Source organism: Paludibacterium denitrificans, assembly GCF_009707705.1.
GTDB lineage: Bacteria > Pseudomonadota > Gammaproteobacteria > Burkholderiales > Chromobacteriaceae > Paludibacterium_A > Paludibacterium_A denitrificans.
On record NZ_WLYX01000001.1, the window covers coordinates 1,208,972 to 1,319,127 of the forward strand.

Consider the following 110,156-nt stretch of genomic DNA (forward strand, 5'->3'; position numbering starts at 1 on the left):
TCAAGCCCAGACGATCGGCTTCCAGCTCGATCTTCTGCGAAATGCCGATGTGTTCTTCCTGCGGCAGATGCACCAGAAAACGCCCGGCCAGACTGATCTGGGTGGACAAGCGCGCGCCCTTGGTACTGATCGGGTCCTTGATCACCTGCACCAGCACGGTCTGGCCTTCAAACAGCATCTTTTCGATACGCTGTGGCTCGGTCGGGTGCTGGCGCTGTTCCAGCACATCGGCAATGTGCAAAAATGCCGCCCGCTCCAGGCCAATCTCAATAAAGGCGCTCTGCATCCCCGGCAAGACGCGTTTCACCTGCCCCAGATAGATGTTGCCGACAATACCGCGGCTGGCCGCGCGCTCCACGTGCAACTCCTGCACGATGGCGTCTTCCAGCACCGCGACGCGGGTTTCCTGCGGCGTGATGTTGACCAGAATTTGTTCTTGCGGCCGCGGCAGATCGCGCGGCAGCGGAATGGATTGATGCATCATGGTCAGGCGCCTCAGGGAAAGATAAAGCCAAATTCGGCCAACAGTGCCGCGGTTTCAAACACCGGCAGGCCCACCACCCCGGTATAACTGCCGTGGATGCTCTCGATGAACACCGCCGCCCGGCCCTGAATGCCATAGGCGTTAAGCCTTGTCATACGGCTCGCCGGTATCCAGATAGCGTTGGATGTCGAGATCCGTCAGTTGGCGGAAGGTAACGTCGGTCACTGACGTTTTCAGACAAACCTTGTCCCCCTGACGCACCGCCACGCTGGTCACCACCTGATGCTGGCGGCCGGAAAAAGCCCTGAGCATGCGCCGGGCGTCTTCGGCGTCGGCTTGCCAAAGATTTCGCCAGCCAGCACCACCGTGGTATCCGCCGCCAGTAACGGACGCGACGGCAAGCCGCACTCGGTCACCACTTTCCAGCCCGCCGCCGCCTTGGCCTGCGCCAGGGCGTTCGGTATACGCCACCGCCGCCTCGCCGGGCAGTACCGATTCATCGATATCCGCGTGGATACGTTCCAGATTGAGTCCGAGTTGCTGCAGGATTTCCCGTTAGGCGCGGGCTACCCGACGCCAGGTAAATCCGATTTTCGTTTGCCGTCATGGTGTTGTCTTTATTTTGCAAGGGAATACGCTCGCCGACCGCCGCTAGAGTGGGCACAAGGAAAAACCACATGAAAAACAGGGGGATTCTACTTGGTCACCGCTACGCGAACGGCAGCACGACGATCTGCCAGCGCATGTTTTCGGTTAGTTGCAAGATTACCAGAGCGACCCGCCATCGGCCATGCAACAAACTCGTTACTATTATTCTATATTCATAGAAAACCTACACCAGACGTATCGGCTAAGGAGGCAACCGCATGAATCAGCTATTACTCTTCATCAGGCAATTACTGCTCGCCACCGCCCTGTTAGCCGGAAGCGCACACGCCACATCACCTTCCATCGCCGGGGTACTCGCCGGGAACTCACGCTATGCGTTCTGGATGGCCGTACAACATGGCATCGAGCAGGCCGGGCGCGAGGCGGGCCGCACGGTATTTGTGCGCGCGCCGCAAGACGACAGCGACAGCAACGTGCAAGAGCTGGCGCAACTGCGCATGATCAACAACTTTGTCGACAAAGGCATTGCCTTGTGCTCGCCCCCATGCCGCTGATCAATGCACCGGCTCCCGTGGTTCTGCCGATACCTGTCGTACTGGTTGACCGCGACAGCCGACAATTTGCCTCTGCAGCGCTGGTCGCTACCGATAATGTCGAGGTAGGCTTACAGGCCGCGCGGGCGCTGGCTGGCCGCATACCGCCGGGCAGTCGCCTCGCGCTGTTCCGGCTGGATGCCAACGTGCCTACCACACGGCAACGCGAAACCGGCTTTGCCGAGGAAGCGCAACGACTGGGCTTTGTCATCAGCATAGACCGCTATCTGGGGGCCGATGTGCGCCGGGCACGCCAGATCATTTATGACTCGCTGCTGCGCCAGCCGGTCAAGGCCATCTTCACACCCAACGAACTCACCACCCAGGCCGCGTATCTCGCCCTGCCCACACTGCCCGCTATCCAGCGCCCACGGCTGGTGGGCGTGGATTACCGCCCGGAATTTCAGCAAGCACTGGAAAACGGACAAATAGACGCACTGGTCGTGCAGGATGCCTACCAGATGGGCTACCTTGCCACCCACCTGTTGCTCGATCGGCTGGCAGGCAAAACCATTCCCAAGCGCGTCACGGTGCCAGCGCGGGTGCTGACCACCTCCACCTTGCACCAGACTGAGGTACTTCGCTTTCTGCAGCAATATCAGCCAGATAACAGCAACGCTTCCGGCGCAAAAAGCCAGTAAAAAAGCCGGTCAGCAGACCGGCTTTATACAGCGTGCCCCAGTGGGGTGGGAAACGGCTCAGTCCAGTCGGCCGTGGCACTGCTTGTACTTGTTGCCACTGCCGCACGGGCAAGGATCGTTGCGGCCAACGCGCAGGCCGCGCGCCGCCAGAGCTTCCGGCGAGTATGCATTGTCCTCGTCGTCATCACCCAACGCCGAGGTCGGCTCGTCGTGCTGCAATGCCACGTCGTCAGCCACTTCCTCGTATTCCTCGTCAAACTGCTGTTCCAGCGCCTCCACATCTTCCTGATTGCGGATCTGCACCGTCATCAGCACGGCGACCACGCTACGCTTGATGCGCTCCAGCATGTCGGCAAACAGCTCGAAGGCTTCGCGCTTGTATTCCTGTTTCGGGTTTTTCTGGGCATAGCCGCGCAGATGGATACCCTGACGCAGATGGTCCATGGCCGACAGGTGCTCACGCCAGTGGTTGTCGAGCATCTGCAACACCAAACCGCGCTCAAACTGGCGCATCGTAAGCTCGCCCGCCAGATCCACCTTGGCCTGATAGCTTTGTTTGGCCAGTTGCATGATGCGTTGTTTGACTTCCGGAATATCCAGCGTCGGTTCGGCCTTGAGCCAGCCAGCCACCGGTGCTTCCAGCAGGAACTCGGTTTCCAGCGCTTTTTCCAGACCCGGTACATCCCACTGCTCTTCCATCGAATCCGGCGGCAGATAGAGGTCAACCAGATCGGAGACCACGCCTTCGCGCATGTTGACCACCACATCCGACACGTCTTCCTCGTTGAGGATTTCGTTACGCTGCTGGTAGATCACCTTGCGCTGATCGTTGGCCACGTCATCGTATTCCAGCAACTGTTTGCGGATATCGAAGTTGCGGCCTTCCACCTTGCGCTGGGCGTTTTCGATGGAACGCGACACCCACGGGTGTTCGATCGCTTCGCCTTCCGGCATTTTCAGGCGGTCCATGATGGCGGCAACGCGCTCGGAAGCAAAAATACGCAACAGCGGGTCTTCCAGACACAGGTAGAAGCGGGAGGAACCCGGGTCACCCCGGCGGCTTAAGCACGGCCACGCAGCTGGTTGTCGATACGGCGCGATTCGTGGCGCTCGGTACCGATGATATGCAAACCACCCGCTGCCAGTACGGCATCGTGGCGCTGACTCCACTCGGTGCGGATCTGTTCGACGCGGGCGGCTTTTTGCTCGTCCGACAGGCTGTCGTCGGCTTCCACCGCCTTGATTTCCGGCTCCGGGTTACCGCCCAGCACGATGTCGGTACCCCGACCGGCCATGTTGGTAGCGACGGTGATCACGCCCGGGCGACCGGCCTGCACGACGATATCGGCTTCACGCGCATGTTCCTTGGCGTTGAGCACGTTATGCGGCAGTTTGGCCTGTGTCAGCAGTTCGGCGATCAGTTCGGAGTTTTCGATACTGGTGGTACCAACCAGAACCGGCTGGCCGCGATCATGGCAATCCTTGATGTCGGCCAGGATGGCGTTGTACTTCTCGCGGGCAGAGCGGTACACCTTGTCCTGCGCGTCCTTGCGGATCATCGGACGGTTGGTCGGGATGACCACGGTTTCCGAGGCCGTAAATGCTCTGGAATTCGTAGGCTTCGGTATCGGCCGTACCGGTCATGCCGGACAGTTTGCCGTACAGGCGGAAGTAGTTCTGGAAGGTGATGGAGGCCAGCGTCTGGTTTTCGCGGTTGATCTCCACGCCTTCCTTGGCTTCCACGGCCTGATGCAGGCCTTCCGACCAGCGACGGCTAAGCCATCAGGCGGCCGGTGAATTCGTCGACGATGATCACTTCACCATCCTGCACCACGTAATGCTGGTCCTTGTGGTACAGCGCGTGGGCGCGCAGGGCGGCCATCAGGTGGTGCATCAGGGTGATGTTGGTGGCGGAGTAGAGACTGTCGCCTTCGGCCAACATGCCCAGACGGGTGAGGATGTCTTCGCTGTGCTCGTGACCGGCTTCAGACAGCATGACGGTATGGGCTTTTTCGTCCACCCAGTAATCGCCTTCGCCTTCTTCGGTTTCCTGACGGGTCAGCATTGACGGCACCACGTTCATGCGCTGGTACATGTCGATGTTGTCATCGGCCGGGCCGGAGATGATCAGCGGGGTCCGCGCTTCGTCGATCAGGATGGAGTCCACTTCATCGACCACGGCGTAGGCCAGCTTGCGCTGCACCTTCTCGTCGTTGGTGAACACCATGTTGTCGCGCAGGTAGTCGAAGCCGAACTCGTTGTTGGTGCCGTAGGTGATATCGCAGGCGTAGGCGGCCTGTTTTTCCTCGTGCTCCATCTGCGACAGGTTCACGCCGACCGACAGTCCAAGGAAGTTGTACAGCTTGGCCATGATGCTTCAGGCATCGCGGCTGGCCCAGGTAATCGTTGACCGTCACCACGTGCACACCGTTGCCGGTGAGGGCGTTGAGGTAAACCGGCAGCGTACCCACCAGGGTTTTACCTTCACCGGTACGCATTTCGGCAATCTTGCCGTGGTGCAGCACCATGCCGCCAAGCAGCTGTACGTCGAAGTGACGCATGCCCAGCACGCGGCGGCTGGCCTCGCGGCAGACGGCAAAGGCTTCGGGCAGGATGTCATCCAGCGACTCACCTTTGGACAGGCGTTCTTTGAACTCGGCGGTCTTGCCCGCCAGTGCTTCGTCAGACAGCGCCTTCATGCCTTCTTCCAAGGCATTGATGCGTGCCACAACCTGACGATACTGTTTCAGGAGCCGGTCATTACGGCTGCCAAAGACTTTTTTGAGTAGCGTGGAAATCATTTATGCAGAATCCAGAGGCCGGACGAGCCGGAAAAATGGTGAAAAGTGTAGCACATCCAGAACCAAGGTTATGGGGACAAGCGTGCGCTGCATCAAGAGACCGCCATGGAAAGCTCATGCCGGGGCGTTGTTGCGCGTCGTTATATCCAACGCGGCAGCGGCCGGAATGTTACCCAAAGGTTGGCCGAAACGACCGATCCGACGCAAGCCGGACGGATTCGGTACAATCGGCGCTGTCTTTTCTCTATCGTGATACCCACCATGGCCGGACGCCGTTTTAACGACATCACCCGCCAGGACAGCACCTTGGCACGCCTGACGGCCGAAGCCCAGCAATTGATGGCGCTGGGGCGGGCGTTTCATGCCCTGCTGCCCGCTGCGCTGGCCGAGCACTGCCGCGCCGTCCGCATCCGCGACGACGAACTGGTGGTCTTTGCCGACAACGGCACGGTGGCCGCGCGCCTGCGCCTGATCGGGCCGGGGCTGTTGCCGCAACTGGCACGTCAGGGCTTCGTGGCACGGCAACTGCGCGTCAAGGTGGCCATCAACCTGCCCAAGCCGGTGAAAGAGAAAACCCTCAACATCAGCGAGGCCGCGCTCGACGGCATGGAACAGGCCGCCAGCAGCGTCAGCAATCCGCTGGTAAGCCGGGCGCTGGCCCGGCTGATCGCCCATCACCGCAAGTGATCGTGCCCGGCTGGCCGCCGGTCTGGCCACGCAATCATCATGGGTTTTGACAGATAAATCCGTTATTCAAAATCGCTACATTCTTAATACCAAATAGACGTTGCTGGTCTATCGGTAATGCTGGAAAATTAAGTGTTTATACGTAAAGATTCCTGCATGCCGTCTATTTCCCCTCGTCGTCTCAGACCACTGCTGATCGGTTTCAACCTGATTGTTACCACCCTGTTGCTGGCGCTGGCAGTCATCACACTATTTAGCCTGAACCACATCATTGCCAGCGACGAGGCGGAACACCAGCTAACCCAGACGTTGAGCGGCAACATGGCAGATGCGCGCTTTCACGTAGTGCAAATTCAGCAGTTCCTGACTGATGCCAGCGCCACTGGCGACCGCGACGGCTTCAAGGATGCTGCCGAGCACTACGCGGCGTTGCAACAAAACCTGCAACAAATCGCCACCATAGCGCCCGATCTGGCGCAGGATAGCCATAAGGTTGGCGAGCTATCGCAGCAGTTTTATCAGGTGGGCAAAACCATGGCTGAAACCTATATCAGCCAGGGGCGCGAGGCTTAATGTGCTGATGAAACAGCCGGGCAGCGGCTTTGATGACCGCGCCGAAGCGCTGACCAAGCAGGTGAACCACCTGATGGACAAGGTCAAGACCTCGACGCAGGCCAGCATCGACACCAACATGGCAAACATCCACCGGCTGCGCGCGATCGTCATGACCGTCAGCGTCGTACTGGTGCTACTGGTACTGGGCGGTGGAGTGCTGTTGTATCGCCGGGTTTTTGGCATGCTCGGTGGCGAACCGGCACTGGCGGTCGACATGGCCAACCGCATTGCGGCGGGCGACCTGACCCAGCGTATTCCCAGCCGTCCGGGCAGCCTGCTGGAAGCCCGGCCAACATGCAGGAGCAGTTGCGCCAGGTCACCGGCAACATCCGCACCCTGTCGCTGGAGCTGGATGGCAGCGCCAGCGTGTTGTCCGACACCTCGCACAGCATGCAGCACAGCACACAGGCACAGAACGATGCCACGCGCGACATGACGGCATCGGTGGAGGAAATTTTCCAGAGCATCGAACAACTGGGCACGCAAAGCGCCGAGGTGGGTCAGGAGGCAGACAGCGCCTACCAGATGGTGGGCGATTGCGAAGCCCTGATTCACCACACGGCCGCCGACATTCGCGGCATTGCCGACCACATCGGTGAAGCGGCCAAGGCGGTGGAAGCGCTCAATCGCCAGACCGACCAGATCGCCAACATCACCCGTACCATTCACGAGATTGCCGACCAGACCAACCTGCTGGCGCTGAATGCCGCCATCGAAGCCGCGCGGGCTGAGCGAAACCGGCCGTGGCTTTGCCGTGGTGGCGGACGAGGTGCGCAAGTTGGCCGAACGCACCGGCTCGGCCACGGTGGAGATTTCCGACCAGATCGACACCATCCGTCACGGCATGGATGCGGTGGTCAACGTCATGCAGCACAGTGTCGATGCTTCGCTGCGCGGCGTGGAGCAAACCCATTCGGCCAGCAGCGCCATCAGTGGCATCCGCGAAAACACCGACCGCATCACCCAGCACATTCAGGGCGTGGTGCAGGCGCTACAGGAACAACAGCACGCCATGCGCGACATGGCACAGGGCATTGAGGTGGTGGCCAACATGACCGAGGCCAACCAGTCCACCGTGGACAGCACCGCCAGCGCCGCCGACCAGCTGAAAGGCCATGCGCACGAGTTGGCCGAAGCGGTCAGTCTGTTCAAAACTCATTAACAATCGTGAACGTATTCGTTACCGATTAAGAGAAATTTAATCGCCGTGTAACGCAAGCTTCATGGCCCAAACCTAGACTCCGGCTCATATTTGTTATGGCCGGAGTTTTTCATGCCGCTTGATTCAGCCCCGATTGCGGGCCACCACAGCCCGGTAGCCGGACACCTGCTGGAGTGCCCGCCCACCGTCACGTCCGACGACACCAATTACCACGTGCTGGAGCTGTTTACCCAGAATGAGGCATTGGCCAACATCCCGGTGGTGGACAACACCCGGACTGTTGGCATCATCAACCGCAATACCTTCATGAGCACGCTGGCGCGGCCGTTCCACCGCGAAATCTTTGGCCGCAAGTCGTGCACCGCCTTCATGAACGCCAACCCGCTGGTGGTGGATTACCAGACGCCGATCACCGAGTTGTCGTTTCTGGCGCTCAATGCTTAAGCGAAAAAGTGCTGTCGGACGGCTTCATCATCACCATGGACGGCAGCTACGCTTACATGGGGCAAGGCGTTTCGCTGATGCAGGCGCTGGCCAACCAGCAGGCGGAAAAGCATCGGCAGATGATGGAGAGCATCAACTACGCCAGCGTGATCCAGCAATCGTTCCTGCAAAGCTCACGCCGCGACATGGCCGCCACCTTCGACGACTACTTCATGGTGTGGGCGCCACGCGATGTGGTGGGCGGCGATTATTACTACTTCGTCAAACGCGATGATGGCTTCTTCATTGCGGTGATCGACTGTACCGGCCACGGTGTGCCCGGCGCGTTCATGACGCTGATTATGGCCTCGGCGCTAAAACAGGTGCTCACCACGCATGACCTGCACAACCCGGCCGAACTGCTGACTGCCATCAACTGCCGGTGAAAGAATCACTGGGGCAGATTTCCAGTGAAGACACGGCCGAGGACGACAACCGCGAACTGCATTCGGACGACGGCATGGACGGCGCCTTCTGCTGGTTCGACTACCAGAGCTTAAAACTGACCTACGCCGGGGCCAAGACCCCGATCTTCCTGCTGGAACAAGGCGCCGACGAAGTGCACACGCTGGATGGCAACAAGAAAGGCGTCGGCTATGTCGGCACCCCGCTCGACTACCGCTGGGACAACCGCACCATCAAGCTCAAACCCGGCACCCGGCTGTACATCAGCACCGACGGCATCATCGACCAGATCGGTGGCCCCAAGCGCATCTGCTACGGCAAGAAGCGGCTGAAGGAACAGATTCTCAAACACCGCCACCAGCCGATGGCGCAACAGCGCGTCAGCCTGATCGACGCCTTCCTCAAATGGCAGGGCGACAACAGCCGCCGCGACGACGTCAGCCTGTTTGGCGTGCATCTGGCTTAACACCATCCGGGGTTGGCCGAAAACGGCCCCCCGCAGCAGGAACATGAATCTATGCGTTTGAGCGCCTTTCATCATTTTCAGGAACTCGCCTGCCGGAAAACGTGGTGTTCTACTACACCGGCTACTTCTCGCAGAGCATCGTCACCGCCATGGGCGATGCGCTGCGGCTGCGCATCAACAGCGTCGACGCCAGCAACGTGGCACGGCGCAAGCTGTTTTCCATCTTCGTGGAAATGGCACAGAACGTGGTGCACTACTCGGCCGAACACCTCACCTCCGATAGCAGCCGCGACCAGGAAATCCGCCGCGGCTCGCTCTGGGTGGGCGAGCGCGACGGCCGCTTCTATGTGGTCTGCGCCAACCCGATCAGCCACGACGGTGCCGAGCGCATCCGCCAGAAACTGGAACCGCTGCGCGAGATGACCAACGACGACATCAAGTCGCTGTACAAGCAAAAACTGCGCGCCGAAAACGAAGCCAGCAGCAAGGGCGCCGGGCTGGGTTTTCTCACCGTGGCCCGCGACGCCAGCGAACCGATCGAATTCGATTTTGTGGACGAAACCGGCCCCACCGGCCCGTTCACCACCTTCTACCTCAAAGCCACCATTTGAGACACCACCATGCAAAACCTGTATATCTCCGCCACCTCGGCCACCCCGGAAGTGGATTTCCGCTTTGACAACCACGAGCTGAACCTGCGCGGCGAAAGCTACCCGGAAAACGCCCGGCGTTTTACGGCCCGATTCTGGACGCCATCAACAGCTATCTGGCGCAACAACAGTCCGGCCACATCACGCTCAACATCCAGCTGGCCTATTTCAACAGCTCCAGCACCAAGGTGCTGCTCGAGCTGTTTGCGCTGTTCAACGACGCGGCGGTGCGCGGCTGCTATGTCACCCTCAACTGGTTCTACGACGAAGACGACGACACCATTCTGGAGTTTGGTCAGGACGTGGCCGACGATTACACTGCGCTGGATTTTCACCCCTCGGCGCTGGTGGGCTAAGCCCGCCAACGCTTTCGGCCAACCCCGGCACGCAAAAAGGCCGCAAGCACAGGCTTGCGGCCAACGCGATCGTGACGCTCAGTCACGCTTTACACATTACGACTCGGATTGCACTGCCTGACGGATCTGCTCCAGCCCGCTCGGATCATCCAGCGTGGTCAGGTCGCCCGGATCACGCCCTTCGGCCAACGCCTGAATCGAGCGGCGCAAGACCTTGCCGGAACGGGTTTTCGGCAACTGGTTGACGAAATACACCCGCGCCGGGTTGGCAATCGCCCCCAGTTGCGCCGCCACCTGCGCAATCACCGCTTTTTCCAGTTGCTGGCGCTGCTGCTCATCGGCCAGCAATTTCGGGTCTTTCACCACGGCAAACGCCTGCGGCACCGGCCCTTGAGCGCATCGTGCACCCCCACCACCGCCACTTCGGCAATGGCACTGTGGCCGGACACCGCCTCTTCAATTTCCCGCGTCCCCAGCCGGTGGCCCGCCACGTTGATCACGTCATCGGTACGGCCAAGGATGGTGAAATAGCCGTCGTCGTCACGCACCCCCCAGTCAAACGACGAGTACACCAGCCGGTCGCTGAACAGGCTGAAGTAAGTGCTGATAAAACGCTCGTCCTGCCCCCACACCGTGCTCATGCAGCCCGGCGGCAGCGGCGGAATCACCGCGATCACGCCTTTTTCGCCCGGCGCCACCTCTTCCCCGGTGGCATCGTCCAGCAACTTGACGTTGTAGCCATACACCGGCAAACCGGGGCTGCCCAGCTTGGTCGGCTGCGGCTCGACGCCATTGCACACGGTCAGCATCGGCCAGCCGGTTTCGGTCTGCCAGTAATTGTCCAGCACCGGTACTTTCAGCTCGCTGCTGATCCAGCTGGCGGTCGGTTCATCCAGCGGTTCGCCAGCCAGAAACAGCGCCCGCAGGGTGGATAGATCGTAACGGCGCAGGTAAGCCGGATCTTGCTTCTTCAACACACGCAGGGCCGTGGGCGCGGAGAACATCACCGTAACGCGGTATTTTTCCACCAGTTGCCACCAGATGCCCGGATCGGGATGAATCGGCAGCCCTTCGTACACCAGCGTTGCCATGCCGTTGATCAGCGGGGCGTAGACGATATAGGAATGGCCGACCACCCAGCCGATATCGGACGAACAGAAGAAGGTTTCACCCGGTTTGCCGCCATAGATGTATTCCATGGTGGACGCCAGCGCCACGGCATAGCCGCCGGTATCGCGCTGGATGCCCTTGGGCTTGCCGGTGGTGCCGGAGGTATACAGGATGTAGCTGGGATGGTTGGATTCCACCCACTGCACCTCGGCCCGGTCGTTCTCATGATGGCGGCACAGCGTGGCGTAATCCAGATCGCGCCCCGGCTTCATCATCGGAGCTTCGGCCACGCCACGGTTGACCACAATCACCCGCGCCGGCGCTGCCGCACCAGCCAGCGCCAGCGCTTCGTCCACCAGCGGCTTGTAGGCAATCACCTTGCCGCCACGCAAACCGGCATCGGCGGTAATCAGCACCTTGGGCGCGGCATCTTCGATACGCGTGGCAAGGCTGGCCGACGCAAAGCCGCCAAACACCACGGAGTGAATCGCCCCCAGCCGTACCGTGGCCAGCATGGCAAACACCGCTTCCGGGATCATCGGCATGTAGATCAGCACGCGGTCGCCCTTTTGCACGCCCTGCGCCTGCAAGATGGCGGCAAAACGTGCCACTTCGGCATGAAGTTCACGGTAGCTGTAACTGCGTTCGCTGCCGGTTTCGCTGGAAACATGGATCAGCGCGGGCTGATCGGCACGCTCGGCCAGATGGCGGTCCACGGCGTTATAGCAAAGGTTGGTCTCGCCGCCGACAAACCACTGGCGGAACGGCGGATTGTCATACGCCAGCACGCGCTGGAACGGTTGCTGCCAATGAATGCGGCCAGCTTCACGCCCCCAGAATTCATCGGGCGCATCAATGGACTGGCGATAGAAATCGCGGTAAGCGGTCATGCAGGTCTCCTCCGGTGGCCGCGTCATCGCGCTGCCTGTTATCTGTCACTGCCAAAACCTACCAAGCAACTGCTTGTCTGACAAAATAAAACACATTCTGATATCAGGGTCAATCCTGCACCTGCACAATCGCTGGTTTATTTACCCGCCGCACCATCCTCCCTGCGACATCAAACCCTTAGCCGACAAGGACAGCCGCCCGGCGGCCAGATCGTCTGGCGCTGTATCGTCCCGACACTGGCCGATACCGACACTTTGGGTTACTCTCAAATCATCAAAATACTGTGCCGTGTCGCTGGCTAACTGGCGGCGCGCCCCACTTACGGATGACCGCAATGAATGTGAAGGATTACATGCAGCGCGTGGGCAAGGCTGCCCGTCGTGCCAGCCGCGCCATGGCCCGCGCCGACACTAACCAGAAAAACCGTGCCCTGCTGGCCATGGCCGATGCCATTGCACGCGATCAGGACAAACTACTGACCGCCAACATGGAAGATCTGGCCGCTGCCCGCGCCGCCGGGCTGGAACCGGCCATGATCGACCGCCTCACCCTCAGCGACAAAACCGTCGCCGCCATGGCCGAAGGGCTGCGCCAAATCGCCGCCCTGCCCGACCCGGTGGGAGAAATGGACGACTTCACCTATCGCCCGTCCGGCATCCAGCTGGGCAAAATGCGCGTGCCGCTGGGCGTGGTGGGCATCATTTACGAGGCACGCCCCAACGTCACCGCCGACGCCGCCGGGCTCTGTCTGAAATCCGGCAACGCCACCATTCTGCGCGGTGGCAGCGAAGCCTTTCACAGCAATCAGGCCATTGCCGCCTGCGTACAGGAAGGCTTGCGCGCGGCGGGCCTGCTTACCGAAGCGGTACAGGTAATCGAAACCACCGACCGTGCCGCCGTGGGCGAGCTGATCACCATGCCGGAATTCGTGGATGTGATCGTGCCGCGTGGCGGCAAGGGGCTGATCGCCCGCATCAGCAGCGAGGCACGCGTGCCGGTGATCAAGCATCTGGACGGCAACTGCCATGTCTACATCGATGACACCGCCAATCCGGACAAGGCGTTCAACGTGGCGCTCAACGCCAAAACCCACCGCTACGGCACCTGCAACACCATGGAAACCCTGCTGGTGCATGAGGCATTTGCCGAGTTCATCCTGCCAAGGTTGGCCGAAGCCTATTGGGAAAAAGGCGTGGAGCTGCGCGGCTGCGAACGCACCCGCATCATTCTGGGCGAGAAGGTGGTACCGGCCAGCAGCGAAGACTGGGATACCGAATACCTCGCGCCGATTCTGGCTATCAAGCTGGTAAAAGGGCTGGACGAGGCCATCGAGCATATCAACGAGCACGGCAGCCATCACACCGATGCCATCATCACCGAAGATTACAGCCGTGCCCGCCGCTTCCTGCGCGAGGTGGATTCGGCCAGCGTCATGGTCAATGCCAGTACGCGCTTTGCCGACGGTTTTGAATACGGTCTGGGGGCGGAAATCGGCATTTCCACCGATAAGATCCACGCCCGTGGCCCGGTTGGCCTGCAAGGGCTGACCAGCCAGAAATGGGTGGTACTGGGAGACGGCCAGATCCGCCAGTAAGTATATTGCCCAACCGCACAATCACCGCCGTCCACGAGACGGCGGTGGCGCTTTAACCGGCAAAGTGCGCCCATGCCGCACCAGCGCTCAAGCAAGACGATTCCTTCCCATCGCAAGCCAAGGATACACACATGCTCTATCGCAAACTGGGACACACCGGTCTTGAGGTCAGCCTGATCGGGCTGGGCACCATGACCGGGGCGAACAAAATACCGAAGCCGAAGCACACAGCCAGCTTGATTACGCACTGGAGCGCGGCATCAACCTGATCGACGCGGCCGAAATGTATCCGGTGCCGCCCAAAGCCGAAACCCAAGGCCTGACCGAACGCTATATCGGCACCGGCTGGCGCAGGGCGGACGACGCGACAAGGTGGTGCTCGCCACCAAGATCGCCGGGCCGTTAGCGATGCAGCCGCACAACCCGCGCCATATTCGCGGCGAGGCCAACCGCTTCGACCGCGCCAACCTGTTTGCCGCCGTCGACGCCAGCCTCAAGCGTTTGCAAACCGACTATATCGACCTGTATCAACTGCACTGGCCGGGCCGCCACACCAATACCTTTGGTGCTTACCAATTATCCGTGGATGGACGAGCCAAACGATCTGGTGCCGATTGAAGAAACGCTGGAAGGGTTGGCCGAACTGGTCAAAGCTGGCAAGATCCGCCACTTTGGTGTTTCCAACGAAACCCCATGGGGGCTGTCACGCTATCTGGCCGGAGCAGAATTCGGCGGCCTGCCGCGCGTCGCCAGCATCCAGAACCCGTATAGCCTGCTCAATCGCAGCTTTGAGGTCGGCCTGTCGGAATTCGCCCACCGTTCCGGCGTCGGCCTGCTGGCTTACTCGCCGCTGGCGTTTGGCATGCTGTCGGGCAAATACCTGAATGGCGCCCAGCCGACCGGCGCACGCCTGACCCTGTTCGAGCGCTTTACCCGCTACACCAACCCGCAAGCCCAAGCCGCCACCGAAGCCTACGTGACACTGGCACAGCAACACGGCCTGAGTCCGGTGCAAATGGCGCTGGCGTTCGTCAACAGCCGCCCGTTCGTGATCAGCAACCTGATCGGCGCCACCACGCTGCTGCAGCTGCGTGAAAACATCGACAGCATCAACGTCAGCCTGACACCGGAGTTGCTGCAAGCCATCGACGCCATTCACCAGCGCCACCCCAACCCGGCGCCTTAAACCGGCGCGCGGCCATTCCGCCACACGGGATGGCCGCCTGTGGATAATAAAAATTCGACAGCAAAACCTGTGCGTAACGTGGATAAAATGGGAACAAACTGTGCATAAACAGCTAGTGCATGCTGTTTTTCCACCTGCACGCATCAAACCATCCTGTGTATAACCATCCAGCTATGCCTTGTCTTGTGCATAACAGGGAAAACTCCGGAACAAGTTGTGGACAAATTACCCACATCAGGCTGATCAGCCCTTCACCACGCTTGCAGCCGTCTCCGCCAATGTCATAATGCAGCACACATAAAATAATATGCCGCAACGACAGACAGGCCGATGACGATAATGAAGCGCGATTTTGAGGGGAAACCACCATGTCACACGCTGCCATCCCGGCCGATCTGGCCGAATGGTTGATACAGGAAAACATCCGCGACGTAGAGTTGGCATTTGCCGATGTCACCGGATTTGCCCGCGGCAAGACCTTGCCAGCCCATGCATTTATTCAGGGCCGGGCCTTGCGCATTGCTCGTGCCGTGCCGATACAAAGCTGCATTGGCGAATTTCCGGACTATCGTTTCTATGGCGAAAACGATCCGGATGTCGCGCTGGAACCAGACCTGAGCACATTACGCCGCGTCCCCCGGGCCGGGACGCCGCGCGCGCTGGTGCTCTGCGATTGCGTGGATCTGAACGGCCAGCGCACGCCGCTGGCACCACGCAGCGCGCTGCAGACCGTGCTGGATGGCTATGCCAAACAGGGCTGGACGCCGGTCGTGGCGCCGGAGCTGGAGTTTTACATCTTCGCCGCACAGGACGATCCACAGCAGCCGTTTACTCCACCGCGCCTGCGCAGCGGTAGGCGTGAGAGCGGTTTCGATGCCTTCAGTTTCTCCACTCTCAACGATCTGGAAGCCTTCTTCGATGACCTGTATCAGGCATGCGAACTACTGAAGATCGACACGGACACCTTCGTGCATGAGATGGGGCCCAGCCAGTTCGAGATCAACCTGAAGCATGGCAATGCCCTGAAGCTGGCCGATCAAACCTTTCTGTTCAAATACGCGCTCAAGGAAGTGGGCAACAAACACGGGCTATCGGTGGTCTGCATGGCCAAACCGCTGGCGGGGCAACCCGGTAGCTCGATGCACTTACACCAGAGCGTGGTCGACGCCAATGGCCAGAACATTTTCAGCGCGCCAAGCGGCGAGGCCAGCCCGGCTTTTTATGGTTTCATCGCGGGCCTGCAAAACTACCTGCCCCACCTGATGCCGCTGTTCTGCCCCAGCCCGAATTCCTACCGCCGCTTTGTCAAAGGTCTGGCGGCACCGGTCAACTTGAGCTGGGGGGAAGACAACCGGTCAGTCGGACTGCGCGTACCGTTGGGCGGCCCGGCCGCGCGGCGGGTGGAAAACCGCTTGCCCGGTTGCGACGCCAACCCGTATCTGGCACTGGCCGCCAGCCTCGGCGCTTGCTGGGCATGCAGCGTGAGTTGACGCCCTGGCGCGGCATCCATCGGCAATGTGTTCAACAGCGAGGCCAGCACGCTGCCTCAGACGCTGGACACCGCCTGCGAGCTGATGGCCAGTCACAGCACGGCAGAAGAACTGTTTGGCGCCGAATTCAGCCAGGGCGTATCTCGCCGTCAAGGCAGTGGAACTGGAGCATTTTCACAACCAGATCACGCCATGGGAGCGGCACTATCTACAAGTGCTGGCCTGACCGCCGCGCTCCAAACGACACAAGGCCCCTGACGGGGCCTTGTTAGTTGGCGGGTAAACCGCAGCGCCTTAGTGGCGCGAAGCGTCCAGCCGATGTGCCAGCAGATCAATGGCTTCGTCACGGGTAAGCGGCTGGGCACCACGGTACTGTTCAGCGGTAATCCATTTTTCCACCGCGGAACGATCGCCACGTGCGGCGCGCAACAACTTGCCAAAAGACTGGCCGGTAGAATGCTCCAGTGGCTCAATCGCCTTGCCCTGCGTGTGCATGGCATAAATACGACTATCGATCACCGTGAGCGCTTGTTTTTGTTGACGTTGAGACAGCACGATCCACCCCACAAGCGCTATCAGCGAGACAGCGATGATCAGCAGGAAGATCAACATTGACTTTAAGCTCCAGAAAGTTTTATTAAGTAAACTAGGCAAGGATGAGAGGATAACAAACAAGCCCGCTGCTTTTCCAGCCGCTTTTTGATGTTAGGGCTTGTCTACTCTGACCAAACAGTATAATGACAGTTCATTTTGTCACAGCGCTTAGCGAAAAGTAAGCACATCGCGACAATACGACGCACCGGCAAGAGAACTACGGCTAAAACGTCCGGCCTGATGGCGGCTGGCCTGATCCGCACAATACGCCGCCCAACCGGTTAGAACAAGGAATGCACCGATGTATCAGCACATCGTGGTCGCCGTCGATGGTAGCCACAATGCCGACAAGGCGTTGCAACAGGCGATCCTGTTGGCTAAACAATTCAACTCGCAGCTGACACTGGCGCATATTGCCGGGCTGCGCGATCTGGCCACCGAGGGTATTGGGCTGTTAAGTACCAGCCAATTGCACGAGCTGGCGTTCAAGGAAGGTCGCGCCATTCTGGAAGCGGCAGAGCAAGAAGCCCTGCGTGCTGGCGTGACCAAAGTGGAAACACATGTGGGAGAGAGCTGGGATGGCGGCAAGGAAATGGCCGAGGCGCTGATCGACTTTGCCCAGCGCCAGTCGGCTGACCTGATCGTTCTCGGCACCCACGGCCGCAAGGGGCTCAACCACCTGTTACTGGGCAGCTTTGCCGAGAACATGTTGCGCCTGAGCCGCTGTCCCTTGCTGGTGATCCGCAATCCGTCACCGGATCAGGAACACCAGCCGACGTTACCGCACTTATAAACACGTCTTGGCGTGTGTGCCCACCGCAAGGCGGAGTCAATCCGCCTTGCGCGCGAAGACAAAAAATTCGCGGTTGCCGTCGCCGCCCTTGATCGGGCTATCAAACCAGCCTTGTACGCTAAATCCTTGCTGCGCCACCGCTTGGGTGATTTTCTCCTGCACACGCGGATAGAGGTTTTCATCACGCACGATGCCGCCCTTGCCCAAGCCTTCGCGTCCCACCTCGAATTGCGGTTTGACCAGTGACAGCAGCCAGCCACCCGGCCGGATCAATGGCAGCGCCGACGGCAGCACCAGCGTGAGCGAAATGAAGGACACATCGCACACCATCAGGTCAAAGGGCTGGCCATCGTTGGCGGCCAGCAAGGCGGCGTGATCCAGCGCACGGGCATTGACGCCTTCGAAGTAGCGCACCCGGGCATCCGCCACCAGACGAGAATGCAGCTGGTCATGCCCGACATCAACCCCGACCACGCGACGGGCTCCCGCTTGCAGCAGGCAATCGGTGAAACCGCCGGTGGATTGCCCGACATCCAGCACCGCCAGCCCGGTCACGTCCAGCCCGGCCAGCGCCAGCGCTCCTTCCATCTTCAATCCGCCACGCGAGACAAACCGATCGGCGGCATCGGGCACCACTTCCAACGGCGCCGACAGCACGGTTTCTGGCTGGATTTGGTCACCGCCATGCCCGCGCTGCTGACACGTCCCGCTTCAATCAAATGTTGCGCCGCCGTCCGGGACGGGGCCAGCCCTTGTTCCACCAAGAGCACATCCACACGCATCATCGCCTGTCACACTGTTGCCTGAAAACCGGCCACAGCCTGCCAAGAGTTCCCCGCCCCGTCAAGCACGCTCCTCTGTCGGCGCTGGGGCGACAAGGTTGGCCGAACAGCCGCTTGATGCGATGATGCAGTTACCCGTTTAGCGATGAAAACACCACAATATGGATCTGCAACCGTTCACCCCTGCCGAAATCCGGGTACTGGGTGCCCTGGTAGAAAAACAGGCACTGACTCCCGATATCTATCCGCTGACCCTCAACGCGCTGGTCTCGGCCTGTAACCAGCTCACCAGCCGCGAACCGGTCATGCAATTGACCGACGTCGAGATCTGCACGGCGCTGGATGTGCTGATGGCGCGCAAGCTGGTGGCAGAGCGCCAGTTTACCGGTAGCCGGGTTGCCAAATACGAACACCGGCTGAACTACGAATGGAATATCGATGGCGCCCGTCTGGCGACACTGGCGCTGTTGCTGCTACGCGGCCCGCAGACGGCAGCGGAGATTCGCAGCCGCGCCGGGCGATTGTACAGTTTCAGCGATCTGGCCGAGGTGGACACCGCACTGAATGCCCTCGCTGACAAATATCCGCCGCTGGTGGTGAAACTCGCGCGCCAGCCCGGCGCCCGCGAAGCGCGCTGGGCATCGTTACTGGCGGGCGAAATCTGTGAGGCACAGCCAGAGGAGAACGAAAGCGGGGAAACCGAACTTGCCAGTCGCGTCACGGCGTTGGAAGCGGAAGTGGCTGAGCTCAAGGCGCAAGTCATGGCGCTAATGACACGGCAGGAGTCAGGATCAGTCTATCGGCATATTGCTTAAAAATTAAATCTTGTTAAGATCAGGCCGCAGCTTTACCCCTACTGACTTTATATAACGAGGCAATCTTCATGAAAGCAGCACTCTTGCTGGCCAGCGCCGCCTTGGGCTGTGGCGTTTTCGCTCAGGCACACGCCGTACGATGTTAAAACCGATATCGATGTTGGCGCCGAGATGTATCACGAGAACTATCATGAAGAAGTGGATGGTTCGAAATTCATGCAGGAAGAAGGCTGGATGTACGGTGTCAACGGCGCCGCCACCTTCCACTTTTCCGACGAACACGGGGTAAAACTGAGCGGACGTTATGCCCGTGGTTCCAGTGACTACACCGGCGCCTATCAAGGCCAGCCTTATGGTTCGCTCACCTCGAATGGTCAGGACCGCTACGTGTACGAACTGCGCGGGGTGTATCAGAACACCTCGTCTTGGGATGGCCAGCTTAGCCACGTTCTCTATCGGCCCGGGTTACCGCAACCTGACCGACCGCCTCGACCAATCAGGTAATGGCGGCTACAAGCGTGAAAACGAGCTGTTCTACGCAACCATCGGCGGCGAGTCCACCTACAATCTGGGCAGCAACTGGCAGGTTACCCCGAAGGTCAGCTACAATTATCTGCTGCAGGGTAAACAACATTCGTATCTGGATGGTGTCACGCTGAACAACACTCAGAAACATGGTAGCGGCTATGAGCTGTCGGCCACCTTCAGCACCAAAATCAACAACCAGTACGGCATCAAGATCACTCCGTTCTGGCGCTACTGGAGCATCCACAAGAGCGATGACGTGTATTTCACCTATGGTGGTAATACCTATGTCGGCAGTGAACCGAAAAACATGACTCAGGAATACGGCCTGAATCTGTCGATGGTGTTCTAAGCCAGCTTTCGGTCTGACTTGCCCGCTACGCCCCGCCTTTGTGCGGGGCGTTTTGCTATCAGAGCCTAGCGCAGACGCTGGCCAAGGCCATCGGTGACGCCGATACTCACCGGCACCCCGGCCTGCACGCTTTGCGATACGGTACAGAACGCTTCGAACTGCGTCAGGATGCGGTCCAGATGTTCCATGCTGTCGGCCGGTTTGGCCAGCGTCATTTCCACCCGGATGCCCAGTACGCGCAAGCGGTTTTCGGCATTGCGCCCGATGTCACAGGTGGCAGTGGCGGTAAGCTGGCCGGGGTCCTGCTTGAATTTGCGCAGGGAAAACAGCAGGCTGGCCGACAGGCAATTGGCCACGGCAGCCAGCAGCATGTGGGTCGGCGCCGGACCGGTACCTTCGCCCAGCGGCGGCGGCTCGTCGGCCAGCAGCGTGGGCAGGGCATCGCCAAAATCCACAACAAACTGATAGTTGTCTTTCTGGGTGAGGGTTACCGTTACGCTTTCACTCATGGTTGTCTCCTTATACAGCGTTCAGTCCATCAATTGACGGTAGAGGTAGACCAGCACGCGGGCCAGTTCCTCCGCCGTCTGTTCCTGTCCGGCATTACCGCCGTGGCCGCCACTACCAGTTTCCAGCAACAGGGCATCGTGGCCGAGTTCGGCCAACCTTGCCACCATCTTGCGGGCATGGCCGGGGTGAACGCGGTCATCCTTGGCGCTGGTGGTAAACAGCGCCAGCGGGTAGTGCGCGTTGGCCGACAGCGCGTGGTAAGGCGAATAGGCTTGCAGCACCGGGCGATGTTCCGGGTTGTCCGGGTCGCCGTATTCGTCGATCCAGCTCGCGCCTACCAGCAGCTGGCTGTAGCGCAGCATGTCCAGCAGCGGCACTTCGCAGACCACGGCGTTGAACAGTTCCGGCCGCCGCACCATGGCAGCGCCCACCAGCAGGCCGCCGTTGCTGCCGCCTTCGATGCCCAGCCGCGCCGGGCGCGTCAGGCCGCGGGCGATCAGGTCTTCTGCCACGGCGATGAAGTCGTTGAAGCTGACTTCGCGCTTGATGCCTTGCGCCGCCTGATGCCATTCCGGGCCGAATTCGCCGCCGCCACGGATGCAGGCCAGCACGAAGGCGCCGCCCTTTTCCAGCCAGTGCGGGCCAAAGTTTTCCACGTAATACGGCAACATCGGAATCTCAAAACCGCCGTAGCCGTATAACAGCGTGGGCGTATTGCCATCCGCCGGGGTGTTCTTGCCGCGCACCACGAAATAGGGAATCTGCTCGCCATCCGGCGCGGTGGCTTCCCACTGTTCGGCCACGAAGGCGCTGGCGTCGAACGCCGACGGCTGGGAACGCAGGCACTCTTGCTCGCCGGTGGCGACGTTGAGGCGATACAGCCCGGTGGGGGTGAGAAAATCGCTGAAACTGTAGCTGAGGATGTCGCTTTGCCGGGCTGGTCAGCAAATTCGATCACGCCGCTCTCTGGCACCGGCAAGGCGCGCGCTTGCCAGTGGCCATCAACATGGTCAAACGCCAGCAGGTGGCTTTTGACATGATCAAGCAGGTTGACGATAACCGACTGGCGCGTGGTTTCCACCGAAGTGATGGCCAGACGTGACGCTTCAGCGCCACCAACACCTGCACCTGTGCCTGCTGTTCGGCCAACCCTTGCAGGCTGACGGCCAGCAGGCAACCGGCGGGATAGGTCTGCCCCTGCCAATGCCACGGTTCGGCCAACTTGACGAGAAAATCGCCATGCAGGAAGGCTTCGATGTCGGCCTTGGGCGGAAACGGCAAGGCGTGCGGCGTATTGCTGGCATCCAGCAGGTAATAGGTTTTGCTGTAGAAGCTGTCGGAGGCTTCGATCAGGTCGAGCGGCGTGCCATCGTGATCCAGAAAGCGCCGGGCCGCCACCATCATGGCGTCCTGACTGGCGGCAAACAGCCGCGTCCAGCGGTGGGGCTCGCCACTGTCGCCGCGTTCCACCAGCCACACTTCGCTGGGGTAACCGGAACGGGTCAATGGCGCGCCGTCCCAGCCGGGGCAGACAAACAGGCTGTGCTCGCTGCGCCAGGTGATGTGGCTTTTGCCTTCCGGGAAGTTAAAGCCTTCGGCCAACCATTGCCGTTTTTCCACATCGAATTCGCGGACCACGGTGGCATCGCTGCCGCCACGCGTCAGTTGCACCAGCCCGCGCTGCGGCGCCAACACGTATAGCGACAAGCCATCCAGATACCAGTCTTCGCCATCGGCCTCGGCCAGCGCATCGAGGTCGAGAATGATGTCCCAGTCCTGTGTGCTTAAGCGCGGTAGGCCGCCAGCGTGGTGCGCCGGTAGATGCCGCGCGGATGGGCTTCATCCTGATGGAAGTTGTACAGCCATGGGCCATGCTCGGCAAAAAACGGAATCTGCCGGGTATCGCGCAGGTGCGCCAGAATGTCATCGCGCAACGGGGCAAAGCGCGCGTCGCTATCCAGCAGCGACTGGGTGCGGGCGTTTTGCGCCGCCACCCATTGGGCGGCTTCCGGGGAGGTCAGGCTTTCCAGCCACAGGTGCGGATCGGGTTGAGTCATCAGGGTTGGCCGAAAGGGAACAATACCGGCGAGCGTAGCATCCCGCCCGCTTTCGGCCAACCTTGGCGCCTAGTCGCGCAGGAATTCCGCCAGCACCGCCACGATACGGTCGATCTCGGCCCGGCCGATCTGCCAGTGCGTCACGATACGCATCTGGCCATCTTCCGGCGGATTGACCTTGATCCCGGCTGCGGTAAACGCCGCCAGCAGACGCGGCAAGTCGAGCGGCCGCGTGAAGGCAAACCACACCATGTTGATGTGCACGTCGTCCTGATTGAGCTGGATACCCGTCAATGCCGCCAGTTGCGCCGCCAGATAACGGGCATTGGCATGGTCTTCGCCCAGCCGTTGCGTCATCTCGGTCAGCGCGAGGATGCCGGGCGCCGCCAATACCCCGGCCTGACGCATGCCGCCGCCCATCAGCTTGCGATGGCGCCGGGCGCGCTGGATGAACGCTTCGCTGCCCGCCAGCAACGAACCCACCGGCGCGGCCAGCCCCTTGCTCAGACAGCACATCACGCTATCGGCATGACGCGTAATGTCGCGCACGTCGCAGCCCAGATACGTGGCGGCATTGAACACGCGAGCGCCGTCCAGATGCACCGGCACGCCATGGGCCTGCGCCAGCGCGTGAGTCTGCGCCATGATGTCGAGCGGAATCACCCGGCCATTGGAGTGGGCGTTTTCCAGACAGATCAGGCCGGTCTTGGGCCAGTGAATGTCGTCCCCCACGCGGATACGTCGCGCAATGGCTTGCGGGTCGAGCGCGCCCTTGTCGCTTTCCACGGTACGCAACTGCACCCCGGCGATCACCGCTGCCCCGCCGGTTTCGTGCCAGACGATGTGGCAATCGTCACCCAGAATCACTTCGTTGCCGCGCTGGCAGTGCGTCAGCAGCGCCAACTGGTTGCCAAAGTTGCCGGTAGGGACCAGCAATGCCGCTTCCTTGCCGAGTTTTTCCGCCGCCAGCTCTTCCAGCTGGCGCACGGTCGGGTCGTCACCATACACATCGTCGCCCACTTCGGCCTTGAACATCGCCTCGCGCATGGCAGCCGTCGGCTGGGTGACGGTATCGCTGCGCACATCAATCCATTGCATGAGTCGTTTCCTCTCGTTGAATTCCCGGCTGGCAAACAACGGCTAGACTACCTCATCTTGCGCGCCTGCTGCTGGGTGCCGTCTGCATGCAAACGGCGACCCGTGTGGGCCGCCGTTGACGAAATTCCGCATCAGGTGGTGCCTGATGACACCGGCGCACTGGCCGGTAGTGGTGTTGCCGCAAATTGTCGACGCGTCAGTTTATGCCATACGACTGTTTAAGCTCGCTGACCCGGCGCTGGGCCTGCAGCAATGCGCCGGGAGTCAGGCTGATGTCGCTGCCGCACTGGCAGCGCAAGGCATGGTCGGGAGAAAGAGATCTTAAGTGATGGCGGTGTTCGTGACCGCATTGGTGGCAAGCAATGACGACAGTGGCGTTGTAGCGTTTGTCGAGGTCGATGTCGAATCTCGGCTGCATCGTGGAAACTCCCAAGTGACAACGGAAAGCGGGCTTAGCCAGCGCAGGGCCATGGCAGCCCCGGCGCCCACCCTGCCTGAAAGCATAGATCAGCGGGCTGAATTTTCCAGTAAATCATGGACTTGCCATGCCATCAGCACACCCCGCTGTCGTCTTTTCGCCAGTGCAGCACGGCAGGCCGGGCGCTAGTCAGGCTGCGTGGCTTGCAGTATGCTTCGCCGCTTCAATCGTTCAGGAATTTCCCCTCATGACGCCACCTGCTGCCGATCTGGAACGCCGTTTTGGCGGCATTGCCCGCTTGTATGGTCACGACGCGCTGGAGCGATTCCGCACCGCGCATGTGTGCGTGGTCGGTGTCGGCGGTGTCGGATCGTGGGCGGTGGAAGCGCTGGCGCGTAGCGGTATTGGCAGGCTGACGCTGATCGATCTGGACAACGTGGCCGAATCCAATACCAATCGCCAGCTACCAGCGCTCGACCCCAACTTCGGCATGGCCAAGGTGACCGCGTTGGCCGAACGGGTGCGCGCCATCAACCCGGCCTGCGTGGTGACGGAGATTGAGGACTTTGTCAGCGAGGAAAACCTGCAGGCCATGCTGGGCCGGGCTACGACTATGTGATCGATGCCATCGACAGCCTGCGGGTCAAAACCGCCATGGCGGCATGGTGCGTCAAACACCGTCAGCCGTTTATCACCTCCGGCGGCGCGGGTGGCCAGATGGACCCGACACAGATTCGGGTCGCCGATCTGGCCGAGGTCACTTACGACCCGCTGCTGTCCAAGCTGCGCTACAACCTGCGGCGTCATCACGACTTTACCCGCGAGCCGGGCAAGAAGCTGCGCGTGCTGTGCGTCTACTCCACCGAACAGCTGGTTTATCCGGACAACGCCAGTTGCGACAGCAACGGCCATGGCCCGCAGGGCTTATCGTGCGCCTACTTTGGCGCCAGTATGGCCGTCACCGCCAGCTTTGGGCTGGTAGCGGTTTCTCAGGTGCTGAAACAGCTGGCTTAAGCAAACGGCGCTGAGGCGGTTTACGGCTGTAGCCGGTATTTTTGCTGGTAATAGCGGTGAATGCGTTCGATTTCGCCGCGCTTTTGCAGCAGCAGCAAGGCACGGTCAAAGGCGTCGCGCTGGCTGCGGCTGACAAATCCCACCCGCCGTGGCTCGTTATCAAACAGTTCGAAGGTTCTGAGTTCCGCCTTCATGCCGCTCTGGCTGGCCGGGTGGCGTAAGAATGGAACACCCATTCGTCGCCCACCACCACGTCGACACGCTTGTTGAACAGCAGGCGATTGAGGGTTTCCTGATCGGCATATTCGGCATAAAACGGCGCACTCTCCACCGCCTTGCTGAAACCGTAGCCGAGCAGATAGGTGGCGTTCTGGAACGACGCCACGCGATAGTGTGACAGGTCAGACAGATAATTCAGGGTGATGTGGCTGCTGGCCAGCGTAATGGCGCGGTTGCGGTACTGCACCACCGGCCGGGAAAAATACAGGCTGGGCGCCGCGTTCGGCACCAGTGTGATCATGGCGTCCACATTGCCGTTGAGGACCGACTGCAAACCGCGCGCCTGCGGCATCTGCTGTACCTGCACGCTGATCCCGGCCTCGCGCAGGGCGGCCAGTACGATGTCCACTTCCAGCCCGCGCGAGCCGTTGCCTTCCACATACGGCGGTTTGGCCATGCCCACCGCCAGCCGCAGCGGCGCACCGGCCGCCCACACGGCCGTTTGCAGCAGACACAGCGCCATCATCAGCCAAACGTACCTGCGTAACACGAACGGGTTCTCCCTTCGGCGCTGCGCGCCAGCGGGCAATCGCAGTTGCCCGGCCAAAATTTTCACCGCGAGCATTCTGCTGAAAAAGACCGACTCGGCTAGCACTGAATGGGGCCAGCCAGCGGTTTCGGCCAACCTTATGCCAACCGGCTGGCCCGGCCGGTGTCGATAGTGCGAAATCATCGCCACCAGCCGGGTTCGCCCATCAGTCGGCTTGCAAACGCCAGCCGATGCTCTCTCCGGCGCGCAACGGCACCAGCGTATCGTCGCCATAAGGCAACGCCTCCGGCACCGTCCAGCTTTCCTTCACCAGCGTGATGGTGTCGCGGTTGCGCGGCAGACGGTAAAAATCCGGGCCATGCTGGCTGGCAAACCCTTCCAGCTTGTCCAGCGCACCGGCGGCGTCAAACACCTCGGCATACAGCTCGATGGCGGCATTGGCGGTATACATGCCTTAAGCACAGCCGCAGCTGGCTTCCTTGGCATGACGGGCGTGTGGGGCGCTGTCTGTGCCAAGGAAGAACTTGGCCGAACCGGAGGTGGCGGCAGCGACCAGCGCCCGGCGGTGCAGCTCGCGCTTGAGCACCGGCAGGCAGTAGTGATGCGGGCGAATGCCGCCAACGAAGATGGCGTTACGGTTCATCAGCAGGTGATGCGCGGTGATGGTGGCGGCAATATTGTCTGGCGCGCTGGCCACGTATTCGGCCGCGTCTTTGGTGGTGATATGTTCGAACACCACGCGCAAGGACGGCAGGCGGGCCAAGAGCGGCTGGAATACCTGTTCGATGAACACGGCTTCGCGGTCGAAGATATCAATGGCAGGATCGGTCACTTCGCCATGCACCAGCAGCGGCAGGCCCAGTTCTGCCATCGCTTCCAGTGCTTAAGCATGGCCTTGTCGATGCTGGTGACGCCAAAGTCGGAATTGGTGGTAGCGCTTACCGGATAGAGTTTGACCGCGTGGACAAAGCCGCTGGCCTTGGCCTTGCGGATTTCCTCGGCACTGGTGTTGTCGGTCAGGTACAGCGTCATCAGCGGCTCGAACGTGCTACCGGCCGGTCGTGCGGCCAGCACGCGCTGACGGTAGGCGGCGGCCGCCTCAACCGTGGTCACGGGCGGCTTGAGGTTAGGCATGATGATGGCGCGCCCCATCTGACGACAGGTGTGCGGCAACACGGCACTGAGCGCCGCGCCATCGCGCAGGTGCAGGTGCCAGTCGTCCGGGCGGGTAAGGGTCAATGTGGTCATGAGCAGGTTCCGCTGAGGCAGAGGAATAACGGCAGCCCGCAAGGCCGCCGACGGGATTTATTTGCGCTTGAGCACCATCCGGAACTTGCCTTCCGGAGTGGTAACGGAGTCGAGCAGCTGGTTGCCGGTCTGGCGGCAGAAGGCGGCAAAATCACTGGGCGCGCCCGGATCGGTGGCAAGTACTTCCAGAATGGTGCCGCTGGCCATCTCGGCCAGAGCCTTCTTGGCGCGCAGGATGGGCAACGGGCAATTCAAGCCGGAAAGATCAATCTGTTTATCTGGTGTCATGAACAGGTTCCCTGAGCCATATCACGTTACAATTGAGAAAATTGGGTGGCTACCACGGTGGCAGACCATCACGACAGCCGCTAGTTTACGCGAGTCGCCAACGGCACCCAAATCGGTGGGCCATTTGCGGCCATCACCCACGCCATCCGCCTGCATCAGGAGTCGTTTGCCGTCACATGTGCGTCCTTGCTTTTGCCTACAAGACACCGGGACTGGGCCAGCTGTTGCTGCTGGCCAACCGGGACGAATACTACGCCCGGCCGACGGCGCCGCTCGACTGGTGGCCGGACGCGCCCGCCACGCTGGGTGGACGTGATCTGCAATCGGGCGGCAGCTGGCTGCTGGTTGATGCGCGCGGGCGTTTTGCCGCCATCACCAACATCCGCGACGGTTATGCCCGGCCGGGCGAACGCTCGCGCGGCGAGCTGGTGGCGCGTTTTGTCACCGGTAACGAAGACCCGCTGGCCTTTGCCGCCTGGCTCAAGGCCGAACATGGCCGCTACGCGCCGTTCAACCTGCTGTTTGGCTACACCTCCGACCTGTATCACTTCCACAGCCGTGGCGGGCAACTGGGCCGCCTGACACCGGGCATCCACACCTTGTCCAATGCCACGCTGGATACACCGTGGTTCAAGAGCGAAAGGTTGGCCGAACACCTGCAGGCGTTGCGCCGTCCGCCAGCGGAAGACGAAGCGCTGCGCTGGCTGGCCGATACCACCCCGGCCGAGACCGGCAGCTGCCCAATACCGGCGTCGGGCTGGCGCTGGAAAAAATGCTGTCGCCGATCTTCATCACCGGCCGCGACTACGGCACGCGCGCCTCGCTGCTGCTGGCGGTATCGGCGCGTGGCGATGTCACCTTGACCGAACAAAGCTGGGCGCTGGCCGGACGTGAAGCTGGCCGCCGCCGTTATACCCTGCGACCGGGCAGCGTCCCGGCCGCGGCTGCACATCCATAGGGAGAACTTTCTTGCACACCGCACGCTTCGGGCTGGCTGTACTGCTGGCGCTAACTTGTCTCGGCACCGCACAAGCTTAGCCGCCTCCCCACCTACTCCACCTACGCGCTGGATGATGTCGAACCGTGGAGCGAAGGCAACTACACCCTGCTTAAGCCTATCCGGACAAGCCGGAATGGGTGGGCTTCTACGTGCACCATACGCTGAACAACCAGTATTTTGTCGATGCCAAAACGCTGAGTGTGGGTGAAGACGGCGTGGTGCATTTCATCCTGCGCGTACTCAGCCCATCCGGCGCGGAAAACCTCAGCGTGGAAGGCATCCACTGTCAGGACAGCAACTATCGCAGCTACGCCTTTGGCGACAGCTACAACAAGCGCTGGATTGAAGCCACCCGTGCCGACTGGCGCAAGTTTGCCTACGACGACAAACTGCGCCAGCGCCTGCATGAGGATATCTGTATCGACAAAACGCCGCCCAAATCGGCCGAAGCGGCCCTGCAACTGCTGAAAAAGGCCCCGTGGCGCTAAGCCGGTTCAAGCGGCGCACAGCGTATTGAGCCCTTGCCCGCCGCCGTAACAATGGCAGCGTGACAATGGCCCGCCAGGTTCGGCCAACCTCAGTGGCCGATACAGGCGCGGCCGGGATAACCCGGCAAGCTGGCCGCCTGCGGCAGGCAGGCTACCTGTGCCGCCTCGCGCAGCCGCGTGGCCAGCGTGGCGGCATTGACGGGTGCCCAGTGCAGTTGTTCGCCCAGATAACGCGCCCAGGCAAATTCAATGAAATAGGCCGGACCGTTCTTGTCGAACAAGCCGACCGAAGCGGCATAACCGGCCAGCGAGCGGTAAGGGATATCCGGCAAATCGCCAAGCCGCGTCGGCAACTGCTCCGGTGCAATCGGCGCGCCATGTTCATCCTGCAGCCAGGCCCAGTGACGCTGGCGCAGTGCAGCCCAGAAATCCGGCTCGGCCGACAAATCAGCCTCGATCACCACCGGCACCTCGCGCTCGCCGTTATTCCACAAGGCGCGCGACAGATGATGGCTGTCTACCAGCCAGTATTGGCCTTGCGGGCCGCGCACCACCGGAATGCGTTTCTTCAGAATGTGCGCTTCGCGTTGCTCTGCGGTCATGCCTAGCCAGCCAGCGCTGTTCCGATTCCACCTGCAATAACCCGACGCCGGGCTGAGTCGGGTGCAATTCGGCCAACCCCAGCTCACAGACCGTGCCGACCACGGCTTGCGGCGTGCAGGCCGGGCGCGCGTTGACCCAGTGCTTACCACAACAACCAGCCCGCCAGCACGCCCCAGTACAGATGCCGCTTCATAGGTGCGCCCTCGAGCAAGGAATCATTCCCCTGTCGCCACGCTGATTGCTCATCCCTGCACTCATGCCTCTCTCCATCCGCCATTAATCAGGCGCACATGCCACGTTGTGATCAATGCCCAGCCGCCTTCAACCCGCCGTTGCCAGCCCAAAATAATCTTGGGCACACGCCTTGACGGCTTGCAGTACAGCACTCCAGTCACCGGCCGCTGGCTGACGGAACAGCCGCACCGTCGGATACCACGGCGTTTGCTCAGATTCCAGCCCCCAGCGGAAATCGGGATTGGCCGGTAGCAGAATCCGGTCGGCTTGCCGAGCGCAGCAGCCAGATGCGCCACCGAACTATCCACGGTGATGACCACATCCAGTTGCGCGATCAACCCGGCGGTGTCGGCGAAATCCTGCAAGCACTCGGCATGATCCTGCACGCTAGCCGCCGCGCGCATTGCCTCGTCTTCGCGATAGTCTTTCTGCAACGAATGAAACTCGGCGGGCAGGGTAAATAATCCGGCAAACGTCGGCCAGTCGATGCTGCGGTTGTGGTCATTGCGGTGCTGCCGCGAGCCGGACCAGACCACGCCAATTCTGGGGCGCGCCGTGGCGGGCAAACGTGCAGCCCACGCCTCGTGCACATCTGACGGCACCACCAGATACGGCACACTGGCGGGCACCGTTGCCAGCGTAGTCTGGAAGCGGTACGGCAGCGACATGAACGGGCAATGCAGATCGACCGCAGGCAGGTCCTCAACACACGTAACCACCCTGCTGGCCCCCGGACGCTGGCCGCCATTCGCTGGAGCGGCGCGGACACCAGCAGCACCACCTTGGCGCCCAGTTCCGCCAGCAGCGGCACATAGCGCAGCATTTGCAAGGTGTCGCCCGGGCCTTGCTCCTGATGCAGCACTAGCGTTTTACCGGCCAGTTCGCGTTCACCCTGCCATTCCGGCCAGTCAAACTGGCGCAGATTACAGGTGTAACGCGCCAGTTTCTCATGCTGTTTGCGCGCCTCATATAACGCCCAGCCGGAGGCATAATCACCCAGCAGCAACAGCAGCAAGCCTTTGTCAAACCGTGTCAGTGCCTGATCCGCTTCCAGCGCCAGTGCCCGGTCAAACTGCGCCAATGCCTCCGGATAGCGCTGCAAGCCAACCAGCGTATTGGCCTTGCCGCGCATGGCGGCCACATCCGCTGGTTGCAGCTTCAGCGCCCGCTCGTAACAAGCCAACGCCTCGTCATAACGTGCCAGCGTGCGCAACGCATTGCCTTTGTTACAAAACGCCGCGGCGTAGCGCGGATTGAGTTGGATGGCGGCATCAAAACTGGCAACGGCTTCGTCAAAACGCTGCAAGCCATCCAGCGCATTACCAAGGGCAAGATGGGCATCTGCCATGGACGGGTCCAGCGCGAGCGCCTGCTGCAAGGCAAGGCGGGCCGCCTCAAACCGATTGAGCTCGGTAAAGGCATTGCCCAGATTGCAGTAGGCATCGGCATAGCCCGGCTCCAGCTCCAGCGCCTGCTTGAAATCGCTGATGGCGTCATCCACCTGATGCAACATCAGATAGGCGCTGCCACGGTTGTTCAATACCGAGGCCGAAGCCGGTTGCAACGCCATCGCCCTGGTTGTAGCAGGCAATCGCCTTGGCGGGCTGCCCCATCTTTTTCAGTAGCACGCCCTGATTGATGTAGGCCGCAGCAAAAGTCGGGGCCAACTCAATCGCTTTGGCAAAATGCTCGAGCGCGGCTTCATTTTGCAGCAGCGCGGCACAGGCGAGGCCAAGGGCAAAATACAGTTGCGGACTATCGGGAAAAGCCTGACGAACTTTCAGCAGAATCGGCTTGGCAGCCGCTGGCTGGCCGTGCTGCAGTAACGACAGCGCACGGTTAAGCTGAGAAATGGCCAGTTGTTCATTCATACCGGACATGACTTTCTATAATCGGGTAACAGCAGTGTGCCATGGCATGGCGCAGATGGGGCTGACCGGTGGTGTGCGGGGCTCCGGCGCGCGAACCGCGCTGGCATGCGCCCCGCCACTCACGGGCAGGCAGCAAGGTTGGCCGAAAAGAGGAGGCCTAGTGGCTAAGCCGCGGCAACCAGTGCCATAGCACCAGTCCCAGCGCCAGCAGCGAGACCACCACTCCAGACAGTTTGAGCAGACGCGTCAGCCGGGCAGATGCCGGTTATGGCCATGCAGCGCCAGACTGATCATCGCCCAGCCGGTAGCCAGTACCGCCAGATAGGCCCACCACTTGAAAAACCACGGCACGATTACACCACCTCCGGCAGGCGATGGAAGCTGGACGGCGCGTCCAGCGGATCATCAAAGGTTACAAACTCCCGGGCGCGCGGCGTCGCCAACAGCGTGCGCAACAGGGTGTTGTTGAGCGCATGGCCGGACTTGTAGCCGGAGAACGCTGCGATAAGCGGATAGCCAACGATGTACAAATCGCCGATGGCATCCAGAATCTTGTGACGGACAAACTCGTCCGGAAAACGCAGGCCTTCCGGATTGAGCACGTACTCGTCGTCAATCACGATGGCATTGTCGAGACTGCCGCCCGTGCCCGGGCCATGGGTGTGCATGTACTCCACTTCATGCATGAAACCGAAGGTGCGAGCCCGGCTGATTTCATCAATGTAAGAGTGGTCGGCAAAGTCGATGGTCACCGTCTGCGGTGCCAGATTGAAAGCGGGGTGATTGAAGTCGATGGACAAGGTCACGACAAAGCCGTCATGCGGCGTCAGGCGCACCCATTTGTCCCCTTCCACCACTTCCACCGGTTGGGTCACGCGGATGAATTTCTTCTTGGCAGGCTGCTCGACAATCCCGGCGGTTTGCAGCAGATAAATGAAGGCCGCGGCAGAACCATCCATGATGGGGATTTCTGCCGCGGTGACTTCAATCACCAGATTATCGATACCCAGCCCGGCCGAGGGCCGACATCAAATGCTCGATCGTGCCGACACGCACGCCGGTGTCCGTCACCAGCGTGGAGGAGAGGCGCGTGTCGTTGACCAGCATGGGTTCTGCTTTCACATCAACCGGTTCGGGCAAATCGGTCCGACGGAAAACAATGCCGGTATCGGGCGGCGCTGGCAATAAAGACAGCTTGACCCGTTCGCCGGAGTGCAAACCCACACCCGTGGCGCTGATCGCTTGTTTCAGCGTGCGCTGCAATATCATGTCAGGCCCTCAACCAACTCGGCAAAAGCCGATTCTAGCACAGCGGGCAACCGTGCTTTATTGATTGGTTTGCTGCCGCGCATAGCACAAAACTATCTGCGCGGCGTAACCGGATCAGTCCGCCTGCTTGCGCAGGAAGGCCGGAATATCGTAGCTCTCGCTCACTTCCGGATTGGAAAAATCCATCGACGGCGCGCTGCGACGGCCACGCTGACGCATGATGGTAAGCGTATCCAGATCGTCGTAATTCATCTCCACTGCCAGATCATCGGTACCGGTCTTGACGATCTTGATGTATTCCGGACGCTCTTCGCGCACCGGTTTTTTCTGACCCAGACCGGTGGCAATCAGCGTCACGCGGATCGAATCTTCCGGCATGTCTTCCACTTCGGCGGTACCAAACTTGATCTGTGCATCTTCGTCGGCGTACTGACGGATGATGCCCATGATCTCGCGGTATTCGCTCATCTTCAGGCAACCCGGGGCGGTGGAGATATTCACCAGTACACCACGTGCGCCTTCCAGCGTGATGTTATCCAAAAGCGGGCTGGCCACGGCTTGCTCGGCGGCAACACGGGCACGGTCGATGCTACGCGGCAAAGGCCGAACCCATCATGGCAAGGCCCATTTCGCTCATCACGGTGCGGACGTCGGCAAAGTCGACGTTGATCAGGCCCGGGCAGGTAATCACTTCGGCGATACCGGCCACGGCGCCTTTGAGCACGTCATCGGCCGCGCGGAAGGCTTCACGCATGGTGACGTCTTCGCCCAGCACTTCCATCAGCTTTTCGTTCGGGATGACGATCAGCGAGTCAACGTGTTTTTTCAGGTCTTCGATACCGTTCTGTGCCACTTTCAGGCGCTTGCCTTCATGTTCGAACGGACGGGTGACCACGCCGACGGTCAGGATGCCCAATTCCTTGGCCACTTCGGCCACTACCGGTGCCGCGCCGGTACCGGTACCACCACCCATGCCGGAGGTAACGAATACCATGTTGGCGCCGCGCAGCATGTCGGCGATGCGTTCACGGTCTTCCAGTGCAGCGCTACGGCCCACTTCCGGATTGGCACCGGCACCCAGACCCTTGGTCAGGTTGGTACCCAGTTGCAGCTTCTGCGGCGCCTTGTTGCGCTTGAGCGCCTGCGCATCGGTGTTGGCGCAGATGAATTCCACGCCATGTACGTTGCTTAAGCAATCATGTTGTCGATGGCGTTGCAACCGCCACCGCCCACGCCGATAACCTTGATCACCGCATCGGTTGCGGTTTCCGACATCACTTCAAAAATCATTCCGCTCATTTCCCTCTCCTCAAATAAAGATGAGCTAGCTATTGCCCTGTTCTGCCCAAGCCGGATCACTCCGGCGATGGCCGCCCGTGCCGTCTACGCTGACGACACGAGTCATGCCGTGCCCTAGAAATTGCCTGCAAACCACGCCTTCATGCGGGAGAAGATGCCACCGAGACTGGCGGATTCCGTCTTCACCCCCACAGGCGCCTGAACCTGATCCTTGCCGTACAGCAGCAAGCCCACACCGGTGGAGAAGCGCGGCGTCTTCACCACTTCGGCCAACCCCCCACATACTTGGGCACGCCCACGCGTACCGGCATGTGGAACACTTCTTCGGCCAACTCCACCATGCCCGGCATCAGGCTGGCCCCACCGGTCAGCACAATGCCGGACGACAGCATTTCTTCAAAGCCGCTACGGCGCAGCTCTTGCTGCACCAGCTGGAACAGCTCTTCCACGCGCGGTTCCACCACTTCGGCCAACGTTGCCCGCGACATCTGGCGCGGTCCACGTTCGCCCACACCGGGCACTTCGATCATCTGTGCCGCATCCGCCATGCCCACCAGTGCAACGGCATGCTGGATCTTGATGTCCTCGGCTTCTTTGGTTGGCGTACGCAGCGCCATGGCGATGTCGTTGGTGATCTGGTCACCGGCGATCGGAATCACCGCGGTGTGGCGGATGGCACCGTTGGCATACACCGCGATATCGGTGGTACCGCCACCAATGTCGATCAGGCACACGCCAAGGTCTTTCTCGTCTTCCGACAGCACGGCAATGGCCGAGGCCATCGGCTGCAACACCAGATCGGACACTTCCAGCCCGCAGCGCCGTACGCACTTGGTGACGTTCTGCGCGGCGGATACCGCACCGGTCACGATGTGCACCTTGGCTTCCAGCCGCACGCCACTCATGCCCAGCGGCTCGCGCACACCTTCCTGACCATCGATGCTGTATTCCTGCGTCAGGATGTGCAGCACCTGATGGTCCGGCGGAATGGTCACGGCGCGTGCGGTTTCGATCACGCGCTCGATATCCATCTGGGTGACTTCACGATCCTTGATCGCCACCATGCCGTGCGAGTTGACGCTCTTGATGTGGCTGCCTGCAATGCTTAGCGAACACCTCGTGAATCTTGCAGTCCGCCATCAGTTCGGCTTCTTCCAGCGCGCGCTGGATCGCCTGCACGGTGGATTCGATATTCACCACCATGCCGCGCTTGAGCCCGCGTGACGGCGTCTGGCCCATGCCGATGATGTTGAGCTGACCGTCCTCGAGGACTTCCGCCACAATGGCCACAATCTTGGATGTGCCAATGTCGAGGCCAACCAGCATGCTCTTGCTTTCCTTAGGTTTGCTCACCTGTCGCTCCAACTGCTTAATGCGTTTTTCCCTGTCTTAAGCGGCGCCTTGTAATCGGGCATCCGCACGGCAAATCCGTTGGGGTAGCGCATATCCACGTATTCGATGTGATATGGCAACACCGCCAGTTCCGTTTTCCAGTACCGGGCAAACCGGCCTACTCGGCTTTCGACATCGCCCCGACCCAGCTCCGGGTTGATGCCGTTATCCAGTTCCACTTTCCATGCCCGCCGCGCCGATAGCGACAACACCTTGGGTGCCAGTCCGGCGTCCGACAGTTCCTGACGCAGGCGCAGCAACATGGCTGTCATGTCTTTCTCCGCACCGGCCGGGCCGTTGAACACCGGCAGGTTCTGATCGCTGGCCGCATCAAAACGCACGCCTTTGGTATCCACCAGGCCATTTTCGCCCCAGCGCGCCAGTGCCACATGCTCTTCAACCGCAATATCCAGCGTATCCGGCCAGCGCCGCCGTACCGGGCATCGCGCACCCACGGCAACTTGCCAAAGGCGGCGCGGGTCTTGTCGATGTCCAGCGTGAAGAACGTGCCGGACAATTCATGCTCGGCAATGAACTTCAACTGCTCCGGCGTTACCCGCGTCATCTGGCCGCTGATGCGGATTTTTTTCACCGGGAACACAGGGGCATGCGTCAGCCAGAATCCCCCGGCATACACCAGCATCAGCACTGCGGCGCCCAGCAACAGATTGGCCAGGCCTCTCAGTAACCGATGGTTATCCCACATGGGCCGCTGCCAGTACCTGCAAACACAGGTCTTCGTAGCTGAGCCCTTCGGCACGAGCCGCCATCGGCACCAGGCTATGGCTGGTCATGCCCGGATTGGTATTCACTTCCAGCAGATAAATGCCGTCTTGCTCGTCCATCAGAAAATCGACACGACTCCAGCCGGAGCAGCCCAACACGCGGAAGGCCGCCAGACACAGCTCGCGCGCACGTTGTTCGATCTCCGGTGCCAGACCGGACGGGCAACGGTAAACCGTGTCATCGCGGAAATACTTGGCGTCGTAGTCGTAATATTCGGTCGCCGGTTCGATCTTGATGGTCGGGTAGGCCTTGCCGTCGATGATGGCGCAGGTGTACTCGCCACCGCCGATGAAGCGCTCGGCAATCACGATCGGGTCAAACTGGCGCGCTTCCTCGTAGGCAGCTTTCAGTTGCCCCGGCTGCTTCACCTTGGTCACCCCGATACTGGAGCCTTCCGTCGCCGGTTTGACGAAAATCGGCAAGCCCAGACGCGCTTCGATGGCGGCAAAATCGCTGTCATCGGTCAACAGTTCAAAATCCGGGATCGGCAAGCCAGCGCCTTTCCACAGCAGCTTGGTGCGCCATTTGTCCATACAAATAGCGGAGGCCATGACGCCGCAACCGGTATACGGCATGCCCATGGTTTCCAGCGCGCCCTGCAAGGTACCGTCTTCACCAAACGGGCCGTGCAGGATGTTGAACACGCAGGCAAACCCTTCGTCCTTCAGCGCAGTCAGCGGTTTTTCGGCGGGATCAAAGGCGTGGGCATCCACGCCTTTTGCTTGCAACGCTCCCAGCACGCCCGCGCCGCTCATCAGCGACACCTCGCGCTCCGAGGAGGTTCCGCCCATCAACACTGCCACCTTGCCGTACTGCTTCATTTCATTTAGTCCTCAACGCGCCGGTCCTGACCGGCCTGATCAATCTTGTCTTACCCGTGCCTGCCGTCGCCGGACAGGCACGCTGTGCATTACTTGGCCAAGGCCACCAGTTTGGCACGGTGCCGATGGAGTAAGCGCCCATGGTCACCACCACATCGCCGTCACGCACCACATCCAGAATCGCTTGCGGCATGTCGGCAATCGCTTCAACAAACAACGGCTCCACCTTGCCAGCCACGCGCATGGCACGGCTCAGGGCGCGGCTGTCGGCGGCAACGATCGGCGTCTCACCGGCGGCATACACTTCGGCCAACAGCAGCGCATCGACGCCGGACAGCACCTTGATGAAGTCTTCGAACAAGTCGCGCGTGCGGGTATAGCGGTGCGGCTGGAAGGCCAGTACCAGACGCTTGTCCGGGAAGGCGCCGCGCACGGCAGACAGCGTGGCGGCCATTTCCACCGGGTGATGGCCGTAGTCATCCACCAGCGTGAAGTGCCCGCTGTCCTTGCACGGCAGCTCGCCATAACGCTGGAAGCGACGGCCCACGCCTAGCAAATTCGGCCAACCCTTGCTGGATAGCGGCCACATCGGCTCCGCACTCCAGCGCAATACCAATGGCCGACAGGGCATTGAGCACGTTGTGGCGGCCCGGCGTGTTGAGCACGACCGGGAAGCGGCGGGAAGCTGTTTCACCACCACATCGAAGTGCATCTGGCTACCCACGGCACGGATGTTTTCTGCGTACAGGTCGGCTTCGTCGGTAAGGCCATAGGTCGTTACCGGCTTGGTGATGCGCGGCACGATGTCGCGTACGTTGGCGTTATCGATGCACAGCACGGCACGGCCGTAGAACGGCAGGCGGTGCAGGAAATCCACGAAAGCCTGCTTGAGTTTGTCCGAGGCTGTGATCGTAGGTATCCATGTGATCGGCATCGATATTGGTCACCACGGCCATCACCGGCGTCAGGCACAGGAAGGACGCATCGGATTCGTCCGCCTCGGCCACCAGAAAATCACCCGAACCCAGACGGGCATTGGTGCCCGCGGCATTGAGACGACCGCCGATCACGAAAGTCGGGTCAAGGTTGGCAGCGCCCAGAATGGAAGCCGTCAGGCTGGTGGTGGTGGTCTTGCCGTGCGTGCTTAAGCAATGGCAATGCCCTGCTTGAAGCGCATCAGTTCGGCCAACATGGTGGCGCGCGGAATCACCGGAATGCCACGTGCCTTGGCTTCCAGCACCTCGGGATTGTCGGCCTTGACCGCGGTCGAGGTGACCACGACATCGGCCCCGGCCATGTAGGTGGCGTCGTGCCCGAAGAACACGCGCGCACCCAGATCGGCCAGCCGTTTGGTAGTGGCGCTATCCGCCATATCGGAACCGGACACGGTGTAGCCCAGATTGAGTAACACTTCGGCAATGCCGCACATGCCCACGCCGCCAATTCCGACAAAATGTATGTGATTAACCCTGTATTTCATCTGCTTTCGCCTTGTTGGGGCCACATCGTGACGTGGCCACCGGTCATTCCTGTGTCAGTGACTCGCATACATCCGCCACCCGCTGGGCGGCATCGGTAATGGCCAGTCCCCGTGCGCGCTGTGCCATCTCCGGGCACTGCTCGCGTGTCATTCTTTGCAGCAGTTCGGCCAGCCCGGCCGCACTGACCTGTGCTTGCGGCAGCAAGCGCGCCGCCCCGGCATCGGCCAGATAACGGGCGTTGCCGGTCTGGTGATCGTCCACCGCATACGGGTAGGGCACCAGTACACTGCCAACACCCACGGCGGCCAGTTCTGCCACCGTCAGTGCGCTTAGCACGGCAGATCACCAGATCCGCGGCGGCATACTCGCTTACCATGTCGTCGATGAAGGCACGGCAATCGGCCGCGACACCGGCCGCGGCGTAGTTGGCCTTGAGCGTGTCAATCTGCTTGGCCCCGGCCTGATGGACCAGCTGCGGCCGCTGGGCCGCCGGTATCAGCGCCAACGCCTGAGGCAACAGGTCATTGAAAACCTTGGCTCCCAGACTGCCACCTACCACCAGCACGCGCAGCGGGCCGCTGCGTCCGGCAAATCGCGCTTCCGGTGCGGCAACGGCCGCAATCTCGGCCCGCACCGGGTTGCCGACGCGGTTCTGCTCGCTTAAGCAAACGCGCCGGGAAAGGCATACAGCGTGCGGCTGGCAATGCGCGACAGCAGGCGGTTGGTCAAACCAGCCACCGAGTTCTGCTCATGAATCACCAGCGGTTTCCAGCACAAGCGCGTCATCACGCCGCCGGGGAAACCGGTATAACCACCAAACCCCACCGCGAGGTCAGGCCGATGGCGGAAAATCACCGCCGTGGTCTGCGCCGGGGCACGCACCAGCATGAACGGCAGCATCAGCCAGCGTTTCAGGCCGTTGCCGCGCATGCCTAAGCAATCCGTACCGTTTCGATGGCAATGCCGTGCTGTGGCACCAGCCGTGTCTCCATGCCACCTTCCGCACCCAGCCAGATCACTTTCCAGCCACGGTTTTGCAGTTCATGCGCCACGGCCAGGCCCGGGAAGATGTGCCCCCCGGTGCCGCTTACCATGATCATGACTGTCCGTTTTGCCATTGCTCGTTTCTCTTTCGTTTCGGCCAACCCTGCAGCTGGCCCTGTCTTGTCAGCGGGCGACGATGTGCGCCCGGTCAAACCTTGTAACCGCGCATGATGCGGCGGTTTTCATAATCCACCCGCAACAGCACCGCCATCGAGATCAGGTTCAGCAACATGGCTGAACCGCCAAACGACATAAGCGGCAGGGTCAGGCCCTTGGTCGGCAGCAACCCCATGTTGACGCCAATGTTGAAGAACACCTGAATCCCCAGCCAGATGCCCACGCCCTGCGCCACCAGCGAGGCGTAGTAGCGTTCCAGCTTTTTCGATTCCACGCCGATGTGAAAGGCCCGGCGCACAATCCGGGCATACAGGCCGATCACCACGCAAATACCAAGAAAACCAAATTCTTCCGAAATCACCGCCATGATGAAGTCGGTATGTGCCTCCGGCAGGTAAAACAGCTTTTCCACGCTGCCGCCCAGCCCAACCCCCAGCCACTCGCCACGGCCGATGGCAATCAGCGAGTGCGACAGCTGATAGCCCTTGCCGTACGGGTCGTCCCACGGGTCCATGAAACCCAGCACGCGCTTGAGGCGATACGGTGAGGAAATGATCAACAGCACGATCGCCACCACCGCCATCACCGCCAGACCGGAGAAAATGCGCAGGTTGATGCCGCCCAGAAACAGCAGGCCCATGGCGATGCTCATCACCACCATCAGCGCGCCGAAGTCCGGCTCACGCAACAACAGGAAGGCCACCACCACCATGGCGGCAAACATCGGCAGGAAGCCCTCCTTGATGCTGTGCAACTTGTGGCTCTTACGCACCGTGTAATCGGCGGCGTACAGCACGGTGGCAAATTTCATGATTTCCGATGGCTGCAGGTTGAGCACCACCAGCGAAATCCAGCGCCGCGAACCGTTTACCACCCGGCCGATCCCCGGAATCAGCACCAACACCAGCAGCAGCACACCGATCAGGAACAGCTTGCCGGAATACTTCTCCCACATCGCTGTCGGAACCTGAAACGCCACATACCCGCCCACCAGACCAATGGTCATGAAGGCCACATGGCGAATCAGATAGAAATAACGGTTCTGCGTCGCCGCATCAGCCTCGGCATAGGCAATCGAGGCCGAATACACCATCACCAGGCTGATCGACAGCAACAGCGCAATCGCCCACATCAGTGCTTCATCCAGCACTGTCATGACGCCATGGCGACGTGCACTGTTGGCGATCATGCCGCGCTCTCGCTCTTGATCTGCTGCACGGTGTCGATGAACACCTGCGAGCGATGGGCATAATCGCGGAACATGTCCAGGCTGGCGCAAGCCGGTGACAGCAACACCACGTCACCGTTTTCGGCCAACCTGGCGGCTGCGCGCGTTGCCTGTTCCAGCGTGTCAAACTGCTCGACCGGGAACGGAGCCTCCGCCAGCGCGCTTGCAATACGCGGGCCGTCGCGGCCAATCAGTACCACTGCGCGGGCAATGCGTTCGCAGGCGGCACGCAGCGGGGTAAAGTCCTCGCCCTTGCCATCGCCACCGGCAATCAGCACCACCTTGCGCGTCATGCCATTGAGTGCGGCCTCGGTAGCGCCGACATTGGTACCTTTGGAATCATCGATGTACAGCACGCCCGCAAACTCATCGACCTTTTCCACCCGGTGTGCCAGCCCCTGAAAGGTTTTGAGGTTAGACGAGCAGGCCCGCCAGCGGCAAGCCAATGGCCTGGCACAGCCCGATGGCCGCCAGCGCGTTGGCCGCATTGTGCAGCCCCTGCAATTGCAGCTCGGCCGTCGCCAGTACCGCCTTGCCGTCCACCGTCAGCCAATGGCCATCGGCTTGTTCAGTCAGGCCATAATCGGCTTAGGCTGGGAAAGCGAGAACCACTTGACCGCATGACCCGGCCGCACCATGGCGCGAACCAGCGCGTCATCACGGTTCAGCACCTGCACGCCGTGGCCGTTGAACACGGCGGTTTTGGCGTGGGCATAGTCGAGCAGATCGTTGTAACGATTCAGGTGATCTTCGGAAATGTTCAACACCGTTGCGGCATCCGCCTGCAGGCTACGCGTGGTTTCCAGCTGAAAACTGGACAACTCCAGCACCCACACATCGGGCTGCTTGCGCTTGCTCACGCTGCAGCAGCGCGTCCAGCACAGCCAAGCCGATGTTGCCCGCCACTACGGTATCCAGACCGGCCTGCTGGCACAGGTGGCCGACCAGGCTGGTGACGGTGGTCTTGCCATTGGAGCCGCTGATGGCAATCACCTTGCTGCCATTGCCTAGCTAATGACGCGCCCGAGCAGCTCGACATCGCCCACCACCTCACCGCCAGCACGGGCGAAGTCAGCAATCGCCGGGGTGGCAACCGGGACACCGGGGCTGACCACCAGCATGTCGACATCGGCAAAGGTGGCCGCGCTGAACGGGCCACGGCGCACGTCGGCATCCGGCGCAAAGGCATGCAGTTCGGCCAACCTGGCTTCGGCAGGATTGACGTCGGCCACGCTCACGCGTGCGCCATGGGCCGCCAGATAGCGGGCCGCGGCCACGCCCGAGCCGCCCAGGCCCACAACCATGATGTGTCGGTTATCAAAACGCATGATTCGTCCTTGCCTCAACGCAGCTTGATGGTGGAAAGACCTGCCAGCACCAGCATCATGGTGATGATCCAGAAACGCACTACCACCTGCGTTTCCTTCCAGCCTTTCAATTCATAGTGATGGTGCAACGGCGCCATGCGGAACACGCGGCGGCCGGTGAGCTTGAACGAGGTCACCTGAATCATCACCGACAGCGCTTCCATCACAAACAGCCCGCCCATCACAAACAACACGATCTCCTGGCGCACGATCACAGCCACCGTGCCCAGCGCCGCGCCCAGTGCCAGCGCCCCGACATCGCCCATGAACACCTGGGCCGGGTAGGCGTTGAACCACAAGAAGCCGAGGCAGGCGCCGCACATGGCCGCGCAGAACACCACCACCTCATGCGCGCCGGGAATAAACGGCAGCGCCAGATAACGCGAGAACACGGCGTGGCTAAGCGATATAGGCAAAAATGGCCAACCCGGCGGCCACCAGTACCACCGGCAGGGCGGCCAAGCCGTCCAGACCGTCGGTCAGGTTGACCGCGTTGGAGGTACCGACGATGACGAAATAAGTCAGCACGCAAAACCCGATGGCACCCAGCGGATACACCACGTGCTTGAAGAACGGCACGATGAAGCTGGTGGATTCCGGCAGCTTGGCGGTCAGAATCAGAAACAGCCCGGCGCCAATGGCGATGGTCGATTGCCACAGCATCTTGAACTTGGCAGACACCCCGTGCGGGTCCTTGTACACCACCTTGCGCCAGTCATCGTAGAACCCCAATGCACCGGTACCGAACAGCACCGCCAGCAACAACCAGACATATTTGTTGGTCAAGTCCGACCACAACAACGTGGTCACGCCGATCGACATCAGGATCAGCGAGCCACCCATGGTCGGCGTGCCAGCCTTGACCAAATGCGTTTGCGGGCCGTCGGAACGAACCGCCTGACCAACCTTCAGTTCGGTCAGCTTGCGAATAACCCACGGCCCCAGCAGCAGCGAGATGGTCAGCGAAGTCAACGCTGCCATCACTGCGCGCAGGGTTACGTAGTTGAAAACATTAAAAGCACGGACATGTTCACCAAGCCATGCAGCCAGCCAAAGCAGCACGTTATATTCCCTTGTTCTGTTGTGTTACGGCGGTCAGATGATCGACCACCCGTTCCATGTGCATGAAGCGCGAGCCCTTCACCAACACGGACGTCCCGGCTTAAGCAAATGGCCGTCGAGATAGGTTTGCAAAGCCTCCAGTGTGGCAAACTGCTGCGCCCCGGCACCAAAAGCGGCCACCGCCTCGCCGGTCAGTTCCCCCACGCCCAGCAGGACGTCGATTCCCAGCGTGCGCGCATAAGCGCCCACCTCAGCATGCAGTGCCGGAGCGGTGGCGCCCAATTCACCAATATCGCCCATCACGAACCAGCGCGGCGCCTAAGAAGCGCGACAGCACCTCCAGCCCGGCCTTCATCGAATCCGGGTTGGCATTGTAGGTATCGTCAATCACCGTGACGCCATGCGGCGCCGTCTTCTGCTGCAAGCGGCCTTTTACCCCCGGCAAAGCTGCCAGCCCGGCAGCGATGTCGGTCAACGGCACATTCAGGGCCAAGGCGACACTGGTCGCCGCCAGCGCGTTGCGCACGTTGTGTTCACCCGGTGTCGGCAGGGTCACTTCCACTTCGACTTGCGGCGTCACCAGAACGAAACGGCTGTGCAGCGGCAACAATTCGATCGCGCGCGCCGTGATGTCTGCACCGGCGCTCAGGCCAAAGCGCAACTGGGTATGACTGGCGGCCGCAGCGTCGAAGATGGCCAGATTGGCATCATCGGCATTGAGCACGGCCACCCCGTCAGCCATCAGGCCTTCAAAGATTTCCGCCTTGGCACGCGCCACATCCGCCGTGTGGGCAAAATGGCCAACATGGGCGCGCATGGCGTTGTTCACCAGCGCGACCTGCGGCCGCAACAGCCCGGTCAGATAGCGCAACTCGCCGTGGTGGTTCATGCCCATTTCAATCACGGCATAGCGGTGCGCGGTGGTCAGCTGCAGCAAGGTCAGCGGCACGCCGATATCGTTGTTGAAGTTGCTTAAGCCGTCGCCAGAACCGCGTCAGCACCGGCGTGGCTACGCAGGATGGAGGCCACCATTTCCTTGACGGTGGTCTTGCCATTGGAACCGGTAATGCCGATACGTTTGAGTGGCAGGCTGGCGCACCAGCCTAGCGGCCAGTTGTCCCAGTGCCAGCCGGGTGTCCGCCACGCGAATCAGCGCGGCACCGGGCAAGACAAAATCCTGCCGTACCACGGCGGCAATGGCGCCTTTGGCGAGAACATCGGCCACAAAATCATGCGCATCGAAGCGCTCGCCCTTGAGCGCCACAAACAAATCACCGGGACGGATATCGCGGCTATCGGTCACCACGCGCAACAGTTCACCATCGGCCCCGTCGAGGGTGCCTTGGGCGAACGCGGCAGCGGTTTGCAAGGACATCATGCTTAAGCTGCTCCCAGACGGTGAGCGCTTCTTCCGCCACGCGGAAATCAGAGAACGGCCGCTTGACGCCACCGATGTCCTGATAATCTTCATGCCCCTTAAAGCAATTAGCACAATGTCACCCGCACGGGCGTGTGACACGGCCCAGCGGATGGCCAGTGCGCGGTCGACTTGCACCTGCGCCGGATGTGTCATGCTTACCAGCACGTCGTTGAGAATGGCTTGCGGGTCTTCGGTGCGCGGATTGTCGCTGGTGAGCACAGCCACGTCGGCCAGTCGCTCGGCAATGGCGCCCATCATCGGCCGCTTGCCCGGATCACGATCGCCGCCGCAGCCGAACACGCAATACAGTGTGCTGCTATACGGATTTCGGCCAACGTGGCCAGCGCTTTTTCCAGCGCATCCGGGGTGTGGGCATAGTCGATGACGATCAGCGGCTCATGCGCGCCGCCCAGACGCTGCATGCGACCGCGTCGCAGGCTGAATGCGCGACAGCACGCTGGCGGCGTCGGCCAGCGGCACGCCATTGGCGCACAGCGTAGCCAGACACGCCAGCAGGTTGGCGGCATTGAAGCGGCCCAGCTGGCTGGTGCGCAGTTCGGTCACGCCCCACGGCGTGGTCACTTGCAGTTGCAGGCCATCAAGGTTGGCCGAAAGGGAGAGCGGACGTACATCACCCTGCTCCAGCCCGTAACTGATGACGCGGGTTTGCTGGGCATCCAGCCCGGCGGCCAGTTCGCGACCAAAGGCATCGTCGACATTGATGACCGCGTGCTGCAGGCCTTCCCAGTAAAACAGTTTCTTCTTGGCGGCACCGTAGCGCTCCATGGTGCCGTGATAATCCAGATGGTCGCGCGTCAGATTGGTGAACACGGCAGTGGTAAAGCCCACGCCATGCACCCGGCACTGGTCGAGGCCATGACTGGAGACTTCCATGGTGACCACATGCGCGCCCTGACGACGGTATTCGGCCAACTTCTGCTGTACCGTCACCGGGTCCGGCGTGGTGTGCGTCGTTTGCGTCAGCGCGCCATAAAAACCGTTGCCGACGGTGCCGATCAGCGCCGCCTTCTGGCCCAGCAGCGAAAACGCCTGTGCCAGCCAGTGGGAAATGGACGTCTTGCCGTTGGTGCCGGTGATGCCGATCACCGTCATCGCCTGGCTCGGTTGGCCGTAGACATAGGCCGCCACAATGCTTAGCGCGTTCACGCAGGTTGGGCACGGCCAGATTGGGCACGGCCCATTCGGCCTGCCAGACAAAATCATCAGACGGGTCCCACAGCACGGCTACAGCGCCCTTGGCCAGCGCATCGGGGATGAAATCGCGGCCGTCGGTGTATTCTCCGCGGCACGCCGAGGAATACATCACCGGGCAAGACGCGACGGCTGTCGGCCTCCACCCGGGAGATGGCTAGTCCCAGTTTGTCGAGTTCTGCCGGATTCCAGTCCGGCAGCAGCGTCAATCGACTTTTCATGGTATCAGTTCGTCAAAAATCCACAGGTACCGGTGTGGATTCCGGTAACAACGTGTTGTTGGAAGGCTCATCCGGCTGCACGTTCAGCACACGCAACGCGCCACCGGCCACGGCCGAAAACACAGGTGCCGCCACGGCGCCACCGTAATATTTGCCAGCGGACGGCTCATCAATCATCACCGCCACAATCAGACGCGGGGCCTTGCCCGGCGCAAAACCGATGAACAACGCCCGGTGCTTGTTGGCGACATAACTGCGGCCCTCCAGCTTACGAGCCGTCCCACTCTTGCCGCCAATGCTGTAACCGATGATGCGGCCACCCACGGCGCCTCCGCCGGGCTGGCTGTTGGCCACCAGCAGATCGCGCATTTCACGCGCGGTTTTGGCGCTCAACACCCGTTTACCCGGCATCGGGTTGGCGGTGCGGTACAGCGACAGCGGCAGCAACACGCCGTCGTTGACAAAAATGGTATAAGCCCGCGCCATTTGCAGCAGGCTGACCGACACGCCGTAACCAAAAGACATGGTGGCCTGTTCAATCGGCCGCCACGATTTCCAGTTGCGCAAGCGGCCGCTGGCCTCGCCCGGGAACCCGGTGTTCGGCGCCCGGCCAAAGCCAAGCGAATCGTAGTAATTCCAGAAATCTTCCGGCGCATTCATCAGCGCCAGTTTGCTGGTGCCCACGTTACTCGACTTCTGAATGATGCCGAGAATGCCCGAGGCTGGCTTGCGGCGACACATCGCGGATCACCGCCGGGCCGATGTTGTAGCTGTGGGTATCCAGCACGGTGTTCAGATTGGCCTTGCCATTTTCCAGCGCCAGCGAAATCGACAGCGGCTTCATGGTGGAGCCCGGTTCAAACAGGTCGATCACCGCGCGGTTACGCAACATTTCCGGCGTGGTGCCCACCCGGTTGTTGGGGTTGAATGACGGGAAATTGGCCAAGGCCAGCAACTCGCCGGTGTGGGCATCCAGCACCACCACGCTCCCGGCCTTGGCCTGGTTTTCTTCCACTGCCGCTTTCAGCTCGCGGTAGGCCAGATACTGGATGCGATGGTCCACCGCCAGTGCCAGCGTCTGCCCGTCCTTGGGCGGCTCGATCGCGGCCACGTCTTCGATGATGTGGCCACGCCGGTCCTTGATCACCACACGACGGCCATCCTTGCCAGCGAGCATTTTTTCGCGCGCCAGCTCAACCCCTTCCTGACCTTTGCCGTCCACCCCGGTGAACCCGATGATGTGCGAAACAATCTCGCTTACCGGATAAAAACGGCGGAATTCCTGCTGTTTGGCAATGCCGGGGATCGCCAGCGCCATCACCTTGTTGGCCAGCTCCGGGCTGATCTGCCGTTTCAGGTAAACAAACTCGCGCTTGCGGTCCGACAGCTTGGCGGCCAACTCTTCCGGCGCCATGTCCAGCAAGCGCGCCAGTTCGCGCAGTTTGGCTGGCGGAACCGGTTCCATGTCCGCCGGACTAGCCCAGATGGTCTGCACCGGGCTGCTGATCGCCAGCGGCTCACCGTTGCGGTCGGTAATCACGCCGCGGTTAGCTTCCAGCGTCATGGCGCGGCGGAAACGCGCCTCGCCCTGGTTCTGCAGAAAATCCTGCTGCACCACCTGCAAATACATGGCTCGCAGAATCAACGCGGCAAACAGGCCGCCCAAAGCCAGCAAAACAAAACGCACACGCCCGGCGTCATGCGCAGGGCGGGGCTGGCAGCGGGAATACGCTGATTCATCGAGTAGACATTACGCATCAGGCACCACCTTTGGCCGAGATCACCTGGATCTGGCGCGGGTCAGGCACATGCATGCCCAAGCGACTGGAGGCGGCTTTTTCTATCACCGCATGCGCCCCCGGTACTTTGTTCCAGTTGCAACTGGCCATACTCCACCGCCAGCTGCTTGGCGGCTTTCTGTTCTTTCTGCATATCGCCATATAACTTGCGCGCAACATACTGCGAGGTCACCACCGACCAGGCGCAAAACACAACCAGCGCGAGCAAGATGGCGTTGAGGCGGTTCATGCGTCGATCTCCCGCCACGGCGCCGCCGTACGCTCGGCAATGCGCATGATGGCGCTACGCGAACGGGCGTTTTCGCGCACCTCTTCTGCACTGGCCCGCACCGGCTTGCCGACGGTTTTCAGTGGCGGGCGCGCCATGTCCTGCACCCGGACCATGGCCCAGGTTTTTCTTCGGAACTGGCATCGCGCAGGTAATTCTTGACGATGCGGTCTTCCAGCGAATGGAAGCTGATGATGGCCAGACGGCCACCTTCGGCCAACCTTCTGGCCGCTTGCGGCAGGGCTGCCTTCAGCTCTTCCAGTTCACGGTTCACGAAGATCCGGATCGCCTGGAAAGTGCGCGTAGCGGGGTCTTGACCCGGTTCGCGAGAATGGACGTTTTGCCCAACGAGCACGGCGAGCTCGCGCGTGGTCTGGATGGGGGCACTGTCGCGTTGCGCAACAATGGCTGCTGCGATCTTGCGAGCAAACCGCTCTTCACCATAAGTCTTGATGACCTCCCTGATATCGGCCTCGTCAGCGGTGGCCAGCCATTCCGCCGCAGTCATGCCGCGGCTGGTATCCATGCGCATGTCCAACGGCGCATCAAAGCGAAAACTGAAACCGCGTCGTCCGTCGTCAATCTGCGGCGACGACACGCCCAAATCCATCAATACGCCATCGACGGCGGCCACTCCGAGGCGATCGAGCTCGGCAGCAAACGCCTCGAAACCGTTATGCACAATGGTAAAACGTGGGTCCTGTTGCGCCAGTTGCTCCGCCACGGCAATCGCTTCCGGATCTTTGTCAAAGGCGATCAGGCACCCCTGCGGCCCCAGTTGCGACAGGATGGTAAGCTATGGCCGCCCCGGCCGAAGGTGCAGTCGACGTACACGCCATCCGGGCGGAGGGCGAGTGCGGCAACAGCTTCGGTCAACAGCACCGTGCGGTGCACAAACGGGGTAACGGTCACAGCGTGAAATCTCCAAGGTGTTGGGCCGAGGTCGGCCGGATCGATGGCCAGCGCGTCAGCGGTCTGGCTGTCCCATTCCTCGGCGTTCCACAGCTCGAAACGGTTGCCCATCCCGACCAGCGCCACGTCTTTATCGAGGCCAACCAGCTCGCGCAGGCGGGCAGGCAGCAAAATACGACCGGCGCTGTCCATCTCCAGCGTTTCCGCATGGCCAAGCATCAGTCGTTGATAGCGTTTCAAGGAAGGATTACCGGTAGGCAGCGCCAACAGACGGGCTTCCACTGGCCGCCAGTTGGGTTCGGGATAAATGAGCAGATGATCGGAGGACTCGAGGGTAACCACTAGCGTGTGTCCGAACGAGGACAGCAGGGTCTCACGGTGCTTGGCCGGAATAGCCAAGCGGCCCTTGCTATCAAGAGACACCGTACTGACACCACCTATCATGATCTGGCCACGCCGCCTTAAAAGTTAAGGGGCTCCCGCCCCACTTTTCCCCACTTTTCCCCACTTTCCGCCACTATAAGGAAATAAGCGCAGCGAGGTCAACACAGCGCGGAGCTAATTAGTCTTTTGCGACAAGGACTTAGACCGAGCAAAACAGGCCGATATGTTAAGCAAATCAGGGAGTTAAAAACCGCTGTGAAAGTGAGATGTGAAAAGCAGGAAAACAACACCGGCAAAAACCATGACAAATAACTTTATCGCCACCCAAGGTTGGCCGAACGACCAAACAAACACCGCCCGATGACACGCTAACGGCGTCATCGGGTGGCAAACCGGGTTTCACACCCCGGTTCAGGCCAGTTTCTGGCGCAGAATATCCTGTACTTGTGCCGGATTGGCCTTGCCCTTGGAGGCCTTCATCACCTGCCCGGCCAAGGCATTCAGCGCCTTTTCCTTAGGCGCGGAATTCTTCCACCGCCTTGGGATTGGCGGCAATGGCGTCTTCCACCATCTTTTCGATGGCGCCCACATCCGACACCTGCTTCAGACCATCGCGTTCGATGATGGCATCGGCCGACAAGTCGCTGTCCCACATGGCATCAAACACCTGCTTGGCCAGCTTGTTGGACAAGGTATTGTCGGCAATGCGCAGAAGCAGGCCGGTGAGGCGTTCGGCGGTAATCGGGCACTCGCCGATTTCCTTGCCATCACGATTGAGGCGCGCGGCGATTTCACCGTTGACCCAGTTGGCGGCCAGCTTGCCCGGCCGGATGCCTCGGCGACGGCTTCGAAGTATTCCGCCGTGGCACGGCTGCCGGTCAGCAGCGCGGCATCGTAGGCCGACACACCGAAGGTTTCGACAAAACGCGCCTTCATCGCCGTCGGCAGTTCCGGCATTTCGCGACGGATGCGTTCGATCTGTTCGTCGGCAATGCGCACCGGCAGCAAGTCCGGATCGGGGAAGTAGCGGTAATCGTGCGCGTCTTCCTTGCTGCGCATCATGCGGGTTTCGCCGCTATCCGGGTCGAACAGCACGGTGGCCTGCTCAACGCGGCAGCCGTCTTCCAGCGTGTCGATCTGCCACTGGATTTCGTACTTGATGGCCTGCTCGAGGAAACGGAACGAGTTGAGGTTCTTGATTTCGCGCCGGGTGCCAAACTCCTGTTGGCCGAACGGACGCACGGAGACGTTGGCATCCACGCGGAAGCTGCCTTCCTGCATGTTGCCGTCGCAGATGCCCAGCCACATCACCAGACTGTGCAGCGCGCGGGCGTAGGCCACGGCTTCTTCCGGCGAGCGCATGTCCGGCTCGGACACCACTTCCAGCAACGGAGTGCCGCGGTTAAGGTCGATACCGGTCATGCCACGGAAGTCTTCGTGCAGCGATTTGCCTAAGCATCTTCTTCCATGTGCGCGCGCGTCAGGCGCACCAGTTTTTCTTCTTCGCCCACCAGAATCGGCAGCACGCCGCCTTCAACAATCGGCAGCTCCATCTGGCTGATCTGGTAGCCCTTGGGCAAATCGGGGTAGAAGTAGTTTTTGCGGGCAAAAACGTTGGTCTGGTTGATCTTGGAACCCAGCGCCAGCCCCGGGCGGATGGCTTTTTCCACCACGGCCTTGTTCAATACCGGCAGCACACCGGGGAATGCCAGTTCCACAGCAGACGCCTGCGTGTTGGGCTCGGCACCAAACGCCGTGCTGGCGCCGGAGAAAATCTTGGAAACGGTGTTGAGTTGCACATGCACCTCAAGACCGATGACGACTTCCCATTTCATGATTGGAAAATCCTTCTTAGCAATTCGTGTCGATCACCGTGTCAATGCAGCGCCACGCACCACATTGGCCACGAAGATCCGATAAGGGTGGATTACAGCGCAGGAGCGCGGCGGTGCCAGTCGGTCGCCAACTGGAACTGGTGCGCCACGTTCAGCATCTTGGCTTCGCCAAAGTAATTGCCGATGATCTGCAAACCGATCGGGCGGCCATTGGCGGCAAACCCGGCTTTAGCACGCTCATGCCGGGCAAACCGGCCAGATTGACCGACAGCGTGTAGATATCAGACAGATACATCTGCACCGGGTCGCCGGATTTTTCACCGATATCAAACGCGGCAGTCGGCGCCACCGGCCCGAGGATCACGTCACACTGTTCGAAAGCGGCCTTGAAGTCGTTGGCGATCAGGCGGCGAATCTTCTGCGCCTTGAGGTAGTAGGCATCGTAGTAGCCATGGCTGAGCACGTAGCTGCCCACCAGAATACGGCGCTTGACCTCGGCGCCAAAGCCTTCGGCACGGGTCTTCTCGTACATGTCGACCAGATCTTTGTACTCGGCTGCGCGGTGACCATAGCGCACGCCGTCGTAGCGCGACAGGTTGGTGGAAGCTTCAGCCGGGGCAATCACGTAGTAGGCCGGGATGGACAGTTCGGTATTGGGCAGACTGATGTCCACCACCTGCGCACCCTGTTTTTTCAACTCGGCAATGGCGTCTTCGATCACCTTGGCGACATCGGCCGACAAACCTGCGGCGAAGTACTCGCGCGGCAGGCCGATTCTCAGACCGGCCAGCGGCTGGTTGAGGTCACGGGTGTAGTCTTCCTTGCTGCGCTCCAGACTAGTGGAATCGCGCGCATCGAAGCTACCATGACATTGAGCATCAAGGCGCAGTCTTCAGCGGTCTGGGCGATCGGGCCACCCTGATCCAGCGACGAGGCATAGGCCACCATGCCATAGCGCGATACCACGCCATAGGTCGGCTTCAGACCGGTTACGCCACAGTGCGAGGCTTACTGGCGAATCGAACCACCGGTATCGGTGGCGGTAGCCACCGGCGTCAGGCGCGCGGCCACCGCCGCAGCGGAACCACCGGAGGAGCCACCGGGAATGGCCTTGATATCCCACGGGTTTTTCACTACACCGTAGTACGAGTTTTCGTTGGACGAGCCCATGGCGAATTCGTCCATGTTGGTGCGACCCAGCGTCACCAGCCCGGCCGCGCGGCACTGCTCGACCACATGCGCGTCATAGGGCGAGATGAAGTTGTCCAGCATGCGCGAGCCACAGCTGGTTTTCCAGCCTTGCTGACAGAAGATGTCCTTGTAAGCCATCGGCACGCCGGTGAGCGGCCCGGCCTGACCGGCGGCACGGCGCGCATCGGCGGCAGCCGCTTCGTCCAGGGTTTTGGTACGGTCAACCGTGATGAAGGCATTGAGCACGGGGTTGAGCGCCTCGATGCGGTCGAGGTACTGCGTGGCCAGTTCGACGCTGGACGCCTCGCCAGCCGCGAGTTGCTGCGACAATTCCTTGAGGGTGGCGTTAATCATTTCGTCTTGGTATCCGGTTATGCTTGGCTCCACGATACGAGGCACCGTGGGCGCAAGGTTGGCCGAACTGCCCCGGCAGGGCGGGGAACTTGTCCGGCTTCAGGCTATCTGGGTAATGCCATGCGGCGCACGGCCGCGATGGTTTATTCGATCACTTTGGGAACAAGGAACAAGCCTTTTTCCACGGGGCGCCACCGCCCGGAATGCGGCGCGGCGATCGGTTTCGGTCACGACGTCGTCACGCAGGCGCAGGCCAACATCCTGCGGGTGCGCCATGGGTTCGATTCCGTCGGTGTTGACGGCCTGCATCTTCTCGATCAGGCCAAAAATGTTGTTGAGCTGGCTGCCTACCGCCTCGATTTCTTCGTCGGTGACGCTGATGCGGGCCAGCTTGGCAATGCGCGCGACATCCTGATGTGACAGCGACATGGTGTCCTCGTTAAAACCTTTAATATTTCAAGCTTTATAGGGTATCATAGCAAGTTTGATTCTCCCAAGAATGACATCACAACGACAGGCGTTGCCCGCGGTGATTTTTTGCTGTCACGGCCCGCTACATCCACGCCATGTCGCGGTGATAAAAAGGAAGCCTTCCGACGCCGTTACCAACGGCCAGATGGCGGCCGGGCCGGTATATCACGGCGGGCACACGCCCGGGTCCTCTACCACGCCACCGTCTTTGGCTCATGCAGCGGCAAGGTGGACTTTAGCCCAACACTGACAGGATTTGACAGGCGCGCCCAGCGCCCGAACCGACGGAAACTACCAGGACCGCCCCCCATGTTTCGTTCGCTGACCGGATACTTCTCCAACGATATCGCCATTGACCTTGGCACCGCCAACACTTTGATCTACATGCGCGGCAAGGGCATTGTGCTTGATGAACCGTCCGTTGTGGCCATCCACAACGATGCTCCGACCAACAAGAAATCCATCCGGCCGTGGGCCCGGAAGCCAAGAAAATGCTGGGCCGCACGCCGGGCAGCATTCAGGCCATTCGCCCGATGAAAGACGGCGTGATCGCCGATTTCACCGTGACCGAACAGATGCTCAAGCAGTTCATCAAGAAGGTCACCCCCAGCCGCTTCTTCTCTGCCAGCCCGCGTATCGTGATCTGCGTACCGTGCGGCTCCACCCGAGTGGAACGCAAGGCCATCCGTGACTCCGCGCTTGCCGCGGGCGCACGCCGCGTGGAACTGATCGAAGAGCCGATGGCAGCCGCCATCGGTTAAGCCTGCCGGTGGAAGAACCGACCGGTTCGATGGTGGTGGACATCGGTGGCGGCACCACCGAAGTGGGCGTGATCTCGCTGGGTGGCGTGGTGTACTCCAACTCGGTACGCGTAGGTGGCGACAAGTTTGACGAAGCCATCATCAACTACATCCGCCGCAACTACGGCATGTTGATTGGCGAAACCACCGCCGAAGACATCAAGAAAAACATCGGCTCCGCCTTCCCGGGCGCCGAAGTGCGCGAAATGGAAGTCAAGGGCCGCAATCTGGCCGAAGGCATCCCGCGCGCCTTTACCGTTTCTTCCAACGAAATTCTGGAAGCGCTGACCGAGCCGCTGAACCAGATCGTGTCGGCGGTGAAGATTGCGCTGGAACAAACTCCGCCGGAACTGGGTGCCGATATTGCCGAAAAAGGCATGGTACTGACCGGTGGTGGCGCGCTGCTGAAAGATATCGACCGCCTGTTGGCCGAAGAAACCGGCCTGCCTGTGTTCGTGGCCGACGAACCGCTGACCTGCGTGGTACGCGGCTCGGGCAAGGCGCTGGAAAAAATGGACAAGCTCGGCACCATTTTCACCAACGTGCCCTGACCGACGAGTCGGCTTTATGGCGCATCGCCCCGCGCTGGCCTGGTATGGCGTAACCCGCTCGGCACCTGTTGGTGTCTTGGCCGGGAAACGCCATCCGTGGTCAGGGGCGTTGCACCACGACCGACCCCGTAACTCTGTACTCTTACGCCATGCCGACAAGGGGTGGCGTGTCTGCTGATGGACTTTGCCAACACACCCAGCTTTTTCCGCTCCGGCCCGCGCCCGGCCACACGTCTGGCGCTGTGCGTGCTGGCGTCGGTGGCCCTCCTGATTGGCGACAGCCGTTACAACCTGATGGAGCATGCGCGTGAAGGCTTGTCGCTGGCGCTCTATCCGGTGCAACGGGCCGTGAACATGCCGGTCAGCGCCGCCCGCCATGTCAGCGACTTCTTCACCTCGCAAGCAGAACTGAAAGCCGAAAACGACACCCTGCGCACGCGCCAACTGCAAATGGCCGCGCGTCAGGCACGGCTGGAAACGGTGGAGCGTGAACTGAACGAGCTGCGCGCGCTCAATAACATCAAGGCCAGCCGTGACGATACCGCGCAGTTGGCCGAAACCCTCTATACCGGCCGTGACCCGTTCTCCTACAAGATCATTATCGATAAAGGCGCTGATGCGGCGCTGACGCCCGGCCAGCCGGTGGTGGACAGCAAGGGGCTGATCGGCCGAGGTGACCCGGGTGCAACCGCTGACCGCCGAAGTGACGCTGATCATCGACAAGAACCAGATGGTGCCGGTGATGATTCAGCGCACCGGCGCGCGGGCCATTCTGTACGGCTACGGCGGCGGCGTGGAGATCCGTTATTTGCCGCTGCATGCCGACATCAAGGAGCATGACGTGATCGTCACCTCCGGCATCGACGGGCTGTATCCGGAAGGCATTCCGGTGGCCACCATCAGCAAGGTTGAACGCAATGCCGGGGCGGCATTTGCCCGCGTTTCCAGCTTGCCGCAGGCCGTGCAACAGGCGCGCTTCGTGCTGGTACTCAAGCAAAAAGGCCAGACGACCAGCACGCCCGGCGGAAGCCGCCAAGCCGGTGACCAAGAAAACCAAGGGCGGCAAACGCGCCGCCTCGGAGTGAGCATGTCGTTTGATCGACCCAAAGAACTACTCAAGCCGGTAAAGCGCCGCTTTATCCTGCTTACCTTCATGCTGGCCGTGCTGGTGGAGCTGATCCCGCTGCCGGTGGGTTCCACCCGCTGGCTGCCGGATTTCATCAGCCTGTTGCTGTTGTACTGGATCATCAACCAGCCGCGCCGGGTGAATGTCGGCACCGCCTTCATTCTGGGGCTGGTGGCGGATGTCTCCACCGCCGGGCTGTTCGGCCAACATGCGCTGGCCTATTCCATCACCGGCTATCTGGCACTGATGCGTCAGAGCCAGCTGGTGATGTTCAACCCGGGACAACAGGCGCTAGCGGTGCTGGGGCTGATGCTCACCAACCAGGCCATCATGGTGGTGGTGCGCATGCTGACCGGTTCGGCCTTTGTCGGCTGGGGCTACTTCCTGCCGCCGCTGATCGGCGCCCTGCTGTGGCCGCTGCTGACCAAACTGCTGCTGGTGCCTTACCAGAACCATTCCGTATAAACCATGCCGCAACCCACCCGTTTCAAGAACAAGCAGGCGGAAGAAAGCCAGTTCCAGCTTCGGCTGGTGGTGGCCTACGGCTTCATGGTGCTAATGTTTATCGTGCTGGTTGGCCGTTTTGTCTGGCTGCAAGTGCTGCAGCACGAACATTTCTCCACGCTGGCCGACAACAACCGCATTTCGCTGCTGCCCATCCTCCCCAACCGCGGGCTGATTCTGGACCGCAATGGCGTGGTGCTGGCGCAAAACTATTCCGCCTATACGCTGGAGCTAACGCCCAACAAGGTGCCCGACCTCAAGGCCACGGTGGCGGCCTTGAAACAACTGGTCGACATCACCCCGCGTGACGAAAAGCGCTTCAAGAAATTTCTCGAAGAATCCAAGGATTTCGAATCCATCCCGCTCAAGGTCAAGCTGACCGAACAGGAAGCGGCACGCGTCGCCGCCAACAGCTGGCGCTTTCCCGGCGTCGAGGTCAAAGCCCGGCTGTTCCGCGACTACCCGTACAAGGAACTCACCAGCCACGTGCTCGGCTACATCGGCCGCATCAACCAGAAGGATCAGGATCGGCTGGAAGAAGAAGACAAGAGCACCAACTACAAGGGCACCACCTATATCGGCAAGACCGGGCTGGAAGCAGTATACGAGGATGAATTGCACGGTACGGTCGGCTTTGAAGAACTGGAAACCGACTCCGGTGGCCGCGCCATCCGCAGCCTGCGCCGCACCCCGCCGGTCAACGGCAACAACCTGAAACTGGCGCTGGATATCCGCCTGCAGGAAGTGGCGGACAAGCTGTTTGGCAACCGGCGCGGCGCGCTGGTGGCCATCGACCCCAGCACCGGCGGCGTACTGGCCTTCCTCTCCAAACCGGGCTTCGACCCCAACCTGTTCATTGATGGCATCGACAGCCAGACCGGAGCGCTCTCAACTCCGACTGGCAAAAGCCGATGATCAACCGGGCGCTGCGCGGCACTTATCCGCCGGGGTCCACCTTCAAGCCATTCATCTCGATGGCGGCGCTGGAAACCCATTCGATCGGCCCCAACGATGTGCGCCCGGCGCCGGGCTATTTTGTACTGCCGGGCAGCAGCCACCAGTTCCGCGACTCCAACCCGCGCGGTAACGGCGCGGTCAATCTGGCGCGCGCGATTCAGGTGTCGAGCGATACCTTCTTCTACAAACTGGCCCGGGACATGGGCATCGACAAGATCGCCCCGACGGTCAGCCAGTTCAATCTGGGCAGCAAGACCGGCATTGATCTGGATGGCGAAGCCAACGGTGTCTTGCCAACCAAGGAATGGAAAGCCAAACGCTTTGCCAAGTACAAGCCCGAGGTGCGGCGCTGGTATCCGGCCGACGTGGTAAGCATCGGCATCGGCCGGGCTTCAATGCCTACACCCCGCTGCAAATGGCCAACGCCACCGCCATCATGGCCAACAGTGGCACGGCGTTCAAACCGCATCTGGTGCAGCAGGTGATCGACGCCAAAACCGGCAAGGCCCGCCTGATCGGCAACCAGCTTAGCGCGCAAGTTGCCGTTCCAGCGCACTTCGACTACATCAAGCACGGCATGCAGATGGTGCTGCAACCGGGCGGTACCGCCCGGCGGCTGGGACAAGGCTTGCAGTACAGCATGGCGGGCAAGACAGGTACGGCGCAGGTGGTGCAGATCAAGCAGGGTGCCAAGTACAACGCCGCCGCGTTGGCCGAACAGTACCGCGATCACTCGTGGTTCATCGCCTTTGCCCCGGTGGACAAACCGCGCATCGCCGTGGCGGTCATCGTGGAAAACGCCGGTTTCGGGGCAGCGGCAGCAGCGCCGATTGCGCGCCAGCTTTTTGACTTCTACATGACCGGCAAGGTGCCGCAAGCAATTGGCGGCGACCTGAAAACCGTGCCCATGGATACGGCCAATGACAATCCAGCCACACCTGATTAACCGTCTCTGGCAACAGATCAAGGAGCCGCTGGACGGCTGGATGATGCTGTTTCTGGGGCTGATCTTCGTCGTCAGCCTGTTTGTGCTGTACTCCGCGTCCAACCAGAGCTTTGACAAGATCGACAACAAGCTGGTCTACACGCTGCTGTCGCTCACCATCATGTGGCTGATTGCGCGCATGCGCCCGCAAAGCGTGATGAATTTTGCCCCGCCGATCTACGCGCTGGGCCTGCTGCTGTTGCTGGCGGTCAAGTTCAAAGGCGTCACGGTCAACGGTTCCACCCGCTGGCTGGAGCTGGGCATTACCCGCATCCAGCCGTCGGAAATCATGAAAATCGCGCTGCCGATGATGCTGGCGTGGTTCTTCCAGAAGTACGAACTGAGCCTGCGCTGGTGGCACTACCTGATTGCCGGGCTGATGATCGTGGTGCCGGGTGCGCTGGTGCTCAAGCAGCCCGATCTGGGTACGGCCGCGCTGATCATGACCGCCGGTTTCTTCGTATTGTTCTTCGCCGGGCTATCGTGGAAAGTCATCATTGGCGGTGCCATTGCCTTTGGTGCCAGCCTGCCGGTGCTGTGGAACTTCATGCACGATTACCAGCGCAAACGGGTGCTGACGCTGATTGACCCGACCACCGATCCGCTGGGCGGCTTACCACATCATCCAGTCGATGATTGCCATCGGCTCCGGCGGGCCGTGGGGCAAAGGCTGGCTCAACGGCACGCAAACCCACCTCGACTACATCCCGGAACGCACCACCGACTTCATCTTTGCCGTGTATTCGGAAGAATTCGGCCTGATCGGCAACCTGCTGCTGGTGGTGCTGTACCTGCTGGTGATCAGCCGCGGCATGATGATCACCGCCCGCGCCCAGACGCTGTACGGCTTAGGCTGATGGCTGGCGCCATCACGCTGTCGTTCTTTGTCTACGCCTTCGTCAACATGGGCATGGTATCCGGCATCCTGCCGGTGGTGGGCGTGCCACTGCCGTTTGTCTCCTACGGCGGCACCGCCACCGTGACGCTGTTCATCGGCATGGGCATGCTGATGGGCATCGGCAACCTGCGCCGTTAAGTACCGCTTTCGGCCAACCTTGCCGCCCGACAAGGGTTGGCCGAAGCATGGCCTGCGCGGGTGATCCGCCCTCTGCTGCGACATTTTGTCGCACCCCCGCCTCAGGTGGCTGTGTTAGGGTAATGGCCAACTTTTTACTCTAGGACGCCACCATGAAACGTCTCGCCGCCGCACTCCTTGGTCTTGCCCTCTCCACCAGCGTACTGGCACATGGCTATACCCGGGTCAGCTGGATATTCACCATCCGTGGAGCCGCGCCATGCCGGAAGCCAGCCCCACCGGCGCGGCTTACATGACACTCACCAATCAGGGCAAAAGCGACGACCGTCTGCTCGCCGCCAGCAGCCCGCGAGCCCAGAGTGCCGAGCTGCATACCCATCTCAACGATCATGGCGTGATGCGCATGCGCCCGGTCGCCGACGGCATCGCCCTGCTAAGCCGGGCAACAGGTCAAACTGGCTCCGGGTGGCCTGCACATCATGCTGATGGGCCTGAAACAGCCGCTCAAGGCTGGTGATCATTTCCCGCTGACACTGAAATTTGAAAAAGCCGGGAGCGTTACCGTGGATGTACAGGTAGAAAACTCGGCACCGCACTGATCCGCCTTGCCGGTTCGGCCAACCCTCTGGCTACTGGCGTCACCGCCAGTAGCTGCCGACCACATCAGCGTGGTAACGTCAGCTCACCACCAGTTGGCCGTTTGACCAGCAAAGCGAACACTAGGTAAGCCAACCGGTAACCGCCGCATGATCGGCCCGGCGCCCTCCACCCAGTGCAAGAAAAATTTCACGAAAACATGGCGTTGCAAGAATCTGACATCGTGCAGTGCAGCAATCATCAGTAAATAGAGTATTAGCTTTACCGTGGTACCCACATTGGGCACACTCGTCATCGGGAACAAGCCGGTGTTTGGCGCAAGATCAGGCACGCACCGACACACCGGGGTTCACACGCCAAGTCTGCACCTAAAGAGTCAACACGATGGAGGAGCGGGTTGTTCAAACCCGTCAAATAACACAACGACGCACGGTCGGCGGCTTGTTCCCAATCTACGCTATGCTAGCGGCTGTTATATTGATGGCCGACGCTCATGTCTTCTTCCAGTATTACCACTCCCCGCATTGCCATTCATTACTGCACCGGCTGTCGCTGGATGCTGCGTGCCGCCTGGATGGCACAAGAACTGCTGACAACCTTTGAAAAACACATCGGCGAAGTGGCGCTGATTCCCGGTTCCGGCGGCGTGTTCCGCATCTGGGTCAACGACGAGCTGATTTGGGACCGCAAACAGATGGACGGTTTCCCCGACATCAAGGAACTGAAACAGCGCGTGCGTGACCGCATCGCCCCGGAACAGAGCCCGGGTCACAGCGACAAACCCGCCTCCTGAGCCCGGCCGTACCGCCCTGCCGTCATGGATCCCACGCCACAACGCAAGATCATTCATGTCGATTGCGACTGCTTCTACGCGTCCATCGAAATGCGCGACACCCCGGCCCTGCGCACGGTGCCGCTGGCCGTGGGCGGGCAGCCGGACAAGCGTGGGGTGATTGCCACCTGCAACTATCTGGCGCGCCGCTACGGCGTGCATTCGGCCATGTCGTCAGCACGCGCCCTGCGTCTGTGCCCAAGCCTGACCATCCTGCCGCCGGACATGCGCCGTTACCGCGAGGCCAGCCAGGCAATTCTGCACATTTATCAGCGCTATACCGCGCTGATTGAGCCGCTGTCGCTGGATGAAGCCTATCTGGATGTCACCGGCCAGCCGCATTGTCAGGGCAGCGCCACGCGCATGGCCGAGGCGATACGCCAGCAGATTCGTGAAGAAGTCGGCATCACGGCCTCCATGCTCGTCGCGCCCAACAAGTTTCTAGCCAAAGTGGCCAGCGACTGGAACAAGCCGGATGGCCAGCTGGTGATCCGCCCGGCGGACGTCGACGACTTTGTCGCCGCCCTGCCGGTGGAAAAATTGTGGGGTGTGGGCAAGGTCACCGCCCAGCGGTTACACCAGCTGGGCGTGAACTGCTGCGGGGAACTGCAACAGTGGCCGCTGGCCACGCTGCGGCAACATTTTGGCCGCTTTGGCGAACGATTGTATGAGCTGGCTCTCGGTATTGATACGCGCCCGGTAAGCAACGAGCGCCAGCGTCATTCGATCAGTGTGGAAGAAACCTATGTGCAGGATCTACCCGACCTCAACAGTTGTCTGGCACAACTGCCAGCGTTGCTGCAGCGCCTGCAACAACGGCTGGCGCGTCACCAGCATCCGGCGCTACGCGGGCTGACGGTCAAACTGAAGTTTGCCGATTTCCAGCAAACCACCGTGGAACAGGCGGCACCCAACTTGTCGGCCGAGAGACTGGCCGCCTTGCTACGCATTGCTCATGCGCGGGGCAACAAACCGGTACGGCTGCTGGGCGTGGGGGTAAGGTTGGCCGAAAACGGGCGTGAACCATGGCAGCTGCCGCTGTTCACACCCGACGACTGACTACAGCGGCCTAGCCCGCCCGGCGCGCGGCCAGAGCCTGCAACGCCACTTCGCGGTCAGCCCACATCCGCGCCACGCTCGGCCGCGCCGCCAGCTGCTGCCAATAGCCATCGCGCCCCGGCAGTTGTTGCGTCAGGTCGCGGCCCAACACCGCCGTGGTCATGTCGGATACCACCGGCAACACGCTGGCCGCTGCCAGATCGGCAAAGCTGAAATCCTGCCCCGCCAGCCACGGCGCGTAATCCAGCCGTCGAGCCACCGCCTGCAAACCACGTTCAATCGCCGTGGCCGCTTCGGTCTTGGCGCTGTCATCCAACGGTCGGCCAAACAGCGCATGGCGCAGCAGCGGAGCGGAGGGAGCCAGCACGTAGAGTTCCAGCATGGTCATCAGCTCACGCGCACGCGCGCGGCCATTGGGGCCGGGCGGCAACAGCGAGGCGGTGGGATAGGCATCTTCCAGCCACTCCAGAATCACCGTGGATTCGGCCAGCGCATAACCGTTAATGTCGACGAAGGGAATCTTGCCCATCGGGCTCATGTCCAGCAGCGCGGCGTCTTGCGACGGCGCGGTCAGCACCTCCTCGAAATTGACGCCTTTTTCCATCAGGGCCAGTTTGACCTTGTTGTAGTAAGGCGAAATCGGGGTGCCGTAAAGCTTGATCATGCGGATCTCCTTGCGGGGCAGTCGCAGGCCAGCATCAGGGCTGACCCGATAAAAAAGGGCGAAAAACACCGAAGTGGTGCTTTTCGCCGCGCATTATGCCATTACTTGTTCAATGCCACCGTCTTTTGCTGCAGCAGGCGGCGAATTTGCGGCAGCGCCTGCGTGGCGGCCTTTTCGCCTTCCAGTATCGCCTGATGGCGTGCATCGAACTGCGCCGTGCCGATCGACTGCACCTGCGGCCGGATCACCACATCGGCCTGTTGCAGTTCCTGACGCAATGCCACCACGTTCATGATGTTGATGCTCTGGTCAAACATGGACAGGAAACCGGTCGCCGCACCAGCTTTGGGACGGGCGGTAATATCCACGGCGATGACAAAATCGGCGCCCATTTCACGCGCCGCACTCACCGGCACCGGGCTGACCAGACCGCCATCGACATAACGTTTCTTGCCGATCACCACCGGGGTAAACACATTGGGAATACTGGCCGAGGCACGCACTGCCTGACCGGTGTTGCCCAAGCGGAAGACCACTTTTTGCCCGCTATCCAGCTCGGTCGCCACGGCGCCAAAGCGCTTGGAGAGTTTTTCGATCGGCCGCTGGCCAACCTGACCATTGATAAATGCCGCCAGCTTTTCGCCCTTGATAAAACCCTTGCTGGACAGCGTCCAGTCGGCCAGATTGGCTTCGTCCAGCTGAATGGCCTTGGCTTGCAACTGCATGCCGTTATAGCCCGCCGCATACAGGCTACCCACCACGCTGCCGAGCGCTGGTGCCGGTAACGATTTCCGGCACGATGCCATTGGCTTCCAGTACTTTGATCACGCCGATATGGGCAAAACCCTTGGCCGCGCCGCCGCCGAGGGCGATGGCGACTTTAGGTTTGTGATGGTAAGCAACCGGTTTGGAAGGGGTGGTACAGGCGGCCAGCACCAGTGCAACGGTAACCGGCATCATTCGACGTAAGAGATTCATGATCCGCAACAATAACTTCACTTGGCAAAGGGAACCGGCAGAACCCACCGTGGCACCATGCGCGCGGCCGGGTCGGTTTCCCGCAACGACTAAACAGACAGGCACCGGCGCGAGACGTTCCCGCGCTTAAGCAAGACAGCGGTCAGCGCGTGGGCGCCTGACCCGGTTTGACGAATTCGATCACCTGCCTTCCGTCCGGCAAAGTGTTGGTTTTCTTGCGCGTGGCACTCTTCCAAGCGTGGCCGTAGACCACTTCATAGGTGGCAGGCAGCTTGCCGTCGCGGCGCAACACTTCATAGGCGGTTTCCACCTGCCGCCAGGCGTGCTTGCCCATCAGCCCGCGCCCACGCCCGCTGGTGGCGTTGTGGGCGCCGATGGCTTTCAGGTCGTGCATCACGTCGCGCACGCTGGAGTAGGTCATCACGATCTTGTCCATGTCCATCACCGGCTCGGCAAACTGGCTGTGCAACAGCGCGTCGCCAAGATCGTGCATGTCGATGAACTGGTTGACATGAGTGGCACCATCCACGGCTAAAGCAAACGCACGGCGCAGTTCCATCAGCGTATCCGGGCCGAGCGTGGAGAACATCAACATGCCATCGGGTTTGAGTACGCGGAAGAATTCGGCAAACACGCCATCCGGCACGTTGACCCACTGAATGGCCAGATTGGACCAGATCATGTCGACGCTGTTATCGGCCAACGGCAAGCGTTCGATATCGGCACACACCTGCCACGGCTGGCGACGGCCAAACCATTTTTTCAGCAGGCCGTCCTGCTGTTGCTGTTTGGCGCGTGAAGCCTGCAGCATGGCCTGAGCCAGATCCAGCTCCAGCACGCGTGCGTCCGGATACTGGCGGCGCAAATGGGCCGCGCCATAACCAGTGCCGGAACCGGCATCCAGAATCAGCTGCGGCTGAAACTTGATGTACTCCAGCCGTTCGGCCATGCGGTCGGACACTTCCCGCTGCAACACGGCGGCCGAGTCGTACGCTTAAGCGGCCTTTTCAAACGAGGCACGGATGCGGGATTTGTCGGTGTAAAACGCTTCACTCATGAAATCAGACCTGCGGTGGAGCGCGGCCGTCCCGGCCAGAGGGCGGGGACGGACAACGCCCGGGTTATCGGTGAAATCAGCCGTCCAGATGCGTGGTCAGCCGCGCCACGAAGTCGTCTTCGTGCGACAGAAAGGGGGCATGCGAAGCATGCGGAAATTCATACAGACGGGCATCGTCCAGGTTTTCGGCCAACCAGCGGCCAGCACCGATCGGCGTAATGGCGTCACGCGCGCCAAAAAACAGGCCCACCGGGCAGCGGATGCATCCGGCCAGCTGGCGGGCATCGGCCTCCAGCAGCAAGTTCAGCGGCTAAAGCAATCCTTGCGGACGACCATGGGCAAACAGCTCGCCCCGCACGGCCTTGAGGGTTTCGCGCGCAGCGCGCCCAGCATTTGCAGCGCGAGAAAGCGTTCCAGCGTGGCCTCAAAATCAGTATCCAGACTGGCGCCCACCGCTTCGATCGCGGCACGCGGCTGGGCATACGCCCAGTCTTCATCACGCACGAAGCGCGGACTGGTGGAGATCAGCGCCAGGCTGAGCACCTTGTCCGGGTGACGGGCCGCCCAGTGCTGGCCGATCAGCCCGCCCAGCGACCAGCCGACCACATGCACCGGCAGCGGAAACTGGCGGTCGAGCAGATCGGCCACCAGATCGGCATCAAACTGCGGCAGCGGCGCACTGGCGCCATGGCCGGGCAAATCGACCAGATGCACACAATAGTGTTCGGCCAACCTGTCGGCCACATGGGAAAACACCCCGCCGTGCAGGCCCCAGCCATGCAACATGACCACGTCCGGCCCACGGCCGCGGGTTTCAACAAATAAGTTCATCTAAAGCCAGTTAAGTCTTGGTAGGCGTGCGCCCGTTATTTAGCAGATGGGGCGACGGCGCTGGTTTCACAAGGGTTTCAGGCGGCGTGCGACACGTGGTTTAAGCAAACGCGGCCAGATGCGGCCAGTCCACCTCCCCGGCCGCCGCTAACTTGGCAAAGTAATAGCCTTGCAGCTTGTCGCAGCCCATGTCGCGCAGCAACCGGAGCTGCGAGGCGGTTTCCACGCCTTCGGCCACCACTTCCAGCCCGAGGGCGGCAGCGAGCGCCAGAATGGCCCGCACGATGGCGCCGGATTCGGCCGTGCGATCCAGGTCAAACACAAACGACTGGTCGATCTTGAGCACGTCAAAGTGGTAACGGTGCAGATAGGACAGCGCGGAGTAACCGGTGCCAAAGTCATCCAGCGCCAGCTTGATGCCCAGCTCGTGCAGGCGCTGCATCACCGTGGCGGCGGCGTCCGGCACGTCGATCAGCGCACTTTCGGTGATTTCCAGATGCAGCATGGCTTAGGCGGCAGCTGGCTGGCGGCCAGCACGCCCGCCATCCAGTCAACCAGCTCCGGCTGATGGAAGTTGGCCGAAGACAGGTTGACGTGCAGGGTACAGTCCGGCCGCACCCGCCCGGCATCCAGCCAGGCTTTCAGCTGGTGGCAGGCAGCCGTGATCATGTAACGGTCCAGCCGCGTGATCAGGCCGCTTTCTTCCGCCATCGGCAGGAACAGGCTGGGCGCGATCAGGCCGCGCGTGGGGTGCTGCCAGCGTACCAGTGTTTCGAACCCGACCAGTGCGCCGGTCTTGGCGTCGATAAACGGCTGGTAATACGGCAACAGCTGGTCGGTATGTTCCAGTGCCCGGCGCAGCTCGCTCTCCAGCGCCAGCTGGTCAGCCTGATTGATGCGCAACTGGTGATTGAACAGGGTGTAGCCATGCCCTTGCTGTTTGGTGCAATACATGGCGTGGTCGGCATCGCGCAGCAGATCATCGGCCTTGTGGTAATGCGTGCGATCGGCCAGTACCACGCCGACACTGGCGGTGGAAAACACTTCGCGCCCGGCCAGAATCACCGGCCGGTCAAACGTGGCCACGATGTCACGCGCCAGCGCCTCACACGCGTCCAGGCTGTTGGTCTGCTGGTGCAACACGGCAAATTCGTCGCCGCCGAGCCGCGCCAGAAAATCGTCCGGCCCCGGGCAAGCGCGGATGCGCGCCCCGGCTTCAAACAGCAGCTGGTCGCCCACCAGATGGCCGAGGGTATCGTTCACCAGCTTGAAACGGTCGAGGTCAATAAACAGCACGGCAAAGCAACTACCCTGCCCTTGCCGATAAGCCTCCCAGCTATGGCGCAGGGTCTTGGCAAAATAGGCACGGTTGGGCAGCTTGGTGAGCGAGTCGTGCAGGCTGTCAAAGGCCAGTTGGGCATTTACGGCATCCAGTTCGCTGGTACGCTGGCGCACCCGCTGTTCCAGTTCGGCATAGGCGCTTTGCAAGGCTTCCGTGGTCTGGATGCGCGCCAAGGTGGTGCCAATGCTGTTGGCCACGCATTCCAGCAGCTCCTGATCGCGGTAACGGTAGAGCTGATCCGGCAGATAGCTCTTCACCGCCAACACGCCACACAGTTGCTGGTCGCAATACAGCGGCACGCCCAGCCAGCTCTGCGCCGGACCTTGCGTGGCATCCCAGCCCATCGGTTCGGCACCACGCGGCGTCAGCAGCAACGGCTTACCACTGTGCAACACCTGTTCGATATACCCCTGACCGGGGCGACGCGGCGTCAGTTGCGCCAGCTGCTCATCGGCGCAATAGGGAAAGCGGATCAGGTCGTGCTCGCGATCATAGAGCGCCACCATGCAGTTGCGTGCTCGACAACATTTCGGCCAACACGCGATGCAAACCACCGAGAAACGCCTCCAGCGACAGGCTGGTATTGGCCAGTTCGGCAATGCGGAACAGCGCATTTTGCAGACGCTCCACGCGCTGGCGCTCGGCCATTTCCGCCTGCAGGCGGGCGTTGCTGCCTTCCAGCTCGCAGGTCCGGCTCCACACCTCGCGCTCCAGCCGCTGGCGGTAGGCCACACGCTCCATGACATGCCCCACCTGCCGGGCGGCAAACACAAACATCGCCTGTTGCGCTTCGGCGTGCACACCGGCTGGTCGGCATAGCGCAGCAGCACCATGGCGCCGATGATGCCACCGGTGGCGTCGTACAGCGGCACGCCCAGCCAGAGCCGCGGCAGATTGTCCGGCTGGTGCAGCGAGGGCGCATGGCCCAGTTGTTGCAGTTCGGCCTGCGTCAGCAGCACCGGCTGGCCATGGCGCAACAGCCGGGCCAGCAGTGATACCGGTTGGCTGGCCAGCGCAAAACACTCATCGGGGCGCGGCGCAGGATGGGCCGCATCGGCATAAAACGGAAAACTCAAGGCGCCCGCTTCGGCGTCATAGCAGGCGATATAGAAATGCTGCGCGTCCACCAGACGGCGCAAAAGCGGAGGCAGGCGTGGGATCAGGTCGTCCAGCGTCGTGGCCTCGGCGGCCAATTGGCTGATTTCCAGCAGGGCTTCGTTGGTAATGCGCGACAGCGATTGTTCGGTGCGCAGCGCGGCGCTGAGCAAATGGCCGGTCAACAGGCTCGCCATTTCCGCCATGCCATCGGGTGCGGACCCGCGCCACACCAGCCAGCCGAGATTGCCCTGCGAGCCGGTCAAGGCCAGCGCACCGGCGTCCGGCCCGGGCAAACGGCCACTTTCCAGTTCGGCGGCAGTAGGCAGGCTATCGGCCAGCCCCCAGCTTCCCAGCCGCTGCCAGACCGCCCCCAGTTTGCCCCACACCGCCGCCGCCAGCAGACCGGGCTGGCGCTCCAGCCACTGCAAGGCCTGCCGAGCGGCCTGCTCGGGCGTATCCGGTACTCTGCCGCGCTATTTAAGGTCATTATCGTCGTCTGTGTTAGCCGGATATTCCGGAGAATGACAGTTCCCGCCCGCCCCTCCCGACTGGCGACGCCCTGTCATCACACTTCCTGACCGCCTGCAGATTGCAACACACAGTGCAGCAACGCTTCCAGCTGCGGCAAGGTATGCGCAGCAGACAACGACACGCGCAAGCGGGCGGTGCCTTGTGGCACCGTGGGCGGCCGAATCGATGGCACCCAGAAGCCCGCCTGTCGCAGCCGTTCGGCCAATGACAGAGCCTGCTCATTGCTGCCTATAATAAGTGGCTGAATCGCCGTCCGTGAAGCGTTTAAACGATAATAACTACCCGTCATGAGCTGTTGCATGCAGGCTACCAGTTGCTGCAATCGCTCGCGCCGCCAGCTTTCCTCCGCTATCAGCGTCAAACTGGCCTTAACCGCTTCGGCCAGTGCCGGTGGCTGGGCCGTGGTAAAAATGTAGGTGCGTGCGCTGTTCACCAGCCACTCCACCAGCAATTCCGTTTAGCTTCCACAAAAGCGCCCGCCACCCCGGCCGCCTTGCCCAGCGTGGCCATATAGATCAGTCGCGGGCTGGACAAACCGGCATCCACCAACGAGCCATGCCCCTCGCCCAACACGCCAAAGCCGTGGGCATCGTCCACATACAGCCAGGCATCGTAGGTTTCGGCCAACTCCAGCAAGCCCTTGAGCGGCGCCTCGTCGCCATCCATGCTGTAGACCGCATCAACCGCGATCAGCCGACGCCGTGCCGGAGTGGATTCCAGTAACTGGCGCAGATGCGTCAGGTCGTTATGGCGGAAACGCTTGAACGTGGCACGCGACAGCACACAGCCGTCATTCAGCGACGCATGATTGAGGCGATCGGCAAACACCGCATCGCCACGCCCCACCAGGCTGGCAATCACCGCCAGATTGGCGGCATAGCCAGAACCAAACAATAGCGCCGCCTCACAGCGCACAAAACGCGCCAACGCCTGTTCGGCTTCTTCATGCGCGGCAAAGTGGCCGGACACCAGATGGGATGAGCCGCCACCCAGCCCCCAGCGCGCCAGGCCCTGCTGGGCGGCGGCAATCAAGGCCGGATGGTTGGCCAGCCCCAGATAATCGTTACTGGCAAACGCTAGATAAGGTTTGCCATCCACCACCACTTCGGGCTGCTGCGGCGTTTCCAGCACATGGCGCTGACGCCGGCGGTGCTCGCCTTCCAACGCTAGCAACGCGGCCGAAAGTTGTTCAGATTGCATGATGAAACGGGCTCAGGGCCCATGCTAAAGGTTGGCCGAATCCAGCGCTTGAAACCCTCATCTATATATAAGGCGTGAGTTTCAAGTATTAGATTATTCTTAAACTGTTAATTATAACGGCGACAGGTCAAGTTTTTCCATCAGTACCCGGTCAGCGTCCACGTCCGGGTTGCCGGTCGTCAACAATTTATCGCCATAAAAGATGGAGTTGGCACCCGCCGAGAAACAGAGCGCCTGCATGGCTTCCGGCATTTCGCGCCGCCCGGCAGACAGGCGCACATAGCTCTGCGGCATGGTCAGGCGCGCCACCGCAATGGTACGCACAAACTCGGTCCAATCGATGTTGTCGGCACCCTCCAGCGGCGTACCCGTCACCTTGACCAGATTGTTGATCGGCACCGACTCCGGCGGCGGCGTCAAATTGGCAAGCTGGGCAATCAAACCGGCACGGTCATGACGGGTGTCATTCAGGCCGACAATCCCCCCCGCAGCACACCGACAAACCGGCGCTGCGCACCTTGCCCAGTGTATCCAGACGGTCTTCATACTCGCGCGTCTGGATGATGTCTGCGTACTTGTCCGGTGCGGTATCCAGATTGTGATTATAGAAATCCAGCCCGGCTTCTTTTAACTGCTCCGCCCGGCCGTCTTTCAACAAACCAAACGTGGCACAGGTTTCCATGCCCAGCGCCTTCACCTCGCTCACCATGCGCAAGGTCTGCTCCAGATCGGCATCCTTCGGGCCACGCCGGGCGGCGCCCATGCAAAAACGCCCGGCGCCATTGGCCTTGGCGGTACGCGCGGCGGCAATCACCTCATCCACCGTCATCATCGGCTGCTCTTCCACCGGAGTGTCGTGATGCACCGATTGCGGACAGTAACCACAATCTTCCGGACAGCCACCGGTCTTGATGGAAATCAGCGTGGACAGCTGTACCTTGGTCGGATCAAAAAACTGGCGGTGCACCTCGGCGGCACGGAACACCAGCTCCATGAACGGCAGCGACAGCAGCGCCTCGATATCCGCTACCGACCAGGTTTTGGCAGCCGGATGCGGGGTGGCGGGACGGGCAAACGTAATGGGGGAAGACGAAGTAGACATAACGCTCCTGATACGGGAGAGCACCCGCTACCACCGCGCTCATGGGGCGGCCGCACCGGGTTCTGAAATAATGGGTAATGTGCTGCAACAGGCAAAATCTTGAGGGGGCATGGCCATGCTGTCAAACATAACAAGGCTATTAATTGACAACTGCTCGTTTATTAATCAGCCATGTCTATTATGTCACGGCCACAACGCCATCAATGGCCTGTGTCCGGCCTGCCGAAACAGCCTGCCCACCCTCCCCGCTGCGCACTGCCCGCGCTGTGCCGAGCCGGTTGCCAATGGTCAGCTCTGCGGCCACTGCCAACGCCATCCGCCCGCCTTTGACGCCCTACACGCTCCCTATGTTTTTGGCTACCCCGGATGGCCTGATTCATGCTTTCAAGTACGGAAAACGGCTGGAAATGGCAGGGGTGCTGGGTGGTCTCATGGCCGATTTTACCCGACAAAACGGCCGGAAAAGTGACCGGTAATACCTGTTCCCTTGGCAAAAGAACGACTTGCAGAACGGGGCTTCAATCAGAGTGATGAGCTGGCGCGAGCAATCGCTGGTACAATGCAAAGCTGTTTTTCGGCCAACTTGTGTTGGCGAAAATACAACACATCGTCTCAGGCGTCGCTCAAACGCGCCGCGCGGCTCAAAAATGTCCGCGATGCGTTTGGCGTAAAACGACGGCTCGACGGGCTTTGCGTTGCCATCGTGGACGATGTGGCCACTAGCGGCGCCACCCTCTCGGCACTGGCCGAAACCCTCAAAAAACAGGGGGCAAAACGGGTGGATGCATGGGTACTTGCCAAGGCATTTCCCCCAAAAACTTGACCAACTTTTTGATTCCTTGGAACAATCCGACCTGCCAACGATGTTCACTGTTGTTCTTTTTCAGCCGGAAATACCGCCCAATACGGGCAATGTGATTCGTTTATGTGCCAACACCGGCTGTGAACTGCATCTGGTCAAACCGATGGGTTTCCCATTGGACGATGCCAAGTTGCGACGCGCCGGGCTCGATTACCACGAATATGCCCGAGTCGTTGTCCACGAAAACTGGGATGCGTGTCTTGCCACCTTGCAGGGACGGCGAATTTTTGCCGCCACGACCAAGGGCGCCACGCGTCACGACCAGATCACTTTCCTGCCCGGGGACGTCTTATTGTTCGGGCCTGAATCCCGCGGCTTGCCGCAAGATGTGCTGGAGTCTTTGCCTCCGCAACATCGGGTTCGTTTGCCGATGCGTCCCCAATCGAGAAGCCTCAACCTCTCCAATGCCGTTGCTGTGATGGTATTCGAGGCGTGGCGGCAGATCGGATTCGAGGGAGGAAGCTGACAGTTCACAGGTTGGCCCAACAGCATAAGGGAGGTCTATGAAACCTGTACTCCGATGGCTGTGGCTAGTGTTCGTCAGTCTTGTGCTTGTGGCCTGTTCCACTGTGAAGACAGCCAGTGCTACCAGCCCCTCGTCGGCCCAGCCGACAAAAAAGACCGTTGTCAGAAACGGAGCCTATTTCCAGAAAGATGATCTGGCGGAACATATCCCCGTCAATCTGAATCTGGTTCCCGATGCCGTCCCGCAGACGGAGCCGCTGATCAAAGCGGCCAATCTGCCCTACGCGGCAATGGGCATGAGCTTCCGCCCTGACACCAGTGACAAGCCGTTTAAAGCCACTGGTCGTGCCTCTTGGTACGGCAAAAAGTTTCATGGCAGAAGAACCACGTCGGGCGAACGCTACGACATGTATGCCATGACCGCCGCGCACCCTACTTTACCGATCCCTAGTTACGCCGGGGTGACAAACCTGAAAAATGGCGAATCGGTAATCGTGCGCATCAACGACCGCGGCCCGTTCCACAAGAGCCGCATGATGGATCTGTCCTACGCCGCGGCCAGCAAGCTGGGCTTCATCCAGCAAGGCAGCGCCAAAGTCGCCGTAGAACGGGTATGGCCTGCCAATGGGGGAGAAGTGGCCACCCGTCCGGTCAGCAATCCAGCCGGGACAGCAGGCTAAGCGTTTAGCCACCCAACCGGCCGCCCCAGTTGGCCAACGTTCCGACGTTGTTGGGGGGATAACGGCCAGCGGTGCCGGGGACGTTGCTCAGTCAGCCATGACGAGCACATCCCGGTGCCCCACACCCGGACGCGGTGTGATTCGGGCCATGCACATCACAGCAGGCAGCGGCCAGCTCCGCATCAAGACCTAACGTGCATCGGCAGTGATAAACAGAACCCGGCAGGGGCCGAGCTGTATCACCCAAAGGCGAAGGAAACCTCCTTCGCCTTTTTTCATGTCCATCAGGCAACAAAAAGCCCCGGCAATGACTGCGCCGGGGCAAAAGCCTTAGATGTCAGCGTAAGGCCCCCGCTCAGGGAGGCGAGCGGGAGGTGCCAGAGCACCTGCTAACTTAGGTGCGCCAGTGGCTGCAAAGTTCCGTCACTCGCTGGCCACTTCGGCCTCGGCCGGACCCAGATAGTCATCAAACCAGCGCGACACCACGGCTTCCACCTCTTCTACCCCGGTTTTTTTCAGGCTGGAAAACAATTGCACCGAGACGCCGGGGTAATCCTTGAGCTCGCGTTTGACCGAAGTCAGGACCTTCATTTGCTCCTGCCGCGAAAATTTGTCGGCCTTGGACAGCAGAATGTGCACCGGTCGCCCCGTGACGCGAAAGAATTCCAGCATCTTGCGATCCAGCTCCTTGAGCGGATGGCGGGCATCCATGATCAGCAACAGGCCGATCAGGCTTTGCCGGGTTTGCAGGTAACGCCCCAACAGCTCCACCCAGTGCGCCCGCACGGCTTCCGGCACCGGGCGTAGCCATAGCCCGGCAGATCCACCAGAAAACGCTGCCGCCCGAGGTCAAAGAAGTTGATATGCTGCGTGCGGCCGGGCGTCTTGGAAACGTAGGCCAGCCGGGTGCGATTAGCCAGCGTATTGAGGGCGCTGGACTTGCTTAACATTGGACCGTCCGACGAAAGCAACCTCCGCCGCAGTGGGCGGAAGGTCCTTCAAATGGTTGACGGTGGTGAAGAAACTGGCGTTTTGAAAAATCGACATAGTAGTAAGGGTGAAATCAGTTGGTATAGAATAACAGGTTTGAAATTGCCACTTTCACAGATATTTACGAATTCCCCTCAAGGAGCGACCATGAAACGTATGATGCTGTTGGCGATGGCTGCGGCAACCCTAGCTGGCTCTGCGCTGGCCAACCAGCCGGTTAGCAAGGGTGATCCGGTAAAAGGCAAGCAAATCGTGGACACGGTATGTGCTGCCTGTCACGGCGCTGACGGTAATAGCGTTGCGTCGGCCAACCCGACCCGGCGGGGCAACACCGAGGCTTACCTGCTCACCCAGTTGAAGAACTTCAAGGCCGGTACCCGTAACAACCCGACCATGATGGGCATGGCAGCGACGCTGTCCGATGCGGACATGCTGAACGTTACCGCCTACTTCAGCCAGCAGAAGCCGAAGGCCCGCGAAGCCTCCGACAAGACCCAGATGCCGCTGGGCAAGAAGATTTACCAGGCTGGCAACAGCTACACCCACGTACCGGCCTGCATGGCCTGTCACGGCCCGGCTGGCAAGGGTATCCCGGACCAGTTCCCGCGTCTGGGCAGCCAGCACGCCGCTTACATTGCCAAGCAGCTGAACGACTTCAAGGTGGGGACCGCTCGCAAGAACCCCACCATGTCGGATATTGCTTCCCGCATGAGCGATGCCGAAATGAAGGCTGTGGCCGAATACATTTCGGGTCTCCGTTAAGCGCAACTTTTGCGCCTAACCATGTTCAAAAGGGAAGCCCCGGACCGGGCTTCCCTTTTTTATTTAGCCGATTATGAAAAAAAACAGCCGTAATATTGTTGCCTACTCGCTGTATGAGCTGCTCAGCTCAATGCGGTTCGCCATCGGCCTGCTGACCATCATTGCCATCGCTTCGGTGATCGGCACGGTGCTCAAGCAGAACGAACCCTACCCCAATTACACCTTCGAATTCGGTCAATACTGGTTTACCGTGTTTGAAAAACTGGGGCTGTACGATGTTTATCACTCGGGCTGGTTTCTCACCATTCTGGCCTTTCTGGTGATCTCGACCACGCTGTGCATCCTGCGTAACGGGCCGGGCTTCCTCAAGGACATGAAGGCCTTCCGCGAGAAAGCATCCGACTCGTCACTGGCCGCCATGCAGCACAGCGCAGAATTCGACATCGATTCGGCCAACCTTGATGGCGTACGTCACTATCTGCGCCAGCAAGGCTACCGTTGGCGCGAACACACGCGTGACGACGGCAGCATCATGCTGGCGGCCAAAAAGGCGCGGCCAGCAAGCTGGGCTATTTCTTTGCCCACATTGCAATGGTGGTGATCTGTATCGGCGGCCTGATCGACGGCAACCTGCCGCTCAAGCTGGCCGAACTGGTGGGCAAGGTTGTGCCGGAAACGCGTGACATTGCGCAAAGCCAGATTCCGGAGCAAAGCTGTCCACCGCCAACCTGTCGTTCCGCGGCAATGTCACCATCGCGGAGAACAAGAGCGCCGACGTGGTGTTCCTGAATTCCGGCAACGGCTATCTGGTACAAGACCTGCCGTTTACCGTGACACTGAAGAAATTCTATGTCGACTACTACAGCAACGGCATGCCGAAGCTGTTTGCCAGCGACATCATCGTTACCGACAAGGCCAGCGGCAAAACCACCGAGGCCCGGTCAAGGTCAACCATCCGCTGATCGTCAACGGCGTGGCCATCTATCAGGCCAGTTTCGGCGACGGCGGCTCGCCGCTGCGACTAAAGGCGTGGAACCTGGACGCGCCGCAGATGGCGGCGGTTGACGTCAAGGGCGTGTCCATGGGCAACCAGCCGCTGCGCGCCAACGGCCGGGATTACACGCTAGAGTTTGGTGAACTGCGGGTGTTCAACGTCGAGGACATGAGCGGCTAAGGATGGCGCTTAAGAAATCGCTGTCGCAACGCATGAAAGATGCGCGCGAAGTAAAGCATGATAAGGCGGTGAAGAACGTCGGGCCGTCGATTACCTTCAAGCTGCGCGACAAGCAGGGGCAGGCAGTGGAATTCCACCACTACATGTCGCCGATCCAGCAGGACGGCGCCAGCTACCTGATTGCCGGGGTACGCAACAAGGTGTCGGAGCCGTTCCAGTATCTGCGTCTGCCGCTGGATGACCAAATGTCGATCGACAGCTTCATGCGCCTGCGCGCCGCCTTCATGAACCCGGCGCTGTACGACGAGATCGCCACACGCGCCACCGCCAAGGCCATGAAGGGTGCCGCCATCAGCGCCGACACGCAGCAACAGTTCCGCAACAGCGTGAAATGGATTCTGGCCCGCTTTAACGAAGGTGGCTTTGCCGCACTGGAAAAATTCCTGGATGACCGTGTGCCGCAAGACAAACGTCAGGCCGTGGCGCAGACTTACATCAAAATCCTGCAAGGCTCGGTGGTGGATGTGATGGATGTGGCCAACGAGAAGGCTTGAAGCCGATAACGCTGGACAGCCGTCATTACCGCTTCTTGCTGGATAGCCTGGTCGCCGTCAGCGCCATGCACGACTACAAGGCACCGGTGTTCCTGCAACTGACCGGTTTTGATCAGGTCCAAGCTTCCGGCCTGCAACTGACCCGTTCGCCGGGCAAAACGCTGGTTTATCTCGGTTCGCTGATGCTGGTGCTGGGTATCATCCTGATGTTCTACGTACGTGAAGTCCGGCTGTGGGTGCGTGTACGTGCCGGTAGCGTGCGCGTGGCCATGACCTCGAACCGTCATAACCGTGATCTGGACAATGATTTCGCGCGTCAGTCCGACGCCATCAAACAGCTTGCAAGAGGTGCGTAATGGAACTCGCCCAGTCTTTTGACAACCCGTCGCTGCTGAAGCGACTCAGCCCGTTCGACTGGCTGTACGCGCTGGCCATGCTGATGGCGGCTAAGCTATACCTATCACCTGTACGGCGCCTTCATGGACGGCTACGAGCAGGCCATTCTGGCCGGTGCTGCGGTCGGACTGGTGGCGCTCGGCTGGTTCTGGAAAGCCTGGCGGGTGTTCTTCCCGGTGGTCGGTGCTGTGGCGCTGCTGGGCGTCAACCTGTATCACGGTGACTTGAGCCGTGGCCAGTCGGCGTTCTGGCTGAAATACCTGTTGTCCAGCCAGTCCGCCATCATGTGGATGTGCACGCTGTTCTATCTGGCCACTCTGGTGTACTGGATGGGGTTGCTCTCGCGCTCCGAGCTGCTGGGGCGCATGGGTTCCGGCCTGACCTGGTCGGCCGCGGTACTGGGCTTTGCCGGGCTGTTTGTGCGCTGGTACGAAAGCTACCTGATCGGTAGCGATATCGGCCACGTACCGGTATCCAACCTGTATGAAGTGTTCATCCTGTTCTGCCTGATCACGGCACTGATGTACCTGTACTACGAAGCCAAGTTTGCCGCCCGCCAGATGGGGGCCTTCGTGTTGCTGGTGATCTCGGCCGCGGTGGGTTTCATCCTGTGGTACACCTTCGACCGTCAGGCCCATGAAATTCGCCCGCTGATCCCGGCGCTGCAATCGTGGTGGATGAAAATCCACGTTAGCTTACCAACTTTGTCGGCTATGGCGCGTTCTCTATGGCGGCGATGCTGGGGATTGCCGAGCTGCTGGTGCTCAAGGGCTACCTGAAAGGCAAGCTGCCGTCCGCCGAGGTGCTGGATGAAGTCATGTACAAAGCCATCGCCGTCGGCTTCCTGTTCTTCACCATTGCCACCATTCTGGGGGCGATGTGGGCGGCTGATGCCCTGGGGCGGCTACTGGAGCTGGGACCCGAAGGAAACCGGGCGCTGATTGTCTGGCTGAACTACGCGGCCTGGCTGCATATCCGCTTGGTCAAGGGCTGGCGCGGTGCGCCGCTGGCCTGGTGGGCGGTGATCGGGGTGTTTGTCACCAGCTTTGCTTTCCTCGGCGTCAACATGTTCCTGTCCGGCCTGCATTCCTACGGCGGCCTCTGAGCACGGTGCTACCGAATGACCGAAAAGCCCCGCCTTGCGGGGCTTTTTTATGAATCACCCTGAAGCTGTCATAGACATTTGGTATGCTTGACAGCGTTTTTATTGCAAGGACTGACTCTTTTCATCATGGATGTTTCCGGCTGTCTGACCCTTCGGCCGGCTTGGCCTCTTGACGTTGATCGTGCTGGAGGTGGTGCTGGGCGTCGACAACCTGATTTTTGTCGCCATTCTGTCGGAAAAACTGCCGCCGCAGCAGCGTGACCGCGCGCGCGTCATGGGGCTGTCACTGGCGCTGGTGCTGCGCCTTGGCCTGCTGGCCAGCATGAGCTGGCTGGTGACCCTGACCGACCCGCTGTTTAGCCTGCTGGGCCAGACTTTCTCCTGGCGTGACCTGATCATGCTGATTGGCGGAGTCTTCCTGCTGTTCAAAGGCACCATGGAACTGCACGAACGGCTGGAGGGGCATACCGAGGAAGAAAGCGGCGGCCAGAAGATGTACGCCGGGTTTGTGACCGTGGTGGTGCAGATTCTGGTACTGGATGCAGTGTTCTCCATCGACTCGGTGATTACCGCCATCGGAATGGCCGAGCATTTGCCGGTCATGATGCTGGCAGTGGTGATTGCCATGGCCATGATGATCATGGCCAGCAAGCCGCTCACCCGCTTCGTCAACGCCCACCCGACGGTGGTGATGCTGTGTCTGGGTTTCCTGCTGATGATCGGTTTCAGCCTGGTGGCCGACGGCTTCGGCTTCCATATTCCCAAAGGTTACCTGTACGCCGCCATCGGCTTTTCCGTGCTGGTGGAAGCCTTCAATCAGGTGGCCAACGTCAATCGCGTCCGCTACCTCAACAGCCGCAACAGCTTCCGCTCACGCACGGCCGATGCCGTGCTGGGTCTGCTGGGCGGCCGCAGCAGCAACCATGCCCATGATGACGACAGCAGCAGCGACGAGCACGGCAGCGAGGAAGGCGAGCAGGTATTTGCCCAGAACGAACGGGCGATGATCCACAGCGTGCTGACGTTGGCCGAACGGCCGATTCGCGTGGTGGCCACGCCGCGGGCCGACATTCACCGGCTGGATATCAGCCAGCCGCTGGAACAACAGCGTCAGGTGCTGCGCACCAGCCCGTATTCGCGGCTGGTGGTGGTAGGCAACGGCAGTATCGACGAGCCGCTGGGCATTGTGGCGCGCAAGGATCTGCTGGCGCAGCTACTGGATGGTCAGGAGCTGAATGTACTGGCCGCGTTGCGCCAGCCGCTGGTGCTACCGGAAAGCGTCACCGTGCTCAAGGCGCTGGAGAGCTTCCGCCAGCAGGCGGCGGATCTGGCGTTTGTCGTCAACGAATTTGGCAGTCTGGAAGGGATTGTCGCGCTGAAAGACCTGATGGAAGCCATTGCTTAAGCGAGTTTCCGGAAGAGCACGAACAGAACGAACTGCCAGCCGTGGTACAGCTGGATGATGGCAGTCTGGACGTGGAAGGCAGTCTGGAACTGGTGACGCTGGAGCAATACATCGATCTGGGCGACTTCGACAGCGAGGACTTCCACACCGTCGCCGGGCTGTTCATGGACCGCTTGCAGCGCATCCCGCGCGATGGCGACGAGGTTACCCTCAACCACTGGATCTTCCGCGTTACCGACCAGCGCGGCAACCGTACCGAGCGCGTCAGCATTCGGCGCGAAGAAGATACCAGCCTGAACGATGACTGATTCGCCGTCCAAGTTGGCCGAAACCGCGCTTTCGGCCAACCCTGCGCCGTGGTTTCTCTACGTACTGAAATGCCGCGGCGGCAGCCTGTACACCGGCATCAGCAACGATGTGGCACGCCGTTATGCCGCACACTGCGGCTAAGCAGGGCGCACGCTACACGCGCATGCACCCGCCCGAACGGCTGGCGCTGGTGCTGGAATGTGCGGACAAGGGTGCGGCGCTGCAAGCCGAAGCCGCGGTAAAGCGGCTGGATGCCGCCGCCAAACGCGCCCTGGCTGGCGGCACAGCAGGTCAATCAGTAAACGAAACGCTCGCGCAACTCGTCCAGATTCAGCTCATGCAGGATTGCCTCCTGCCGTTCACGCGCACTGGCCTTGCCCTTGCCGGTTTTCTTGGCAATGATCAGCTCGTTCTTCATCGAGTGTTCCCAGCCCACCAGCTCCGTCACCGTTACCTGATAGCCGCGCGCCTCCAGTTGCAGGCAGCGCAACACGTTGGTCAGGTGGCTGCCAAACTCGCGGGTCTGGATCGGGTGACGCCACAATTCCGACAGCGCGGTCTTGCCAAAGGTTTCGTTTTTCTTCTGGCGCAGCACCGCCGCCACTTCGGCCTGACAGCACGGCACCAGCACGATGTAGCGCGCTTCCTTGGCCAGTGCAAAGCGGATGGCATCGTCGGTGGCAGTATTGCAGGCATGCAGCGCAGTGACGATATCCACCTGTGCCGGTAATTGCGGCGAGGTGATGGATTGTTCCACCGTCAGGTTGAGAAAGCCCATGCGCTCAAAGCCCAGACGCGCGGCCAGCTCGCGCGAGCGCGTGACCAGCTCTTCACGCGTTTCAATGCCGTACACCCAGCCAGCGTCTTTGTCCTTGAGAAACAGGTCGTACAGGATGAAGCCCAGATACGACTTGCTTAAGCACCGTGGTCGGCCAGCGTCAGCTCGCCCTTGTCGTTGAGTACATCCTGCAGCAACGGCTCGATAAACTGGTACAGGTGATACACCTGCTTGAGCTTGCGGCGGGTATCCTGATTGATCTTGCCGTCGCGGGTGAGGATGTGCAGCTCCTTGAGCAGTTCGATCGATTGCTGCGGTTTGATTTCGGGAATCAGGCTCATGACGGCGTCCGGCGATATGGGTAATTGGCCAATTTTACCAGCCCGCTCCGCTTGCGGCGGCAGCAAATGTCGCAGGCACGCCAACGGCAGGCGTGACAAGGTTGGCCGAAAACGCCGGTCATGCCACAATCCTGCGGTTTTCTCCCGGATGAGCACGCCATGGCCCTGCAGTATCACGTAATCCCCGTCACCCCGTTTGCCCAGAATTGCAGTGTTCTGTGGTGCGACGTTAGCCGCCGCGCCGCCGTGGTCGATGCCGGTGACATCGACCTGATTCGCCAATTTGTCGAGCAACACAAGCTGACGGTGGAAAAACTGCTGCTGACCCATGGCCATATCGACCACGCCGGTGCCTGCGCCAGCCTGGCCGCCAGCCTGAACGTGCCGATTGAAGGCCCGCAACGCGCCGAAAGCTTCTGGCTGGACCAGCTGCCGCATCAGGGACAGATGTTCGGTTTCCCGCCCAGCGCACCGCTGGTGCCGGACCGCTGGCTGGAAGAAGGCGATCAGATCAGCATCGGCAACGAAACCCTGCAAGTGCTGCATTGCCCCGGCCACACGCCCGGCCATGTGGTGTTCTACAGCGCCAGCGCGCATCTGCTGGTCGCGGGTGATGTGTTGTTCCAAGGCTCGATCGGCCGCACCGATTTCCCCATGGGCAACCACCAGCAACTGCTGGATGCCATCGAGCAAAAGCTGTTTGCCCTGCCGGACGAAACCCGGTGATCACCGGCCACGGCCCGCTCACCACGCTGGGCGAGGAAAAACGTCACAACCCGTTTGTCAGCAGCGCCCGTTACCGCTAACCGCCATGCCGCCCGAATTTGCCGCGCGCGTTCTGGCCATCCTGCAACAGCTGCTTAGGCCGGGCGCGTCACCACTTACGGCGCGCTGGCGGCACAGGCCGGTTACCCGCGCCACGCCCGCCATGTCGGACGGCTGCTGCGCGAGCTGCCAGACCATAGCGGCCTGCCGTGGTTTCGCGTCATCAACACCAGTGGCCGGGTGGCACGACCGGGCACCCCGGAGGCCGACTGGCAACGGCTGCTGTTAGAGGCTGATGGCATCGAGCTGTCGGCCAACGGCAGCATCAACCTCCGGCACTACGGCTGGCCGGACGGCTATTTCGGCCAACCCTGAGCCATTTTCCCTGCCCGCGTAACATTCGTTAATGCTTTTCCACCGCGCCGACACGACCAGCTAAAACCATTGTGCTTAAATGGTTTTAGTTTATGCGTTATGGATGGATTGGCGATGAAATACCCTCTACTGATCTTGGCGGCGTTGTTCGGCGCAGGCTGGTATCTGAGCGTACCGCACGACACGCTGCTGGCCGTGCACGATTTATGGACGTTCCGGCGTCAGGCCATACCGTTGAGCGGCTTGCTGCTGATCGGCTTCATGGCGGCGGGCGGCGTACTGGCAACCCGCCTCAGCCTGATTGAGCGCTGGCTGGGCGGGCTGGATCGCGTTTACCGGCTGCACAAACGGCTGGGCATTGCTGCTTGAGCGTGCTGGTGCTGCTGCACTGGCAACTGGAATGGCTACCCAAGCAACTGGCCAAATTGCACCTGATCGTCGGCCCGTTGCGCCACGGCGCCAAGGCGCCGCCACTGGCGTGAACTGGCCGGGCTGGCCGGGGAATGGGCCGGTTACATCATGATGGCGCTGGTGGTCATCGCCCTGCTCAAGCGCGTGCCGTACCGTGCGTTCCGCCCGGTGCACAAGGCGTTTGGCGTCATCTGCCTGATGGGGGCGTACCACTCGGCCATTTTCATCCCGGCCGAATGGTGGCGTGCAGCCACGTGCTGGGCGGTTTGTCCATCGCGCTTATGGTGCTGGTTGGGGTCTGGTCGTTGAGCGGCCGCATTGGCCAACAGCGCCGCATTGACGCCGTGGTCGAGACGCTGGAAAACGAAGCCGACGACACGTTGCTGCTGCACTGCAAACCGCTTGGCCATTGGCCCGGCCACAAAGCCTACCAGTTTGCCCTACTGACTACCGACCGCAAGGAAGGCGCGCATCCGTTCACCATCGCCTCACACTGGCAAGACGGCGGCGAGCTGTGTTTTGGCATCAAGGGGCTGGGCGATTACACCCGCGAACTGGCCACGCGGCTACAACCGGGCATGGCAGTGACCATAGAAGGGCCGTATGGCGGCTTCGACTTTGGCACGGCGGACAAACCGCAAATCTGGGTGGTAAGCGGCATTGGCATCACGCCATTTCTGGCCCGGCTGGAAGAGCTGGCGGCCCGTGGCGGTGGCACAGCGGCGGTCGAGTGTTTTTATTGCAGCAACGATCAGCAAAGCGCCGCCTTTGGCTCACGGCTGGAAGCCCGGCGCGGCAAGCCGGTGTCACGCTGCACCGCTGGGATAGCCAGCGCGAAGGACGTCTGGAGGCCAGCCTGCAACCGCTGATGAGCGCCGACACCGAAGTCTGGTTCTGCGGTCCGGCCGCGTTTGGCCATCACCTGCGTCAGGGCCTGCAGGCACAGGGGCTGGCTGCCGAGGCGTTTCACGCCGAAGCCTTTAACTGGCGTTGAGCTGGCGGCATACCGGCACGGCGGGGAAAGCCTGCCGCCGCGCCATGCCCCGGGCGTAGAATAATGCCGATCTTTACCCTTGCTTTTGCGGAGTCTCATCCATGCAGAAAATCCTGTTTATCCTGAATGCGCCGCCCTATGGCAGCGAACGCACGCTGACTGCCTTGCGTCTGGCGACCACGCTGGCGGCCGATGCCGCCGCGCCGGAACTTTCCATTTTCCTCGTCTCCGACGCAGTCTCCACCGCGCTGGCCGGGCAACAAACCGTTGAGCGGCCTGCCGCTTGGCCAGATGTTGGCCGAACTGGCACAACAGGGCGTGGCCGTGTATGCCTGCCGCACCTGTCTGGACGCGCGTGGCATTAACGAGAGCCTGCTGCTGCCGGGCGTCTCCATCGGCACCATGCCGGGGCTGGCGCAGTTGACCCTGCAAGCCGACAAGGTACTCAGCTTCTAACCAGCGGTAGTGCCAAAACGAAGTTGGCCGAAGCGCTTGCAAGCACTTCGGCCAACGTTACCTCACGGCAAAACGGCTATCTCACTCAGGAAGCATCGTCGCTGGCGCTGCTGTCTTCGCTGTCCTCACTGTTTTCCGGTTCACCTTCCTCGTTTTCCTCCGGCGCTACCGCCACATGGCCCACCACGGCTAAAGCGGAATTCGATTTCCTGCATCAGTTCATCAATGCGCAGAATCGTCAGGTGGATGCGGTCGCCCGGGTTCAGCACCGGCAGACCCGGAATGCGCACGCGCATCGGCACGCCATCGATACGTACCAGATCATCCTTGATGTAGGTAGCGGTCGGGTCGTGGATGCCTTCCGGCTGAACCAGCGCAGGCACCAGAAGTATTCCATGCGGTCCTGGAACGACAGATAGGCCGAGTAGGTGGTGTCGAAATCGCGCAGGATGGCAAACAGCATGGCGTCGCCCTGCTCGAATTCCGGCTTGTCGCCACGGATCATCGCCGTCAGCTGGCGCTGGTTGATGAAATCGGTGGCGCGGCGCAGCGGCGACGTGGACCAGGCGTATTGCTTCACCCCCAGCCCGATGTGCGGTTCCGGGCGGGTGGTCATGCGCACCTTGCCCATGCTTTGTGCGCGGTACATGCCGGGAATGTCGGCTTCGGCCAACATGCGGCCCCATTCGCTGTTGGCCAGAATCATCAGTTCCGACACCAGCTTGTCCATCGGCGCGCCACGCTTGCGCCGGGTGATCTCGACCTTGCCGTCTACCACATGGAAGTTGTAATCCATCTGCACCGGCCGCGTCGGGTCGTACTTGCCGCGACGTTTTTCCAGTGCCACGGCAAACTGCCACAGCCAGATCAGTTCCTGCTTGAACGGGTAATCAATGCCCGGATCGTTCAGCAGCGTGTCTTCGTTAAACACCTGCTCCAGCTGATCGTGGCGCAGGTTGGCGGCGATGCGCACTTTCTCGATGCGGTTTTCGAAGGTGATTGGCTCGAATTCCGGCGTCACTTCGACATACAGGCTCAGTGCCGGGCAGTCGTAGCCTTCTTTCAGGGTGAACACGTCCACCACGTCGTCCGGCAGCATGGTGATCTTGTCGCCGGGGAAATACACGGTGGAGAGGCGGTTGAGCACCAGCTTCTCGATGTCGGAGCCCGGCGCCACGCCCAGCGTCGGCGCGGCAATGTGGATGCCGACACGGGTATTGCCGTTGTCCAGCGGCTGGAGCGACAGCGCATCGTCGATTTCGGTGGTGTGCGTGTCATCGATGGAGAAGGCATGCACGCTGGCGCAGGGCAGTTCTTCCGGCAGGGTGGCCGGGGCATATTTGCCAAAGCCGGTGCCCTTGGGGAAATACTCCATGAGGAAGCTTACCATCAGGTAATCCGGCACCGACGGGATGCCACCGACCTTTTCGGCCAACCTCAGCGGCGGCAGGCCAAGCTCGCGTGCCGCCTGATCAAAAGCCTTGAATTCCAGCGTGCTTTTGTCCGGCTTCCACAACAAGGCCATCAACTGGGCGCGGATGGCGTCGGGCAGGCCACCGTTCTTGAGCTCCGCCACCCAGACATCAATCTGTTCCTGCTCACGTTTCTTGCGCTCGATGCCAGCCAGCGCCGCCTTCAACGCCTCTTCCGGCGCTTTCTTGTAACGCCCCTTGCCCTTCTTGTAGAAGTACATCGGTGCGCTGAACAGGCGGGTGATGATGGCGGCCGCTTCCGCCGTGGACGGGGCATGGCCCCAATAATCTTCGGCCAGCGTCTGGTAGCCAAACTCATCGTCGCCGCTGCACTCCCACAGGAAGTCCAGATCGATATCCTCGGCCAGCCGTTCCACCTCGGTCAGGAACTCGCCTAGCGGAGCACTGAACTCCAGAAATACATTGGCCGATTTGACCTTGGCGCGCTTGCCGTGCTGGGTATCCACCTGCAAGCTGGCATCATTGCGCGACACAATGCTGCCGACCTTGAAATTGCCGCTCTCTTCGTAAAAGACGTTCATCAACATGCCAACCTGTGGTAATTGGCGCGAATTATACCAGTTTGCCTAGTCCTGCTGCGCCAGAGATCGGGCCAATTCAGGTACACTAATCAGTGTCATATTTCTGATACACGCCTGCGATGAACAGCCTTTTGACGCCACTCCAGCAACGCGAACACCTCTCACGGGAAATCGATCGCCTCGGCAACATGCTCGTTACCCGCTGGGATCGCTCGCTCGCGACACATCTGCAAGCACTGCTGGTGGAGTTGGGCTATTTCATCCACCGGGATGACAGTGCCGAGATCGGCTACGAAATCACCCGGCTCACCAGCCTGTTGCAAGGCTGGCTGCTGAATGAAGGCAACGATCCGGGCCGAGAATTGCGCTATGGCACGCTGCGCCATTATCTGGGCAGCGTTACCCAGCTGGGAGTGATGAGCGGGCAAGAACCGGTACGCCATGACTGCCCGGCCCTGCTGCCGCCGGATGAGCCGCAACGGCTCTACCTGTGGCTGCCCCGCGACTTTGATGCACAGACCCTGCAGGAGCAGCTGAGCTGTTACGGCTTCGAGGTACTGGTGCTGCACGAAGCCGCCAAACTGGCACAAGCGCTGCAACAGGCCACACCGGCGGCGGTGGTCGCCTATAGCGAATTCACCGAACCGGACCCCATCCTCACCCCGGCGCCGACCATCCGCCAGTTCTGCCCGCTGATCCTCACCTCGCCACAGCGCGACTTCCACTCCCGCCTCAAGGCAGTACGGGCAGGCGGCGCCGGTTACCTGTCCGGCCGCTGCTGGCACACGAGCTGGTGGATAGCCTGTGCTTTGGCGATCTGGGAGAAAAACGCGACCCGCTACGCGTGCTGATCGTGGACGACATGGCTTCCATCGGCGGGCTGTACGCCAGCGTGCTCGAGGCACACGGCGTGCGCACCCAATCGGTTGCCCAGCCGGAACGGGTGCCGGAGGTGCTGGCGCAGTTCCGCCCCGACCTGATCCTGATGGATATGTACATGCCGGGCTGTAATGGCATGGAGCTGGCCAGCGTCATCCGCCAGCAACACCTGCTGGACGGCATCCCCATCGTGTTCCTGTCGGTGGAAAAAAGCCCGCAGATCCAGTTGGACACACTGACGCTGGGGGTCGACGGTTTTCTCACCAAGCCGGTGGCACCGGACGAGCTGGTGCTCACCGCCGTCGGCCGGGCACGCCGCTATCGCAAGCTGCGCGCCTACATCATCAACGACAGCCTGACCGGCCTGCTCAACCATTCGTACCTGCACGCGCAGCTGGAATACGAAATCCTGCGTGCACGGCGCGACAACAAGCCCCTGTCGCTGGTGATGATCGATCTGGACAAGTTCAAGAACATCAACGACAACTACGGCCACCAGATCGGCGACGAGGTGCTGGTCAATCTGGCGCGCTTCCTGCGCGAACGGTTACGCCGTACCGACCTGATCGGCCGTTATGGTGGCGAAGAATTTGCCATCATCCTGCCGGGCACGCCGGTGGAACAAAGTGGGGAGATCATGCGCCACCTGCTGCATGATTTCGGCCAACTCTGCCAGCGCGGCCCGGGCGCCACCTTCTATCAAACCTTCAGCGCTTAGGCATCAGCTCGCTGGCAACGGCACAAGATTCCATCAGCCTGATGCAACAGGCCGACAAGATGCTGTATCAGGCCAAACGCAACGGCCGCAATCGCGTAGAACTGAAGCTGGCCAGCTGAAGCCAGTTTCGGCCAACCTTGCTCCCAACAAAAAACCCGTCAATGACGGGTTTTTTGTTACAACGACCACGATGCCGGATCAGTCAGTCATCACCAGTCGCACGTTGTGATCGGTCAGAATCTTGGCCAGCGCTTCCGGCGGCTCGGCATTGGTAAACACCGTCTGAAATTCGCTGATATGGCCCATGCGTACCAGAGCGTTACGGCCAAACTTGCTATGGTCAGCCGCCAGATAGCGGTGGCGCGCGTTGGCCATCATCGCCTGTGCCACCCGTACTTCGCGGTAGTCGAAGTCGAGCAGCGAGCCATCCGGTTCAATGCCGGACACGCCGAGAATGGCGTAATCCACCTTGAACTGGTTGATGAAGTCGAGCGTGGCCACCCCGGTAATGCCGCCGTCGGAGGCGCGCACCACGCCGGAGGTGATCAGCACGTTGAAATCCGGGTTGGCCGACATGGTGGAGGCCACATGGATATTGTTGGTGATCACGCGCAGGCCCTTGTGCGTGGCCGCCAGCGCCTGTGCCACCGCCTCGATGGTGGTGCCGATGCTCATGAACAGCGACGCATGATCGGGAATGCTGCTGGCGATCATGTCGGCAATATGCGCTTTTTCGTTCTGGAATTTTCCTTTGCGCGCGAAATAATCTTCATTTTCCACGCTGCTGCCCAACGCCGCGCCGCCGTGATAGCGACGCAACAGGTTGGCCTCGCACAGCTGGTTGATGTCGCGACGGATCGTCTGCGGCGTCACATCCAGAATACGCGCCAGTTCTTCAATGGGCATGAATCCGTTTTCGCGGACCAGCTGGAGAATCTTGTCGTGACGGGGAGAGCGGCTCATGGGTGATTCGAATCCGAAAATCATGGAGTGTTTAGTAACATATTTTTCCCTTCATGAGCAAATTCGCGGCGCCGGTGGCGCCAATCGCCACCCACATTACCTGCCACCATGTGCCCACCACGCACGCATAAAAAAACCGCCATCAAGGCCGATGGCGGTTTTTCGGGCAGGTAACGCAGTGGTCAGTTCGCCGCCAGACGCGCGCGGTGACGGGCGATCTGCGCACGCACCTGCTTCGGCGCCGTGCCGCCAACGTGGTCACGCTGCGCCAGGCTGCCTTCCGGCGTCAGCACGGCGTAGATGTCGTCGGCAATCAGCGGGCTGAAGGTTTGCAGTTCGGCCAACGGCAGATCAGCCAGATCCACGCCCTTGCCTTCGGCAAACCGCACCGCCAGTGCCACCACTTCGTGGCTGTCACGGAACGGCAGGCCTTTTTTCACCAGATAGTCGGCCAGATCGGTGGCCGTGGCAAAACCCTGCAACACGGCGGCACGCATGGCAGCCGGTTTGACGGTGATGCCGCGCATCATGTCGGCGTAGATGCGCAGGGTATCGATCAGGGTGTCCACGGTATCGAACAGCGGCTCTTTGTCTTCCTGATTGTCCTTGTTGTAAGCCAGCGGCTGCGATTTCATCAGCGTGGTCAGCGCGATCAGGTGGCCGATCACACGACCGGATTTGCCGCGCACCAGCTCCGGCACGTCCGGGTTCTTCTTCTGCGGCATGATCGAGCTGCCGGTACAGAAGCGGTCGGCGATGTCGATGAAGCCGACGCGCGGGCTCATCCACAGGATCAGTTCTTCCGACAGGCGCGACAAGTGGATCATCACCAGGCTGGCGGCAGCGGTGAATTCGATGGCGAAGTCGCGATCGGACACGGCATCCAGCGAGTTCTGGCAGACGTCTTCAAACTGCAGCAGCTCGGCGGTGTAAAGACGGTTGATCGGATACGTGGTACCGGCCGGGCGGCGGCGCCCAGCGGCAGGCGATTGACGCGCTTGCGGCAGTCGACCATGCGTTCGGCGTCACGCGTCAGCATTTCCACATAGGCCAGCATGTGGTGGCCAAACGTCACCGGCTGCGCCACTTGCAGGTGGGTGAAGCCCGGCATCACGGTTTCGGCATTGGCTTCGGCCAAGTCCAGCAAGCTGGTTTGCAGTTCGCCGATCAGCGGCACGATGGTGTCGATCTGCGCGCGCAGCCACAGACGGATATCGGTGGCCACCTGGTCATTGCGCGAACGGCCAGTGTGCAGGCGCTTGCCGTCGCCGATCTTGTCGGTCAGGCGGCGCTCGACGTTCATGTGCACGTCTTCCAGATCCACGCTCCACTCGAACTTTGTAAGCGCGGATATCGTCCAGAATCTCGGCCATGCCGCGGCGGATGGCGGCGACGTCATCATCGGAGAGCACCCCGGCCTTGTTCAGCATGGTGGCATGGGCCAGCGAGCCTTCGATATCGAATTCGGCCAACCTTTGGTCAAAGTCGACAGAGGCAGTGTATTTCTTGACGAGTTCGGAAACCGGTTCGGAAAAACGGCCGGACCAGGCGTGTTGATCTTGCATGACAGGGTGTCCTACGGGGGTTATGCACAGGCGAAGCCGATACTATGCCAGCGCCAGCCCGGCGGGGCTAGTGGGCAACAGCGAAACCGCCGCCACGCCGCACGGCATTCCCCTACTCAGGTCATTGGATTATGATGAATGGCTGATACTGCTATCCATATAAATATAACCGGGTTTCCCCCGGACAACCCAGCGCTGAAATCCCCATGACCCCATCTGCAACACCCCTCGAAGACAACGAACTGGAAACCTTCTTACGCATTGGCCACTTGAGTGCCGACGATGCCAGCTTACTGGCTCAACTCGGACCGGTGGTCATCCCGCACCTGCCGAAGCTGACCGATCATTTTTACACGCAATTGCTGACCGACCCGCAAATCGCGCCACATCTGGAAGGGCGCATCGACATGTTGAAAGCCACGCATGTCATGTGGCTGCAAGACCTGTTTTGCGGCGACTACGGCGCAGACTTCATCGCTCGTCAGGAAAAAATCGGCTTTGTGCACGTCAAGGTCAAAGTGCCAACGCTGTTTGTCTCGTCCAGCATGAGCTTTTTGCGGGCTGAAATTCCGCTGCTGCTGGAAGAATGTGCCGACCAGTTGCCCGAACCACTGAGCGAGTGCACCGGTTCGGTACTGCGTGTGCTCGACCTGTGCCACTACCTGATCGACCGTGCCTATTTCAAACAAATGATGAGCGTCATGGGCATTTCCCGTGCACTGCTGGACCGCCTGATGACGGTCTAGCCGCTGTCAGCCGTTTCGGCCAACCCGGCGCGTGAACGGCAAAATGCCCAACCCACCGCTCAACGACGCGGCGAGTTGGGCATGGTTCAGCCTCGCTAACTGGTGGCAAAGCGGGCGCTTCGCCACCGGTCATGCTCGATCAGCCGCTGTTGCGCAGTCCAGCCGACATGCCGTTGATGGTCAGGTGGATGGCATACAGCACCTCGGCATCGTCCGGCTGCTCACGCAGGCGACGCAGCAAGTCCACCTGCAGCAGGTTGAGCGCATCCAGATACGGCAGGCGCGTCTCCAGACTGCGGCGCAGCGTCGGGTTGTGCTCCAGCAGGCACGACTGGCCGGTAATGGCAAAGAAGGCATCGTGGGTTTTCTGCCATTCCGCTTCGATGCGCTGGAACAACGCTTCGGCCAACGTGGTGTCGTCCACCAGTTCGGCAAAGCGGCGCGCGATACCCAGATCAGCCTTGGCCAATACCTGCTCCATGTTGGAGAGCACCACCGGAAGAACGGCGAGGAGTGATACAAGCCTTTCAGCTGCGCCAGCCCTTCGTCGCCATGGCTGGCGATGAACGCCGCCACCGCCGAGCCAAAACCAAACCAACCCGGCAACATCACCCGTGATTGCGACCGGGAGAACACCCACGGAATGGCGCGCAGATCCTTGATCGACGCCAGACTCTTGCGCGATGCCCTTAGCTGCCGATGTTGAGTTTGGCGATGGCATTGATCGGCGTGGCTTCCGGGAAGTACTGCATGAATCCCGGTGTTTCCACCAGCTCACGGTAGGCGCGATAGGCGTGGCCGGACAGTTCGGCAAACACGCTCTCGCCGCTCTCGCTGCCCGGATGCGAGGTGAGGCTGGCTTCCAGCGTCGCGGCTACCAGCGCTTCCAGATTGCGCGCACCGATGTCCGGGTTGGCGTACTTGGAGGCGATCACTTCGCCCTGCTCGGTAATGCGAATGCGCCCGGCCACGCTGCCAGCTTACTGCGCCATGATGGCTTCAAACGACGGCCCGCCGCCACGGCCCACCGAGCCGCCACGGCCGTGGAACAGGCGCAGCTTGACGCCTACCTGCTCGAAGCTCTTCACCAGACGTTTTTCGGCCTGATACAGCTCCCACTGGCTGGTGAGATAACCGCCGTCCTTGTTGCTGTCGGAATAGCCCAACATCACTTCCTGCATCATGCCGCGGCTCTTGAGCAACAACTGATACCATGGCAGCGCAAACAGCGCGTCCATGATCTCGCTACGGCATCCAGATCGGCAATCATCTCGAACAGCGGCACCAGATTGAGGCTCGCCACCGGCTGGCCATCCACCAGCCGGATCAGCCCGGTTTCCTTGAGCGTCAGCGCCAGTTCCAGAATGTCGCTCACGCTGGCGCAGTTGGAAATGATGCTCTGGCCGATGGCGTCCTGCCCGAATGCAGCCTGAATGCGCGCGGCTTCACGGAAAATGGCCAGCTCTTTTTGCGTTTCGGCGCTGTATTGCAGATAAGGCGAATACAACAGCCGCGGCGTCGCCAGCTCGCGTAGCAGCACGCGGATACGCGCCGCTTCGTCCAGTGCGGCGTACTCCTCCAGCCCGGCCTTGGCCAGCAGCTCGCTCACCACCGCTTCGTGGCTGCCAGAGAACTGACGCAAGTCCAGCGGCATCAGGAAGAAGCCAAACACGTCCACGGCGCGGATCAGGCGGGCCAGACGGCCTTCGGCCAACAGCGCGCTGCCGTTGTCGCGCAACGAGCCAGCCAACGCCGTCAGATCGGCCTGCAAGGCTTGGCAATTGGCATACGGCGTTGCCCCCGGCCAGCGGTTGGTCACCGGCACGCCCAGCGCGGCGGCGGTAGCGGCCAAACGCGCCTCGATGCTGGCCAACGCGCGGCGGTAAGGTTCTTCACGGCGGCTTTCCGCCAGATCCGGCGTGGCGTCGGCCAACACCTGCACCGCCGCACTGACGCTGACATGGCGCGCCGACAGCGACCATTCGCGGTACAGCGCCGCCAGTTCGTACTGGTAGTGGGCAAAGGCCACTTCGGCCTGGCGGGTAATGGCATGGCGCAATACGTCGGCATCGACATTGGGGTTGCCATCGCGGTCGCCGCCAATCCAGCTGCCAACGCGGATGAACGACGGCAATTGCGGGGTTTCACCCCAAGTGGCCTGCACCTCGTGCGACAGCTGCTCGTACAGCCGCGGCAGCGCGCTGAAGAAGGTCAGCGGGTGATAAGCCACGCCATTTTCGATCTCGTCCTTGACCGATAGCTTGAAGTGACGGATTTCCGAGGTTTGCCACAACACCAGAATCACGCGTTTGAGCTTGGCGTCCAGCTCGCGCTCTTCTTCCGGCGTGACATCACCGGCGTTGAGCTGGGTCAGAAACTTGCGCACTGCGCGATGGCCATCCAGCACGCTCTGGCGCTGCACTTCGGTCGGGTGGGCGGTGAGAATCGCACCGACATAGGCGTTTTGCAGCGCCTCGGACAAGGCGGCAAAGCTGACACCGTTTTGCTTCAGGCGCGACAGGGCGCGATTGAAACTGCCCTGCTGCGGCGCCGAACCGGCCAGCCGATGGGCACGCTTACGGCGGCGGGTGTGGTGCAGGTCCTCGGCGATGTTGAACAGCTGGGCATACAGGCCACAGGCACGCACCAGCGCGGTGGCGGCTTCGGCGCTCAGGCTGTCCGGCAGCGGCTGGGTACGCTCCGCGCCCTGACGTTGTGCGATGGCGCGCATTTCCTGATAGACCTGCGGCCCTTCCTGTTCCTGCAATACCTCGCCCAGCAGGCGGTCAAGCCGCAGCAAATCCTGCCTGAGGGGTAAATCCTTGTCCTGGTCCGTCATGGTTTTCTCTCCTGTCCATTGTATGGGCGGCCCGGCGGCATTCGGGGTAGCAACACCGTCAGGCCAAACGTTTTTAATCACCAGACCGGTGCCCGCGCACCAGTCGTGTGGTTAAAAACACTTTGCCAGCCACGACGCGCGTGGCAGCTATGATAAAACGGTAAAACATCCGGCCGGGCAAGATAAAGCCGCGCTTCGGCCAACCTTGATCTGGCGCCGGGTTCGCCATCTGTCCGGCATGGTAGAATCCCGCCCAAACTTTACTGTCAGGACCGGTTTCATGGACAAAATCGTCATTGCCAGCCGCGAAAGCCGCCTTGCCATGTGGCAGGCCGAGCACATCCAGGCACGGCTGCAAGCGCTGTACCCGCACCTCACCGTCGAAATTCTGGGCATGACCACGCAAGGCGACCAGATTCTGGACAAAACCCTGTCCAAGATCGGCGGCAAAGGGCTGTTCGTCAAAGAGCTGGAAGTGGCCCTCGCCGAAGGCCGCGCCGATCTGGCCGTGCACTCCATCAAGGACGTGCCGATGACGCTGCCGGAAGGCTTTGCCACGGCCGCCATCTGCGAGCGCGAAGACCCGCGTGATGCCTTTGTCTCCAACCGTTACCAAAGTCTGGACGAGCTGCCGGACGGCGCCATCGTCGGCACCTCCAGCCTGCGCCGCGAATCGCAGCTGCGCGCACGCTACCCCAAGCTGGTGATCAAACCGCTGCGCGGCAACGTGCAAACCCGCCTGAAAAAACTGGACGACGGCGAATACGACGCCATCATCCGGCCGCCGCCTCAAGCGGCTGGAACTGACCGATCGCATCCGCAGCGAACTGGCACCGTCGCAAAGCCTCGCCTAACACCGGGTCAGGGCGCGCTGGGCATCGAAATCCGTGCCGACCGTGCCGACATGCTGGCGCTGCTGATGCCGCTCAACCATCCCGACACCCACGCCTGCGTCACCGCCGAACGCGCGCTGTCGCGCCAGCTCGGTGGCAGCTGTCAGGTGCCGCTGGGCGGCTTTGCCACACTGACCGACAACCTGATCACGCTGGGCGGTTTCGTCGCCCACCCGGATGGCTCGGTCATGCTCACCGCCAGCGCCAGTGCGCCGCGCGAATACGCCGATGCACTGGGCCGTGCCGTGGCCAAGAAGCTGCTGGATGACGGCGTAAGCCCCGCTGATCGACGCGGTCCTCAAGGACAACCGCTGATGACCACTGCGGCCTCGCCACTGGCTTTAGCCGCCGTATTCTGGTGACGCGGCCGCAGGCACAAAGCCAGCGGCTGCTGGCCCTGCTACGCGCCGAAGGTGCCGATGCCGCCCAGCTTGACGTGCTCGACATCCAGCCGGATGTCAGCGCCCTCGGCCAGTTGCCCGCCTTGGCGCAACAGGCCAACTGGCTGATCTTTGTCAGCCCGAGCGCCATCGACATCGCCCGGCCAGCGCTGGCCGACGTCAACCTCGAGCACGTGCAGCTGGCCTGTGTCGGCGCCGCCAGTGCCGCACGCCTCGCCGCCCTGAGCGGCCGTGAGGTGCTGCACCCGACACAAGGCAGCGACAGCGACGCCCTGCTGGCCCTGCCGCCGCTGGCCGCGTTACACCAACAGCATGTAATCATTGTGCGCGGCAAAGGCGGCCGGGCAACACTCGGGGAAACCCTTGCCGCCCGCGGCGCGCAGGTAACGTTGGCCGAAGTCTATCGGCGGGCCGTCAACCCGGACTGGAACCTGCTGGACAGCCGCCCACCCGATGCCATCCTCGTCACCTCCAGTGAAATCGTCGAACGGATGTTCCAACTGGCTGGCCCGCACCGGGAGGGAACGTTACAATGCCTTTTGTATGGCGTGCCGCACCCGCGCATCGCTGAAAAGCTGATGGCGCACGGCGTGACACGCATCGTGACAACCCGGGCCGACGATGCAGCCTTGATCGTAAGCCTACCAGAGAATGGTTCTCCCGTCACCCATGAGCGAAACCCAGATTGTCGAACCGGCCGCCAAGCCCGCAGCAAAACGCTGAACGCCGCCCTGCTGGTGGCTCTGGCTGCCCTCGGCCTGTCCGGCTGGCAGTACTACACCACCCAGCAGGAATTGACCGTCGTGCGTCAGGAATTGGCACGCAAGTTGGCCGAAGGCAACGGCTCCGCCAAGGAAATCCGCAGCCTGAGCGACCAGGCGCTGAGCACCGCACGCAGCACCGACGGCAAGCTCGCGCTGCTGGAAGCCCGCGTCAACGAAGCGGCTTAGCCAATACGCCACCCTCAACGGCATGTATCAGGAGCTGACCAAGAACCGCTCCGACTGGCTGCTGTCCGAGGTGGAACACACCCCGGCCATCGCCAGTCAGGAATTGCAGCTGGCCGGTAACGTGCTTGAGCCGCGATTTCCGCGCTGGACATGGTCAACACGCGGCTGGCCAAGGCCGACCGGCCGCAGCTACTGGCAGTCAAGAAAGCCGTCGCCGCCGACCGGAAAAGCTCAAGGCGCTGCCCTATCTGGATAGCGTCGGCCTGACCGCCAAGCTCGACCAGCTGATGATTTCCACCGACAGCCTGCCGCTGGTGGTCGATCACCAGCGCCAGAGCCGTGCCAGCAACACCAGCAAGGCCCCGGCACTGGCCAGCAACGCCCCGTGGTGGGAACGTCTGAGCAGTGACATCAGCCAAAGCCCTGGGCGAGCTGGTACACATCCGTCGCCTCGACAAGCCGGAAGCCCTGCTGCTGTCGCCGGAACAAGCCTTCTTCCTGCGCGAAAACCTCAAAATGCGCCTGCTGGATGCGCGTCTGGCGCTGATTCAACGTGATGGCACCACGTTTGCCGCCGACATCGACGCGGCACAACGCTACGCCCAGCGTTACTTCGACAGCAACGCTTAAGCAACACCAAACAGTGGCTGGCCACGTTGGCCGAACTCAAGAACGCACCATTGGGTGTCGCCCTGCCGGACATGGCCGCCAGCCTGAAGGCGGTGCGCGATGCCCAAGGCGTAACGGGAGGCTAAACGGTGAGATTCGTCCTGTGGATTATCGGGCTGTTTGCCCGGCGGTACTGGTTGGTCTGGCCGCCAACCTCAATACCGGTTACGCCATCCTGTTCCTGCCGCCGTACCGGGCCGAGGTATCGTTCAACCTGCTGATCGTCGGCGTGGTACTGCTCATCGTGCTGGCCTACGCCGTGCTGCGGCTGATTGCGCTGGCCGCCAACCTGCCAGAAGAAGTCCGCCGCTTCCAGCGCCAGAAACGCGCCAAGGCCGCCGTGACCGCCCTGCGCGAAGCCGGTATCGCCTTCTTTGAAGGCCGTTACCAGAAAGCCGAACGCGAAGCGCTCAAGGCGCTGGAATCGGACGATCTGCCGGAAAGCCGCGCACTGGCGCTGCTGATGGCTGCGCGCGCCGCCGGTTCGGTCAACGCACTGGAAAAACGCGATCACTATCTGGCGCAACTGGATGGCCTGCCCGATCGCCTGCAACTGGCACGGCACATGCTGGATGCCGAACTCAAGCTGGACGCCAAGGATGCCTTGGGCGCACTCGCCGCCATCGAACGCGCCCGTGCACTGTCGCCCAATCTCACCAGCGCGCTCAAGCTGGAACTGAAAGTTCGTCTGTTGCAGAAGCAGCCGGAAACCGTGCTGGCGCTGACCGAACGGTTGCTAAAGGCCGAAGCGCTGGAGCCGGAGCAAGCGCGCCGCTACCGGCTGGCCGCTTACAGCCAGCAGCTGGCCAGCTTCATCAACGGCAAGGAAGTGCGTGACTGGCTACGCCGCATCCCGGAAACCGAACGCATCAATCCCAAGCTGGTCAATGAAACAGTGGCCCGGCTGATTGCGCTGGAAGACTACGACTTTGCCGCCAGCCTGCTGGCCGGTGCGCTGGCAGACGATGAGCAAGCCACGCCGGAGCTGGCCCGCGATCTTGGACAGTTGGCCGAACACCTGAGCGCCGAAAAACGCCCGGAACTGCTCAAGACGGCGGAAAACTGGCTGAAAACCCGTCCGCGCGACCACATGCTGTTGCTGGCGCTCGGCCGTCTGGCCATGAGCCAGCAGCTGTGGGGCAAAGCCCAAAGCTATCTGGAAGCCAGCGCCTCGATCGAGCCGACCTTGTGTGCCCACGCCGAACTGGCGCGGCTGTTCGAAGCCACCGACAAGGAAGACAAGGCGGCCGAACATTACCAGCGCAGCCTGCAATTGGCTCTGGAGCGTGGTTGCTAAGCCAGCAACGCCTACCAACGCACCAAACAAAACGGCCGCCCTCATCGGGGCGGCCGTTTTTCATGTCGTGCCAGCGTGTCAGTTCAGTATCTTGCTCTTCAACTCATTGATGCGCGCCAGCGTCATCTCGGTTTCACAACCCAGCCGCGCCTGCTCTTTCTCGCTCCCCCCTCATCGGTGGTTTGCGACGCCTTCAATTTGCACTCCAGATCGCGCTGTTTCAGCCAGATGCGCTGTTCGGCCAACAACTGGGCCCGGCGCTCCTTGCTGGCACTTTGCCACACCAGATTGATGGCGCCATTGGCATCATCCAGTTTCTGCCGGCTTTCTGCACGGCAATGGCGGCCAGTTCATGTTGCACCTGCGCCTGCTCCGCTGCTTGCTGCTGCTCGCGTGAGGCATTCTCGGCTTCGGCCTTGGCCACTTCCAGCTGGCGCTTCTCCAGCACGCCTTTGACCAGCACGGCAGTCAGGATGTCGGCGGTGAACGCACTACTCTTACTGCCATTATCGAGGCTGGCAAACAGCTTCTTGCCATCATCGGTGGGCTGCACCGAATATTCGATCGATTCCTCGACACGGTTGGCCTCCAGCTTGGTGCCGCTGTCCTGCGCAAACTTCTCCAGCGAAGCGAGAGACATCAGCTCGCGCGCCTTGTTGGCATCGCGGATGTAATCGGCGGGGAGCGTAATGTTGAGCGTACCGGCACAAAACTTCTTCGAACTGTCCGGATCATTCTTGGTGGTTCGCACATCAACCACCGCAAAATTCAGCTGGCTGACCAACGCCCGGATCTTTGCCCCGTCAAAAGCATTCTGCATGTCACGTTCGGCATTCTGACCGTTTTTACCGATAGCCTTGTTGATGCCATCCGTCAGAATATCCTTGATCAGCGCCTGCGTGCTTTCGCCACTGCAACTGGTTTCCTGCTTATCCAGACACCCACCCAACACCACACATGTCCCCAACAGCAGCAATGCTTTTTTCATCCAGTCTCCCTTTATGCATGCGCAATGATTGTCCGTTCAATCATGCCATAAAACCCCGGCATGACAAATAAAAGCCCCCGGCATAACCGGGGGCCAGAACGCCTTGCCACAACGACGGGATCAGTGCACCACGCCCTTCACCAAATCCTCGACCACTTTCTTGGCGTCACCAAACACCATCATGGTTTTATCCATATAGAACAGCTCGTTGTCGAGACCGGCATAACCGGCGTTCATCGAGCGCTTCACCACGATAACCGTACTGGCCTTGTGCGCTTCCAGAATCGGCATGCCGTAAATCGGGCTGGACTTGTCCTTCTGCGCCGCCGGGTTCACCACGTCGTTGGCGCCAATCACCAGTACCACATCGGTATTGTTGAAGTCGGAGTTGATCTCCTCCATTTCCAGCACCTGTTCGTACGGCACTTCGGCTTCGGCCAACAGCACGTTCATGTGGCCCGGCATACGGCCCGCCACCGGGTGGATGGCATAACGCACCGTCACGCCCTGCTCCTGCAACAGCTCGGCAAATTCCTGTAACGCATGCTGGGCACGCGATACCGCCAAGCCATAACCGGGGACGATCACCACGCTGTCGGCATTGCTCATCAGGAACGCCGCGTCTTCCGCCGAGCCCGACTTGTAATGCTTGGGACCGGCATCGCCAGCCGCGCCGCCAGCGGCCACTTCGGCACCAAAGCCACCCAGCAACACCGATACGATGGAACGGTTCATCGCCCGACACATGATGTAGGACAGAATGGCCCCGGATGAACCTACGCAGGCACCGGCAATGATCAGCACCGGGTTGTTGAGGGTGAAACCGATACCTGCTGCCGCCCAGCCGGAGTAGGAGTTGAGCATCGATACCACCACCGGCATGTCGGCCCCGCCAATCGGGATGATCAGTGTCACGCCCAGCGCCAGCGCAATCGCCAGCATCGCCAGAAAGGCGGCGTGGCTATCGGTGACGAAATAGGCAAGGCCAAAGCCCAGCATGCTCAACGCCAACAACAGGTTCAGCCAATGCTGACCATTAAAGTTGATGGCCTTGGAGCCGAACTTGCCAGACAGCTTGCCGTAGGCGATCACCGAAGCGGTAAAGGTGATGGCACCGATGAAGGCACCGATAAACAGCTCCACCTTTTGCACCGACGTGTGCTCGACACCGGCATGAAAGATGGCCGCCACGGCAATCAGCACCGCCGATAGGCCCACCAGCGAGTGCATGGCGGCCACCAGTTCCGGCATGCCGGTCATCTGCACGGTTTTGGCTTTCCAAGCGCCAATGGCCCCCCCTGCGACAATCGCGCCGACAATCAGCGCCACCACGGGTTTGTCCATGATGATGAAGGTCGTCGCCACGGCAATCACCATGCCGATGATGCCGAACTTGTTGCCGCGCAGCGCCGTCACCGGGCTGGACAGCCCCTTGAGCGCCGGGATGAACAGCACGGCCGCGACCAGATAAAGTACTGCGGAAATATTAGCCATGGTTGTTCCTTATTTTTTCTTCTTCTTGAACATGTCCAGCATGCGCTGGGTGACCATGAAGCCGCCGAAGATGTTGATACTGGCCGGAAGATGCCAATGGTGCCCAGCACCGACGTCAGCGTAATTTCGCTGCCATTGATATCCACCACCTGCAGCATGGCGCCAACGATGATGATGCCGGAAATGGCATTGGTTACCGCCATCAGCGGGGTATGCAACGCAGGCGTCACATTCCACACCACGTGATAACCAACGAATACGGCCAGAATAAAGACCGTCAGACTGGTGATAAACGGATCAACCATTCCGTTCTCCTTAGTGAGCCGCCGGGAAACGAACCTGCCCATCATGGGTCACCAGCGTTGCCGCCAGCAGGTCGTCTTCCAGATTAAGGGTGAAACCGTCCTTGCTCAGCATCAGGCTGAGGAAGGTCAACAGGTTCTTGGCATACAGGCTGGAGGCATCCGCCGCCAACAGGCCCGGCACATTGATGCTGCCGACAATGGTCACACCCTGTTCGGTGCGCACTACCTCGCCGGTGCGCGTCAACGCACAGTTGCCACCGGCTTCGGCTGCCAGATCGACAATGACACTGCCCGGTTTCATGTCGGCCACCACCTCGGCGGAAACCAGCTGCGGCGCAGGTTTACCCGGAATCAGCGCCGTGGTGATGATGATGTCGGCCTGACGCGCCTGTTTGGCCACCAGTTCGGCCTGACGACGCTTATAGTCGTCCGACATTTCCTTGGCGTAGACACCATCGTTGGCCTTGCGCTCCTCTTCACTCATCGGCACTTCAAGGAACTTGGCACCCAGCGACTCCACTTGCTCCTTGGTCGATGCCCGCACGTCGGTGGCTTCCACGACCGCCCCCAGACGTTTGGCGGTAGCAATCGCTTGCAGGCTAATCCACGCCCACGCCCATGATCAACACGCGTGCCTTAAGCTTTACCGTACCCGCGGCCGTCATCAGCATCGGCATGAAGCGCGGATAGTGTTGCGTAGCCAGCAATACCGCCTTGTAACCGGCGATGTTGTTCTGGCTGGACAACACGTCCATGCTTTGCGCACGTGTGGTGCGCGGCAGCAGCTCCATGGCAAAGGCAGAAACCTTCTTGGCCGCCAGTAATGGGAACGTCGCATTCTGGTACGGAGCCAGCTGACCAATCAGCACAGCGCCCGGTTTCAGCTCGCCAACGGCCGCCTCATCCAATGGACGCACCGTCAGCACAATATCACCCGCCGCCAGCGCGTCGGCACGCGTTTCGGCCAACGTTGCACCAACCTCCGTATACGCCGCATCGGGCAGCGCGGCATGTTGCCCGGCTCCCCGCTCCACCACCACGGCATGTCCCATGGCGATGAGCTTCTTCACCGTTTCCGGTGTCGCGGCCACGCGGGTCTCACCAGCCAGCCTTTCGGCCGGGATAGCGATTTGCATGGTCTTGCTCTCCTACAGTAGTTAAATGACAAAAACTAAAAGATGGCTAACACCCGTGCGGCGTCGATTCGAACGGGCGTTTTAATTCTATTAGAGCCATGACACGGCCTTTTCTGCAAGCCTTTAGCGCCAGTCGTTGGTTCCGTCAACAAATTGTTCGACAATAACCAATAAATTCTTTAACGAGTAAATCGTGCAAAATATTTCTGTGGCAGGACAGGCTCGGCTGCACCCCAACAAAACGTTTTATATGGTTTTATTTATCGTTTCACATCAGATTAAACAGTTTTTGGATCAGACATCCATTACATAAGAAGCTGAAACAAAAACACTAATGTCCAGTTCACGGAGTTGTAAAGCAGGGTTTACTCTCGGTTTTACCAGACAACGCAATAACCATATGTTTTATATGAATACTTTCAGCGAAAATTTTCATGACGAAATAATCTTTCATCTGAAAATATCGTGGTTATGACCGAGATAGAGAGAAAAAGCGGGAGAAGACAAAATCATGCAGGATAACTTTGCTAGCCTGGCGACGCCGGACTAACAAAGAACAAACAACCCGCAGACAGCACATCCGCGGGCACACGGTGGCAGATCGGACATCTGCCACGCGGAGAAAACCCGGCCTAGCGCACGCCGCGCCCGTGACGGGGGCAACGCAGCTGACGCGAGCCATGCCCGCTACGTCGATGCACACGGCAGTCCGGCCGGTGGCCCGCCGAGGCACGCGCGGCAACAGCCGGACGGCCTGCCACGCCAGCATCCGGCTCCGTCACCAGATTGCTACTGCCATGTACCCGGTTACCCGCAGCCTTGGTCACGACAGGGGCTGCCACACAGGTCAGCGGCAACAGTACGAGCAACGCTACACCACATAGCGACAGAGATCTTTTCATCCAACACTCCACAAGTTTGCGCTTACCGCCTAACGGCATCGCAATAACGCAACAAAAAGCCCGCCATCATGGGCGGGCCGATCATCAGTTGGCTTGGCATCTGCCAATCAACCGATGGTGTCTTTCAGTGCCTTGCTGGCGGTGAACGTCACTTTTTTCTTGGCCGGGATCTGAATGGCCTCGCCAGTCTTGGGGTTGCGGCCGGTACGCGCTGCCGTTTCCTTGGCCTTGAACTTGCCCGCAGCAATGGTCACGTCATCACCAGCGGCCAGCGCCTTGATCAGGGTCTCGTCAAAGGCGGCCAGCACTTTCAGCACGTCGGCTTTAGTCAGGCCGGAATGTTCGGCCAAGGCGGCAATCAGTTCTGCTTTAGTCATGGAGTCTCTCTCCGAATAGGTACGGCGCAGAACTTACCATTTTCACGTCCAAGTGTCATGCGGTGACCGACGGTTGGCGGAGAAAAGATCACACCGTGCACCGTTTTCTCCCGGCGCCCGGCACAATGGCCGCCACAACCGCACCATCGGCTGGTATCTTGACAGCCGTTTTCGTGTGTCTTTGTGCAATCGCCATCAGGAGAAGTCGTGGCTTGGGTCGTAACAAAATACCTGCTGACTGCAGCAGTAGTGGTTCTGGTGTCAGAATTCGCCAAACGTAGTGACAAGCTTGGCGGCTTTATCGCCGCGCTGCCCTTGGTCACGTTTCTGGCGTTAATCTGGCTGTATGTTGAAAAACAGCCGCCGGAAAAAATCGCCAACCACGCGTGGTACACCTTCTGGTATGTCCTACCAACATTGCCGATGTTTCTTGCATTCCCCGCACTATTACCACGCATCGGATTCTGGCCAACCCTGCTCGCGTCTGTCGTCATCACGGTAGTGTGCTTCGGAGTGTTCGCCTTGGTCGTGCGCCGTTTCGGCATTGAACTTCTTTAGCCGTCGCCGCTGGCAGGCAGTTGCGGCCAGCAGTATCAGGTGCAAAGAGAGGCTAACTGCTGACCGGCTACTCGCCTCCATCATGCTTAAGCATGCCATGCCATAATTGGCGCCCTGCCAGACTCCTGCCCTTAACCAGATACACCCGGGGGAAATTTCTGCGGGTAGGAGGTGTGGTGACCCAGCGAGCAGATCAGTAGCCATTGGAGATATGGTCCCAATGCGGCGTGGAGAACGTTGGCCGAAAACAGAGACTCAATAGTGCCAACGACATGATCAGGTAAAGAAGTAACGCACCAAATGGAAGAAGATGGGAGCGGCAAAGCTCACGGAATCCATTCGGTCCATGGTGCCGCCATGCCCCTCGATCATCGTGCCCCAATCCTTGGCACCCAAACTACGTTTGATGGCCGACATGACCAGCCCGCCAAGAAATCCCATGAGAACGATAACAAACGACATTCCGGCGGCTTGCCGGGGGTGAAGGGAGTAATCCACCACATACCGGTACCGATGGCGATGGCCGCCAAACCGCCACCGAGGAACCCTTCGACTGTTTTGGAGGGGCTGACGATGGGGGCAATCTTGGTACGCCCAAACAGTTTGCCGAAAACGTACTGCATGACGTCGCTGATTTGAACCACCAGCAGCAGATAGAACAGCAATAACGCATCTTGCCCGGCATAACCGGAATCTTCAGCAATAGCAGCGCCGGGGCGTGGCTGATGCAATAGATGGTAATCATCGTCCCCCATTGAATCTTGGCATTTCGGGCAAGGAAATCCTCGGTATCTTCCGCGAGCGCGCTGAAAATCGGCAACATGAGGAAACCATAAACCGGGATGAAGATTGAAAACAGGCCATACCAGTCAACGCCTATCAGCACATACTGAACGGGCACCAGCACAAAAAACGCCAAGGACAGCGAGTGATGATCACCCGGACGCGTTGGCGTCAGGGTAATGAACTCGCGCAGGGCCCGGAACGACAAAAAGGTGAACAGGACGAGGGTGGCGGCTTGCCCCAGCAAAAAGGCAACGGCGAACACCGCCACCATCATCCACCATGCACGGATGCGGGCGTTCAAGTTGGTGACCGTGGCCAGTCCGCTTTCGCTCGTTACACGCAGACGAAGGATGCCGCCAATGACACTTGCCACGGCAAGCAGGGCAACAATCCCGGACATCAAGAGAACAAATTTGTGGTGTGGTGTCATGAGAGCTCGACAACGCTTTGGTAAGCACGGGCCGAGAATTGCTCCTTGGTTTCTCCTGCGATGCGGACAAGAGGAGGGCCGAAACGGACCGTGCAGATCATGGGGACGGGAAGCAAAGAACCTTTCGGCATACTGCGGTGCAGGTTCTCCAGATAGACCGGAATGAGGGCGACATCAGGAAATGCCGGGCCAAGCGATACAGACCGGACTTGAATGGGCCGGGCAAGCGTTCCGGATGGCGGGTTCCTTCCGGGAAGATGATCAACGAATCACCCTGTTTCAACGCCTCCCGTAATGGTCCCAGCGGATCGGCTCCAACCTGTTTGTGCGACCGGTTGATCAGCACCGCGTTGAGGCCTTTAACGGCAATATATCGACGAAGCCAATCATGCCCCCAGTAGTCCATTGCCGCGACGGGACGCGTCCGGAGCCGTTCGTTATGGGGTAATGCCGACCAAAGGGCGATTGTGTCGATATGGCTACTGTGGTTCGCAAAGTAGATGGCTTGCCCCTTACAGGGGCCCGAATCGATATATCTTGCGGCAGCGCCAACCAGAGTTCGCACCAAGCCAATAAGAACGTAAGAGACCCACGACATCTAACCGGCCTTCAATTGATGAGTGATGGCAAGAGTACGGCTGATGCAGGTCACCAGACTGCCCGCAGCAATCACGGCAGCGGCAATCGCCAATGCCCAGTGCATAGTGCCGAAATGACTTTCGACGGCGGCAGCCAAACACCCGGCCGTCATCACGGCCATACGATGTTGTTTGGCCATCGGGCCACGGAAATCTTGCGGAAACCCGAGTGTTCCACCGAATAGTCTGATGTAGGCCGTGAGTGCCGCCGCCAATGCACCCAACCAGCCAAGCCACGACATCCCGGCAGCGTACCCTAGAGCCACAATTAACACCGAATCCGCTACCCGATCAGGAAATTCGTTGTAAAGGCTACCGACGACAGACTTCTTGCCGCCCTCAACGGCCACCATGCCGTCCAGCAGATTGCATATCAGCCGCAGCTGGATGCATAGAGCGCAAGCCATAAAGGCCACCGGCTGCTGACTGGCAATAAGGATTGCAGCGCCGATAGAGGCAAAAATGGCGCTTGCCACAGAAATTTGGTTTGGCGTTACGCTGGTGCGTACGAGGGCTGAGGCAGCGGCCTGAGCCCAGTGGCTCGAACGAGCTCGAATGGGCCGCCGGTTGTTATCTTCTGACATATTCCTGAGCTACAAATCATAAAATATCATTAGCATATCATGCAGAATGAGTATCACGGTCTGAGCGCGGCGTTGATCACTCAGCTCGGCGGATGCAGGATTCCCTGATCGTGTAAGTGCTGGTTGGTACGGCGTTCCTGCTGAGGTCAGGCATCCACAAAAAGGTGCCGTCGGTTTTCATCCGTATCGAAGCGCCGTTTCGGCTCGCCAAAACATCTGCCCTAGCAAGAGACATGTCTCCGAGTGATGAGTAAAAATCTGGGATTTTTGCCACTGTTACTGGGGATTCGCCCCGCTTTCGCTGGATAACAAAAAGCGTTGGCCGACAAGGGAGAGTTCGAACATGACAAAAAAGCAAAACCCCCGGATCTCGGGGGTTTTGTTGGGGCTCAGGAAGCGACAGGAATGCGGCGGAACAGGGCTTATTTCCCAATACAAAACCGGCTGAAAATCACCCCTAACAAGTCGTCCGGAGTGAATTCACCGGTAATTTCGGCCAACGCCTGTTGGCTCAGGCGCAATTCCTCCGCCAGCAGCTCCACCTGTTGATAGCTATCGCGGGCCTGCTCCAGATGCTGGCTGGCGCGACGCAGGGCATCCAGATGGCGCTCACGCGCCAGAAACACCCCTTCGCTGTCGCCGTGGTAGCCGATCAATTCCAGCAGCTTGGCACGCAGCAATTCCACCCCGGCGTGCGTGCGGGCCGACAAACGCACCAGCGGCTGGCCATCCATTTCGGCCAACCCTGCTTACTCGTCGGTCAGGTCCACCTTGTTGAACACGAATACACGCGGCAGAGCCTCGGGCAGGCGCGCCAGAATCGCCGCCACTGCATCGGTCAGCCCTTCCCGGCTATCCACCAGCACCAGCGCCAGATCGGCGCGTTCCACCGCTTGCCGGTCCTGGCGATGCCGATCTTTTCTACCACGTCTTCGGTTTCGCGCAGGCTTAAGCAGTATCGATCACATGCACCGGCACGCCGTCGATGACGATCTGCTCGCGCACCGTATCGCGCGTGGTGCCCGCCACATCCGTCACGATGGCCACGTCATCGCCCGCCAGCGCGTTCATCAACGATGACTTGCCGACATTGGGTTGCCCCACCAGCACCACGTGCATGCCTTCACGCAGAATCGCGCCCTGTCGGGCGGTGGCCTGCACTTGCTGCAATTGTTGCTGCAACGCAGTCAGCTTGCCCAAGGCGTTGGCGGCTTCGAGAAAATCGATGTCTTCCTCGGGGAAGTCGAGCGTGGCTTCTACCAGCATGCGCAGGGTGATCAGGTCGTCCACCGTGGTATGGACATGCTGGGAAAACGCGCCCTTGAGAGATTTCAGGGCACTTCTGGCTGCACTCTCGCTGCTGGCATCAATCAGATCCGCCACGCTTTCAGCCTGCGCCAGATCCATCTTGTCGTTGAGGAAGGCGCGTTTGGAAAACTCCCCCGGTTCGGCCAGCCGCGCGCCCAGCTGGATACAGCGCGCCAGCAGCATGTTGAGCACCACCGGGCCGCCATGCCCTTGCAGCTCGATGACATCCTCACCGGTAAAACTGTGAGGCGCAGGAAAGTACAGCAGCAGGCCATTGTCGATGGCACTGCCATCGGCGGCCAGAAAATCAGTATGCATGGCGTAGCGCGGTTGCGGCGTCTTGCCGCCACTGAGCTTCTGCGCCAAGGCCAGCAGGTTCTGACCGGACAAGCGGATCACGCCGACACCACCCCGGCCCGGAGCGGTGGCAATGGCACAGATGGTAACGGGGGGTGTAGGCAACGGTCATGATTCACTTTCCAAAAACAGGTATGGTCACCAGCGCCAAGACGAACTCAACCAACAACGGCAGCGCAGTCAGTACCGGGTAACCCGATGGGTTTTATAGCGGGTTTCGGCCAACCTTGTCAGGCCAGTACAGGAAAAAAGCCCGGTCTGCGGGACCGGGCTTGCGTCAAACGGAACAGGCGCTACGCTCAGGATTGCAACGCGGCCTTTTTCTCGCTTTCGATCTTGTTGTTGATGTACCACTGCTGCGTGATCGACAGGATGTTGTTCACAAAGTAGTACAACACCAGACCAGCCGGGAAGAAGAAGAACATGGCGGAGAAAGCAATCGGCATGATCTTCATCATCTTGGCCTGCATCGGATCGGTCGGCGGCGGATTGAGGAAGGTCTGCGCGAACATGGTCAGCGCCATCAGCACCGGCAGCACGTAGAACGGGTCCGGACGCGACAGATCGTTGATCCACATGATCCACGGCGCCTGACGCAACTCAACCGAAGCCAGCAGCGCCCAGTACAGGCCGATAAACACCGGGATCTGGATCAGCATCGGCAAGCAACCACCCAGCGGGTTGACCTTCTCGCTCTTGTACATCTCCATCACCGCTTGCTGGAACTTCATGCGGTCGTCGCCGTACTGCTCCTTCATGCGCTCCAGACGCGGCGCCAGCGCCTTCATCTTGCCCATGGAACGGTACGATGCCGCCGTCAGCGGATAGAACACGGCCTTGACGATCAGGGTCAGCAGCACAATCGCCCAACCCCAGTTCAACACCAGCGCGTGCAGCTTGGTCAGCAGCCAGAACAGCGGCGAGGCAAAGATGTGCACCCAGCCATAATCCTTGGCGTACTCCAGACCATCAGCCACCTTGGTAATGATGTTGTAGTCTTCCGGTAGGCATACAGCGGCACCGTCACCGAGGCGCTCTGGCCCGGATTGATGGTTTTCAGGTCAACCAGCGCTGCCGCAGAGTACAAGCCATTATTGGCTTGCAGTTCAAAACGGCAGGACTTGTCATCCTTGCAGACACTTTGACCATTCAACGGCTTGAGTACCCGAGGCCGACATGAAATAGTGCTGCAGCATCGACACCCAGCCGTTGGAGCCGTTCTTGGCGTAGTCGCCCTTGCCCTTGGCCAGATCCTCGAAGCTTACCTTCTGGAACTTGTTTTCTGCGGTGTAAACCGCCGGGCCAGTGAAGGTATGCGAGAAGCGGCCTTCACCTTCCGGAGCCCGGGCATCACGCAACAGACGATAGTAAGCCGTCGGCGCCAGCGGCACCGTGCCACCGTTGACGATGTCGTAGCGCACGTCGATGTCGTAGCTACCCTTCTTGAAGGTGTAGACCTTGCTCACCTTGACGCCATTGGCAACCGGCGCAGTCAGCTTGACCTCCAGCTTGTCGCCGCTCAGGGTGTAGCTGGACTGCTCGGCGCTAAATACCGTCTTGTGGGTCGGCAACGCCGGATTGCTGGCCGCCATCAGGCCAGTCTGTGCCACATACACCCGGCCACCCTTGTCGGTAAACAGGGCAAACGGCTGCTTGGTATCCGTGGCCGAGTCATGCTTGAGCAGACTCAGCTGACGCAAATCGCCACCTACCGTATCGATTTCAGCCTTGAGCACATCGGTGTTCACGACAATACGCTGGCCCGAGGTCAGTTTGGCGCTCTCGAAGTCTGGCTGACGGGCGCGTTGACAGCTTTCTGGGCTGTCGGTGTCTGTACCGCCTGCACAGCAGGCTTGGGCGCAAAATATTCCTGCCATAGCAGCAGGATACCCATGGACAGCACGATGAAGATTATCAGTCGCTTGGAATCCATCTCTCGTTACCGGAAAGTTCAGGGAACCGGGTCATAGCCGCACCCCCCCCACGGGTGACAACGCGCAAGGCGTTTCACCGCCAGCCAGCCCCCCTTGAGAGGGCCATGCTTCTTCACCGCTTCCGTGGCATAGCTCGAGCAGGTCGGCACATAGCGGCAACGCGGTGCCAGCCACGGGCTGATTGCCAGCTGGTAAAAGCGGATCAGGAGGATGAGGAAGCGCGACATCGTGCCAGTTTAGCAAAGAGTATCGACAATGCCGTGACAGCTTCGCTTCGGTTTTGCCGAATGAAGGCCGCTTTGGCACGAACCACAAAGTCCATGTCGGGCAGATTGTGCTGATTCAGGCGGAACCACTCGCGCACAGTACGCTTGATATAGTTCCGGCGGTTCGCCCGCTTGGCCACTTTCTTGCCAACCACCAGACCGAGTCTGGCATGTCCCAACTCGTTGGGCCGGACGTACACCTGAAAAAAGCATTGCTGCGCGCTTGCCGCAAACTAAAAACGGATGAAAATTCATCCGTTTTTAACAGCCGGTGCGCACGGCGAAAGCGGTAAGCCGACAAGGAATTAGGCGGCCAGACGCTTGCGACCCTTGGCGCGACGGGCGGCGATAACAGCGCGGCCACCGCGGGTCTTCATGCGAACGAGGAAGCCGTGGGTGCGTTTGCGACGGGTATTGGAAGGCTGGTAAGTGCGTTTCATGATTGGTGATCCTATTTCGAAACGGGAAATAA

General features: G+C 60.6%; 113 protein-coding genes and 42 pseudogenes (1 of these 155 cut by a window edge). 73 read left to right on the forward strand and 82 right to left on the reverse strand.

The window, feature by feature from the left end; translation table 11 throughout:
• The 3 genes and pseudogenes from rng to GKE73_RS24670 form a co-directional block, all read right to left on the reverse strand.
• A pseudogene (gene rng / locus GKE73_RS08095) lies at positions 1-484 on the reverse strand (ribonuclease G) (it extends 1,015 nt beyond the left edge of the window).
• An 11-nt stretch (positions 485-495) separates the two neighbouring features.
• The gene (locus tag GKE73_RS24665; protein ID WP_312854400.1) at positions 496-639 is read right to left on the reverse strand and encodes a Maf family protein; all 144 of its coding nucleotides are present in this window, start codon (positions 637-639) and stop codon (positions 496-498) included.
• Positions 626-955, reverse strand: coding sequence for a Maf family protein (locus GKE73_RS24670; protein ID WP_312854401.1), 330 nt, complete (start codon positions 953-955; stop codon positions 626-628). Before GKE73_RS24670 ends, GKE73_RS24665 begins: the two co-directional genes overlap by 14 nt.
• A 395-nt stretch (positions 956-1,350) precedes the next feature.
• On the opposite strand from GKE73_RS24670, the gene GKE73_RS08105 reads away from it, so the two are divergent.
• Together GKE73_RS08105 and GKE73_RS08110 are read left to right on the forward strand one after the other, a co-directional pair.
• Positions 1,351-1,647: a type 1 periplasmic-binding domain-containing protein gene (locus GKE73_RS08105; RefSeq protein WP_230369683.1), complete on the forward strand. Its 297-nt coding sequence runs from the start codon at positions 1,351-1,353 to the stop codon at positions 1,645-1,647.
• Complete coding sequence (locus tag GKE73_RS08110) at positions 1,638-2,327, forward strand: substrate-binding domain-containing protein (RefSeq protein WP_230369684.1); 690 nt, start codon at positions 1,638-1,640, stop codon at positions 2,325-2,327. The genes GKE73_RS08105 and GKE73_RS08110 overlap by 10 nt, the downstream gene beginning before the upstream one ends.
• A 57-nt stretch (positions 2,328-2,384) precedes the next feature.
• Here the strand turns inward: GKE73_RS08110 and secA are convergent.
• Positions 2,385-5,128 (reverse strand): annotated as a pseudogene (gene secA, locus GKE73_RS08115) (preprotein translocase subunit SecA).
• Between the two features lie 105 nt (positions 5,129-5,233).
• On the opposite strand from secA, the gene GKE73_RS08120 reads away from it, so the two are divergent.
• From GKE73_RS08120 to GKE73_RS08155, 10 genes and pseudogenes are all read left to right on the forward strand, one after another.
• On the forward strand, positions 5,234-5,815 hold the full coding sequence (locus GKE73_RS08120) for a DUF721 domain-containing protein (RefSeq protein ID WP_230369685.1): 582 nt from the start codon (positions 5,234-5,236) through the stop codon (positions 5,813-5,815).
• A 132-nt stretch (positions 5,816-5,947) separates the two neighbouring features.
• Entirely contained in the window at positions 5,948-6,388 is a 441-nt protein-coding gene (locus GKE73_RS08125; protein WP_230369686.1) for a hypothetical protein, read from the forward strand.
• 7 nt (positions 6,389-6,395) lie between these two features.
• Entirely contained in the window at positions 6,396-6,866 is a 471-nt protein-coding gene (locus tag GKE73_RS08130; RefSeq protein WP_230369687.1) for a hypothetical protein, read from the forward strand.
• An 89-nt stretch (positions 6,867-6,955) separates the two neighbouring features.
• Positions 6,956-7,102, forward strand: a pseudogene (locus tag GKE73_RS22980) (hypothetical protein); the annotation flags it as partial.
• 31 nt (positions 7,103-7,133) lie between these two features.
• Entirely contained in the window at positions 7,134-7,592 is a 459-nt protein-coding gene (locus GKE73_RS08135; protein ID WP_280954834.1) for a methyl-accepting chemotaxis protein, read from the forward strand.
• A 111-nt stretch (positions 7,593-7,703) separates the two neighbouring features.
• The gene (locus GKE73_RS08140) at positions 7,704-8,036 is read left to right on the forward strand and encodes a CBS domain-containing protein (RefSeq protein ID WP_230369688.1); all 333 of its coding nucleotides are present in this window, start codon (positions 7,704-7,706) and stop codon (positions 8,034-8,036) included.
• An 8-nt stretch (positions 8,037-8,044) separates the two neighbouring features.
• Positions 8,045-8,461: a CBS domain-containing protein gene (locus tag GKE73_RS22985; RefSeq protein WP_312854402.1), complete on the forward strand. Its 417-nt coding sequence runs from the start codon at positions 8,045-8,047 to the stop codon at positions 8,459-8,461.
• Complete coding sequence (locus tag GKE73_RS08145) at positions 8,458-8,946, forward strand: PP2C family protein-serine/threonine phosphatase (RefSeq protein ID WP_312854403.1); 489 nt, start codon at positions 8,458-8,460, stop codon at positions 8,944-8,946. Before GKE73_RS22985 ends, GKE73_RS08145 begins: the two co-directional genes overlap by 4 nt.
• Before the next feature lie 101 nt (positions 8,947-9,047).
• Positions 9,048-9,557 carry a SiaB family protein kinase gene (locus GKE73_RS08150; protein ID WP_230369689.1) on the forward strand — a complete coding sequence of 170 codons (510 nt, stop codon included), beginning with the start codon at positions 9,048-9,050 and terminating at the stop codon, positions 9,555-9,557.
• A gap of 9 nt (positions 9,558-9,566) precedes the next feature.
• A pseudogene (locus GKE73_RS08155) lies at positions 9,567-9,952 on the forward strand (DUF1987 domain-containing protein).
• Positions 9,953-10,048: 96 nt separating this feature from the next.
• Here the strand turns inward: GKE73_RS08155 and GKE73_RS08165 are convergent.
• Positions 10,049-11,979 (reverse strand): annotated as a pseudogene (locus tag GKE73_RS08165) (propionate--CoA ligase).
• Positions 11,980-12,287: 308 nt separating this feature from the next.
• Here GKE73_RS08165 and GKE73_RS08170 point away from each other — a divergent pair.
• The 7 genes from GKE73_RS08170 to GKE73_RS08190 all read left to right on the forward strand — a co-directional run bounded on the left by GKE73_RS08170 (position 12,288) and on the right by GKE73_RS08190 (position 16,481).
• The gene (locus tag GKE73_RS08170; RefSeq protein ID WP_230369692.1) at positions 12,288-13,547 is read left to right on the forward strand and encodes a glutamate-5-semialdehyde dehydrogenase; all 1,260 of its coding nucleotides are present in this window, start codon (positions 12,288-12,290) and stop codon (positions 13,545-13,547) included.
• Positions 13,548-13,678: 131 nt separating this feature from the next.
• Positions 13,679-13,816, forward strand: a complete 138-nt coding sequence (locus tag GKE73_RS08175) for a hypothetical protein (protein ID WP_230369693.1) — start codon at positions 13,679-13,681, stop codon at positions 13,814-13,816.
• Positions 13,795-13,953 (forward strand): hypothetical protein, encoded by a 159-nt coding sequence (locus tag GKE73_RS26955; RefSeq protein WP_512698917.1) that lies wholly within the window; start codon positions 13,795-13,797, stop codon positions 13,951-13,953. The genes GKE73_RS08175 and GKE73_RS26955 overlap by 22 nt, the downstream gene beginning before the upstream one ends.
• On the forward strand, positions 13,920-14,165 hold the full coding sequence (locus GKE73_RS22995) for an aldo/keto reductase (protein ID WP_312854404.1): 246 nt from the start codon (positions 13,920-13,922) through the stop codon (positions 14,163-14,165). The genes GKE73_RS26955 and GKE73_RS22995 overlap by 34 nt, the downstream gene beginning before the upstream one ends.
• Complete coding sequence (locus GKE73_RS08180) at positions 14,134-14,733, forward strand: aldo/keto reductase (protein WP_280954836.1); 600 nt, start codon at positions 14,134-14,136, stop codon at positions 14,731-14,733. Before GKE73_RS22995 ends, GKE73_RS08180 begins: the two co-directional genes overlap by 32 nt.
• Positions 14,734-15,101: 368 nt before the next feature.
• Positions 15,102-16,223: a glutamine synthetase family protein gene (locus GKE73_RS08185; protein WP_230369694.1), complete on the forward strand. Its 1,122-nt coding sequence runs from the start codon at positions 15,102-15,104 to the stop codon at positions 16,221-16,223.
• A 27-nt stretch (positions 16,224-16,250) separates the two neighbouring features.
• On the forward strand, positions 16,251-16,481 hold the full coding sequence (locus tag GKE73_RS08190; protein WP_230369695.1) for a hypothetical protein: 231 nt from the start codon (positions 16,251-16,253) through the stop codon (positions 16,479-16,481).
• 36 nt (positions 16,482-16,517) lie between these two features.
• Here the strand turns inward: GKE73_RS08190 and GKE73_RS08195 are convergent, their stop codons facing one another.
• Positions 16,518-16,835 (reverse strand): hypothetical protein, encoded by a 318-nt coding sequence (locus tag GKE73_RS08195; RefSeq protein ID WP_230369696.1) that lies wholly within the window; start codon positions 16,833-16,835, stop codon positions 16,518-16,520.
• Between the two features lie 283 nt (positions 16,836-17,118).
• Between GKE73_RS08195 and GKE73_RS08200 the strand changes: the two genes are divergently transcribed.
• On the forward strand, positions 17,119-17,610 hold the full coding sequence (locus tag GKE73_RS08200) for a universal stress protein (RefSeq protein WP_230369697.1): 492 nt from the start codon (positions 17,119-17,121) through the stop codon (positions 17,608-17,610).
• Between the two features lie 36 nt (positions 17,611-17,646).
• Here the strand turns inward: GKE73_RS08200 and GKE73_RS08205 are convergent, their stop codons facing one another.
• Together GKE73_RS08205 and GKE73_RS08210 are read right to left on the reverse strand one after the other, a co-directional pair.
• Entirely contained in the window at positions 17,647-18,267 is a 621-nt protein-coding gene (locus GKE73_RS08205) for a TlyA family RNA methyltransferase (RefSeq protein WP_230369698.1), read from the reverse strand.
• Complete coding sequence (locus GKE73_RS08210; RefSeq protein WP_312854405.1) at positions 18,201-18,395, reverse strand: S4 domain-containing protein; 195 nt, start codon at positions 18,393-18,395, stop codon at positions 18,201-18,203. The genes GKE73_RS08205 and GKE73_RS08210 overlap by 67 nt, the downstream gene beginning before the upstream one ends.
• A gap of 158 nt (positions 18,396-18,553) precedes the next feature.
• Between GKE73_RS08210 and GKE73_RS08215 the strand changes: the two genes are divergently transcribed.
• From GKE73_RS08215 to GKE73_RS08225, 3 genes are all read left to right on the forward strand, one after another.
• Positions 18,554-19,207, forward strand: coding sequence for a YceH family protein (locus tag GKE73_RS08215; protein WP_230369699.1), 654 nt, complete (start codon positions 18,554-18,556; stop codon positions 19,205-19,207).
• A 108-nt stretch (positions 19,208-19,315) separates the two neighbouring features.
• Entirely contained in the window at positions 19,316-19,711 is a 396-nt protein-coding gene (locus GKE73_RS08220) for a hypothetical protein (protein ID WP_230369700.1), read from the forward strand.
• A complete protein-coding gene (locus GKE73_RS08225) occupies positions 19,638-20,084 on the forward strand; it encodes a hypothetical protein (protein ID WP_230369701.1) in 447 nt (148 codons plus the stop codon). Before GKE73_RS08220 ends, GKE73_RS08225 begins: the two co-directional genes overlap by 74 nt.
• Before the next feature lie 65 nt (positions 20,085-20,149).
• Here the strand turns inward: GKE73_RS08225 and GKE73_RS08230 are convergent, their stop codons facing one another.
• From GKE73_RS08230 to ltaE, 5 genes are all read right to left on the reverse strand, one after another.
• On the reverse strand, positions 20,150-20,593 hold the full coding sequence (locus tag GKE73_RS08230) for an OsmC family protein (protein WP_230369702.1): 444 nt from the start codon (positions 20,591-20,593) through the stop codon (positions 20,150-20,152).
• Positions 20,594-20,614: 21 nt separating this feature from the next.
• Entirely contained in the window at positions 20,615-21,397 is a 783-nt protein-coding gene (locus GKE73_RS08235; protein WP_230369703.1) for a prolyl oligopeptidase family serine peptidase, read from the reverse strand.
• Positions 21,398-21,548: 151 nt separating this feature from the next.
• Positions 21,549-22,361: a prolyl oligopeptidase family protein gene (locus GKE73_RS08240; RefSeq protein ID WP_312854547.1), complete on the reverse strand. Its 813-nt coding sequence runs from the start codon at positions 22,359-22,361 to the stop codon at positions 21,549-21,551.
• A 17-nt stretch (positions 22,362-22,378) separates the two neighbouring features.
• Positions 22,379-22,711 carry a hypothetical protein gene (locus GKE73_RS23000; RefSeq protein ID WP_280954837.1) on the reverse strand — a complete coding sequence of 111 codons (333 nt, stop codon included), beginning with the start codon at positions 22,709-22,711 and terminating at the stop codon, positions 22,379-22,381.
• 9 nt (positions 22,712-22,720) lie between these two features.
• On the reverse strand, positions 22,721-23,749 hold the full coding sequence (ltaE, locus tag GKE73_RS08245; protein WP_230369704.1) for a low-specificity L-threonine aldolase: 1,029 nt from the start codon (positions 23,747-23,749) through the stop codon (positions 22,721-22,723).
• Between the two features lie 145 nt (positions 23,750-23,894).
• Between ltaE and GKE73_RS08250 the strand changes: the two genes are divergently transcribed.
• Both GKE73_RS08250 and tcdA read left to right on the forward strand, forming a co-directional pair.
• Positions 23,895-24,074, forward strand: a complete 180-nt coding sequence (locus GKE73_RS08250) for a hypothetical protein (protein ID WP_230369705.1) — start codon at positions 23,895-23,897, stop codon at positions 24,072-24,074.
• A 340-nt stretch (positions 24,075-24,414) separates the two neighbouring features.
• Positions 24,415-25,181: pseudogene (gene tcdA / locus GKE73_RS08255) on the forward strand (tRNA cyclic N6-threonylcarbamoyladenosine(37) synthase TcdA).
• A 20-nt stretch (positions 25,182-25,201) separates the two neighbouring features.
• On the opposite strand, the gene GKE73_RS08260 reads toward tcdA, so the two are convergent.
• From GKE73_RS08260 to GKE73_RS08275, 4 genes and pseudogenes are all read right to left on the reverse strand, one after another.
• Complete coding sequence (locus GKE73_RS08260; protein ID WP_230369706.1) at positions 25,202-25,375, reverse strand: hypothetical protein; 174 nt, start codon at positions 25,373-25,375, stop codon at positions 25,202-25,204.
• On the reverse strand, positions 25,372-25,926 hold the full coding sequence (locus GKE73_RS08265) for a substrate-binding periplasmic protein (protein ID WP_230369707.1): 555 nt from the start codon (positions 25,924-25,926) through the stop codon (positions 25,372-25,374). The genes GKE73_RS08260 and GKE73_RS08265 overlap by 4 nt, the downstream gene beginning before the upstream one ends.
• A 229-nt stretch (positions 25,927-26,155) precedes the next feature.
• Positions 26,156-27,198, reverse strand: a pseudogene (gene pyrC, locus GKE73_RS08270) (dihydroorotase).
• 57 nt (positions 27,199-27,255) lie between these two features.
• On the reverse strand, positions 27,256-27,486 hold the full coding sequence (locus GKE73_RS08275) for a sulfurtransferase TusA family protein (RefSeq protein WP_230369708.1): 231 nt from the start codon (positions 27,484-27,486) through the stop codon (positions 27,256-27,258).
• 176 nt (positions 27,487-27,662) lie between these two features.
• Here GKE73_RS08275 and GKE73_RS08280 point away from each other — a divergent pair, with 176 nt between their 5' ends.
• From GKE73_RS08280 to GKE73_RS08285, 3 genes and pseudogenes are all read left to right on the forward strand, one after another.
• Positions 27,663-28,349, forward strand: coding sequence for an NRDE family protein (locus GKE73_RS08280; protein WP_230369709.1), 687 nt, complete (start codon positions 27,663-27,665; stop codon positions 28,347-28,349).
• On the forward strand, positions 28,271-28,444 hold the full coding sequence (locus GKE73_RS25530) for a hypothetical protein (protein ID WP_376767418.1): 174 nt from the start codon (positions 28,271-28,273) through the stop codon (positions 28,442-28,444). Before GKE73_RS08280 ends, GKE73_RS25530 begins: the two co-directional genes overlap by 79 nt.
• A 167-nt stretch (positions 28,445-28,611) precedes the next feature.
• Positions 28,612-28,974, forward strand: a pseudogene (locus GKE73_RS08285) (CNP1-like family protein); the annotation flags it as partial.
• An 89-nt stretch (positions 28,975-29,063) separates the two neighbouring features.
• On the opposite strand, the gene GKE73_RS08290 reads toward GKE73_RS08285, so the two are convergent.
• From GKE73_RS08290 to gatC, 28 genes and pseudogenes are all read right to left on the reverse strand, one after another.
• On the reverse strand, positions 29,064-29,576 hold the full coding sequence (locus tag GKE73_RS08290; RefSeq protein ID WP_230369711.1) for a ParB-like protein: 513 nt from the start codon (positions 29,574-29,576) through the stop codon (positions 29,064-29,066).
• 255 nt (positions 29,577-29,831) lie between these two features.
• Positions 29,832-30,176, reverse strand: a complete 345-nt coding sequence (locus GKE73_RS08295; protein WP_230369712.1) for a glycosyltransferase family 9 protein — start codon at positions 30,174-30,176, stop codon at positions 29,832-29,834.
• On the reverse strand, positions 30,146-31,381 hold the full coding sequence (locus tag GKE73_RS08300) for a tetratricopeptide repeat protein (RefSeq protein WP_230369713.1): 1,236 nt from the start codon (positions 31,379-31,381) through the stop codon (positions 30,146-30,148). Before GKE73_RS08300 ends, GKE73_RS08295 begins: the two co-directional genes overlap by 31 nt.
• Positions 31,305-31,691, reverse strand: coding sequence for a tetratricopeptide repeat protein (locus GKE73_RS08305; RefSeq protein WP_230369714.1), 387 nt, complete (start codon positions 31,689-31,691; stop codon positions 31,305-31,307). The genes GKE73_RS08300 and GKE73_RS08305 overlap by 77 nt, the downstream gene beginning before the upstream one ends.
• Positions 31,692-32,035: 344 nt before the next feature.
• Positions 32,036-32,948 (reverse strand): annotated as a pseudogene (lpxC, locus tag GKE73_RS08310) (UDP-3-O-acyl-N-acetylglucosamine deacetylase).
• A 117-nt stretch (positions 32,949-33,065) separates the two neighbouring features.
• Positions 33,066-34,250, reverse strand: a pseudogene (gene ftsZ, locus GKE73_RS08315) (cell division protein FtsZ).
• 114 nt (positions 34,251-34,364) lie between these two features.
• Positions 34,365-35,576: pseudogene (gene ftsA / locus GKE73_RS08320) on the reverse strand (cell division protein FtsA).
• A gap of 23 nt (positions 35,577-35,599) precedes the next feature.
• The gene (locus tag GKE73_RS08325; protein WP_312854548.1) at positions 35,600-35,998 is read right to left on the reverse strand and encodes a cell division protein FtsQ/DivIB; all 399 of its coding nucleotides are present in this window, start codon (positions 35,996-35,998) and stop codon (positions 35,600-35,602) included.
• The gene (locus tag GKE73_RS08330; RefSeq protein ID WP_230369715.1) at positions 35,911-36,306 is read right to left on the reverse strand and encodes a cell division protein FtsQ/DivIB; all 396 of its coding nucleotides are present in this window, start codon (positions 36,304-36,306) and stop codon (positions 35,911-35,913) included. Before GKE73_RS08330 ends, GKE73_RS08325 begins: the two co-directional genes overlap by 88 nt.
• Positions 36,307-36,337: 31 nt before the next feature.
• Entirely contained in the window at positions 36,338-37,249 is a 912-nt protein-coding gene (locus GKE73_RS08335; protein ID WP_230369716.1) for a D-alanine--D-alanine ligase, read from the reverse strand.
• 112 nt (positions 37,250-37,361) lie between these two features.
• Positions 37,362-38,729, reverse strand: a pseudogene (gene murC, locus GKE73_RS08340) (UDP-N-acetylmuramate--L-alanine ligase); the annotation flags it as partial.
• Positions 38,730-38,772: 43 nt separating this feature from the next.
• Positions 38,773-39,848: pseudogene (gene murG, locus GKE73_RS08345) on the reverse strand (undecaprenyldiphospho-muramoylpentapeptide beta-N-acetylglucosaminyltransferase).
• Positions 39,849-39,922: 74 nt separating this feature from the next.
• Positions 39,923-41,080, reverse strand: a complete 1,158-nt coding sequence (gene ftsW, locus GKE73_RS08350; RefSeq protein ID WP_230369717.1) for a putative lipid II flippase FtsW — start codon at positions 41,078-41,080, stop codon at positions 39,923-39,925.
• Positions 41,077-42,447 (reverse strand): annotated as a pseudogene (murD, locus tag GKE73_RS08355) (UDP-N-acetylmuramoyl-L-alanine--D-glutamate ligase). The gene ftsW and the pseudogene murD overlap by 4 nt, the downstream one beginning before the upstream one ends.
• Before the next feature lie 14 nt (positions 42,448-42,461).
• Positions 42,462-43,548 (reverse strand): annotated as a pseudogene (gene mraY / locus GKE73_RS08360) (phospho-N-acetylmuramoyl-pentapeptide-transferase).
• Between the two features lie 78 nt (positions 43,549-43,626).
• Complete coding sequence (locus tag GKE73_RS26960; RefSeq protein WP_312854406.1) at positions 43,627-43,851, reverse strand: hypothetical protein; 225 nt, start codon at positions 43,849-43,851, stop codon at positions 43,627-43,629.
• Positions 43,832-44,509, reverse strand: a pseudogene (locus tag GKE73_RS26965) (UDP-N-acetylmuramoyl-tripeptide--D-alanyl-D-alanine ligase); the annotation flags it as partial. The pseudogene GKE73_RS26965 and the gene GKE73_RS26960, both read right to left, overlap by 20 nt.
• An 11-nt stretch (positions 44,510-44,520) precedes the next feature.
• Positions 44,521-44,580 carry a hypothetical protein gene (locus tag GKE73_RS26970; RefSeq protein WP_512698918.1) on the reverse strand — a complete coding sequence of 20 codons (60 nt, stop codon included), beginning with the start codon at positions 44,578-44,580 and terminating at the stop codon, positions 44,521-44,523.
• Entirely contained in the window at positions 44,558-44,926 is a 369-nt protein-coding gene (locus GKE73_RS26975) for a Mur ligase domain-containing protein (protein WP_512698919.1), read from the reverse strand. Before GKE73_RS26975 ends, GKE73_RS26970 begins: the two co-directional genes overlap by 23 nt.
• A pseudogene (locus GKE73_RS25540) lies at positions 44,865-46,401 on the reverse strand (UDP-N-acetylmuramoyl-L-alanyl-D-glutamate--2,6-diaminopimelate ligase). Before GKE73_RS25540 ends, GKE73_RS26975 begins: the two are co-directional and overlap by 62 nt.
• Positions 46,402-46,413: 12 nt before the next feature.
• Positions 46,414-47,085: a penicillin-binding transpeptidase domain-containing protein gene (locus tag GKE73_RS23005; RefSeq protein WP_312854407.1), complete on the reverse strand. Its 672-nt coding sequence runs from the start codon at positions 47,083-47,085 to the stop codon at positions 46,414-46,416.
• A 1-nt stretch (position 47,086) separates the two neighbouring features.
• Complete coding sequence (locus tag GKE73_RS23010) at positions 47,087-48,088, reverse strand: peptidoglycan D,D-transpeptidase FtsI family protein (protein ID WP_312854408.1); 1,002 nt, start codon at positions 48,086-48,088, stop codon at positions 47,087-47,089.
• A 113-nt stretch (positions 48,089-48,201) separates the two neighbouring features.
• The gene (gene ftsL, locus GKE73_RS08390) at positions 48,202-48,429 is read right to left on the reverse strand and encodes a cell division protein FtsL (RefSeq protein ID WP_230369720.1); all 228 of its coding nucleotides are present in this window, start codon (positions 48,427-48,429) and stop codon (positions 48,202-48,204) included.
• Positions 48,426-49,380 (reverse strand): annotated as a pseudogene (gene rsmH / locus GKE73_RS08395) (16S rRNA (cytosine(1402)-N(4))-methyltransferase RsmH). Before rsmH ends, ftsL begins: the two are co-directional and overlap by 4 nt.
• Positions 49,377-49,824: pseudogene (gene mraZ / locus GKE73_RS08400) on the reverse strand (division/cell wall cluster transcriptional repressor MraZ). The pseudogenes rsmH and mraZ overlap by 4 nt, the downstream one beginning before the upstream one ends.
• A gap of 351 nt (positions 49,825-50,175) precedes the next feature.
• A pseudogene (gene gatB, locus GKE73_RS08405) lies at positions 50,176-51,599 on the reverse strand (Asp-tRNA(Asn)/Glu-tRNA(Gln) amidotransferase subunit GatB).
• A 151-nt stretch (positions 51,600-51,750) separates the two neighbouring features.
• Positions 51,751-53,144: pseudogene (gatA, locus tag GKE73_RS08410) on the reverse strand (Asp-tRNA(Asn)/Glu-tRNA(Gln) amidotransferase subunit GatA).
• A gap of 143 nt (positions 53,145-53,287) precedes the next feature.
• Positions 53,288-53,573, reverse strand: a pseudogene (gene gatC / locus GKE73_RS08415) (Asp-tRNA(Asn)/Glu-tRNA(Gln) amidotransferase subunit GatC).
• A gap of 351 nt (positions 53,574-53,924) precedes the next feature.
• Between gatC and GKE73_RS08420 the strand changes: the two are divergent.
• From GKE73_RS08420 to dinB, 12 genes and pseudogenes are all read left to right on the forward strand, one after another.
• Positions 53,925-54,966: pseudogene (locus GKE73_RS08420) on the forward strand (rod shape-determining protein).
• 162 nt (positions 54,967-55,128) lie between these two features.
• A complete protein-coding gene (gene mreC, locus GKE73_RS08425; RefSeq protein ID WP_230369721.1) occupies positions 55,129-55,806 on the forward strand; it encodes a rod shape-determining protein MreC in 678 nt (225 codons plus the stop codon).
• Positions 55,697-56,557: a rod shape-determining protein MreD gene (mreD, locus tag GKE73_RS08430; RefSeq protein ID WP_230371442.1), complete on the forward strand. Its 861-nt coding sequence runs from the start codon at positions 55,697-55,699 to the stop codon at positions 56,555-56,557. The genes mreC and mreD overlap by 110 nt, the downstream gene beginning before the upstream one ends.
• Before the next feature lie 3 nt (positions 56,558-56,560).
• Entirely contained in the window at positions 56,561-57,511 is a 951-nt protein-coding gene (locus GKE73_RS08435; protein WP_230369722.1) for a penicillin-binding protein 2, read from the forward strand.
• Positions 57,508-58,038: a penicillin-binding transpeptidase domain-containing protein gene (locus GKE73_RS23015; protein ID WP_280954838.1), complete on the forward strand. Its 531-nt coding sequence runs from the start codon at positions 57,508-57,510 to the stop codon at positions 58,036-58,038. Before GKE73_RS08435 ends, GKE73_RS23015 begins: the two co-directional genes overlap by 4 nt.
• A complete protein-coding gene (locus GKE73_RS23020; protein WP_280954839.1) occupies positions 57,990-58,499 on the forward strand; it encodes a penicillin-binding transpeptidase domain-containing protein in 510 nt (169 codons plus the stop codon). The genes GKE73_RS23015 and GKE73_RS23020 overlap by 49 nt, the downstream gene beginning before the upstream one ends.
• Positions 58,474-59,574 (forward strand): annotated as a pseudogene (rodA, locus tag GKE73_RS08445) (rod shape-determining protein RodA). The gene GKE73_RS23020 and the pseudogene rodA overlap by 26 nt, the downstream one beginning before the upstream one ends.
• Positions 59,575-59,726: 152 nt before the next feature.
• A complete protein-coding gene (locus tag GKE73_RS08450) occupies positions 59,727-59,870 on the forward strand; it encodes a hypothetical protein (RefSeq protein ID WP_230369723.1) in 144 nt (47 codons plus the stop codon).
• Positions 59,834-60,091 carry a copper chaperone PCu(A)C gene (locus GKE73_RS23025; protein ID WP_280954840.1) on the forward strand — a complete coding sequence of 86 codons (258 nt, stop codon included), beginning with the start codon at positions 59,834-59,836 and terminating at the stop codon, positions 60,089-60,091. Before GKE73_RS08450 ends, GKE73_RS23025 begins: the two co-directional genes overlap by 37 nt.
• Positions 60,060-60,173 carry a copper chaperone PCu(A)C domain-containing protein gene (locus GKE73_RS23030; protein ID WP_280954841.1) on the forward strand — a complete coding sequence of 38 codons (114 nt, stop codon included), beginning with the start codon at positions 60,060-60,062 and terminating at the stop codon, positions 60,171-60,173. Before GKE73_RS23025 ends, GKE73_RS23030 begins: the two co-directional genes overlap by 32 nt.
• Positions 60,174-60,664: 491 nt before the next feature.
• Positions 60,665-60,964: an Rdx family protein gene (locus tag GKE73_RS08460; protein WP_230369724.1), complete on the forward strand. Its 300-nt coding sequence runs from the start codon at positions 60,665-60,667 to the stop codon at positions 60,962-60,964.
• A gap of 24 nt (positions 60,965-60,988) precedes the next feature.
• Positions 60,989-62,062 carry a DNA polymerase IV gene (dinB, locus tag GKE73_RS08465; RefSeq protein WP_230369725.1) on the forward strand — a complete coding sequence of 358 codons (1,074 nt, stop codon included), beginning with the start codon at positions 60,989-60,991 and terminating at the stop codon, positions 62,060-62,062.
• Positions 62,063-62,072: 10 nt separating this feature from the next.
• Here dinB and GKE73_RS08470 read toward each other — a convergent pair whose 3' ends face one another.
• From GKE73_RS08470 to GKE73_RS25550, 8 genes and pseudogenes are all read right to left on the reverse strand, one after another.
• Entirely contained in the window at positions 62,073-62,726 is a 654-nt protein-coding gene (locus GKE73_RS08470) for a glutathione S-transferase family protein (RefSeq protein ID WP_230369726.1), read from the reverse strand.
• 101 nt (positions 62,727-62,827) lie between these two features.
• A pseudogene (locus tag GKE73_RS08475) lies at positions 62,828-63,704 on the reverse strand (patatin-like phospholipase family protein).
• 142 nt (positions 63,705-63,846) lie between these two features.
• Positions 63,847-64,683: pseudogene (gene bioC / locus GKE73_RS08480) on the reverse strand (malonyl-ACP O-methyltransferase BioC); the annotation flags it as partial.
• Positions 64,684-64,837: 154 nt separating this feature from the next.
• On the reverse strand, positions 64,838-65,062 hold the full coding sequence (locus GKE73_RS08485; RefSeq protein WP_230369728.1) for an alpha/beta fold hydrolase: 225 nt from the start codon (positions 65,060-65,062) through the stop codon (positions 64,838-64,840).
• A gap of 2 nt (positions 65,063-65,064) precedes the next feature.
• Positions 65,065-65,592: an alpha/beta fold hydrolase gene (locus tag GKE73_RS08490; protein WP_230369729.1), complete on the reverse strand. Its 528-nt coding sequence runs from the start codon at positions 65,590-65,592 to the stop codon at positions 65,065-65,067.
• Positions 65,593-65,692: 100 nt separating this feature from the next.
• Positions 65,693-66,097, reverse strand: a complete 405-nt coding sequence (locus GKE73_RS08495; protein ID WP_230369730.1) for an EAL domain-containing protein — start codon at positions 66,095-66,097, stop codon at positions 65,693-65,695.
• Positions 66,064-67,440, reverse strand: coding sequence for a bifunctional diguanylate cyclase/phosphodiesterase (locus tag GKE73_RS25545; protein ID WP_376767305.1), 1,377 nt, complete (start codon positions 67,438-67,440; stop codon positions 66,064-66,066). Before GKE73_RS25545 ends, GKE73_RS08495 begins: the two co-directional genes overlap by 34 nt.
• The gene (locus tag GKE73_RS25550) at positions 67,424-67,957 is read right to left on the reverse strand and encodes a DUF4166 domain-containing protein (RefSeq protein WP_376767306.1); all 534 of its coding nucleotides are present in this window, start codon (positions 67,955-67,957) and stop codon (positions 67,424-67,426) included. Before GKE73_RS25550 ends, GKE73_RS25545 begins: the two co-directional genes overlap by 17 nt.
• A gap of 201 nt (positions 67,958-68,158) precedes the next feature.
• Between GKE73_RS25550 and GKE73_RS25555 the strand changes: the two genes are divergently transcribed.
• A complete protein-coding gene (locus GKE73_RS25555; RefSeq protein ID WP_376767308.1) occupies positions 68,159-68,557 on the forward strand; it encodes a hypothetical protein in 399 nt (132 codons plus the stop codon).
• A 40-nt stretch (positions 68,558-68,597) separates the two neighbouring features.
• Here GKE73_RS25555 and GKE73_RS23035 read toward each other — a convergent pair whose 3' ends face one another.
• From GKE73_RS23035 to bioB, 3 genes and pseudogenes are all read right to left on the reverse strand, one after another.
• Positions 68,598-68,996: an aminotransferase class I/II-fold pyridoxal phosphate-dependent enzyme gene (locus GKE73_RS23035; RefSeq protein ID WP_312854409.1), complete on the reverse strand. Its 399-nt coding sequence runs from the start codon at positions 68,994-68,996 to the stop codon at positions 68,598-68,600.
• Positions 68,993-69,763 carry an aminotransferase class I/II-fold pyridoxal phosphate-dependent enzyme gene (locus GKE73_RS08505; RefSeq protein ID WP_280954843.1) on the reverse strand — a complete coding sequence of 257 codons (771 nt, stop codon included), beginning with the start codon at positions 69,761-69,763 and terminating at the stop codon, positions 68,993-68,995. The genes GKE73_RS23035 and GKE73_RS08505 overlap by 4 nt, the downstream gene beginning before the upstream one ends.
• 111 nt (positions 69,764-69,874) lie before the next feature.
• Positions 69,875-70,865: pseudogene (gene bioB, locus GKE73_RS08510) on the reverse strand (biotin synthase BioB).
• A gap of 115 nt (positions 70,866-70,980) precedes the next feature.
• Between bioB and GKE73_RS08515 the strand changes: the two are divergent.
• The 5 genes and pseudogenes from GKE73_RS08515 to GKE73_RS24700 form a co-directional block, all read left to right on the forward strand.
• Positions 70,981-71,115 (forward strand): annotated as a pseudogene (locus GKE73_RS08515) (ComF family protein); the annotation flags it as partial.
• 34 nt (positions 71,116-71,149) lie between these two features.
• Positions 71,150-71,341 carry a hypothetical protein gene (locus GKE73_RS08520; protein ID WP_230371555.1) on the forward strand — a complete coding sequence of 64 codons (192 nt, stop codon included), beginning with the start codon at positions 71,150-71,152 and terminating at the stop codon, positions 71,339-71,341.
• Between the two features lie 83 nt (positions 71,342-71,424).
• Complete coding sequence (locus GKE73_RS08525; protein ID WP_230369732.1) at positions 71,425-71,688, forward strand: ComF family protein; 264 nt, start codon at positions 71,425-71,427, stop codon at positions 71,686-71,688.
• A gap of 40 nt (positions 71,689-71,728) precedes the next feature.
• The gene (locus tag GKE73_RS08530) at positions 71,729-72,193 is read left to right on the forward strand and encodes a tRNA (cytidine(34)-2'-O)-methyltransferase (protein WP_230371443.1); all 465 of its coding nucleotides are present in this window, start codon (positions 71,729-71,731) and stop codon (positions 72,191-72,193) included.
• Between the two features lie 88 nt (positions 72,194-72,281).
• The gene (locus GKE73_RS24700; protein ID WP_230369733.1) at positions 72,282-72,872 is read left to right on the forward strand and encodes a septal ring lytic transglycosylase RlpA family protein; all 591 of its coding nucleotides are present in this window, start codon (positions 72,282-72,284) and stop codon (positions 72,870-72,872) included.
• A 423-nt stretch (positions 72,873-73,295) separates the two neighbouring features.
• On the opposite strand, the pseudogene yihA reads toward GKE73_RS24700, so the two are convergent.
• A pseudogene (gene yihA, locus GKE73_RS08540) lies at positions 73,296-73,919 on the reverse strand (ribosome biogenesis GTP-binding protein YihA/YsxC).
• A gap of 90 nt (positions 73,920-74,009) precedes the next feature.
• On the opposite strand from yihA, the gene GKE73_RS08545 reads away from it, so the two are divergent.
• The 10 genes and pseudogenes from GKE73_RS08545 to GKE73_RS08570 all read left to right on the forward strand — a co-directional run bounded on the left by GKE73_RS08545 (position 74,010) and on the right by GKE73_RS08570 (position 79,708).
• Positions 74,010-74,624 (forward strand): c-type cytochrome, encoded by a 615-nt coding sequence (locus GKE73_RS08545; RefSeq protein ID WP_230369734.1) that lies wholly within the window; start codon positions 74,010-74,012, stop codon positions 74,622-74,624.
• A gap of 130 nt (positions 74,625-74,754) precedes the next feature.
• A pseudogene (locus GKE73_RS23040) lies at positions 74,755-75,188 on the forward strand (cytochrome c biogenesis ResB family protein); the annotation flags it as partial.
• A gap of 27 nt (positions 75,189-75,215) precedes the next feature.
• Complete coding sequence (locus tag GKE73_RS23045) at positions 75,216-75,413, forward strand: hypothetical protein (RefSeq protein WP_280955261.1); 198 nt, start codon at positions 75,216-75,218, stop codon at positions 75,411-75,413.
• Positions 75,404-75,798 (forward strand): annotated as a pseudogene (locus GKE73_RS23050) (cytochrome c biogenesis ResB family protein). The gene GKE73_RS23045 and the pseudogene GKE73_RS23050 overlap by 10 nt, the downstream one beginning before the upstream one ends.
• A gap of 2 nt (positions 75,799-75,800) precedes the next feature.
• The gene (locus GKE73_RS23055) at positions 75,801-76,352 is read left to right on the forward strand and encodes a cytochrome c biogenesis ResB family protein (protein WP_280954844.1); all 552 of its coding nucleotides are present in this window, start codon (positions 75,801-75,803) and stop codon (positions 76,350-76,352) included.
• Positions 76,349-76,708, forward strand: a complete 360-nt coding sequence (locus GKE73_RS08555) for a cytochrome c biogenesis ResB family protein (protein ID WP_230369735.1) — start codon at positions 76,349-76,351, stop codon at positions 76,706-76,708. Before GKE73_RS23055 ends, GKE73_RS08555 begins: the two co-directional genes overlap by 4 nt.
• A 123-nt stretch (positions 76,709-76,831) precedes the next feature.
• Positions 76,832-77,527 carry a cytochrome c biogenesis protein CcsA gene (gene ccsA / locus GKE73_RS23060; protein ID WP_280954845.1) on the forward strand — a complete coding sequence of 232 codons (696 nt, stop codon included), beginning with the start codon at positions 76,832-76,834 and terminating at the stop codon, positions 77,525-77,527.
• Complete coding sequence (gene ccsA / locus GKE73_RS23065) at positions 77,476-77,853, forward strand: cytochrome c biogenesis protein CcsA (protein ID WP_280954846.1); 378 nt, start codon at positions 77,476-77,478, stop codon at positions 77,851-77,853. The genes ccsA (GKE73_RS23060) and ccsA (GKE73_RS23065) overlap by 52 nt, the downstream gene beginning before the upstream one ends.
• A 169-nt stretch (positions 77,854-78,022) precedes the next feature.
• Positions 78,023-79,566 (forward strand): annotated as a pseudogene (locus GKE73_RS08565) (TerC family protein).
• Entirely contained in the window at positions 79,559-79,708 is a 150-nt protein-coding gene (locus tag GKE73_RS08570) for a GIY-YIG nuclease family protein (RefSeq protein WP_230369736.1), read from the forward strand. Before GKE73_RS08565 ends, GKE73_RS08570 begins: the two are co-directional and overlap by 8 nt.
• A 154-nt stretch (positions 79,709-79,862) precedes the next feature.
• Here the strand turns inward: GKE73_RS08570 and GKE73_RS08575 are convergent, their stop codons facing one another.
• Together GKE73_RS08575 and GKE73_RS08580 are read right to left on the reverse strand one after the other, a co-directional pair.
• Positions 79,863-80,420, reverse strand: coding sequence for a class I SAM-dependent methyltransferase (locus tag GKE73_RS08575; protein WP_230369737.1), 558 nt, complete (start codon positions 80,418-80,420; stop codon positions 79,863-79,865).
• 62 nt (positions 80,421-80,482) lie between these two features.
• Positions 80,483-80,842 (reverse strand): class I SAM-dependent methyltransferase, encoded by a 360-nt coding sequence (locus GKE73_RS08580; RefSeq protein ID WP_230369738.1) that lies wholly within the window; start codon positions 80,840-80,842, stop codon positions 80,483-80,485.
• Positions 80,843-80,845: 3 nt separating this feature from the next.
• Between GKE73_RS08580 and GKE73_RS08585 the strand changes: the two are divergent.
• Positions 80,846-81,492, forward strand: a pseudogene (locus GKE73_RS08585) (MBL fold metallo-hydrolase).
• On the opposite strand, the gene GKE73_RS08590 reads toward GKE73_RS08585, so the two are convergent.
• On the reverse strand, positions 81,470-81,649 hold the full coding sequence (locus GKE73_RS08590; RefSeq protein ID WP_230369739.1) for a hypothetical protein: 180 nt from the start codon (positions 81,647-81,649) through the stop codon (positions 81,470-81,472). The pseudogene GKE73_RS08585 and the gene GKE73_RS08590 sit on opposite strands and share 23 nt — an antisense overlap.
• Between GKE73_RS08590 and GKE73_RS08595 the strand changes: the two genes are divergently transcribed.
• The 7 genes from GKE73_RS08595 to GKE73_RS23075 all read left to right on the forward strand — a co-directional run bounded on the left by GKE73_RS08595 (position 81,578) and on the right by GKE73_RS23075 (position 83,687).
• Complete coding sequence (locus GKE73_RS08595; RefSeq protein WP_230371444.1) at positions 81,578-81,826, forward strand: MGMT family protein; 249 nt, start codon at positions 81,578-81,580, stop codon at positions 81,824-81,826. The genes GKE73_RS08590 and GKE73_RS08595 overlap by 72 nt on opposite strands.
• 114 nt (positions 81,827-81,940) lie before the next feature.
• Positions 81,941-82,195, forward strand: coding sequence for a hypothetical protein (locus GKE73_RS08600; protein ID WP_230369740.1), 255 nt, complete (start codon positions 81,941-81,943; stop codon positions 82,193-82,195).
• Positions 82,196-82,345: 150 nt separating this feature from the next.
• On the forward strand, positions 82,346-82,546 hold the full coding sequence (locus GKE73_RS08605; protein WP_230369741.1) for a hypothetical protein: 201 nt from the start codon (positions 82,346-82,348) through the stop codon (positions 82,544-82,546).
• On the forward strand, positions 82,543-83,106 hold the full coding sequence (locus tag GKE73_RS08610; protein ID WP_230369742.1) for a ferric reductase-like transmembrane domain-containing protein: 564 nt from the start codon (positions 82,543-82,545) through the stop codon (positions 83,104-83,106). The genes GKE73_RS08605 and GKE73_RS08610 overlap by 4 nt, the downstream gene beginning before the upstream one ends.
• Entirely contained in the window at positions 83,106-83,231 is a 126-nt protein-coding gene (locus tag GKE73_RS23070) for a hypothetical protein (RefSeq protein WP_280954847.1), read from the forward strand. Before GKE73_RS08610 ends, GKE73_RS23070 begins: the two co-directional genes overlap by 1 nt.
• Positions 83,232-83,332: 101 nt before the next feature.
• Entirely contained in the window at positions 83,333-83,596 is a 264-nt protein-coding gene (locus GKE73_RS08615; protein ID WP_280954848.1) for a DsrE family protein, read from the forward strand.
• Positions 83,556-83,687 (forward strand): DsrE family protein, encoded by a 132-nt coding sequence (locus tag GKE73_RS23075; RefSeq protein ID WP_312854410.1) that lies wholly within the window; start codon positions 83,556-83,558, stop codon positions 83,685-83,687. The genes GKE73_RS08615 and GKE73_RS23075 overlap by 41 nt, the downstream gene beginning before the upstream one ends.
• A gap of 85 nt (positions 83,688-83,772) precedes the next feature.
• Here GKE73_RS23075 and GKE73_RS08625 read toward each other — a convergent pair.
• Positions 83,773-85,701: pseudogene (locus GKE73_RS08625) on the reverse strand (ribonuclease catalytic domain-containing protein).
• 119 nt (positions 85,702-85,820) lie between these two features.
• Here GKE73_RS08625 and GKE73_RS08630 point away from each other — a divergent pair.
• Together GKE73_RS08630 and GKE73_RS08635 are read left to right on the forward strand one after the other, a co-directional pair.
• A complete protein-coding gene (locus GKE73_RS08630; RefSeq protein WP_230369745.1) occupies positions 85,821-86,552 on the forward strand; it encodes a hypothetical protein in 732 nt (243 codons plus the stop codon).
• A complete protein-coding gene (locus GKE73_RS08635; protein ID WP_230369746.1) occupies positions 86,495-87,298 on the forward strand; it encodes a GGDEF domain-containing response regulator in 804 nt (267 codons plus the stop codon). Before GKE73_RS08630 ends, GKE73_RS08635 begins: the two co-directional genes overlap by 58 nt.
• 198 nt (positions 87,299-87,496) lie before the next feature.
• On the opposite strand, the gene GKE73_RS08640 is transcribed toward GKE73_RS08635, so the two are convergent.
• Positions 87,497-88,261, reverse strand: coding sequence for a DeoR/GlpR family DNA-binding transcription regulator (locus GKE73_RS08640; protein WP_230369747.1), 765 nt, complete (start codon positions 88,259-88,261; stop codon positions 87,497-87,499).
• A 182-nt stretch (positions 88,262-88,443) separates the two neighbouring features.
• A pseudogene (gene argH, locus GKE73_RS08645) lies at positions 88,444-89,826 on the reverse strand (argininosuccinate lyase).
• Positions 89,827-90,032: 206 nt separating this feature from the next.
• Between argH and GKE73_RS08650 the strand changes: the two are divergent.
• Positions 90,033-90,572 carry a protoglobin domain-containing protein gene (locus GKE73_RS08650; protein ID WP_230369748.1) on the forward strand — a complete coding sequence of 180 codons (540 nt, stop codon included), beginning with the start codon at positions 90,033-90,035 and terminating at the stop codon, positions 90,570-90,572.
• Positions 90,573-90,711: 139 nt separating this feature from the next.
• Here GKE73_RS08650 and GKE73_RS08655 read toward each other — a convergent pair whose 3' ends face one another.
• The 3 genes and pseudogenes from GKE73_RS08655 to GKE73_RS08675 form a co-directional block, all read right to left on the reverse strand.
• Positions 90,712-91,068, reverse strand: coding sequence for a phosphoenolpyruvate carboxylase (locus tag GKE73_RS08655; RefSeq protein WP_230369749.1), 357 nt, complete (start codon positions 91,066-91,068; stop codon positions 90,712-90,714).
• 59 nt (positions 91,069-91,127) lie between these two features.
• Positions 91,128-91,208: pseudogene (locus GKE73_RS08660) on the reverse strand (phosphoenolpyruvate carboxylase); the annotation flags it as partial.
• A 53-nt stretch (positions 91,209-91,261) separates the two neighbouring features.
• Positions 91,262-93,411, reverse strand: a pseudogene (locus tag GKE73_RS08675) (phosphoenolpyruvate carboxylase).
• A gap of 280 nt (positions 93,412-93,691) precedes the next feature.
• Between GKE73_RS08675 and hemC the strand changes: the two are divergent.
• The 5 genes from hemC (at position 93,692) to GKE73_RS08700 (ending at position 97,621) form a co-directional block, all read left to right on the forward strand.
• Complete coding sequence (gene hemC / locus GKE73_RS08680; protein ID WP_230369753.1) at positions 93,692-94,666, forward strand: hydroxymethylbilane synthase; 975 nt, start codon at positions 93,692-93,694, stop codon at positions 94,664-94,666.
• Positions 94,663-95,655 carry a uroporphyrinogen-III synthase gene (locus tag GKE73_RS08685; protein WP_230369754.1) on the forward strand — a complete coding sequence of 331 codons (993 nt, stop codon included), beginning with the start codon at positions 94,663-94,665 and terminating at the stop codon, positions 95,653-95,655. The genes hemC and GKE73_RS08685 overlap by 4 nt, the downstream gene beginning before the upstream one ends.
• A 22-nt stretch (positions 95,656-95,677) precedes the next feature.
• Positions 95,678-95,911 (forward strand): hypothetical protein, encoded by a 234-nt coding sequence (locus GKE73_RS08690; RefSeq protein WP_230369755.1) that lies wholly within the window; start codon positions 95,678-95,680, stop codon positions 95,909-95,911.
• 149 nt (positions 95,912-96,060) lie between these two features.
• Positions 96,061-96,285, forward strand: coding sequence for a uroporphyrinogen-III C-methyltransferase (locus tag GKE73_RS08695; protein WP_230369756.1), 225 nt, complete (start codon positions 96,061-96,063; stop codon positions 96,283-96,285).
• A 142-nt stretch (positions 96,286-96,427) separates the two neighbouring features.
• Complete coding sequence (locus GKE73_RS08700) at positions 96,428-97,621, forward strand: heme biosynthesis HemY N-terminal domain-containing protein (RefSeq protein ID WP_230369757.1); 1,194 nt, start codon at positions 96,428-96,430, stop codon at positions 97,619-97,621.
• 122 nt (positions 97,622-97,743) lie between these two features.
• On the opposite strand, the gene GKE73_RS25560 is transcribed toward GKE73_RS08700, so the two are convergent.
• The 8 genes and pseudogenes from GKE73_RS25560 to GKE73_RS08730 form a co-directional block, all read right to left on the reverse strand.
• Entirely contained in the window at positions 97,744-97,905 is a 162-nt protein-coding gene (locus tag GKE73_RS25560) for a lysozyme inhibitor LprI family protein (RefSeq protein WP_376767309.1), read from the reverse strand.
• Positions 97,842-98,609, reverse strand: coding sequence for a hypothetical protein (locus GKE73_RS08705; protein WP_230369758.1), 768 nt, complete (start codon positions 98,607-98,609; stop codon positions 97,842-97,844). The genes GKE73_RS25560 and GKE73_RS08705 overlap by 64 nt, the downstream gene beginning before the upstream one ends.
• A gap of 120 nt (positions 98,610-98,729) precedes the next feature.
• Positions 98,730-100,103 carry an NAD(P)(+) transhydrogenase (Re/Si-specific) subunit beta gene (locus tag GKE73_RS08710; RefSeq protein ID WP_230369759.1) on the reverse strand — a complete coding sequence of 458 codons (1,374 nt, stop codon included), beginning with the start codon at positions 100,101-100,103 and terminating at the stop codon, positions 98,730-98,732.
• A gap of 9 nt (positions 100,104-100,112) precedes the next feature.
• A pseudogene (locus tag GKE73_RS25565) lies at positions 100,113-100,408 on the reverse strand (proton-translocating transhydrogenase family protein).
• Between the two features lie 10 nt (positions 100,409-100,418).
• Complete coding sequence (locus GKE73_RS25570) at positions 100,419-100,967, reverse strand: Rossmann-fold NAD(P)-binding domain-containing protein (RefSeq protein WP_376767310.1); 549 nt, start codon at positions 100,965-100,967, stop codon at positions 100,419-100,421.
• Between the two features lie 40 nt (positions 100,968-101,007).
• Positions 101,008-101,544, reverse strand: coding sequence for a Rossmann-fold NAD(P)-binding domain-containing protein (locus tag GKE73_RS25575; protein WP_280954850.1), 537 nt, complete (start codon positions 101,542-101,544; stop codon positions 101,008-101,010).
• Positions 101,545-102,176: 632 nt separating this feature from the next.
• Positions 102,177-102,446 (reverse strand): hypothetical protein, encoded by a 270-nt coding sequence (locus GKE73_RS08725; protein ID WP_230369760.1) that lies wholly within the window; start codon positions 102,444-102,446, stop codon positions 102,177-102,179.
• A gap of 107 nt (positions 102,447-102,553) precedes the next feature.
• On the reverse strand, positions 102,554-102,823 hold the full coding sequence (locus GKE73_RS08730) for an HU family DNA-binding protein (RefSeq protein ID WP_230369761.1): 270 nt from the start codon (positions 102,821-102,823) through the stop codon (positions 102,554-102,556).
• Positions 102,824-103,030: 207 nt separating this feature from the next.
• On the opposite strand from GKE73_RS08730, the gene GKE73_RS08735 reads away from it, so the two are divergent.
• Positions 103,031-103,381, forward strand: a complete 351-nt coding sequence (locus tag GKE73_RS08735) for a DUF3147 family protein (protein WP_230369762.1) — start codon at positions 103,031-103,033, stop codon at positions 103,379-103,381.
• A 276-nt stretch (positions 103,382-103,657) separates the two neighbouring features.
• Here GKE73_RS08735 and GKE73_RS25580 read toward each other — a convergent pair.
• The 8 genes and pseudogenes from GKE73_RS25580 to rpmH all read right to left on the reverse strand — a co-directional run bounded on the left by GKE73_RS25580 (position 103,658) and on the right by rpmH (position 110,124).
• Positions 103,658-104,597, reverse strand: a pseudogene (locus GKE73_RS25580) (phosphatidate cytidylyltransferase).
• Between the two features lie 97 nt (positions 104,598-104,694).
• The gene (locus tag GKE73_RS08745) at positions 104,695-105,195 is read right to left on the reverse strand and encodes a lysophospholipid acyltransferase family protein (RefSeq protein WP_230369763.1); all 501 of its coding nucleotides are present in this window, start codon (positions 105,193-105,195) and stop codon (positions 104,695-104,697) included.
• Complete coding sequence (locus GKE73_RS08750) at positions 105,196-105,711, reverse strand: CDP-alcohol phosphatidyltransferase family protein (protein WP_230369764.1); 516 nt, start codon at positions 105,709-105,711, stop codon at positions 105,196-105,198.
• A gap of 530 nt (positions 105,712-106,241) precedes the next feature.
• Positions 106,242-107,596, reverse strand: a pseudogene (mnmE, locus tag GKE73_RS08755) (tRNA uridine-5-carboxymethylaminomethyl(34) synthesis GTPase MnmE).
• A 187-nt stretch (positions 107,597-107,783) separates the two neighbouring features.
• A pseudogene (yidC, locus tag GKE73_RS08760) lies at positions 107,784-109,417 on the reverse strand (membrane protein insertase YidC).
• 18 nt (positions 109,418-109,435) lie between these two features.
• The gene (yidD, locus tag GKE73_RS08765) at positions 109,436-109,645 is read right to left on the reverse strand and encodes a membrane protein insertion efficiency factor YidD (RefSeq protein WP_230369765.1); all 210 of its coding nucleotides are present in this window, start codon (positions 109,643-109,645) and stop codon (positions 109,436-109,438) included.
• Positions 109,621-109,985: pseudogene (gene rnpA, locus GKE73_RS08770) on the reverse strand (ribonuclease P protein component). The gene yidD and the pseudogene rnpA overlap by 25 nt, the downstream one beginning before the upstream one ends.
• Positions 109,986-109,989: 4 nt before the next feature.
• Positions 109,990-110,124, reverse strand: a complete 135-nt coding sequence (gene rpmH / locus GKE73_RS08775) for a 50S ribosomal protein L34 (RefSeq protein WP_230369766.1) — start codon at positions 110,122-110,124, stop codon at positions 109,990-109,992.
• Positions 110,125-110,156: the final 32 nt, after the last annotated feature.

Bases quoted from the DNA above. Each gene is read 5' to 3' on its own strand.
- GKE73_RS24665 (WP_312854400.1), bottom strand. From the start codon at position 639: ATGACAAGGCTTAACGCCTATGGCATTCAGGGCCGGGCGGCGGTGTTC.
- GKE73_RS08105 (WP_230369683.1), top strand. From the start codon at position 1,351: ATGAATCAGCTATTACTCTTCATCAGGCAATTACTGCTCGCCACCGCC.
- GKE73_RS08110 (WP_230369684.1), top strand. From the start codon at position 1,638: ATGCCGCTGATCAATGCACCGGCTCCCGTGGTTCTGCCGATACCTGTC.
- GKE73_RS08120 (WP_230369685.1), top strand. From the start codon at position 5,234: ATGGAAAGCTCATGCCGGGGCGTTGTTGCGCGTCGTTATATCCAACGC.
- GKE73_RS08130 (WP_230369687.1), top strand. From the start codon at position 6,396: ATGAAACAGCCGGGCAGCGGCTTTGATGACCGCGCCGAAGCGCTGACC.
- GKE73_RS08135 (WP_280954834.1), top strand. From the start codon at position 7,134: ATGCCGCCATCGAAGCCGCGCGGGCTGAGCGAAACCGGCCGTGGCTTT.
- GKE73_RS08140 (WP_230369688.1), top strand. From the start codon at position 7,704: ATGCCGCTTGATTCAGCCCCGATTGCGGGCCACCACAGCCCGGTAGCC.
- GKE73_RS08170 (WP_230369692.1), top strand. From the start codon at position 12,288: ATGAATGTGAAGGATTACATGCAGCGCGTGGGCAAGGCTGCCCGTCGT.
- GKE73_RS08175 (WP_230369693.1), top strand. From the start codon at position 13,679: ATGCTCTATCGCAAACTGGGACACACCGGTCTTGAGGTCAGCCTGATC.
- GKE73_RS08180 (WP_280954836.1), top strand. From the start codon at position 14,134: ATGGACGAGCCAAACGATCTGGTGCCGATTGAAGAAACGCTGGAAGGG.
- GKE73_RS08185 (WP_230369694.1), top strand. From the start codon at position 15,102: ATGTCACACGCTGCCATCCCGGCCGATCTGGCCGAATGGTTGATACAG.
- GKE73_RS08195 (WP_230369696.1), bottom strand. From the start codon at position 16,835: ATGTTGATCTTCCTGCTGATCATCGCTGTCTCGCTGATAGCGCTTGTG.
- GKE73_RS08200 (WP_230369697.1), top strand. From the start codon at position 17,119: ATGTATCAGCACATCGTGGTCGCCGTCGATGGTAGCCACAATGCCGAC.
- GKE73_RS08210 (WP_312854405.1), bottom strand. From the start codon at position 18,395: ATGATGCGTGTGGATGTGCTCTTGGTGGAACAAGGGCTGGCCCCGTCC.
- GKE73_RS08215 (WP_230369699.1), top strand. From the start codon at position 18,554: ATGGATCTGCAACCGTTCACCCCTGCCGAAATCCGGGTACTGGGTGCC.
- GKE73_RS08225 (WP_230369701.1), top strand. From the start codon at position 19,638: ATGGCCAGCTTAGCCACGTTCTCTATCGGCCCGGGTTACCGCAACCTG.
- GKE73_RS08230 (WP_230369702.1), bottom strand. From the start codon at position 20,593: ATGAGTGAAAGCGTAACGGTAACCCTCACCCAGAAAGACAACTATCAG.
- ltaE (WP_230369704.1), bottom strand. From the start codon at position 23,749: ATGCAATGGATTGATGTGCGCAGCGATACCGTCACCCAGCCGACGGCT.
- GKE73_RS08250 (WP_230369705.1), top strand. From the start codon at position 23,895: ATGACACCGGCGCACTGGCCGGTAGTGGTGTTGCCGCAAATTGTCGAC.
- GKE73_RS08260 (WP_230369706.1), bottom strand. From the start codon at position 25,375: ATGAAGGCGGAACTCAGAACCTTCGAACTGTTTGATAACGAGCCACGG.
- GKE73_RS08265 (WP_230369707.1), bottom strand. From the start codon at position 25,926: ATGATGGCGCTGTGTCTGCTGCAAACGGCCGTGTGGGCGGCCGGTGCG.
- GKE73_RS08275 (WP_230369708.1), bottom strand. From the start codon at position 27,486: ATGACACCAGATAAACAGATTGATCTTTCCGGCTTGAATTGCCCGTTG.
- GKE73_RS08280 (WP_230369709.1), top strand. From the start codon at position 27,663: ATGTGCGTCCTTGCTTTTGCCTACAAGACACCGGGACTGGGCCAGCTG.
- GKE73_RS08290 (WP_230369711.1), bottom strand. From the start codon at position 29,576: ATGACCGCAGAGCAACGCGAAGCGCACATTCTGAAGAAACGCATTCCG.
- GKE73_RS08300 (WP_230369713.1), bottom strand. From the start codon at position 31,381: ATGGCGTTGCAACCGGCTTCGGCCTCGGTATTGAACAACCGTGGCAGC.
- GKE73_RS08305 (WP_230369714.1), bottom strand. From the start codon at position 31,691: ATGTCCGGTATGAATGAACAACTGGCCATTTCTCAGCTTAACCGTGCG.
- GKE73_RS08335 (WP_230369716.1), bottom strand. From the start codon at position 37,249: ATGAAGCAGTACGGCAAGGTGGCAGTGTTGATGGGCGGAACCTCCTCG.
- ftsW (WP_230369717.1), bottom strand. From the start codon at position 41,080: ATGATCGCCAACAGTGCACGTCGCCATGGCGTCATGACAGTGCTGGAT.
- GKE73_RS26975 (WP_512698919.1), bottom strand. From the start codon at position 44,926: ATGATGTCCTTGCAAACCGCTGCCGCGTTCGCCCAAGGCACCCTCGAC.
- ftsL (WP_230369720.1), bottom strand. From the start codon at position 48,429: ATGAACCGCCTCAACGCCATCTTGCTCGCGCTGGTTGTGTTTTGCGCC.
- mreD (WP_230371442.1), top strand. From the start codon at position 55,697: ATGGTGCCGGTGATGATTCAGCGCACCGGCGCGCGGGCCATTCTGTAC.
- GKE73_RS08435 (WP_230369722.1), top strand. From the start codon at position 56,561: ATGCCGCAACCCACCCGTTTCAAGAACAAGCAGGCGGAAGAAAGCCAG.
- GKE73_RS23015 (WP_280954838.1), top strand. From the start codon at position 57,508: ATGATCAACCGGGCGCTGCGCGGCACTTATCCGCCGGGGTCCACCTTC.
- GKE73_RS23020 (WP_280954839.1), top strand. From the start codon at position 57,990: ATGGCCAACAGTGGCACGGCGTTCAAACCGCATCTGGTGCAGCAGGTG.
- GKE73_RS08450 (WP_230369723.1), top strand. From the start codon at position 59,727: ATGAAACGTCTCGCCGCCGCACTCCTTGGTCTTGCCCTCTCCACCAGC.
- GKE73_RS23025 (WP_280954840.1), top strand. From the start codon at position 59,834: ATGCCGGAAGCCAGCCCCACCGGCGCGGCTTACATGACACTCACCAAT.
- GKE73_RS23030 (WP_280954841.1), top strand. From the start codon at position 60,060: ATGGGCCTGAAACAGCCGCTCAAGGCTGGTGATCATTTCCCGCTGACA.
- GKE73_RS08460 (WP_230369724.1), top strand. From the start codon at position 60,665: ATGTCTTCTTCCAGTATTACCACTCCCCGCATTGCCATTCATTACTGC.
- dinB (WP_230369725.1), top strand. From the start codon at position 60,989: ATGGATCCCACGCCACAACGCAAGATCATTCATGTCGATTGCGACTGC.
- GKE73_RS08470 (WP_230369726.1), bottom strand. From the start codon at position 62,726: ATGATCAAGCTTTACGGCACCCCGATTTCGCCTTACTACAACAAGGTC.
- GKE73_RS08490 (WP_230369729.1), bottom strand. From the start codon at position 65,592: ATGAACTTATTTGTTGAAACCCGCGGCCGTGGGCCGGACGTGGTCATG.
- GKE73_RS08495 (WP_230369730.1), bottom strand. From the start codon at position 66,097: ATGCTGCATCTGGAAATCACCGAAAGTGCGCTGATCGACGTGCCGGAC.
- GKE73_RS25545 (WP_376767305.1), bottom strand. From the start codon at position 67,440: ATGGTGGCGCTCTATGATCGCGAGCACGACCTGATCCGCTTTCCCTAT.
- GKE73_RS25555 (WP_376767308.1), top strand. From the start codon at position 68,159: ATGCGCGACAGCGATTGTTCGGTGCGCAGCGCGGCGCTGAGCAAATGG.
- GKE73_RS08505 (WP_280954843.1), bottom strand. From the start codon at position 69,763: ATGCAATCTGAACAACTTTCGGCCGCGTTGCTAGCGTTGGAAGGCGAG.
- GKE73_RS08520 (WP_230371555.1), top strand. From the start codon at position 71,150: ATGGTCAGCTCTGCGGCCACTGCCAACGCCATCCGCCCGCCTTTGACG.
- GKE73_RS08525 (WP_230369732.1), top strand. From the start codon at position 71,425: ATGCAAAGCTGTTTTTCGGCCAACTTGTGTTGGCGAAAATACAACACA.
- GKE73_RS08530 (WP_230371443.1), top strand. From the start codon at position 71,729: ATGTTCACTGTTGTTCTTTTTCAGCCGGAAATACCGCCCAATACGGGC.
- GKE73_RS08545 (WP_230369734.1), top strand. From the start codon at position 74,010: ATGAAACGTATGATGCTGTTGGCGATGGCTGCGGCAACCCTAGCTGGC.
- GKE73_RS23045 (WP_280955261.1), top strand. From the start codon at position 75,216: ATGGTGGTGATCTGTATCGGCGGCCTGATCGACGGCAACCTGCCGCTC.
- GKE73_RS23055 (WP_280954844.1), top strand. From the start codon at position 75,801: ATGGCGCTTAAGAAATCGCTGTCGCAACGCATGAAAGATGCGCGCGAA.
- ccsA (WP_280954845.1), top strand. From the start codon at position 76,832: ATGGACGGCTACGAGCAGGCCATTCTGGCCGGTGCTGCGGTCGGACTG.
- ccsA (WP_280954846.1), top strand. From the start codon at position 77,476: ATGGCGGCGATGCTGGGGATTGCCGAGCTGCTGGTGCTCAAGGGCTAC.
- GKE73_RS08570 (WP_230369736.1), top strand. From the start codon at position 79,559: ATGACTGATTCGCCGTCCAAGTTGGCCGAAACCGCGCTTTCGGCCAAC.
- GKE73_RS08590 (WP_230369739.1), bottom strand. From the start codon at position 81,649: ATGGTCTGGCAGCTCGCGCAGCAGCCGTCCGACATGGCGGGCGTGGCG.
- GKE73_RS08600 (WP_230369740.1), top strand. From the start codon at position 81,941: ATGAAATACCCTCTACTGATCTTGGCGGCGTTGTTCGGCGCAGGCTGG.
- GKE73_RS08605 (WP_230369741.1), top strand. From the start codon at position 82,346: ATGATGGCGCTGGTGGTCATCGCCCTGCTCAAGCGCGTGCCGTACCGT.
- GKE73_RS23070 (WP_280954847.1), top strand. From the start codon at position 83,106: ATGAGCGCCGACACCGAAGTCTGGTTCTGCGGTCCGGCCGCGTTTGGC.
- GKE73_RS08615 (WP_280954848.1), top strand. From the start codon at position 83,333: ATGCAGAAAATCCTGTTTATCCTGAATGCGCCGCCCTATGGCAGCGAA.
- GKE73_RS08630 (WP_230369745.1), top strand. From the start codon at position 85,821: ATGAACAGCCTTTTGACGCCACTCCAGCAACGCGAACACCTCTCACGG.
- GKE73_RS08640 (WP_230369747.1), bottom strand. From the start codon at position 88,261: ATGAGCCGCTCTCCCCGTCACGACAAGATTCTCCAGCTGGTCCGCGAA.
- GKE73_RS08650 (WP_230369748.1), top strand. From the start codon at position 90,033: ATGACCCCATCTGCAACACCCCTCGAAGACAACGAACTGGAAACCTTC.
- hemC (WP_230369753.1), top strand. From the start codon at position 93,692: ATGGACAAAATCGTCATTGCCAGCCGCGAAAGCCGCCTTGCCATGTGG.
- GKE73_RS08690 (WP_230369755.1), top strand. From the start codon at position 95,678: ATGTATCAGGAGCTGACCAAGAACCGCTCCGACTGGCTGCTGTCCGAG.
- GKE73_RS08705 (WP_230369758.1), bottom strand. From the start codon at position 98,609: ATGAAAAAAGCATTGCTGCTGTTGGGGACATGTGTGGTGTTGGGTGGG.
- GKE73_RS08710 (WP_230369759.1), bottom strand. From the start codon at position 100,103: ATGGCTAATATTTCCGCAGTACTTTATCTGGTCGCGGCCGTGCTGTTC.
- GKE73_RS25575 (WP_280954850.1), bottom strand. From the start codon at position 101,544: ATGCAAATCGCTATCCCGGCCGAAAGGCTGGCTGGTGAGACCCGCGTG.
- GKE73_RS08725 (WP_230369760.1), bottom strand. From the start codon at position 102,446: ATGAAAAGATCTCTGTCGCTATGTGGTGTAGCGTTGCTCGTACTGTTG.
- GKE73_RS08730 (WP_230369761.1), bottom strand. From the start codon at position 102,823: ATGACTAAAGCAGAACTGATTGCCGCCTTGGCCGAACATTCCGGCCTG.
- GKE73_RS08745 (WP_230369763.1), bottom strand. From the start codon at position 105,195: ATGTCGTGGGTCTCTTACGTTCTTATTGGCTTGGTGCGAACTCTGGTT.
- yidD (WP_230369765.1), bottom strand. From the start codon at position 109,645: ATGTCGCGCTTCCTCATCCTCCTGATCCGCTTTTACCAGCTGGCAATC.
- rpmH (WP_230369766.1), bottom strand. From the start codon at position 110,124: ATGAAACGCACTTACCAGCCTTCCAATACCCGTCGCAAACGCACCCAC.